Below are 102,247 nucleotides of genomic sequence, written 5' to 3'. Positions count from 1 at the left end.
TTGAGCACCGTGTGGTCGGGCACCGTCTCGTCGAGTGCGAGCCCCACGAAGCGGCGGAACGACAGCCGGTCGGCGAGTGCTTCCTCCAGCTCGCGGTCCGACAGCCCGTAAAGCGACTGCAAGAGCAGGGCCTTGTAGAGAACCAGCGCCGGCCAGCCGGGATGGCCCGGACCACCATGATTGAGCCCGCCAAGCAGCTTCTCGAAACGGTACCACTTCACCAGCGACCCGATCCGATCCAGAATCCCCGACGAGCCAACCGCCCTCTTCCCCAGAAAAGCCTCGACAAAGCTCATCTGTCCCGTCCGCTTCACCGCCATCGCAAATCCCTCCGAGCAATAATCGAAGTGAATCACAATGCCAGAATTGCGCAACAGGCCCACAAGGGGAGAAGGCAAAAGCGCCGCATCCGCTCTCTACCGCCACCCGCCCGACGCCGCGATCCGTTCGCCGGTCAGCCACGAGGCCTCGTCGGAGGCCAGGAACACCGCCACGCGCGCGACATCCTCGGGCTGGCCGAAGCGGCCGAGCGGCGTCAGCCCGATGATTCGAGCCTCCGCCTCGCCGCCGACGACGCCGGTGCGCCGCAGCCCTTCGGTGTAGACGCCGCCCGGCGCGATGGAATTGACGCGGATGCGGCGGGCGCCGAGCTCTCGCGACATCGACAGCGTGATCGAATCCACCGCCGCCTTGGTGGCGGCATAGACCAGCGAACTGGGCTGCGGATTGAAGCTGGCGATCGAGGAGATGTTGATGATGCTGCCGCCTTGCGGCCCGAACTGCTTCGCCGCCTCCTGGATGGCCAGCAGGATGCCCAGCACATTGGTGTCGAATTGGCGGTGGAACTCGGCCTCGGTCACCGCCTCCAGCGGCTCGAACCGGAACACGCCGGCATTGTTGACCAGTATGTCGAGCCCGCCAAAGGACGACTTCGCCGTCTCGAACAGGCCGCGCACATCGGCGGCGACAGCGACGTCGCCCTTCACCGCCACCGCCCGGCCGCCGGCATCCGTGATCGCCGCGACCACACGCTCGGCCCCTTCCCGCGACGAGGCAAAATTGACCACCACCGCGGCACCGGCCGCGGCCAGCCCCTTGGCGATGGCGGCGCCGATGCCTTTGGACGCGCCGGTGACGATGGCGACCTTGCCGTTCAGACTGCTCATCAATTCTCTCCTTCTGTGATGACCAGCGGTATTTAGGCGCGACGAAAAAGCGTATTAGGGTCCGCTTGATCGCTTCTTTCATGCCTGAAATTCCGGAATGACCCATGACCACCATCCTCGAAAAGACCGCCGGCCTCGTCGCCTTCGTGCGCACGGTCGATGCGGGCTCCTTCCAGGCCGCCAGCCGGCTGATCGGCTCCAGCCCCTCGGCCGTGTCGAAGAGCGTCGCCAGGCTCGAGCGGCGGTTGGGCGCAAAGCTCATCCAGCGCTCGACCCGGCGGCTCGGGTTGACCAGCGAAGGCATCGCCTATTACGAGCGGGTGGCGCCGTTGCTGAGGGCGCTCGACGATGCGCAGGACATCGTGCAGAGCGCCGGCAGCGCGCGCGGCCTGCTGCGCGTCACCGCCCCCGTCGAGCTCGGCCGCGCCCTGATTGCCTCATGGGCCGAAAGCTTCCTCGCCGAGCAGCCCGAGGTGAAGCTGGAGCTCAGCGTCACCGACCGCCACGCCGACCTGATCCGCGAGAACTACGATGTGGCGGTGCGCATGGGCGCGTTGGTCGACACCGGGCTGACCGCCCGCAGGGTAGCCTCCCTGCCGATTGTGCTGGTTGCCGCGCCAGCCTATGTCCGGCGTCGAGGCTTTCCGGCCTCGACCGCTGATTTGCGCAGCCACGACTTCATCCGCTATCTCTCAGGCGGCCGGCCCCTGCCCGTCGCCTTTGCCGACGGCACGCGGATCATCCCGGACGGCCGCCTCGACACCGACGACGGCGGCGCCATCCGCCACGCCGCGCTGGCCGGCGCCGGCATCGCCCATCTCATGCAGGTCGCCGTGCAGGACGACCTCGAGACCGGCCGCCTGGTCCGCATCCTGCCCGACGTGCCGATGCCGACCATGCCGGTGCACATCGTGCACGCCTTCGGCCGGCAGTTGCCGGTACGGGCGCGGCTCTTCGTGGAGTTTCTGGCGGTGCGAATGGGGAGGTTAGGAAAGCAGGGCGGAACCGGCAACACTACAGCCTAGCTGACCTTGAAGTCTTTATTGCGGTCGCAATAAAGACGGCGGCGCATCCCTTCTCATTGAAGGCAAGGCGCTGTTCAACCTACATCCCTGATGAAGGGACATCCGCCATGGGGCTTCGACTTCCAGTTTGGCCTTATATGCCGCGCCGGGACGTCGGCGGCATTGTGATAGCGGTGGTTTTTGTGTTGTTGGCGTTGGCATTCGTGGCGTGGCAAGGCAATTTCATCGGCACGCATGTCACCGACCCAAATTGGCCTTGCTTTTATGGACCGAAAGGCACGGTCTGCTCTTCGACCAATGTTCCGCCCGTCCACCGGCAGACCAGCGCCAATTAGCCCTCCACCAACTCCCTGACATAGCGCTCCAGCGTCACCGCCCCCCGCTCGGGCTTCGTTGGCGGATCATACGTGGTGTCCACCGTAACCTGCGTCATGCGCGCATAGGATTGCGCCGCTTGCGGCGAAAATCCCATCTTTTGGAAGGTCTCCACCCAGCGCTCGCGCGGCACCGGGGCCACGCGCACCTCCTTGCCCAACGCCTCGCCGAAGGCCGCCGCGACATCTTGGGCCGAATAGCGCGAAGGCCCTTCGACATTGTGCATGCCGGTCTGGCCGGCCGGCTCAACGAGCAGCCGGGCGGCCGCCTCGCCAAGGTCCCGCGGCGCCACCATCGGCAGCTTGAAACCGGGCGGCAACAACGTGTTGACCACGCCCTCGCGCTTGGCCGTCTCCAGCGAGGGATTCCAGTTGCTCATATAGTAGGCCGCCCGGATGATGCTGGCGGGAATGGGCTGCCGGTCGAGCCTCTCTTCCAGCTCGTGCAGGACGGTGAGGTCGCCGACCCGCTCGCCGGTTTGAGCGCCATAGGTGGATTGCGCCACGATCTTCTCCAGCCCCGATCCTTTGAGCGCTCCGACGATCGCCGCCACCGTCCGGCGCTCCTCGGCATCGGTGTCGGTGGCGGGATCGGCCGGCGGGTTGAGCACGAACGCCCGCTTGCCCCGCCGCAGCACGTCGCGCAGGCTATCGCTGTCACCCACATCCGCCTCCGCCGCTTCGGCGCCCTGCTCGACCAGCCAGGCGGCCTTGGCCGCGTCGCGCGTCACCACGGTCACGGATTGGCCCCGCCGCAACAAGGCGATCGCGGCAGCGGAACCGACATGGCCGGTGCCTCCAAGGATGATGTACATGATCGGATCTCCCCTTGCTGGTTGCATGCCGGGGTAATGAACGGCTGCGCCAAGGGTTCAAAGATTGCGAGACCATACTGACACGCCTGGCCAGACGCCCTGCCGCCGATGCTCTCCGTCACGGCGCCCCCGGGCGCGAAACATTGCTTTACCCGCCTTATTGGAACACGGCCGAGCCCGCAGCGTTTATTAGTGGGACCTTAGAGGAGGTTGTCATGAAGAAACTCTTGCTCGCATCCGTGATTGCCGTCGCTTCGGCGGCGGCCGTGATGGCTCCGGCAAATGCCGCCAGCATCACGCTTGGCATCGGCAACGGCTATGACGACGATTACTATGTTCCCAGATATCGTCACCATTATCGCGATTATTCCGACGATGATGGCTATTATCGCCGCTACAGCATGTATGACGAGAGCTACCGTCCGCGTTACTACGGTCATCGTCGCTGCCACACCGAGGTGATCAAACACTGGCGTCATCACCATCGGGTCATCGAGAGAGTCCGCGTCTGCCGACGTTGACCCTACAACCAATCCGGCCGGCATCGCGTCGGTCGGATCGTCGTGCACAGCCCATGCCAGAAGCGGCGCCACTGCCTACGCGCTGCACCGGCTACTATTTTCGCATCATCATCCCGTAGTGCATCGCCAGCAGATCGAGCCCGATTCTCAACAGCTTTGCCGCCACGTCCCTGCCCTCGCTCATCTCTCCCGCCACGCCTCTGACCGACTGCTCCAGGCACACGATCTTCCGCACCACGTCGACCACCTCCCAATGGCCGAGCGCGCGGGTCGCGGCGGCGTGCGACCGTCCGGCATTGAGCACGCTGTCGGCGATGCCGCCGGTTGTCCTGTCGCCGTCGACGCGTTCGCTCCAGCGCATCGGCTTGATACCAGCCTGCTGGCTGGCGCGGAAATCCTCGCGGTAGCGCAGACCAGCCTCGCGCTGCTGGTGCGACAGCGAGGTGATGCCCAGCAGCGGATCGATGCTGCGCACCCGCACGATACCACCGGTGGAGGTATGGCCGTCATTGGACACCTCATAGACGCGCCGCGCCTCCGACGTGCCGGTTGCGAGCCGCTTGCGGCCGAACTCGTCGTCCCGCAACGCGAAATCATGGCCAACCTCGCGGCGGATGCGCACCTGCTCGGCCTCGCCCTTCGGCACCTTCGCCGTCTGCGGTTTAGCTGATCTGGCGGCTTTCTTGCTCATGGCTGCGTCCTTGTGGGGGAGAGGATTGAGGTGCTGGCTGGCGGGGGCCGCAATCCCTGGCGAAATTGGCTGCGTGCGCCGGAACCAGCGGCGAGGCTGGGCGTTGTGCCGCACCAAACCAACAGGAGGTATGCCCATGACCGCCTTCATGCCGGTGACCTTGCGCTTCTGCGACAACAAGACCATGCTGGTGGGCTCCATCGCCCAGGCGGCGACCGCGCTTCGCCGGCAATGGCCTGACAAGACGGCCACCGCCTATCTGGATGCGACAAGGCTGGTCAGGCTCGCCATCGATGGCAGCTGCCGCCAGCGCGTCGCCTTCGAGGCTTTCACCAAGGCGGCAGGACAGCAGGGGCTGCTGGTGGCGAAGCCGCGTAGCCGCGCCCATGAATGGCTCGACGCCGCCGCGGGCCCGTGAGGCGGCTGAAAACGTGATGCAACCGCGCCGCTGCCTTGCACGTTGATAGTGGCTGGCCTTCGAGCCGCGCGCAACGCCAAGGTAACCGCCGTGGGTACCATGAAAACAGGATCTCCGCTCAAAGTATGCCTGGACGGGCATGTCGAGGTGATCGATAGCGTCGCAGAGGCAGCCGACTTCCTGCAGCGCTGGCCGGTTGAACGGCGTGGTCACGTCTACCGCAGTGCGCTCAACGCGTGCAGCGCGGCCATCGCGGCGCAGATTTCGCACGCCGACGCGATGAAAGCGTTCACCGGCTTCGCCCGGGTTACCCGCATATTGGCCGGCGACGACGGCCGGCCAGTGATGCCTGATGCAATGAGCGTGCGGATGCCAAAGCAGGGCCACGATCTGCCAAAATAAAGGCGTTGCGTGGCCGCCGTTCCCGCCAGATCGCCACCATTGCAGAAGAAAAGCCAGCGTTGCAGCCAGCTTCTTTCTCCCACTCTTATGGAGAGAAATGCTTAGCAGGCCAATGAGAGGCGCCAACGCTCCGATACCTTGCATCTGAACCACTCTCCCAAACTCTCGGCTGTGTTCCAATCCTGACCGGCGTTGCCTCTTGCCGGCATCGTCTCTCCAGAACGGGAGGAAGCTCACCCCGCCTCGCAGACACGCCGGCGGAAGCGCGCCTGGTGATAGGTGCAGTAGCTTTTCATCGCCCTTGTGCGCATGCCGCAGCACAGCATGTGGACGCCCGGCCGGCCGCCGGGCGCATCGTTTTCCGGATTTGGCTCCAGCGTCAGGTCGAGCGGAGCGCGGCAGCGGCCGAACAGGCAGTCGACGAAGCGCATTGCCACCCCATGCGGCTGGCGGCCGACCGGGCTTCGCTGCGGCATCGGCACCTCCAGGCAGTAAGCTTGCCCGTCCGCGATCAGCACGCCGGCCTCGCGCGCTGCGAGGCGTTCCGCACCTTCACCCTTCGGCACGCGCTTGCGTCCGGCCTTGGCGGCGCGGTCCGCGGCCTTGTCATTCGCCCTCTCGGCTGCCGCGATGCGCTTGCTGTTGGCAAAGCCGATCGAACTCAGCATGGCGTTGCGGTGAACGATGCCGATAATGGCGTCGCGCGACACCCGGCTGCCTCGCGACGCGCTGAACCGAGCCGCGATGCGCGAGGCGGAAAGTCCGTCCGTCAGCCAGCCGGCGATCGCCTGCAAGTCCTTGTCGCCATAAAGTGCCATGTCTGGTCTCCGTTCATTGCGCGGCCGCGGCAGCGCGCGACGCCGCCGGCGAGTGTCGGTGTCGGCCCGCCGCAGGCGGTGGGCATTGTCGGGTTCGATCCGGCCTGTCGGCCGTCGGGCTGGCGGCCTCAGTCCGGCCGGCCGTCCAGCGCAGCGAGGCGGGCCTCTGCGGTCACCCGGTCGGGTGTGGAAACCGCCCTGCCCGTCTGCCGGTCGAGCAGGATCACGGTGCAGTTCTCGGTGCGTATCAGGGAGCGGATCCGCACCGCGCTGAATTGGGGGCCGGAGCCGCGGGGAGCGGCGGCTCCGGCCGTTCCGGCCGCCAGTGACGGGCGGACCGGACGTGCGGCTGATGCATCGGGGCAGTCAGCCTCACGCTTCGCCCTGGCCGGGGAGGAGGACAGCCGGGGCGAAAGGGAATGAGCGCTGGCCGGCTCGCGCGAAGCTGGCCTGAGGGCGCTTTCGACTCGAAAGGGGTTGAGCTTTTGCATGAGCGGATATAAGCATAACTCAAAAATTTATGCAAGCCATTCTTTCATGGACGAAAGCAGCGCTTGTTGGTCACATGGGTGCCATGGTGAAAACGCAACTGTCGGTCAAGGTCGGAGCGGCAATCCGCCAGGCGCGCAAGCAGCGCGGCTTGGTCATGCGCCACATCGCCGAGCACAACGACACCGACGTCGCCGCCGTCGGCAATTGGGAAACCGGTCGCAACCTGCCCAAGACGGAAAACCTCCTGAAGACCGCTGCCTTTCTGCGTGTCGACCCGGTGGCGCTCGGCAAGGGCGAGGTGGTTTTCCTCGACGATGCCGGACCGGTCAACGACGCCGAGATCGTCACCGATGCCGGGCCGCCCCCCGCCGGGCCGATGGACATCCAGGTGCTGGGCGCCGCGGTTGGCGGAGACGACGGCGATTTCACCTTCAACGGCGAGCCCGCCGGCTACGTCCAGCGCCCACCCGGCATCCGCAACCTGGCCAAGGTGTTCGCGCTGCACGTGCTCTCGGATTCCATGGTGCCCCGTTACGAGCCCGGAGACCTGATCTATTGCGGCGGCCGCGATGCCGTCCCGGGCGATCATGTGGTGATCGAAACCTTCCCGGAAGAGAACGAACGCAACGGCAAGGCCTTCATCAAGAAGCTGGTCAAGCGCACCGCCGCCGAACTGGTGGTCGAACAGTACAATCCGCCGAAGACGTTGACCTTCAACCGCTATGCCATCAAGCAGGTCTGGCGGGTCATTCCGTTGAAGGAATTGCTGGGCTATTGAGGGCGACTGGGCAATTCTTCCTCCCACAAGGAGAGCAGGCAAAACCCAGCGTCGACCCCCTCGCCTTCACGCCCGCCCCGATCCCTCCAGCGGCATCTCACGCTCGCTCAGCATCAGCGCCTCGCTGCGCACGCGCTGGCGCTCGTCGATAAACGCCGCCCGGATCTGGATCGCCGTGCCCGGCAGCCCGTCGGCGCGGCAGGCCGAGCAGACCAGCCGGCCCGAAAGCGCTGCCAGCGGCGTATTGCCAGTCACGCCGAAGCGCTTCAGCTGATCGGGCTTCCACCACCTGTTGCGGCCGCAATCGGCGCATTCGACCGATATCGAAACGACATCCGCAATCACTGATCCCTTGCCCGTCAATGCCATCGCGGCTCGCCTCTTTGTTCCTTGTTTGTTCGCATATTCCTGTGTTTTGAAACGAGAGTCGAGTCGCATCTTTCAGGGCTCCGCAAAAGTTTCTCTTTCGCCAATTCTTGAGTTATGCTTCTATGTAGCTTGCAAAGCCGAGTCGGCGCGCGTGCAGCACCCCGGGAGAGACGATGGACGCCCTTTCCGCCGATTTCGCTCACGCCTGCGGCTATGGCGGCGACAGTCATGCTCTCATCGAGGCCTTCGCGAGAATCCGCGAACACGGCATCCGCCAGGCGCGCCTCGGCCATTTCAGGCGCAAGGCGGTCGTCGACGCGCTGAAACAATCGGAATCGCTTTTCCTGGCGGCGATCGGCCCGGCGCTATCGGCACAAGAAGCCATCGAGGACGCCGCCCGCTTCATCGCCTTCTGGCGCAACATGCCGCGCTGGCGCCAGGAACGGCGCCTGGCGGACCTCGCCAGGGCGAGGCAACAACGCCTGCTGGCGCGCTTCTTCCGCCGCTACGGCCACCGCGTCTGGGCCTTGGAGGCGGCATAGGCGGGCCCGCCAAGCCATCGGCGACCACATCGCGTCACGAGGGAAAGGCAGTCACGAGAAGAGCTGGGCAATGCCGCTATTTGCGGGTTCCCATCCGCGCGTTTTCTTCCTAGATTGCCTGCGGGTGGCTGATCGTTCGACGTGCATAGCAGGGAATGTTCAAGACTGCCCGTTCAAGAGTCCAGGCCTGGATGACGGCAGGCGCGGGAACCATCGCCGCGCTGTTCGTGGCCGGCCTCATGGGCGCCTTTGGCGCCCTGCCCGCTCACCCTCCGCCGCAATTGCCGTCCGATGCCGCCGTCGATGCCGGCCGCTGGCGCATCAAGCCGGTGCGTGCCTATGTCAGCCATGCCGACATCCATGGCGTGCCGCTGAAACCAGGCCAGAAGGCACTGGTGCTGGAGGCCGACATGACCAACCGCACGGCCGAATCCAACAGGGCCTATTTCGCTGTCTTCAGGCCGGAGGGGATCACCCTGCCGGACCCGATGCCGATGATCACCCTGATACGCGATTCCACCCTGGCGCCGGAACTGCACCCCGGCATGACCGAGCGCCTGGCCTATGTCTGGCCGCTGGCCGGCGACGCCGCCCTGCCGCCGACGCTCGCCTTCGGCGTCACCGCGGAAATCTTCAAGCCGCGCGACAATCTCTACGGCACGCCCGGCTGGTACAATCCCTACCGTCTCGGCACCGTCACCTTGCCCCTCGCCGATATGCCGACAACGGACACGCCGGGAGCCGGCTCATGAGCATGCGGGTCCTCGGCAATCTCGTGATTCTCGCCGCCACCGTGGCGCTGAGCTACGGCATGCAGCTTTCCAAGCCGCATTATGCCGACCTCACCGCGCCCATCCCGGTCGACGGCGCCATGCACGACACGGTGCGGGCGCGCAGCTTCGACGTGCGGCTGGACGAGGTCGTCTTCGCCCGCGCGCTGAAGACCAACCAGTTCGGACAGCAAAAGCTTTTGACGACGAGCGGCGTGTGGGCGGTGGTGACGACCAGCCTCACCGCGACCTACGCCTCCATCACGGTCGCGGACGGCACCTGGCAAGGTCCGACCGGTCTGCGCTACCGCCAGACGGAGCGGCTGGGCTATCGCCAGGACATGCCGCCGCACGGCGTCGATCCCGGCTTGGAAAAACGCGGCCTGTTCGTCTTCGAAGTGCCGCCCGACCAGATCCGCGGCGCCAGGCTGCTGGTCTCGGAACGCCAATTCGGCGCGCTCGATGCGCAGGCCCGCATCAGCTTCGACGGGTTGCCGGCCGGTGCCGATGGACAACCGGCCGGCATTCTGCCGCAATACGATCTGGATGCACCACCGGGCCAGACTTCTGCCGGCCCGACATTGCAGGGCAAGCCATGAGCGCCGTCTCGACCGGCATGGAGCCGGCGGCCGGGCGGCAGGCCGAGAAAAAATGGCGCCGGCGCAGCCTGGCCGCGCTCGCCGTCCTGCTGCCGCTGACGCTGGCCGAGACCAGCCATGACAGCCTGCGCGAATGGCTGGGCGGCGAAGACCTCATCGCCAGGCATGTCGAGTTTGGCCAGTCCGCGCACTTCGGCGGCAGCGACTGGAAACTGGCGGACCTGCGCGGCGGCAAGGTCGGCCGCTTGCCCGATCAGGCCTTCGCCGTCATCGCCACCTTCTCCGTCACCGTCGGCGATCCCGACTTGCAGAAGCAATGGCTGGGCTGCAAGCTGATGCTGACCGATGCCGTCGGCCGCCGCTGGCTCCCCGACGTGATTTCGGGCGTCAGACTGCCGGACGGCGTGATGAACTGCACCTCGGCGATCTTCTCCGGCGCCAAGACAGGCGACGTCATCACCATCGGCGACACCTTCATCGTGCCCGAGGATGCCATCAAGACCATCCGTCCCGCCATTGGGCTGGGAAGCGAGCGGCCGTGGTACCTGCGGTTTCAGCGGCCGCCGAAGTAGCGACAGCGCCGGCAGTCCGGAGTCACGGCACGGCGATCAACAGGACGTAGGCAACAAAGACGACGAGGTGAGCAAGTCCGGTGAGAACCGTCGTGCGTCCGGTACTGAAACTTACGACACTCACCGCAAGGGCCAGAGCCAGCAAAATCACGTCGCTCGGACCGAGACCGAGGTTGAGCGACTTTCCGGTGATGAGGCTGGCCGCCGCCACTGCCGGGATCGTCAGTCCGATGGTCGCGCACGCCGAGCCCAAAGCGACGTTCAATGCGCGCTGGAGCTCATTCCCCCACGATGCCTTGATGGCGGAGATCGCCTCCGGGAGCAGCACGACGAACGCGATCATCGCGCCGACGATCGCATCCGATTGCGGGATTTGCAGGTAGGAAAGGCCATCTTCGACGCCAGCCGCGACCCGTTCCGTCAGCAGAACGATCCCGACCAGTCCCAGAAGCAGAAAGACGAAATGGGTCGGCACGCCGTGAACCTGCGGAGAATGGCTTTCCGGAGCGCTTTCACGCACCTGCACCTCCAGGAAGTCCTCTTTCTGGCTGTAGCTCTGGGCGAAAACGAAACTGCCGTAGAGCAAGAGCGACAGCAGCGCGACGAAGGCCAGTTGCGTGGGAGAAAATGTCCCGGGGCTGGTGGCAAGCGTGTAGTTCGGAAGCACCATCGTCAGCACCGTGATCGCGATCAGCACCGAAAGAAAGGAACTTGTGCCTTGCCTTCGGATGTCCTGGTGGCGGTGCCGCCACCCGCCAAGTGTCAGGCACAGCCCTACGATGCCGGTGCAAACGATCATGACCGTGGAGAACACGGATTCTCGCGCCAGGGTCGGATTGTTGGCGCCATGTCGCATCATCGAGACGATGATCGACACTTCGATCGTCGTTACGGCCAAGGTAAGGACCAGGGTGCCGTATGGCTGTCCGACGCGTCGGGCTATCGCCTCCGCATGTCGCACCACGGCAAAGACGGTTGCCAGGGTAAGAACGATCGATATGCCGGCAACGACCACCACAATCGCCGTCCGGTAATCTTCGATCGGCTCTATGTTCGATTGCAGTATCAACGCCAGCGCGCAGCAGACCACAGGCAGGCCGAAGGTCATTGCCTCACTTCGACGGCGGAAGAAGTAAGTCATGGCATTCTCTTCGATCTTGCGAATGCAAACAGGCGGTCTGTTTACGAGACCAGGAAAGACCGCATTTTCGCCCCATCACACGCACATGGCAAGGCGCGACAAGGATACGCGACCCGCTGTTCCCGTCGCTACCGGGAACGACCGTCCGCCTCAACCGTCCCCTTGGAAAGCGAGAACGCCGTCTCCAGCACGGCGGCGAGGAAGCAGATGCGCAGCGGCTCGATCAGGATGCCGGTGGAGGAATCCTGGAACGGGCTGCCGAACAACAGCGTCACGCCATGCGACAGGATCTGCCAGACGTCGAGCTCGTGCGGGCCGATCAGCCGCGTCGCGCCGAGCCACAGCCAGGCCGCGCCCCAGTCGAGCAGTCGATAGCCGACGATCAGCGTACACAGCAATACGAGGCTGGAGCTTACCGTCAGCCGCACGCCATTGGCGATCGGCAGATAGCGCGAGCGGTAGCCGGCGACGAAATGCTCGACGAAATCGCGCAGGAATTTCGGCAGGCCGGCATAGCGCTTGCCGACACGTTCCAGCCTGCCATGCACGCGCATCAGTGCCGCGTCGTCGCGCACGTCATAGCCATAGATAAGCGCCGCCATGACCAGCCAGATCAGCGGCAAGAGCATGTAGAAGAACAGGTTGACGGCGACTGTCGAGGGCGCGACCGAGGTGATCTCGACCGGCACCATGGGCGCGGCCGCCGCCGCCGGCACCGGGCTCGCCAGCCCGTCGGCCGACGCCTGCAGAACCGACCAGAAATTGCGGCTCATCAGCCATTGCAACGCGCTGTCCTTCCAGCGGCTGATGACGTAGAGACCGACGAAGATCCAGTTGGTCTCGCAGATCACCACCACGATCTGCCAGAACGAGCCGGCGCCCGTTTTCGCCTGCATGAACTTGGCCATCCGGCGGACGAGCCAGGACACCGCCACCGAGACCAGCAGCCAGCGCGAATCCAGCACGTCCAGAACATTGGCGCTCTGGCCGAAGCCGGCCTGGTCGAGCGTTTCGCGCGAATATTGGCGCACGATGTCGCCGAGGAATCCCCAGGCGGCATAATAGGCGAAGAAGGGCAACAGCGCGATGGTGATCATCCGCACCAGCCGCGAACCGCGCCGGTCCGCGGTTCCCTCCCCCTCGGCGACCGCGGCGTTTTCCGCGCCACGCTGCGCGGCCAGCACATGGGGCAAGCCGGGACGCAGCACATGGAACATCGCCACCGTCACCACCAGTTGGGCCAGCGCCACCAGCGTCAGCATGGCGAGCCCGGCGAAATGGTTGGCGAGCGCCACCTTGGCCGCCAGTTGCAGCAAGAGATCGCCGGCCAGAACACCGGCCAGCACCAGCACGACGAGCTGCGGCCAGAACCGCCGCAGCAGCGAAAAACTCAAGCTGATCGGTCTGATGATATCGGCAAACATGAGGTTCTCTCAGAATGCCACCCGCCGGAAATCCTTCTAGCAAAGGGGGGTTGTTTTGCAAGAAAGGTGGCGAGCTCTCCTGCCTATGGCAGAGCGGCGATTTCCCCTTCTCCCACAACAAGGGGGAGAAGGAATTAGCGCCTCACCCGCGACTTCAGCCAGCGATCGAACGCCACCGCCAGGATCAGGATCAGGCCGATGACGATGCTTTGCGTGTAGGACGAGACGTTGTTGAACTGGAGCCCATTCTGCAGCACGCCGATCAGGGCGGCGCCCACCACCGTGCCGCCGACCGAGCCGATGCCGCCGAACAGCGAGGTGCCGCCGATGACGACGGCCGAGATGACCGTCAGCTCGTAGCCGATGCCGGCCACCGCTTCGGACGAATTCAGCCTGGCCGACAGCACGAAGGCGGCGAGCCCGGCGAAGAAGCCGACGATGACATAGACAGAGACCAGGATGCGGTCGACGCGCAGGCCCGACAGCCGTGCGGCCTCGGCATTGCCGCCGACGGCGTAGACGGCGCGTCCATAGCGCGTGTAGCGCAGCACGATGTGGCACAGGATGGCGGCCGCCGCGAAGATGATCGCCGGCACCGGCACGGGGCCGATCAGCCCGGTGCCGAACCAGCGCATGGAAGCGTCGAAGCCCGAGATCGGGCCGCCATTGGAGATGGTCAGCGTCAGGCCGCGAAACACGGTGAGCCCGCCCAGCGTGACGACGAAGGGCGGCACTTTCAGCCTGGTGATGGCAAAGCCCTGAACACCGCCGGCCACCGCCCCCACTACCACGGCAGCGAGCAGCGCCGCGAACCAGCCATAGCCCTGCGTTCCCGACGTCGACAGCGACAGCGTGTTGGCAGTGCCGCCCTTGGCGACCACGGCCGCCACCATGCCGCAGAAGGCCAGCAGCGAGCCGACCGAGAGATCGATGCCGGCGGTAAGGATGACGAAGGTCATGCCGAGCGCGATCAGCCCGGTGATCGATATCTGGCGGGTGATGTTGAACAGATTGATCGGATCGATGAAGCTCGGCTTCAGCACGGTGAAGACGACCACGAGCGCCGCCAGGAACAGCAGCGGCCCGAAATTCATCAAGAGCCGCGCAATGCTGATGCCGCCACGCCGGCTATGCTCCTCGGCCACGCTCATCGTGCCTCCTCCTCAACCGCTCCCGGCTGGTCGAGCGCCATCAGTTCCATCAGTTTTTCCTCGCTTGCCTCGATGCCCGGCATCTGCCCGGTGATGCGTCCCTTGCGCATGGTCACGATCCGGTCCGACACAGCCAGCACTTCGGGCAGCTCGGACGAAATAATCATCACCGCTATGCCGCGCGCTGCCAATTGCACCAGGATCTGGTGCACCTCGGCCTTGGCGCCGACGTCGACGCCGCGCGTCGGCTCGTCGACGATCAGCACCTTGGGATCCCGCGCCAGCCAGCGCGCCAGGATCACCTTCTGCTGGTTGCCGCCCGACAGGCCCTCGATCGCCTGCTCGGCCGACGCCATGCGGATCGACAGCATTTTCCGGAACCCCGCCAGCGCATCGCGCTCGCGCCGCTCGGCCATGAACCCAAAACCGTTGCTGAAGCGGCCGAGCGAGGCCACCGAAAAATTCACCAATATGCCCAATGCGGCAAAGATCGCCTGGTGCTTGCGGTCCTCCGGCACCAGGCCGATGCCGAGCTTGATGGCGTCCGCCGGCGAGGCCGGAGCGATCGGCCTGCCGTCGAGCGTGATCGTGCCCGCCGCGATGCGGTCGGCGCCGAAAATGGCGCGCGCCAGCTCGGTGCGGCCCGAGCCGACCAGCCCGGCGACACCCAGGATCTCGCCGGCCTTCAGGTCGATATCGACGCCGTCGAGCACGATGGCGTGCGGCGCTTCGGGGTCGCGCACGGTGCGCAATCCGCGCACCGACAACACGACGTCGCCGGCCACCGTGCGCTGCGCCGGCCGCGCATAGAGTTCGGACGCCGCGCGGCCAACCATTTTCTCGATGATGCGCGGCAATCGGATCGGCCCGCCTTCGCGGTCGAGATTGCCGGCCAACCTGCCGTCCCGGAGCACCGTCATGCGGTCGCAGATGGCGGCGGCCTCCTCCAGCCGATGGGTGACGAACATGATGGCGACATGGTCCTTGCGCAGCCTGTCCATGATCGACAGCAGCCGCTGCACCTCTGTCTCGGTTAGCGCTGATGTCGGCTCGTCCATGATGATCAGCCGGCTCTTCAGCGACAGCGCCCGTGCAATCTCGACGAGCTGCTGCTCGGCCACCGAAAGCGCCGAGACCGGCGTCATCGGATCGATCGTGAGGCCGACGCGGGCGATGATCGTGCGGGAGTCCTGCTCCATCTTGCGCCAGGAGACAAGGCCGAGCGGACCGGTCGGGGCGCGGCCTATGAAGATATTCTCCGCCACCGTCAGCGTCGGGATCAGGCTGAGTTCCTGGTAGATGGTGACGATGCCGAGCCGCTTGGCATCTTGCGGGCTCGACGGCCGGTAGTCGGCGCCGTCGAAGACAATGTGGCCGCTGGAGGGCGGTATCACGCCCGACAGGATTTTCAGCAGCGTCGACTTGCCGGCGCCGTTTTCGCCCAGCAGGCCGAGGATTTCGCCGGGCCTGATATCGAGCGAGACATCGTTCAGCGCGGTGACGCCGGCGAAATGCTTGGTGACGCCCTCGACGGCGAGCAGGACGGGTGCGGCTTCAGCCAATGATTGCTTCCTCGATCCGATTCATGCTGGCCTCTTCAGCGCGTGAACGCCCCCCTCTGGCCTGCCGGCCATCTCCCCCTCGAGGGGGGAGATCGGCAGTATTGATGGCGCACTCTTCCTGCAACGTCGGAGATTGGCGAAAGCAGAGAACCAGCCAATCTCCCCCCTCGAGGGAGGAGATGTCCGGCAGGACAGAGGGGGGCGCGACAGAACGCGACCTCCGTCCGTCATGCACCAAGCCCTCACTTCGTCTCGTTCAACCTCTCGGCCTTGTCGAGATTGTCCTTGCCGATGACGATCGGCGTCAACAGCACCAGCTTCTCCTTCGGCTCCGTCTTGTCTCTGGCGTAGGCGACGGCGATCTGCACGGCCGTGCGCGACTGCTGGCCGGGAAATTGTTCGACCGTGCCGGCGAGCTTGCCGTCGCGGACCGCGACCAGCGCTTCCGGCAGCGCGTCGAAGCCGTAGATCTTGACGTCGGTGAAGTTGCGCGCGGCACAAGCCTCCATGGCGCCCAGCGCCATGTCGTCATTGGCGCAGACGATCGCGTCCGGCTTGCCGTTGGCGGCAAGGCCGGCTTCCGTCACCGACAGCGCCTCGGCTCGGGCGAAATTGGCGGTCTGCTCGAAGACGATCTGGTATTTGTCCTTCAAGGGATCGAGCACATTGTGCACGCCCTTGTTGCGGTCGATCGCCGGCCCGGCGCCGGGCTGGCCCTGCAGATGGAACAATTTGGCGCCGTTGGGGAATGCCGCCACCACGGCCTGAGCTTCCGCCTCGCCACCCTTGACGTTGTCGGCGCCGACATGGGCGAGAATGCCCTCGACACCGTCGACGCGGCGATCGATCGTGACCACGGGAACGCCCGCCTTGACCGCTTCCTCGATGGCCGGCGCCAGCGCGTTGACGTCGAGCGGCGAGATCACGATGGCGTTGACCTTCTGCACCAGGGCCGCCTCGATGTCGGCGGTCTGCTTGGTGGCCGAGTTCTGGCCATCGCTCTCGGTCAGGTTGACGCCCTGCGCCTGCGCTTCGGCCTTGATCGCGTTCAGCATGTGCACGAAGAACGGAAAGCCGAGACTGGGCACCGAGCCGAGAATGGTGAGCTTGTCCTGCGCAAATGCCGAGGGCGCGGCAAGCACCATGGCGCCCGCGGCCACGGACGTCATCAGGAATTCACGTCTGTTCATGGGATCCTCCTCCACAAGAACGCACGGCCCCGGAAACCGGGACGGTTTCAGGAAGGATCATGCGTCGGTTCAAAGTGTTGGAGCATCCTCCTTGCGTTGCTAACGCATGCCGCTCCAGCTGATCGCCGTTGCAAAAACTACCTCCCGTCGGCACCAGCAAACGGATGCTAGCCCAGGCTCAACCATTTGTGCAACATCGATATAACAGGGCCAGACGGCAATGGCCGGAATTTGGATGAGCCGAGTGCCCAGCTTCCAATCTCCGGCGCTGGCCCTAGTTTGAACCGCGCCTGAGCTCGTTTGCTGGAGACACCCGCATGAAACCATATATCATCTGCCATATGATCGCGTCGCTGGACGGCAGTCTCCACCCGAGCCGCTACACGGCCAGTCCCGATGGCACCCGGGCCGAATGGTCGAGCCTCTACGAGCATATCCATAATGAGTTTGCGGGCGACGGCTGGATCGTCGGCCGCGTCACCATGGCCGAGATGAGCAAGGCCGGCGCGCACCCGCCGGCCGATGCGGGCAAGGTCGACCGACCCTATCATGTCGCGCAAACCGGTACGGGCAGCTATGCGGTGGCGCTCGATCCCTCGGGCAAGCTCCACTTTTCCAAACCCGACATTGGCGGCGACCATGTCGTGGTGCTGCTTGGGCACGATGTCGCCGACAGCCACCTGGCCGAGCTCGCTGCCGACGGCGTGTCCTATATCGTGGCGGAAACGGCCGACATGGATCTCGGCCGGATGCTCGAAGTTCTCAACCGCGAATTCGCCATTCGCCGGCTGCTGCTCGAGGGCGGCGCCGGCATCAACGGTTCCTTCTTCGCGGCCGGCCTTGTCGACGAGCTCAGCCTTCTCGTGGCTCCCGCCCTGGACGGGCGGGCGGCTAACCAGGGTTTCGTCGAATTCGGCGAAACCGGCCTCGCGGGCAAGATGCAACTGTCGCTCAAAAGCTGCGAAGCCCTCGCCCACGGGCTCGTCCATTTGCGCTACGCCGTCGGCTGACGACGCTTTATCGGCGCATCATGCGTCGTACTGCATGGCCTCGAGATCGGCGATCAGAGTCGGGCCGGTCGGCTGCCAGCCGAGCCGCGCCTGGGTCAGCGCGCTGGAGGCCGGCAGATCCATCGGGGCGAACATCGCCATCCAGCCGAAATGCTCCGCCGCCTGTTCCGGCGCGATCGAAACCACCGGCACGTTGAGGCCCCGCCCGATCACCTCCGCGATAGCGCGTACTTCGACGCCTTCCTCGCCGACCGCGTGATAGCGCGCGCCGGGCTGCTGCTTTTCCACTGCCAGCCGGTAGAGGCGCGCCGCGTCCAGGAGATGGCCCGCCGCATAGCGGTTGCGGCCCTCGCCGACATAGGCCGAAACGCCTTTCTGGCGCACGATTTCGATGAGCGGCGTGATGAGCCCTTGCTTGACCGGGTTGTGAACCTGCGGCAGCCGCACCACCGAGACGTTGACGCCGGCTTCCAGCAAGGCATTGCCGGCGAGCTCCGAGGCGATGCGCGGATTGGGATGGCTGGCGTTGAAGACGTCCTCGCTGGCAAGCTCGCCATGTCCGGGGCTGCCCACGCCGACGCCGGAAGTGATCACCAGCGGCCGGTCGGATCCGGCCAATGCTTGGCCGAGTGCCGCGATGACACGGCTATCCTTCTCGCAATTCTCGGCAAAGCGCGAGAAATCATGGTCGAACGCCGTGTGGATCACCGCTTCCGCCTTCGCCGCGCCCTCGCGCAGGCCCTCGGGATCCTCGAGCGTTCCCCGATGCACTTCGGCGCCCGCCGCCGTCAGCGCTTCGGCCCCCGCTTCGGAGCGAGTGACGCCGACCACCTGATGGCCCGCCTTGATGAGCTCCGCAACGAGCGCCGAGCCGATGAAACCGGTCGCGCCGGTCAAAAAGATACGCATGCGAATTCTCCTGCACGATTGCCTGCGCAGTATCGCCGGTCTATTATTCCATTAAAGTAGTGATCTTATCGTGGTATAATGGCTAACAGGATGCCCACCAATTCCGCCGGTTCGCTCGCGGCGTTTCTGAGAGACCGGCGCACCCGGCTCGATCCGGCCTCGTTCGGATTTTCAGGGCGTCGGCGCACGCCGGGGCTGCGCCGGGAAGAGGTGGCCCAGCGCGCCAACATCAGCCCTACCTGGTACACATGGCTGGAACAGGGTCGTGGCGGCGCGCCTTCGGCCGATGTGCTGAACCGCATTGCCAAGGGGCTGATGCTGACCGAGGCCGAGCGCGAGCATCTTTTCATGCTCGGGCTCGGACGCCCGCCCGAGGTCCGCTATATCGGCGCGGAAGGCATCAGCCCCCGGCTGCAGCGCCTCCTCGACACGCTTGAAGCGAGCCCCGCCTTGGTCAGGACCGCCACCTGGGATGTCGTTGCCTGGAACCGCGCCGCCCAGGTCGTGCTGACCGATTACAGCGCCCTGCCCGCCGACCAGCGCAACATCCTGCGCTTCATGTTCCGCAGCCCGGCCATGCGCGAAAAGCAGCACGACTGGGAAAGCCTCGCCCGTTTCGTGGTGGGCGCCTTCCGCGCCGACGCGGCGCGTGCCGGCGCGGTGTCCGAGGTACGCGAACTCGTCGACGAACTGTGCAGCGCCAGCCCCGAATTCGCCGCCCTGTGGCGCGAGAACGACGTGCTCAGCCATGGCGACGGAACCAAGCGGCTGAAGCACCCGGTGCTCGGCGATATCGAACTGGAATATTCGGGGTTCGCGGTCGACGGCCGCCCGGATCTGAGCCTGACCGTCTACAATCCGGTCGACAGCGCGGTCGCCGACCGCATTCGCGCCCTGGCGAAGCGCCCCAAAGCGTAAGTGTCATCGGACCCGCTGCGATGATCGTTGCTCTTTCCGAAACAATTTCAGAAAAATGCGCAGCGGGTTGCATCCGACCATGCGTCCCATGAAACCGTCATCGCGGCGCCTCACCACCGCATCCCGCCGACAAAGTCGATGAATGCCCGCAGCGGCGCCGGTATGAGGCGGCGGCCGGGGTAATAGAGGAATGGGCCGGAAAACTCCTGCCACCAGGGCTCCAGTACCGGCTCGAGCCGGCCATCGTCGAAATAGGGACGCAGCCAGTCCTCGAACAGCGAGACGATGCCGCCGCCGGCGACCGCCACATCGAGCGCAAGCGCCATAGCCGTGCCGGTGCTGACCAGCAGCGGCCCGGTCGGCTCGACGCTCACTATCTCGCCGTCGCGCTCGAACTCCCAGGGCGGCGTCAGGCCGCTGGCGAAGCGGCCGCGCAGGCATGCGTGATCGAGCAGGTCGCGCGGATGGTCGGGCCGACCACGCCGGTCGAGATAGGCCGTTGCGGCAGCGGTGGCGAAGCGCTGCCGGCGCGGGCCGATCGGTACGGCGATCATGTCCTGCTCCAGCCGCTCGTCATAGCGGATGCCGGCATCGCAGCCGCTCGCCAGTATGTCGACGAAACTGTCCTCGGCGGTCACCTCCAGTCTTATGTCGGGATAGGCGGCAAGGAAGGGCGGCAGAAGGCGCGGCAGCACCAGTTTCGCCGCCACGACAGGCACGTTGAGCCGCAGCGTGCCGGCCGGGCGGCCGCGAAAGCCGTTGACGACATCGAGCGCTGCCTCGACCTCGCCGAGCGCGGGGCCCAGCCGCTCCAGCAGGCGCGCGCCGGCCTCGGTCGGTGCGACGCTGCGCGTGGTGCGGTTGAGGAGCCGCACGCCGAGCCCCGCCTCCAGCCGCCGCACCGTTTCGCTGAGGCTGGAGGCGCTGACGCCGCTGACCCTGGCCGCCTCGCGAAAGCCGCCGGCGCGCGCCACCGCCATGAATGCCTGGAGGTCGCCCAGATCCGCCATTGTTCGCCTTTCTGCACAGCCTGTGCCGATTGCGCCATATTATCGCGCAAGCGTGCATTGTCTATATCTGGGCCGATCCACAGGAGATTGAGACCATGACTGACATCAGCAAGGCCGGAACCTTCAAGCTCGGCGACCGTACGGTGAAGCGCATGGGCTACGGCGCCATGCAACTGGCCGGACCCGGCGTGTTCGGCCCGCCAAAAGACCATGACGGTGCACTCGCCGTGCTGCGCGAGGCGGTGGCGAGCGGTATCGATCATATCGACACCAGCGATTTCTACGGCCCGCACATCACCAACCGGATCATCCGCGAGGCCCTGCATCCCTACCCCGCCAACCTCACCATCGTCACCAAGATCAGTGCCCGGCGTGGCGCGGACGCATCATGGATCCCCGCAATGTCACCGCAGGAGCTGACACAGGCCGTGCACGACAATTTGCGCAATCTCGGCCTGGACACGATCGAGATCGTCAACCTGCGCTCCATGCACGGCATACACGGCCCGGCCGAAGGCTCGCTCGAACCCCAACTGAATACGCTCGCCGAACTGCAGCGTCAGGGTCTGGTGCGCCATATCGGCTTGAGCAATGTCACATCAACCCAGATCGCGCAGGGGCGCGGCATCGTCGACATTGTCTGCGTGCAGAACCAGTACAACATCGCGCATCGCGAGGACGACGCGCTGATCGACGAGCTTGCCGCCGACGGCATCGCCTATGTGCCGTTCTTCCCGCTCGGCGGCTTCACGCCGCTGCAATCGAGCACGCTGGCCGATGTCGCGCAAAAACTCGGCGCGACGCCCATGCAGGTGGCGCTCGCCTGGCTGCTGCGCCGCGCGCCCAACATTCTGCTCATCCCCGGCACCTCGTCCGTCGCGCATCTGCGGCAGAATCTGGCGGCGGCGGAGTTGGAGCTGCCGGCCAACGCGCTTGCCGTGCTGAACGGGATCGCGGGCGAGACCGAGCAAGCGGCCTGAGCCGGCGCGACTAGCGCTTGCCGGGCGGCACCGCTGTCCGGCAAGGTCCCGACCTTGGCGGCGGCTTGCGCAGCCGTCGCCGGCCATGGCATCTGGGCCGGTACAACGGATCGATCCGAAGCAGCATGGCTCCACGACCACCACGACCCGGCGTCAGCCTCAACCGCGCGCTGTCGAAGCTCGGCCTGTGCTCGCGCACGCAGGCCGAGCGGCTGATCGCCGAGGGCCGTGTGCGCGTCGGTGGCAAGGTCGCGCGCGATGCTTCCCTGCGCGTCGATATGGATCGCGACCGCATCGCCGTCGACGGCGAAAAAATCGTTGCCGAGCGCAAGGTCTATCTCATGCTCAACAAGCCGCGCGGGCTGGTCACCACCCGCGAGGACCCGCTGGAGCGCGACACCGTCTATGCCTGCCTGGAAGGGCTCGACCTGCCTTTCGTCTCCCCCGTCGGCCGGCTCGACAAGGCGAGCGAGGGCCTGCTGCTGATGACCAACGACACGCGCTTTGCCAACCGGCTGATGGACCCGGCCTCGCATCTGCCCAAGACCTATCATGTCCAGATCGGCACGGTACCCGACGCGGCGGTGCTGGAAGCGCTGCGCGCCGGCGTTACCGTCGAGGGTGAAATGCTGACTGCGAACTCGATCGAGCTGCTGCGCAGCGGCGGCCGCACCGCCTGGCTGGAGATCGTGCTCGACGAGGGCCGCAATCGCCACATCCGGCGCCTGCTCGCCGCCCACGGCATTGAGGTCAAGCGCCTGATCCGGATCGCCATTGGCAGCTTGCCGCTCGGCGACCTCGCCAAGGGTACTGCGAGGCATTTGACGCCCGACGAATTGGCGCTGCTGGCGGGATGAATAGGCGCAAGGTCGGCACTGCCGTTCGGCAAATCGGCCGGCACTTCCGGCTCCTGACGGAAAGCTGTCAGGACCCCCGGCCTATAGAAGGCCGGGAGCCCAGCCGCGGCTTCGACGATCAAGGAGCCAATGCGATGAATTTCGTCTCTGTCCGCATCATCACGTCCGATGTCCAGCGCCTCGTGCGCTTCTATGGCGAGATCACCGGAATGCCGGTGACGATGTACACGGAGGATTTCGCCGAACTGGCGACGTCGGCCTGCACGCTGGCGATCGGCAGCACGCGCACCCTGATGCTGTTCGGCAGCGACATCGCCCGCCCAGCCGACAACCGCACGGCCATCATCGAATTCCGAGTCGGCGACGTCGATGCCGAATTCGCCAGGCTGGCGGAAACCATCAAGGGTGCAATTGTCCAGGAGCCTACCACCATGCCCTGGGGCAACCGCTCGCTGCTGTTCCGCGACCCCGACCGCAATCTGGTGAATTTCTTCACGCCTGTAACCGCCGAGGCGATCCGGAAGTTCGACAGCTAGGCCGCCCTACTTCCCGTTCCACTTGCGCACCACCGGCTCGCCGAGGTCATGCTCGTAGCCGAGCACGCTGATGCTGGCTGTATCGAGCACGAACAGCGCGCCGTCCTGCGGCGGCAAGCCGAGCCAGCGGGCGGTGAGCACGCGCAGGAAGTGCGCGCTGGAAAAGATCAGCATGTCGGCATTGGCCTCGCGCAGGCGATCGATGATCCTGTCGGCGCGGGCGCCCACATCGGCCGCCGTTTCGCCTTGCGGGCAGCCGTCGCGAAAGACGTTCCAGCCCGGCCGTTCGGCCAGGATCTCCCTGGTGGTTCGCCCTTCATAGGCGCCGTAGTCCCATTCCTGCAGGTCGTCCATCTTGATGCTTTGCGCCCCGAAGCCGGCAAGCAGACTGGTGTTGTAGGCGCGCTGCGAGGGGCTCGACCACACGGCCGAAAACGGCAGGCCTTTCAGCCGATCCGCCACACCCCGCGCGGCCGCCTCGCCGGCCGTTGTCAGCGGCATGTCGGTGCGGCCGGTGTGCTGGCCCGAAAGGCTCCACGCCGTCTCGCCATGCCTGACCAGATGGATTTGAGGAAACGCACTGCTCACGACGGCCTTTCGAAGTTGCCGCACCTTAGAGGACGATGCGGCGAAGGGGAATCCAGTTGGCGCGAAAGTCCGGGGTGGAGCGCCCGTTTGGGTGCGGTCCATGTCAATGCCCACCACATTCCCTGGCCCTGATCCCCGCCGCATTGGCACAATGACTGGGCGCCGGGAATAATTATGTGTGGTTCATAGTTCACCAAGCACGATAGGTCACGATCATCATGTACAAACATCTGCTCATCGCCACCGACGGGTCGGAACTGGCCGACAAGGGCGTTGCCCACGGCCTCGGGCTGGCAAAGGGCATCGGCGCCACCGTGACCTTCGTCACCGTCTCGGAACAATTCCCGATCTTCGCCTGGGGCGGCGCCATGGCCGGCTACGCCGCGGGCGATGAGCTGGCCGCCTATCAGGAAGAAGCCCGCAAATACGGCAAGGAAGTGCTCGACAAATGCAAGGCTTCCGCCGAGGGGCTGGGCGTGTCGGCCAAGGTCGTGCACATCGAGGACAGAAGGCCCGCCGAGGCGATCCTGGAACTGTCGCAGACCGAACGCTGCGACCTGATCGTCATGGCCTCGCACGGCCGCCGCGGACTGGGCAGGCTGCTTCTGGGAAGCCAGACAGCGGAAGTCGTGTCCTACAGCGAAATCCCGGTCCTGGTGGTGCGGTAGGCCGGGTCCAGCCAGTCCGGCTCCCTGCAAGCGCCACTCAGAACGCCGCTTCGGCCACCAGATAAAATCCCAGCGCCAAGAGCCCCGCGAAGAACACTTTGCGAAAAGTCTCGACGCTCATGCGCTGGCGCAGCGCCTGGCCGACAGCCATGCCGGCGAGCGCAGGCGCCAGCGCCGCGACCGAGCCCGCCAGCCCGGCCGTCGGCGAGGCTAGGGCGCCTGCCCTGAACAGCCCGATGGCCAGCGCCGCCGTCGACACGGTGAAGGACAGGCCGAGCGCCTGGATCAGCTCTTCCCTGCCCAGCCGCAGCGATTGCAGGTAGGGCACCGCCGGAATGACGAAGACGCCGGTGGCGCCGGTGACCAGGCCGGTCGCCACCCCGACCAGCGGCAATAGCAAGGCCTCGTGGCGTGGCGGCGTCGAAAAGCCGGCCTTGGCGAGGCCGAGAAAGGCGTAGAGCATCAGTGCCACGCCGAGCGCGCCGGATGCGGCCGCCGTATGCGCGCCGGTGAGCAGGCCGGCGCCGGCAACGGTGCCGATCACCACGCCGGCCATCATCGTCCATAGCCGCCTGACGAGCCCGCCGAACGAAGGACCGGTGGACAATTGCCACAGATTGGTGACCAGCGACGGGATCAGCAGAAGCGTGGCCGCCTCGGCCGGCGCCATGGTCACCGCCAGCAGGCCCATCGCCACTGTCGGCAGGCCCATCCCGACCACGCCCTTGACGAAGCCGGCGGCAAGGAAGACGGCGCAGACCCAGGCGACGGCGGCGGCGCTCAGCGGCTCAATCATGGAGCAGCATGTCGGCGGCGGCGGTCCCGGCTGCCGCCGGTCCGGCGGCGGCCCTGCTGACAAGGGCGGATGTCATGGCGCATCCTGGCATGCCGGAATTCGAGCGCGCCATGGCCAGAAGAGCAACGGCAACCGCCAGCAGCATCGCCGCGCTTTCAGCGATGCCGAGCCCTTGCCGGTTCGATGCCGGTTTTCTCATTCTCATCATGGACCTCCACCGAAACTGTTTGACGAAATTCGCCGTCACCCACAATGTGGAAATCGCGGCGCCAGCCTTCGGCTTAGACGAAGGCTGGCGCCGCAAGCCGGTCGGCCCGCTGCCATCGATCGCGTGATGGCGGCCATCGCCCGGGCTGTCTTGCGGGAGGAAAAAGATGCGCTTCGACCTGGTCGATCTCCGGCTGTTCCTGCTGGTCGCCGAGCGCGGCAGCATCACCCATGGCGCCGAGCTCGCGGGCCTGGCGCTGGCTTCGGCCAGCGCTCGCATCAAGGGCATGGAGGACAGGCTCGGCGCGCCGCTGCTGGAGCGCCGCCGGCGCGGCGTGGTGCCGACCGCCGCCGGCCAGGCACTGCTGCACCACGCGCGCGCGGTGCAGAACCAGATCGAGGCGATGGCCGGCGAGCTCGGCGCCTATGCCACCGGCCTGCGCGCGCGGGTCCGCCTGCTCGCGAACACGGCCGCCACCAGCGAGCTTCTGCGCGACAGACTGCCGGCCTTTCTGGTCGCGCATCCCGGCATCGACGTAGAGCTCGATGAGCGCCCCAGCCACGAGATCGCCGAGGCGGTGGCGAGCGGCGCAGCCGATCTCGGCATTGCCGCGACCTGGGCCGGCCTTTCACATCTCGAGCAGAAACCGTTCTTCGTCGATAGGCTGGTGGTGATCGCCGCGCGCAACCGCCCCGGCCTCGAAGGGCGCGCGACCGGCCTCGCCGACATTCTCGGTGAAACCTTTGTCGGCCTGAGCGCCGGGCATCCCTTGCAGGAGCACATCTCCCGCCAGGCCGCGCGCCTTGGCGGTCATCTGCATTTTCGCATCCGCGTGCCCGGCCTCGACAATGTCTGTAGGCTGGTGGCCCAGGGCGCGGGCGTCGCCATCGTGCCGGAAAGCATCGTGCGCCGCTCGGTGCCCAGCCTGCGCAGCCTGCGGCTGACGGACGACTGGGGAACCCGCCAGCTCAATCTCTGCGCCCGCCGCTTCGACAAGTTGACGCCGCAGGCCAAGCTGCTGGTCGCCGCACTGGTGTGAAGCCGCCGCCCACATGCTGAATTCGCGTGGAATCATGCCTTGCCTTTAAGGAATCCATGAAATAGCTTGTTTGCACATAGGCAAAAAAATCGCCTAGCTTTTTTCGTTTTATGAAAGACGGGGGACTTGCGGGAACATCTCGATCTGACCGATCGGCGTCTGGTCAAACAGCTGTCGCAGGACGCGCAGCCGGGCATCAACCGCCTCGCCGAGATTCTGGCGATCTCGGTGCCGACCGTGCGCACGCGGCTGCGCAACCTGCTCGACCGCAACCTGCTCAAGATCGTCGGTCTCTTGAACCTGACGGAGCGGCCCGAACTGATCTCGGCCATCGTCGGCATCAACGCGCAAGGGCGCGGCCGCGCTCGCGAACTGGCGCAGCGCATTTCCGAACTGCCCTTCGTCAACTCGGCCTCGGTCGTCACCGGGCGCTTCGACATCATCGTCGACGTGACGGTAGCCGGAGACGTCGCCGATCTCTACCGCGTCACCAGCGAGTTGATCCCGGGCGCCGGCGAGCCGGGCGAGGTCGTGCGGAGCGAGACCTTCGTCGTCATGGCGTCCTGCAACAAATGGGTCAGCCTGCCGGAAGGCTGCTGGTCGGACGACAGCATTCGCAAGGAGTCGGCATGAGGATAGCGGTTCTCGGGGGCTCGGCCTGCTCAACTCGCTGCTGCATGTGCCGGACGCGCCTTTCGTCGACGCGTTGGCCACGCGCGGCATCATGGTCGCCGAAACGGTGGCTCGGCACCAAGAGACGGATTTTCGAACGGTGGCCGCCGCCGGCAACGGCGCCGCCGCTCAAAAAGCATCCTGTAAGGTAGACAACAAGACGACAAAAGGAGGAATGCCCAATGAAACCAATGAAGATTGCCAAGCTTTTCATCGCCGGCCTCGCACTGGCCGGCCTCACCGCCGCCGCCAGCGCCGGAGCGCTCGACGACATCACCAAGCGCGGCGAACTGCGTGTCGCGGTACAGACGCAGGGACCGCCCTTCTCGCTGGTCGGGGCCAATGGCGAACGCACCGGCAGCTCGGTGGAACTGGCCGAACTGATGGCCAAGGAAATGGGCGTCAAGATCACCTTCCTCGACTTCGACTGGGACGGCCTGATCCCGGCGCTGCTTTCGGGCAAGGCCGACCTTCTGGTCGCCGACATGACGCCGACGCTGGCACGCGGCATGAAGGTCGCCTTCACCACGCCTTACATGTATACGGGCAGCACCGTCTTCACCAAGGCCGACGGCAAGTTCAAGACCACCGAGGACTGCAAGGCCAAGGGTACCAAGATCGCCGTGCTGCTCGGCGCCACCGGCGAGAAGGAAGCCAAGGCCGCCTTCCCCGATGCCGACATCAAGAGCTACAAGGGCGGCGGTCCGCTGCTGCTCGACGCCGTGAACAACGGCCAGGCCGATTGCGGCGTCAACGACGTCTCGGCGGTCAAGGGCCAGTCGACGGCCTATCCGGCCGGCACCTTCACAATCATGCCGGACCTGCTGTCGAAGGAGCCGCTTGCCTTCGCCACCCGCTATGACGAGCCGGATCTCCTGATCTGGATGAACCTGTTCCTCAACCAGGTCACCATCGACGGCCGCCTGCAGAAGAACCTCGACTACTGGGTCAATTCGGAAGACTGGAAGAAAGATCACTGATTAGGCATTAGTGAGTAGTGAATTAGTGAGTAGTGAATAGGGTCCGCCTGCCTACTCACTACTCACTACTCACTACTCCCTATCCCTACCCGCCATTCACGCCCATGCTCGAGAATTTCAGCTTCCGCACCATCGTCGAATACCTGCCCCTGTTCGGGCAGGGCCTGGTCACGACCGTGTGGCTGTCGGCGCTGTCCTTTTTCGGCGCGCTCGCGGTCGGCATCCTGCTGTGCGCGATGAACCTGCAGCGCAGCTGGCTGTTTCGGGTGCCGGCCAAGGCCTATATCGACGCCGTACGCGCCACGCCCTTGCTGGCACAGCTCTATTTTCTCTATTTCGGCCTGCCGCGCCTCGGTTTCGTGCTGCCCGAACTCGTCGTCGGTATCCTCGCGTTGTCACTGAACAGCGGCGCCTATGTCGCTGAAATCATTCGTGCCGGCATCCTGTCGATCCCGCGCGGCCAGGTTGAGGCCAGTGTTGCTTCGGGCATGACCTATGTTCAGCGCATGCGCCTGGTGGTCTTGCCACAGGCGTTCAAGGTGACGATCCCTCCGCTGCTGGGACAAGCGATCGTGCTGGTCAAGGATTCGGCGCTCCTGTCGCTGATCTCGGTTGCCGAGCTGACGCGCGCCGGCCAGTTGCTCGCCTCCGACCGTTTCATGCCGGCGGAAGGATTTCTCACCATCGCCGCCTTCTACCTCCTGCTTTATTACGGCCTCAAGGGGCTGGCGGTTCTCTCCGGCCGCTGGCTTGGCTCGGCGGGAGCGCGCGCATGATCTGGCAACAGTTGCAAAGCCTTGCGGGCAGCTATCCGCTGGCGCTGCGCGGCCTCGGCATGACGGTGGTGCTGTCGCTGATCAGCCTGGTGCTGGGCACCCTGCTCGGCTTCGGCCTCGGCATCTTGCGGACCAGCGGCAACCGGTTGATCGCCGGCTTGATCGGCGCCTGGGTCGACCTCATCCGCGGCACGCCGTTCCTGGTGCAGATATTCCTGATCTTCTTCATCTTGCCGGAGCTGGGCATCGAGCTCGACGCCTTCACCGCCGGCATCATCGCGCTGACCAACCTCGCCGCCTGCTTCATCTGCGAGATCGTCGCCGCCGGCATCCGTTCGGTTCCGACGGGCCAGGTCGAGGCGGCACTGGCGTCCGGCCTGTCGCGCTGGCAGCGCATGCGCCAGGTGGTGCTACCGCAGGCGATGCGCATCGTGCTGCCGCCGCTGGTCGGGCAATATGTGCTGCTGATCAAGGATTCTTCCGTCGTCTCGGCGATCGGCCTGACCGACCTCACCCGAGTCGGCTGGCTGGTGGTGCAGCGCGTGCCGAACGGCCTGCTGGTGTTCTTCCTCGTCGGCGTCGGCTATTTCATCGTCTGCTATCCGCTGATCATGCTCGCCCGCCGGCTCGAACGGCGCATCGGTGCCGCCCATGGCGAGGTGCAGATATGACATCGAACCCAAAGGTTCCGACCACATGACCAAAACGGGCATGATCGATTTTCGCGGCGTCAACAAATGGTTCGGCACGCTCAACGTGCTGAGGGACATCACGCTCAGCGTCGAGCCGCGCGAAGTGGTCGTCGTTTGCGGCCCGAGCGGGTCGGGCAAGAGCACGCTTATCCGCTGCATCAACGGGCTGGAGACGATCAAGGATGGCGACCTCGTCGTCGACGGCCAGCGGCTCGGCGACCCCACCACCAACATGACGAAGCTGCGCACCGAGATCGGCTTCGTCTTCCAGTCCTTCAACCTCTACCCGCACAAGACCGCGCTCGAAAACGTCACGCTGGCGCCGATCCATGTCCGCAAGATCCCGCGCGCCGAGGCCGAGCAGGCCGGCCGCGAACTGCTGGCCAAGGTCGGGCTTGCCGACAAGATCAACGCCTATCCTGCGCAGCTTTCAGGCGGCCAGCAACAGCGTGTGGCGATCGCCCGCTGTCTCGGCATGCGCCCCAAGATCATGCTGTTCGACGAGCCGACCTCCGCCCTCGACCCCGAAATGATTTCGGAAGTGCTCGACGTCATGGTCGCGGTTGCCGAGGAAGCCATGACCATGATGGTGGTGACGCATGAGATGGGCTTTGCCCGCAAGGTCGCCCAGCGCGTGGTGTTCATGGACGCCGGCGCCATCGTCGAAAGCGGCACGCCCGACGAGTTCTTCTCGCACCCCAGGACCGATCGCAGCCGCGCCTTCCTGAGCAAGATCCTGCGGCACTGACCGGCGCCGCCGCCTTCAAGTGACCGCCAGCACCTTGCCCGTATCGTGCTGGCGCACGAAATCCACGCGGCCGCCGTTCCAGTGATAGCTGTAGTGGCGGCCTTGCACCGGTACTGGGATCACATCCGGCCAGAAGATGCCGATGCACTGCCCGCTTGGCATGCGCACGCTGTTCCACACCAGCCCGTCGCTGCCGGCCGCACGCAAGGCGCGGCCTTCAGCCTGCGAGGCGGTGTAGTCGTCCGGGTCAAGCGCGCCGGGCACCGCGTTGACGTCATCGAGGTCGCGATCGACGCTGCCAATCAGCACGCGGAAATCCGCCGTCCAGCCCGGCTCCTCCTTGGTGGCGCGCATAAAATTCTGGTGGTGGTGGATGGTTTCGGCCAGCGCCACCTCCTCCCGGTCGCCGGCATAGTAGATGCCGTAGCTGCCATCCGAGAAACGGCCGGGCCGCAGCGTCGAGCAATGCACGAAGGGCGCCATCACGAAACTTGCGCCGGGTCCGGACACCCGCCTTTCGGCCGGCACCTTGCCGAGATCGCCGAGTTCCAGCCGGATGCGCGGATTGGTCTTCTCCTCGACGGCGGCCAGCGCCTCCCAGTCGCGCGGGTCGGCAATATCCTCGAAAAGATCGATCGGCGGATGGATGGAGCGGATGATGCGGAAGGTCTGGGGCCAGTGGACGCGGCGCCGGACCGCGAGCCCACTCACCATGCACCACGCTCCGCGTCGAGCCATTCGCGCATCGCGGCAAGGTCGGAGATTTCGCCGCGCAGCATCAGGTCGAGCGCCGACTGGCCGCCGAATGTGGCATTGGGCTTGCGGATCCAGGCATAGCCGCGCGCCGGCTCGGTGAAGAGGTAGCGCAGGCCCTTGTGGATGCCCATCAGATGCGCCATGCGAGTGCGCAGGTCGCGGTCGATGCGGCCGATGCCCCCTTCCTTCCAGCGCGCCCAGGTGCGCGCCGACATGCCGCCGAGCAGGATGCAGGCCTCGAGGTCGGTCAGGCCCCACGCCTTGAACAGGTTGACCGTGGTGCGCGCCAGGGCGCCGGCCTCTTCATCCGAGATGGCGCTGCCGACCGCGGCCGGCGTGGTGACGATGGACTGAAGCTGCATTGTCTTGCTCCCGCTATTGGCAGACATATAGCATACATTCGCCAATTGGCAAGACGAGCACGACAACCCGCTGCTGGTGAAAACCGTGACACACAGCGGTTTGGTCGTCCGAAACAACATTGCATCCGGTACAGTTGAGTTCCGGACATTAGATTTTCCAACCAGGATCGGGCGTGCCGGTAAACGGTCCTTGGCGGGGTTCTGCGACCCGTGACAAAACCGCAAGATCGGTCGAGCGCGTTATGCCCGCTGCGCTTAGTTAGTGCTGCCACGGAGAACAGAACAATGAAGGCGGCGCTTCGAAACTACCATGCCCGGATGCAGCGGGTGCTGGATCACATAGACCAGCATTTGGACGACGATCTGGACCTGGACGCGCTGAGCAGAGTCGCAGCCTACTCGAAATATCATTTACACCGGCAGTTCACGGCGACCTTCGGGCTGTCCGTGCATCGCTATGTCCAGCTCGCCCGCATGAAGCGCGCTTCATACCGGCTGGCCTACAGGGATGCCGAAAGCGTCACCGACATAGCGATGGATGCCGGTTACGATGCCGGACGCCTTCGCCCGCGCCTTTCGGCAACGGTTTGGGCAATCGCCTTCATCATTCCGGAAATCGCCCGACTGGGCACCGTGGCTTGCGGCCTTCGGGCCTATGGACAATGCGAGGAGCAAGCTCATGCACATTACCTATGACCACGATGACGTGACGATCCGCGATGTGCCCCCGACGCCGGTGGCGATCATGGGGCATCGAGGCGACCGGGCGACACTTGGCGACACCATCCAGCGGTTCATCGCCTGGCGCAAGGCCGCCGGTCTGTCACCCGAGACGAGCCCGACCTTCAACGTCTTCCGTTCCGAGCGGATTCCCGCCAACCCAGCCGATTATAGCATGGACCTGTGTGTCGGGACTGACCTGCCAATCGATGCTGATGACGGGCAGATGAAGGCAGGTGTGATCCCTGGCGGACGCTGCGCGGTGTTGCGCGTCGTCCACAACACCAACAATCTGGAGCCAGCCGCGCTCTACCTTTATCGCGACTGGCTTCCTGCCAGCGGCGAGGAAGCACGAGACTTCCCGATCTATTGCCAACGGTACTTTTCGGTGTTCCCGAACGTGCCGGTGCCTGATGTGGTCTGCGAATTGTTTCTGCCGCTGAGATAGAGCAATTCCAGGAAAAATGCGTAGCGGTTTTCCGGGAAAAAGCGCGTAGCGCTCTCCCTTGGGAATTGCGCAAAAACAAAGAGTTAGAGCCCTCTGACGGGGATCTGTCCCTTTCGACCGGGCCGGCTTTTGTGCCGGCCCGAAAAGTCTTGCCCTACTCCGCCGCCTCGTATCCGGCGATGCCCTTGATCTCGAGGAAATCCTCGAGCCCGTATTCGGCGTATTCGCGGCCATTGCCCGATTGCTTGTAGCCGCCGAAGGGCAGGCCCGCGTCCCAGGCGGGATAGTTGATGTAGACATTGCCGGAGCGCATGCGCGCCGCGACGTCGCGCGCCTTCTGGATATCCTTGGCCTGGATATAGGAGGCAAGGCCGTAGACGGTGTCGTTGGCCTGCTCGACCACCTGTTCGACTGTATCATAGGGCATGATCGCCAGCACCGGCCCGAAAATCTCCTCGCGCGCGATGCGCATGTCGTGGGTGACGTCGGCGAACACGGTCGGCCTGACATAGTAGCCACGGTTGAGTTCGGCCGGACGGCCGGGGCCGCCCGCGACCAGCGTGGCGCCCTCGTCGATGCCGCTCTGGATCATGTCCTGGATCTTGTCGAACTGGGCCTGGCTCACGACAGGGCCAAGCTTGGTGCCGGGAGCGTCGGCCGGACCGACCACGAACTTTTCCGCCGCCGCCTTGGCGTAGGAAGCCGCCTCGTCATGACGGCCGCGCGGCACGAACATGCGCGTCGGCGCGTTGCAGGACTGGCCGCTGTTGCTGAAGCAGCCGGCCACGCCCTTGGCCACGGCGGTGGCGAGGTCGACATCCGGGAACAGGATGTTGGCCGACTTGCCACCAAGCTCCTGGTGCACGCGCTTGACCGTATCGGCGGCGGCCTTGGCCACCAATATGCCGGCCCGGGTGGAGCCCGTGAACGACATCATGTCGATATCGGGATGGCTGGACAGCGCCTGGCCGACGCCGGGGCCGTCGCCATTGACGAGGTTGAACACGCCCTTCGGCACGCCGGCCTCGTCGAGGATTTCGGCGAAGATGATGGCGTCGAGCGGCGCGATCTCGGACGGCTTCAGCACCATGGTGCAACCGGCGGCAAGTGCCGGACCCACCTTGCAGGTGATCTGGTTCAGCGGCCAGTTCCATGGCGTGATCAGGCCGACGACGCCGATCGGCTCCTTGACGATCAGCGAGGAGCCCTTGACCTGCCGGAACTGGAAGCTCTTCAGCACTTCCGCCATCTTGGCCAGATGCGCGAGCCCGATGCCGACCTGGCTCTCGAGCGCCATCCGGCGCGGCGCGCCCATCTCGCGCGACACGGCGACCGCAAGGTCCGGGCTGCGCTTCTTGTAGACCTCGATGACACGGTTGAGGATGTCGAGCCGTTCCTCGACCGAGGTGAAGCCGAACGTGCCGAAGGCGCGCTTCGCGGCGGCCACGGCCTTGTCGACGTCGGCCTTGGAGCCCAGCGAAATCTGCGCGAAGGTATCTTCGTTCGACGGATCGATGACATCGAGCGTGTTGGATACGACAGGATCGACCCACGCGCCATCGATGTAGAACTGCAGATTATGTGACATGATTTCTCCTGAGGGGCGCCGCACAGCCGTCCGGCGTGATATCTGGCTAGAAATAACGATGCGCGACCGGCACTGTCAAACGCAACCCCCGAACTGGTGAGCGAGTCGCGAGCGGTTGAACCAGCCGGGCGGACGATAGCTGGAGCAGAACGAATTACAGCAGAGTATGCCCGGCTTCGCCCAGAAACCGTGTCGCCGCGACCCGATCGGCGGCTTTCACCAGCAGGTGATCGCCGTCGAAAGTCGACACCACGAAAACGCCCAGCTCGTTTTCCGACAGTGGCCTGATGACCGACAACACGATGCCGGTTTCATCGAAAGCGAAAGGCCCTTGGAGCTTGAAGGCGACCCACTCGTCATCCCGCTTGACGGCATCTGGAACGCGATCCTGCAGACAGACGATCGAAAGTTCATCCTCGGTTCTGGTAATGCTGACGAAGCCTGGCCCGTCCGCCCAACCGGGAATACCCGCTCCAGGCTCGAGCCGCGAAATCGCATACAGCCCGGGCAGTTGCTTCAGCCTGATTTCAGCAGCCATAATCGAACTCCGATTGCGGTCTATCCAGCGAGCCTCTTGCTCATATAAACAGTCGTACCGTTCATGAACGGCTCCTCCCGGTCGATCCTATAGCCGTGCCTCTTGTAAAGCGACACATTGGCCGCGAAGGCGCCATTGGTCAGCAGGCGAAGCTCCGGGCGGCCTGCCTCGCGCGCCTTGCGTTCGGCGCGCTCCAGCAACAGCCGGCCGATGCCCCTTCCCTGCGCATGCGGCGCCACGCAGACATTCTCGATCCAGACATGATCGTCGGCCGGCATGGTTTCGATCACGCCGACGATTTCGCCCTCCTCGATCGCAAGGTCGAACTCATGCCCGGCAACGGCTATGTCGTAGTCGGCGCGCATGGGCAGCGGTTCGCGGCCGATCAGCGGCACCCATTTGGCATAGGCCGAGCGCACGATCTCCCGGATGGCGGCGGCGTCGGCGGGCCCGGCCGGCCGGAACTGGATGGAAGGATTGATGCTCATCGAGAGGCTCCGGACATGAAAAGCCCGCCGGCGGTTTCGCGGGCGGGGCCGGGAAGAACGAACCGGAATTATCGGGCCAGCTCTCGTCGTCGCGCAATCAGCATGCCGCCTCGCACTATGCAGGTTCGGCGTCGCATAACGTTGGCGCGGGGAAAACGAACATGGCGCCAAGCTGACGCAGCATGAGTGGCCCGTCAAGCCAATGCCAAGCCACCTTCTGGCGGCGCCCCAGCCTCTTTTGCCGCCCTGCCTCATCAGCCCTGGCATCGCAAACTTGGAGACCGTCCTGGAAAATCGATCATTCTAACGAAAATAATTCATTGGAAAGATCGGTTAGGGAATGGCATTCCCCGGGCGAAGTCGCCTGGAGCATGATGTTGTCTTCCTTATCCCACATTGCGAACGATATTCCAAAAAGCCTGATTTCCGCCGAACCTGCGCAGGGCCGCAAGGCGCTCGACTCGACCAAGGCCGGACCCGTGCCCGGTGTGATATTGGTCGCGATGATCACTGCGGTGGCCTTCTCAGCCCGCAACGTCTCCGGCTTCGCCCTGTTCAGCCCGATGATCCTGGCCGTCGTCGCCGGCATGATCTACTCCAACGTGCTCGGCACGCCGGCGCACGCCAAGGCCGGCATCGCATTCTCGCAAAAGCGCCTGCTGCGCTTCGCCATCGTGCTGCTCGGCTTCCAGCTGACGCTCGGCCAAGTCGTCTCGATCGGCGCGGGCGGCATCGGCATTGTCGCGGCCACACTTGGCGCCACCTTCCTGTTCACCCTCGCGCTCGGCCGGCTGATCGGCGTCGACGCCAAGCTGGCGCAGCTGATCGCCGCCGGCACCTCGATCTGCGGCGCCTCGGCAATCGTGGCCACCAACATCGTCACCGACGCGCGCGACGAGGACGTCACCTACGCGGTCGCCTCGATCACCTTGTTCGGCACCGTCGCCATGCTCGGCTTCCCGCTGCTGGAGCCGCTGCTCGGCCTCGACCAGCATGCTTTCGGCCTGTGGGCGGGCGCCTCGATCCATGAGGTGGCGCAAGTCATCGGCGCCGGCTTCCAGAACGGCACCCAGTCGGGCGAGATCGCCACCGTCGCCAAGCTCACCCGCGTCGCCATGCTGGCGCCGATGGTCATCGCGCTGGGTCTGATGGTGCGGCGCGGCAGCCGCGATCCGTCAAGCGATCAGCCCGGGGCGCGGCCGCCCATGCCCTGGTTCGTCGCCGCCTTCGTCGTGATCGTGGCGCTGAACAGCGTGGTCGCGATACCGCCGGAACTGAAGTCGGCCATGGCGCTCACCACCACCATCATGCTCACCATGGGCCTCGCCGCCATGGGCCTGCAGGCCGACATCTCGCAGTTGCGCTCGCGCGGCCTGCGCCCGCTGGCGCTTGCCTTCTCCGCCTTCCTGTTCATCGGCTGCTTCAGCCTGATGCTGGTGAAGTTCGCCTGAGCCCCAAAGGTAGCGCTCTGCGGCGCCCCTGTCCTGCCGGACAGAGGCGCGCGAAGGAACTCGATGGCCGACCGTCGGGCTGTTTGCTGAGCTCAGTCCTGGAACGAACTCGCCGCCACATAGATCGCGGCCAGTGTCTCGATGCCGGCCTGGTCCGCCTTGTCGAAGCGGCCGGGCAGCGGGCTGTCGAGATCGAGCACGCCGAAGACGCCTTCATCGTCTTCGAGAAGCACGACCAGTTCCGAACGCGAATCGGCGTCGCAGGCGATGTGGCCGGGGAAATCGTGCACGTCCTTGATCAGCATCGAGGTGCCGAGCTCGACGGCGGTTCCGCACACGCCCTTGCCGACGGCGATGCGCACGCAGGCCGGCTTGCCCTGGAACGGGCCCAGCACCAATTCCTCGTCCGAGGCCAGGAAGTAGAAGCCGGCCCAGTTGAGGTCAGGCACCATCTGGAAGATCAGCGCCGCCGTGTTGGCGGCGTTGGCGATCGAGTCGCGCTCGCCGTCAAGCAGTGCTTTGAGCTGGGCGGCGAGGTCGCGGTAGAACGCGACCTTATCAGACGTGTCGATGGCCTTGGCCGCAAACATGACTTGTCTCCGAACTGAAAATCGCGGTTCCGCTTTCCGCAGGCGCTCTGCACCAAACGACCACCGGAACAGTCTACCGTGAATCCTACCCGCCACGAAAGCCGCAAGATCAGGGTCGCCGCGGCATCATCGCGGATGCGTCGGGCCGGCTGCTTCTGGTGCGCAAGCGCGGCACCAGCGCCTTCACGCAGCCCGGCGGCAAGATCGAGCCGCGCGAGGCTCCGCTCAATGCTCTGGTGCGTGAATTGCGCGAGGAACTCGGATTGGCGATCGACCCGCCACCACCTCCCGGCTCGGCCTGTTCTCGGCCAAGGCCGCCAACGAGCCGGACAGCGCGGTCGAGGCTGAATTGTTCGCGCTCTCCATCGAGACGGCCAGCCGATAGCCGCTGCCGAGATCGAGGAGATCATCTGGCTGAAGCCCGGCTCGGCCAATTCCGTCGAACCAGCGCCGCTGACGCGCGATGTGGTGCTGAGGTTGAGCAGCCGATAGAGCTTTCTGATCCGCCCGAATATAGGCGACCGCGCGATGGGCTCGCGACATTCCCAATGGCTTCGAAAAATGTTCGCGGCGACGATTGAATAATTGAAAAGTATTGTTTTCGGCGCCTGGCTTCGAGCTTCCGGCTGTGGTCAAATATTTCAGAAAATTGATTTTTGTCGCCTGAGTACCTATTTATCGGACAAGTTCATTTTCACGATTTCAGACGCAAGGGAGATTTCCTCGATGGCCGACGGCAACCAGACGATCATGGAAAAAGCTGAAGCCCGCTTTATCGACAAGCAGAAGAAGACGGCGGAGCGCAACAAGGCAACCGCCGAATACATGTCGGAGGCGAGGGCGAGGGAGATCAAGACGGCAAGGCTGAGACAATTGCGCCTGGCCAAGGAAGAGGCCGACCGCGAGGCCGAGGCCCTGAACCCGGCACCGAAAAAGAAGCGAGCTGCGAAGAAGGCCTGAAGCAATTCCCTTGGGAATTACGTCGAGCAAAGCGTCTAGGAGGCAAAGCCATGGGTCTGACCTTTCCCAATCACAGCCGCAGCTATGACGAAGCTGGCAGGCGCATCCGGTTCGTTGGCCATGACGGCATGTTCCAGATTTCCTTTTCTGTCGCCGCCGATGCAATGTCGAAGATACAGCCGGGAACCGTGGCCAACGAAGCAGGCTACCTTGCCACGTTCGACACCGAGAGCAACGCCATCCACGACGTTGCCGCCAAAGCCTACGGCCGCACCCACAAGAGCATGTATGTGCTGACGGCAGCCGACTTCGGCTGAGAGAGCGGCGGGACCGCGATCGGGACCAAGCGATGATTTCGCTTCGTTGAGTGATCTTTCCGACGTTCCATCAGAGAGAGCCGCTCAACGCGATGCCAGCTGGGTTTTTGGAGGCCTCGCCTCGGGATCGAACCGAGGCTTCAGAGATTTGCCGTCTCCAGCGTAGCCGCTCCGCCACGAGGCCATGACTAGCGAACTAACCCGATAATATTTGCGGAAGCGTTAAGACCGAAGCGTCGTTTGTAGACATGTCGCCGATTGCCGCTTTGGCGGCCCGCGCGATGCACCGGCCGGCGGCGGCACCGCTGGAGGACCACGCCATTTTCCCCTTGAATAGTCCCTCTATCTGGCTTAGTTTGGGTTGAGAAAAGGTTTTTCCAAATATTTCAGATCGGGCTCGGCCATTGGTCGGGTCTCATTCCGGCCTGTAAGAGAAAACCTTTTCCCAACCCCGGGGTTTTTCGCCGCGATGGCATTGGAGGATCAACCAGCCTTTCCCAAGCCCGTCACCTTGCGTGATGTGGCGGCTGAGGCTGGCGTCAGCGTCGCCACAGCCTCGAAGGCGCTCAACGACCAAGGCCGCATGACCGCCGAGACCCGCGAGCGCATCCGCGAGACCGCGCAGCGCCTCGGCTTCCGGCCCAACAGCCTGGCGCAGAGCCTGCTGCGGCGGCGCTCCTTCACCGTCGGCCTGCTCACCAACGATACCTATGGCCGCTTCTCGCTGCCGCTGATGTCGGGCATATCAGACGCGCTGGTCGACGCCGGCGTTTCGGTGTTCCTATGCAATGTCGAGGAGGATCCGCGTCTCGGCCAGCTCCATGTCGAGGCCATGCTCGACAAGCGCGTCGACGGCATCATCGCCACCGGCAAGCGCATCGACCGCCATCTGCCGGTCGACCTGTCCAATCTGCGCATTCCGGTGATCTATGCCTTCACCCAGCCCGATCCCGACGCCATCGCTTTCGTCTCGGACGATGCCGGCGGCGCGCGGCTGGCGGTGGAGCATTTCTGCCGGCTTGGCCGCCGCCGTATCGCCCATGTCAGCGGGCCGGCGAGCTTTGCCGTGGTGCACGCCCGCGCCCAGGCCTATCGCGACGTGCTTGCCGAAAACGGCTTGCCGGCGTCCGATCCGCTGCTCGGCCCCTGGTCTGAAGCCTGGGGTCATGAAGCGGTGTCGGTCCTTTTCGATGGCGAGCGCGAAAGACCGGACGCCGTTTTTTGCGGCAACGACCAGATCGCGCGCGGCGTCATCGATGCCTTGCGCGAACGCGGTCTCGACGTGCCCGGCGATGTCGGCGTCATCGGTTTCGACAATTGGGAGATCGTGGCCGAAGCGACGCGCCCGCCGCTGACGTCGGTCGACATGAACCTGGCTGCGCTCGGCCGCGAAGCGGGGCTGACCTTGCTTTCCCTGGTCGGCGGCAAGCCCGCCGCGCCGGGCATCCGGAAACTGCCGTGCCGGCTGGTGGTGCGTCAGTCCTGCGGCCGCCTGCCAGATGGCTGAGAAAGACGGCTGAAGAACCAAACGCCGCAATCGGCGGCAAGCCGCGCGTCGCGGCCAAAACGTGGAGGAGGAGAATATGAGGACTTTGATTGCCAGGCTGGCCCTGACCAAACTGGCCTTGACGGCCGCCGTACTCGGCTGCGGGCTGCAATTTGCCGCCGCCGAGACCGCCAATATCTGGGTGCGCGCCGACGGCTCGAACTTCATGCCGCGCATCGTCGATGCCTACAACAAGGGCCACACCAACCAGATCAAGCTCGACATCATCCCCAATGCCGAGATCATTCCGAAATACGGTGCTGCCGCCGCCGGCGGCACGGCGCCCGACGCGCTGTCGCTCGACCTGATCTACACGCCCTCCTTCGCCGCCGCCGGCCAGCTGGAGGACATCACCGACTGGGCGAAATCCCTGCCTTATTTCGCCAGCCTGTCGCCGGCTCATGTGAAGACCGGCACGTACAAGGACCGCATCTACGGCCTGCCCTTCTCCGCCGACGCCTCGGTGCTGATCTGGAACAAGAAGCTGTTCAAGCAGGCCGGCCTCGACCCTGAAAAGGGCCCGGCCAATTGGGCCGAGATCGAGGCCGACGCCGAAAAGGTCAACGCCCTCGGCGGCAACATCAAGGGCTTCTACTTCTCCGGCAATTGCGGTGGCTGCAACATCTTCACCTTCACGCCGCTGGTCTGGGCCTCGGGCGGCGACATCCTCTCGCAGGACGGCTCCAAGGCGACGCTGGACAGCCCGCAATTGCGCGGCGCCATCGACCTCTACCGTTCGATGGTCAAGAAGGGCCTGGTGCCGGAAGGCGCCCAGACCGACACCGGCGCCAATTTCTTCGCCGCCTTCGCCGGCGGAAACATCGGCATCTCGCCTTCGGGCGCCTTCGCCATCGGCGCGCTCAACACCCAGTATCCCGACATCGACTATGGCATCACCTTCCTGCCGGGCAAGGATGGCGGCTGGTCGTCCTTTGCCGGCGGCGACAATTTCGTCGTCACCAAGGGCACCAAGAAGATCGATGTGGTGAAGGAGTTCCTCGACTTCGCCTATTCGCTGGAAGGCCAGACGATCCTGGCCAAATATGGCAGCCTGCCGGTGCGCGGCGACATCGCCAAGGACGCGCTGAAGGATCTCGATCCGCGCTACCAGGTCGCTGCCGAGGCCATGGCCAAGGGCAGGACGCCCTATTCGGTGGTCTTCAACGACCTGATCAACTCCGCCAACGGCCCGTGGACGCAGATGGTCAACGAGGTGTTCTTCGGCGACGACGTCGACGGCGCCATCGCCAACGCGCAGGAGACGATGCAGTCGATCATCGACCAGGCGCCGCAGAAATAGGCGCCTGCCTCACCTCCCCCTTTGAGGGGAGGTCGGACCGCAGGTCCGGGTGGGGTCGGCTCGGCAGTGCTCGACGTCGTTCTTGCGTCGGCGCACTTCGCAGAGGACCCACCCCCGGCCTTCGGCCGGCCCCTCCCCTCAAGGGGGAGGGAGACGCCGCACCCGGAGACCACGCATGACCACCATCACAGCAACCACCGCCCCGCCCCGCGCCCGAAAACTCATCGGTGCCGGTCGCCGGCAATGGATCGGACTCATCTACGTCGCGCCGGCTGTCGCGCTGGTCATGGTGTTCTTCGTCATCCCGCTCGGCATGACGGCGTGGATGTCGCTGCACAACTGGCCGCTGATGGGCGGGCACTCCTTCATCGGCCTCGACAATTACGTGGCGATCCTGCGCGACACCAGGTTCTGGAATGCACTGAAATTCACCGGCTACTACACGGTGATCGTCACCATCGCGATCTTCGCCGTCGCCTTTCCGCTTGCCATCTTCATCGAACGGCCACGTCCGCTGACCAATCTCTACCGCACCGCCTTCTTCATGCCGGCCGTGGTCGGTTTCGCCTCGGCGAGCCTGCTCTGGTCATGGCTGCTCAACGTCGATGCCGGCCTGTTCAGCCCGGCCGCCTACAACCTCGGCCTGATCGACAGGAAATTCAATCTTCTGGCTACCTTCCAGCCCGCCTTCTGGTCGATCATCGCCATGGTGGTGTGGAAGGTCGCCGGCTTCACCATGATCATCCTGATGACCGGCCTGCAATCGATCCCGCAGGATTTGCAGGAAGCGGCCGTCATCGACGGCGCCGGCCCGTTCGCAAGATTCCGGGCCATCACCTTGCCGCTGATGCGCCGCACGCTGGCGCTGGCCCTGATCCTGTCGGTGGCCGGCTCGGTCCTCGCCTTCGACCAGTTCTACATCATCCTGCGCGGCGGCCCGCGCAACCAGACGCTGACCGCGGTGTACTGGATCTTCAACCAGTCCTTCGTGTCGTTCAAGCTCGGCTATGGCGCGGCGCTCTCCATGGTGTTGCTTGTAATCCTTGTGGCGCTCAGCCTCGTGCAGCTCTGGCTGCTGAGGAAGCCCGAGGGCGTCGACTGATGGCGCAGGCAATGTCCGCTCAAGGCAAGCTCGCCGCCAGCGTCGTCAGGCACTCCACCGGCATCATCGCCTCGGTGCTGTTCGTGGCGCCGATCGTGTGGGCCGCGCTGTCGGCTTTCAAGCCGGCGCAGGAAGCGCGCCAGCCGCCGCTGCCGCCCTGGCCGACGACAGGCTTCTCGCTGGAAAACTACGCCACGCTCGACACGTTCGGCGACGGGCTCTGGGTCTCGGCGCAGAACAGCATCTACGTCTCCGTCATGACGGTGCTGGTCTCGGTCGTCGTCTCCGTGCTCGCCGGCTATGGTTTCTCGCGCTTCCGATTTCCGCTCAAGGACCTGTTCTTCGTCCTCATCCTGTCGACGATCATGATCCCGTTCCAGTCGATCCTGACACCGATTTTCCTGGTGCTGACCAAGCTCGGCCTGCACAACACGCTGACCGGGCTGGTCGGCGTCTATGTGACGCTGCAACTGCCGTTCTCGATCTTCATGATGCGCAACGCCTTCGACGCGGTGCCGCGCGAGATCGAGGAGGCCGCGCGCATGGACGGCGCCGGAAACGCCACCATGCTGTTGAAGGTGATGCTGCCGCTGGTCTGGCCGGGCGTCGTCACCATCGCGCTGTTCGCTTTCCTCGGCGCCTGGAACGAGTTCCTCGCCGCTCTGGTGCTGATGACCGACCAGTCCAAATTCACGCTGCCGGTGATGATGACCGCACTCCAGTCCGGCCGCTTCGGCGCCATCGACTGGGGCGCGGTGCAGGCGGGCGTCACCGTGATGATGGTGCCATGCCTGATCCTGTTCCTGGCTTTGCAGCGCTTCTACATCCGCGGCCTCATGGCCGGGGCCGTCAAGTAATCGATCGAATGGAGTAAGTTCATGACCGCATCGTCATCCGCCAGCCCTGCCAGCGCCTCCAGGCCCAAATTCGCCTTCCGGCCGCTGCCGGTGCCGCAGGTCGACGTGCACGGCTTCTGGGGCGACCGTGCCGACGCCGTCGCCGCGCGCACCGCCGACATCCTCTACGACCGCTGCGTCGAGGCGGGCATGCTGGAGCAGATCGATCCGGACCGGCCCTCGCCCGGCGTCGTCATCCCGTTCCATTCCCCATCGCCCGACGAGGCGGCCTCCCCCGGCTTCACCGGCTCGACGGTGACGACGCAGATGTTCTGGGACTCCGACTGGGGCAAGACGATCGAGACGGCCGCCTATTCGCTCTACCGCGCCAAGAACCCGGAGCTGGAGAAGAAGATCGACGCCGTCATCGACCTTTACGAAAAGCTGCAGCAGCCGGACGGCTATCTCTCGAGCTGGTACCAGCGCATCCAGCCCGGCCTGCGCTGGACCAATCTGCGCGATTGCCACGAGCTCTATTGCGCCGGCCACCTGATCGAGGGCGCCGTCGCCTATTACCAGGCGACGGGAAAGCGCAAGCTGCTCGATGTGATGTGCCGCTATGCCGACCATATCGCCTCGGTGCTCGGGCCCGAGCCGGGCAAGAAGAAGGGCTATTGCGGCCATGAGGAGATCGAGCTGGCTCTGGTGAAGCTCGCGCGCGTGACGGGCGAGAGCAAATACATGGAGCTGGCGAAATACTTCATCGACCAGCGCGGGCAGCAACCGCATTATTTCGACGAGGAGGCGCGCGCGCGCGGCGCCGATCCCAGGGCCTATCATTTCAAGACCTATGAATACAGCCAGTCGCACATTCCGGTGCGCGAGCAGGACAAGGTCGTCGGTCATGCGGTCAGGGCGATGTATCTCTATTCCGGCATGGCCGACATTGCCACCGAATATGGCGACGACAGCTTGCGGGTGGCGCTCGACCGGCTGTGGGACGATCTCACCAGCAAGAACCTCTACATTACCGGCGGGCTCGGTCCGTCGGCGCACAATGAGGGGTTCACCAGCGACTTCGACCTGCCCAATGAGAGCGCCTACGCCGAGACCTGTGCCGCGGTCGGCCTGGTGTTCTGGGCCAGCCGCATGCTCGGCATGGGGCCGAACGCCCGCTACGCCGATATCATGGAACGGGCGCTCTACAACGGCTCGATCTCGGGCCTGTCGCTCGACGGCTCGCTGTTCTTCTACGAAAACCCGCTGGAAAGCCGGGGCCGGCACAACAGATGGAAATGGCACCGCTGCCCGTGCTGCCCACCCAATATCGGGCGCATGGTGGCCTCCATCGGCAGCTATTTCTACAGCCTGGCGGACGACGCGCTCGCCGTCCATCTCTATGGCGATTCCACCGCTCGTTTCGACATAGCGGGCGTGCCGGTCACGCTGACGCAGGCGAGCCGCTACCCTTGGGACGGCGCGGTCGCCATCACCATCGAGCCGCAGGCGCCGGTCGCGTTCACCCTGCATCTACGCGTGCCGGCCTGGAGCACGGGGGCTGCGCTGAAGGTCAATGGCGAGACCGTGAAGCTCGAGGACGTCACCAGCGACGGCTACGCCGCGATCCGGCGCACATGGAAGAAGGGCGACAGCGTCCGCCTCGATCTCGAAATGCCGATCGAACGGCTCTACGCCAATCCGCAGGTGCGCCAGGACGCCGGCCGCGTCGCGCTGTCGCGCGGCCCGCTGATCTACTGCGTCGAGGCGACCGACAATGATGGCAGCCTGCACCGCATCGCATTGCCGCGCACCGCAAACATCGAGGCGCATGACGAGCCGAACCTGCTGGGCGGCGTGGTGACGCTTTCGGCCACGGCACAGGCCGATGCCGATGACGGCTGGCAGGACCAGCTCTACCGCTCCGACCCGCCCGCCACCAGGCAGACGCGGCTGACCGCCATCCCCTATTTCGCCTGGGACAACCGCGAACCCGGCGAGATGCTGGTCTGGCTCAGGGACGGGTGAGGAGCGAGGGGCGGGTTTCTCTTGCACCGCGCCCGTCCCCACGCGACGGCGATTGTGGATCGGCATTCATGCTTATCTCGGTCACCAGCTTCCGGCGAAGAGCGGTGGTGTAGTCGTTTGGCCCCGTCGGCGTCATGACGAAGGCCTCGGGACCGCCGATGACGGCGTCGGCAAAATAGGATGCCAACTGTCGGTTGGGGAGTTTGTCTTGCACCGGAAGGGCGATCGCATTGATCGTATATCCCTTGCCGATGGCGTTCAGCCTGCTCGGCTGAACGGGAAGCCCGTCATTGTTCTCGCCATTGCCAGAGATGTCGATCACCTTCTTTGCCGCCTTCCCCGGAAACTGGTCGAGCAACAGACTTCCAACGTCGATGGCAGCGGACAGGGATGTTCCGCTTCGCCCCCTGCGGATAACCCCGGTATCGCCCCTCTTGCTGATCACCAACGCAGCCGCTTCGGCATCTTCAAGCCCGCAGATGCTTGTCCATGGCAGCACGACACGTGTGTGTCCCGGACTCGACCATTCGAAATAGGCCACGCCGATGCAGCCGACATAGTTGCGGGTAATGGTCGCGATGATCTCGGGCGAAGTGAGTGCCGCGGCATGTCCCTGCCGTTGCAGGTCGGCAATGGCCGGATCGATCGAGCCTGAGAAATCGACCGCGAACACGACGGCGACATCGACGTTGGCGGCATGCGCCGGCAGCACCCACAACCCTGAAGCAGCAACTGCCGCCGCCAATCTCAGGAATGCGCTGGCCCCCTTTGCCGGCTCTGCGGCTGATCGTCCGGCCCGCCCTGGAAGACGGCCCCCAACTGCACTTCCGAACATCTCGTTCTCCATCTCATTATGGCCGGCAAGGATCATCACATTCCCCCACTTGATATGAACTGACGGCCGGATGCGCCCGCCGCGGGCGCCCGGCGCGACATCGCTACGGACAGGATCGCTCCGAGAACCATTGCCGCCCCCAATGCGCCTGCGGCGGAATTTCTCCTTCTCAATCAATGACCACGGCCTGAGTGCGGGGGCACGGGAAGGAGCGCTTCGTCCGCCTTCTTAAGCGATGTCTAATTGACCTGCCGTCACGACAGCGTTTGAATGCGCGGCCGCGCGGTTTGCGCAGCGTTAGTTTTGAGTTAGAATTCCGTCAGGTTGGGGGGCCGCTAAGCGGCGCAAAAATACGAATGGGGTAGTCACAAATAAAATCTCACTCTTCGGCGGCTTCCGGATTGAAAGCGAAGCTCTCGGGCCGCTATGGCTGACCGGAAAGAGAGGTCCGGCGGTCATTGCCTACCTTACCCGGTGTCCGGGTATGACGGCGACGAGGGAGAGGCTGGCTGACCTGCTGTGGGGCGACAGCGACAGCGAACACTCGCGCAACAGTCTGCGGCAATCCCTCAGCGTCCTGCGCCGGGATCTGTCACGAGCGGGTGTGGATCTCATCACTTCCCGGAAGGAATTGATCGGCCTCAGGCCGGACGCTGTCCGGGTCGACGTCGAGGAGTTTGAATCGGGACTCTCTGTCCGTTCCGCGCACGAGCTTGAAACGGCCCTTGCCCTTTACAGCGGCCCTTTTCTCGATGGTTTTTACCTGGGGAGCAGTGCTTTCGATGACTGGGCCGCATCGGAACGCGACAGGCTGCTGAGCCGCGCGCTTGAGTCCTTCGAAAAGCTCGCCCGTTTCGTGGACGCAGAAACCGGGCTCGCCCTGGCTGACCGGATTCTGGCCATGGAACCAACACGGGAGGAGTCCTATCGGCTGAAGATAGAACTGCTGGTTGCGTGCGGCCAACGCGAACGGGCGATGCGGACATACGAAGCCTGCAGGAGCATGGTGAAGAAGGAGTTCGGTGTCGACGTCGGCCAGGAGACGCGAGCGCTTCTGCAATCCCTGCAATCGGTCTCCAATCCGGCGCCGAATATGCAGCCGGCAGATGGTGCCCCGGCCGGCCAGCGCCCCGGACGCCCATCCATCAGCGTTGCCGGCTTCGTCAATCTGACGGGCAAGCGAGGCGACGACTTTTTCGCCAGGGGGCTTGTCCAGGACATCACCACCGCGCTCTCCGAGGTCGCAGACTACGTCGTGCTCTCCGGAATTGCGCCCCTGGAAAAGAGCGGCCAGGGCAAGGAAGCCAAAATGCAAGGAACACTTCGGCCGCGTTATACGCTGAGCGGCAGCATCCAGCGATCCGGCGAGGAATTGAGGGTAAACGTCCAGCTTGTCGACGCCGCGGACGGTCACAATGTGTGGGCCCAGAAATTCGACGGCCAGTCCCAGAATGCCCTCGAATTCCAGGACAGGATCGCACAATCGGTTGTTCTGGCCGTGATTCTCGAACTTCAGCTGACCAACTGGAAAGTTCGCGACAAAAGCCCGCCCGGTCCCCCTGAAGTACGCAGGTTGGTCAATGAAGCTCTGATGAAATATTTCGAGATGACCCGGGACTCGCTGTTGGTCGGCATAGATCTTGCCGAGAAGGCCCTTGCGCTCGGTCCTGACAATGCCCGCGCACAGCGGACGCTCTCCATCGTAATCTCCATGGGGGTGGCTTTTGGCGCGCTGCCTCGCGAGCCGGGGCAAATCGAATATGCCCTCGCGCTTGCGGAAGCCGCGGTAAGGGCGGTGCCCGACGATGAAATCGCCAGGTGCATCCTGTCATTCGCGCTCGAAAGTTTGGGCCGTATTGACGATGCGATGGCCGAATGTCGGCATGCGATCAGCGTCAACCCAAGCTATCCCTCGGGGCACGGCGACATGGCGATGCTCTTTGCCTTGCGTGGGCAGGTCAGCGAAGCCCTGCACGAGGCCAATGAGGCGATCCGGCTCGGGGCGCATGACGTCATCGATTTCTGGCGTCACCTCAGTCTGGCTGTGGCACTGTTTGCCGACGGAAACGACCGACGGGCGCTCGAAGTCGCGCGAAAAGTGGTCAGGATCAAGCCGGGTTTCGTTCGCGGCGCCCTTTACTGGGCCGCAGCGGCGGCGGCGACCGGAAACAGCGAGGAAGCCTCCCGGGCCATCCACCATTGCCTGTCGCAGCTTCCGCATCTCAATCTGAACAATGTCTCGCCCGGCTTCGTGCCGCGCTATGTGAACGACCGCCACCACTCGCGATTCCTCGAAATGCTATCGAGAGCCGGCCTTCCGAGTTCCTAGAGCTATTCCAGGAAAAGTGGGCCGTGACGGACAAGAGAGCTGTCCTCCCGGATCAACGTCGGGCCTCGGACTTGTTCAAGGCCACTGCGGCGCGGATAAGCGCCTTGAACGTCTCCTCGTCGACCTCCTCGCCTTCTTGGAAATCGATGGCGCGCCTGGTGTTTCCTTCCAGGCTGGAGTTGAACAGCCGCGACGGATCGGGCAGCGCCGCACCCTTGGCGAAAGTCAGTTTGACGACACTCTTGTAGGTCTCGCCGGTGCAAATCATTCCGGCGTGCTCCCACACCGGAACCCCTCGCCACTTCCACTCCTCGACCACTTCGGGGTCGGCCTGCCGGATCAGGCCGCGCAGCCGGCCGAGCATCTCGCCCCGCCAGTCGCCGAGTTCCTCGATCCTGCCGTCTATGAGCTGCGAAGGAGACCTGCCTTCTGGCGACCCGCTCTTCGTCATGTCCGTTCTCCTTCAGGCTTGAGGGCGATCACCGCCCCGTCCGCCCGATCATAGGCGCTCTGTCGCGCGCGGCAAATGCCGGGGCCCGGCACGCAAATCTCACATCCGTTCGCCGGGCAATCGGCTCGCCTGCTTCACCCAGTCGGTGAACTGGGCCTCGTCGAACTCGTCGTCCTCATGAATATCAAGGTAACGCGTGTCCTTGCTCTTGGACTGGCCAGGCGGCACCGGGCACAGCGACATGCCGCGAAAGAAGGCCACCTTTATGTATTTCGTGAAGCAATGAAAGCTGAGGAACCAGCCCTCGCCTTCCACGCCATAGAAGGGCGAGTTCCATTTGACGGCCTTGCGCACATCAGGCACGGCACGCTCGATGAGCGCGTCGAGGCGGCCCCCGACCTCCCTCTTCCAGCCCGGCATGGCCGCGATGTAGGCCTGGACGGGGGCGTTGCCTTCGCCCTTGGCGATCTGCGGGTTACCGCCAGAAAGCAGGACCGGACCGGCGGTTGCAGGTCTGGCGGCGCCTTTGGCTGATTGTCCCTGCGTCTTCGCCATCCATCCCGTCCTTACTGCCGCCCGTTAAGCCGCTTGGCAGCGTATGGCAGCACGAACATGTAGAGGCCGCTGAACAGCAGCAGGAACAGCGGCAGCAGCGGCGAATAGACCACCCAGGCGGGCGGCTGTCCCAAGCCCATGGCGACGAAGTTGGCGAGGACGGTCCCCGTGAAAATGATCGACAGCCAGCGATGCGTTTGCCGGACCCATTTGTTCCAATCCATGATACCTCCTCTGGAAATAAACGAACGCCTGCCTTACCAGCGCGCCAGCTGCGTGATCTGGATGAGGTTGCCGCAGCTGTCGTTGAGCTGCGCAATGGTGGAACCGGTCACTTCGGTCGGTGCCATGGCGAAGGCCCCGCCCCGCGCCTTGATGCGCTCGTGATCGGCTTTGATGTCGTCGGTGAAGAGCATCAGCGCCGGCTGGCCCTGCTTGAACAAGGCCTGCTGGTAGGCCCTGGCCGCGGGGTTGTCGTTCAGCGCAAGCTGCAGCTCGGTTCCCTCAGGCTCGTCCGGCGAGGCCACGGTCAGCCAGCGAAACGGACCGTTGCTGAAATCGGCCTTCTTGGTGAAGCCCAATACGTCGGTGTAGAAGGCAAGTGCCTTCTCCTGATCGTCCACATAGACGCGGGTCAATTTGATCTTCATCGCATATCCTCCATAGGTTTCGTTTGCTCCGGGCCGCCCTCGAACGGCCTCGCCATGAACTCCGGCCGGCGGGTTTCAGTCCGTCCGTGCCAGGAGCTCTTCCAGCTTCTCCAGGAATTTCGGCCATCCCATCTTGGCGCCGCCATAGGCCCGCCTCTGCTCGGGCCGGAAACCGGACTGCTCCATGCGCAGATGGGTTCCGGCAGGCGTCGGGGTGAGCGTGAAGGTCACCACGCTCCTGAGATCGAAGGCCGGGTCCTGGTGCGCGAGGTTCCAGGTGTAGGACAGCGTCTTGTGCGGCTCGACGGCAAGCACCTCGCAATCCAGCACGCCGCCCCAGTCGGTGCTGATGTTGAAGCGATGGCCCACGACCGGATTTAAATCGTTCTTCATCAGCCACTCCTCGATCAGATGCGGTTGCGTCAGCGCGCGCCAGAGCTTTTCCGGCGGATGCGAAATCTGCCGCTCGACGACGACAGTGCGGGTCTCGGCGGCACTGTCGTTCACTGGTCCATCCTTTTGAGCAGATCCTCGAGATCGTCGAACCTGCTTTCCCAGAACCCGGCCATCTCACGCGTCCAGTCCATCAGCGGCGCCAGTGCGCCGAGTTGCGCGCTGTAATGCGTCTGACGGCCTTCATGGCGGTCGCGCACCAGCCCGGCCTGCTTCAGCACGCCAAGATGCTTCGACACGGCCGGCTGCGAGACCCCGGACTGGATCGTCAGCGCTCCCACCGTCTGCTCTCCCTGGCGGCACAGCCGTTCGAAGATGGCGCGCCGTGTCGGGTCGGCAAGCGTCCTGAAGAGCGCATCATGAGCATCCGGCATTTAATCGATAACCCGTTGGCTATTGATTTGACGTATAACCGTCGGGATATATGTTCGTCAAGCGGAAGATTTGGAGGGCCGGGAAAGCGTCCGGAACTTCCGGGTCGCGCTGCGCTGGGAACGCCGATCGCTAAACCGTGGCGTGGACGCGGTTGATCTCCTCGGCCACCAGCGCCTGCAACTGCCACAGATTGCGATCGCGAATGCCGCAGGCGTCGAGGTGGCGAATGGTCTCGAACAGATATTGCGCGCCCGAGCCCCAATGGCCAGCGGCCCGGGCCAGCGTCGCCGCAATCGCCCGTTTGTCCAGCCTGCCGACATAGCGCGCATTGGCGGGATCGACGACGAAGCCGAGCGCGCGGCACATGCCGCCCTCGGTCCTGACCCGCAGCCAGCGCGGCACGTTGACGGCGGGCAGGATGGTCATCTCGCGGCGCAGCAGCGCTTCGAGATTGTCGGCGACCGGCTCCGCGATCTCGAACACCATGCCCTGGCATTGGCCACCACGGTCGAGCGCCATCATCAGGCCGGGCTGCTCGATCGTGCCGCGAAACCGCTGCACGGTGAAGCAGAAGGAGCGGTGCCAGCCAGTCGCCACCGCGCGCTCGCCGCCCCTCACCTCGCCCGCCGGCTTCCATAGCAGCGAGCCATAGGCGAACAGTCTCAGCGGCCCGGCCGGCGCATCGCCCAGGATTTCGTCGCTGAAACGTGCATAGTCGGCATCGGTCATGTAGACCATGCCCGGCGTCGGCCCGGCATCCTCGATAGAGCGCAAGGTGCGGGCGACCAGCGCCTCCGTCAGCGCCATCGCCGCGCTTCGAGCCGTGGACTGTGAACGTGCGGCGGATGTCGGCCTGTTCATCTTCGTACTCCAGCCTCGCCGCCATGTTGCCCAAGGCAAAGGGATTCTCAAGAGCCAGAGCCACTCGGACGCGGACTCAGAAGCTGAGCGAACCTGCCTAAGCGTTTGAAAAGCCTCGGCGCACCGCCGTCGCGATAAAATTGGCCGAAAGTCCGCCTGGGTCGGCGCCATCCGCCGTCGGCGGAACGAGATCGCCTTCGAGGCGTTCCATTAGGTTGGGAGGGAACTATGAACGATGCGCCGGCAACGCCCGTCGGCAGGACGCTTTCGCCAAGCGAAATGGTCACCGTGATGTCGCATTTCCATCGCGCCGAGATTGCGCGCATGGCGGGATGGCGCGACCGTATCGATAGGACCAGCAATTGGGCGATCACAGTCGTGGCCGCGATGCTGTCGGTGTCGCTGTCGACGGCCAGCGCCCATCACGGCGTGCTGTTGTTCGCCATGCTGCTGGTGCTGCTGTTGCTGTGGATCGAGGCGCGGCGCTACCGCTTCTTCGATGTCTACCGCGCTCGCGTGCGCCAGTTCGAGCGCCACTATTTCGCGCAGATCTTCTCGCCGCAGCCGGACTTCGCCTCGGACTGGCTGCTGATCGTCGGCGAAAGCCTGCGCACGCCGAAATTCCTGGTCTCGCAGCGGGTGGCGCTGGCGCGCCGTCTGCGCCGCAACTACATCCACATGATGCTGATCCTGCTGCTCGCCTGGATCCTCAAACTGTCGACGCCCAGCCTGCTCGACCAAACCGCGCCGGTCGGTTTCGTCGGCACATTGCGCGAGGCCGTCAACGCCGCCGCCCTGGGTCCCGTGCCCGGCCTGGTCATCGTCACGCTGGTCGCCATCCTCTTTGCCGGCCTGCTGGCCGTTGCCTTACTGACGCCCGACGACAACGGCGAACTCTCCTTCGGCGACGTGCATGTCTAGTCCGCGATGGACAAAAACGCTTTGCGAACAACCAGGTGACACGCCATCCTGAATCAAACCGCGAATGAGCGTCTGTGTGCCGGCTTGGAAAATAGCCGCATGGATGCCATCTAGAGGGAGAGAGAGCCGGTCCTCGGCCGGCCGGCCACGGAGCATCGAAACAAGTGACGCAGCGAAGCGGCAGCGCCGACCTGCCGCTGCATGGCGGACGGGTCCCGAAATGGCTGGGCGACCGCATGACGCGGCTCGGCGCCGTGCTGTGCGAGGCGATCATCCACCATTATGGCCGCGACGAGCTGCTGCGCCGGCTGGCGCATCCCTTCTGGTTCCAGTCCTTCGGTGCGGTGATGGGCATGGACTGGCATTCGTCCGGCATCACCACCAGCGTCATCGGCGCGCTGAAGCGCGGGCTGACGCCGCTGTCGGGCGAGCTCGGCATCCATGTCTGCGGCGGCCGCGGTTCCCATTCGCGCAAGACGCCGCATGAGCTGGAAATGATCGGCGAGCGCGTCGGCATCGACGGCGCGGCCCTTGCCACAGCCAGCCGCCTGGTCGCCAAGGTCGACAGCGCCGCCGTGCAGGACGGTTTCGACCTCTATCTGCATGGTTTCATCGTCACCGACGACAGCCGCTGGGTGGTCGTCCAGCAAGGCATGAACGGCGACAGAAGACAGGCGCGCCGCTATCATTGGCTGTCGGAGGGCTTGAGGAGTTTCGTCGACCAGCCGCACGCGGCGATCGAGGGCGAGCGGCAGGGCGAGATCGTCAACCTCACCGACCATCGTGCCGAGGCATCGCGCAGCGGCCAGCTCGACCTCCTGCGCCGGCTCGGTCCCGACCGGATCGTGCGTGAATTCACGGCCATCGAGCCCGCGACGGCTTCGGCAAAGCGCGACAGTGCACAGCCAATGCTGCCCAACCTGGTCATGCCTGCGCACCATGACGTGCGCGAAAGCGACATCGTCATGCGCCGGCTGCACGGCAACATCTCCGCCGCCATCGAGAGCGGTCCGACGGATTTTCCCGAATTGCTGCTGGTGCCGGGCGTCGGCGCCCGCACCGTGCGGGCGCTGGCGATGGTGGCGGAGGTGGTGCATGGCGCGCCGTGCCGCTTTTCCGACCCGGCGCGCTTCTCGCTGGCGCATGGCGGCAAGGACCGGCATCCCTTCCCGGTGCCGCTGAAGGTCTATGACGAGACCATCGCCGTCATGAAGTCGGCGGTCGCCAAGGCCAAGCTCGGCCGAGAGGAGGAGCTTGGCGCCTTGCAGCGGCTCGACGGCCAGGCGCGGCGACTGGAGCGCTACGTCACCGGCCCGAGCCTGAAGGAGATCGTCGCCGGCGAGTTCGACCAGTCGCACCTGCTCGGCGGCCGCAGCGTCTTCGGCCCGGAGCCGCCGCCCGCCCCGCCGGCGCAGCCCTTGCCGGCAGCCGGTCCGAAACGGTCGGGCTAAGATGTGTCGCGCAACCTTGCGCAGCCTTGCACGTTTATAGCAGCGATGCGTGCGGACCTGATCCGATCCTGCCGGAACAGGCCAGCCCTGCCGAACGGGAACAGTGTTCCGGAAATCATCTATTGAGGGCTGGATGGACCGGCAGCGCCTGCAAACGACATCTCTCCTGGCCGTCTTGACCATCGCCGCCTTTGCCTCGCCCTGCCCGGCCTGGGCCGCCCAGACAAGCAGCCACGCAGCGGGCATGGGCGGTTCGGCGGAGGGCGTTTTCGTCGCCGAGATCGTGCTTCTGCTTCTGGTCGGGCGTGGCCTGGGCGAAATCTTCCAGCGCTACGGCCAGCCGGCGATCATGGGCCAGCTGATCGGCGGCATCCTGCTCGGGCCTTCGCTGTTCGGCTGGCTCTGGCCGGGCGCGCAGCAGCTGATCTTCTCGACCGACCCCGCGCAGAAGAGCATGATCGAGGCGGTCTCCCAGCTCGGCGTCCTGCTGCTTCTGCTGCTCACCGGCATGGAGACGGACCTGCGCCTAGTGCGCCGGGTGGGCGCGGCGTGTTTTTCGATCTCGGTCACCGGCGTCGTCGTGCCCTTTGCCTGCGGTTTCGCGCTGGCGCAGTTCCTGCCCGACACGCTGCTGCCCGACCCCGGCGAGCGCGTCGTCGCCGGGCTCTTCCTTGGCACGGCCCTGTCGATCTCCTCGGTCAAGATCGTCGCCATGGTGGTGCGCGAGATGAACTTCATGCGCCGCAATCTCGGCCAGGTCATCATCTCCTCGGCCATCATCGAGGACACGATCGGCTGGCTGATCATCGCCGTCACCTTCGGCATCGCCACCAATGGCAGCCTCCAAATCGTGCCGCTGGTGGTAACGGTGGCCGAAGTGGCGCTGTTCATGGTGTTCTCCTTCACCATCGGCCGCCGGCTGGTGTTCACGCTGATCCGCTGGAGCAACGACAGTTTCCGCAGCGAATACGCCGTCATATCGGTCATCCTGATCATCATGGGCGTTATGGCGCTGATCACCAATCTGATCGGCGTCCATACCGTACTCGGCGCCTTCGTCGCCGGCATACTGGTCGGCGAATCCCCGATCCTGTCCAGCCACATCGAGAGCCAGTTGCGCGGCGTCATCACGGCACTCTTCATGCCGATCTTCTTCGGCATGGCCGGGCTTTCGGCCGACCTCACCGTGCTGGCCGACCCGACGCTGGCGCTGCTGACGCTGGCGCTGGTGCTCATCGCCAGCATCGGCAAGTTCGGCGGCGCCTTCATCGGCGGCCGCTTCGCCGGCATGACGCTGAAGGAGGCGACCGCCGTTGGCAGCGCCATGAACGCGCGCGGCTCGACCGAGGTGATCGTCGCCTCGATTGGCCTGTCGATGAACATCCTGTCCCACAATCTGTTCACCATGATCGTCACGATGGCAGTCATCACCACGCTCGCCATGCCGCCCATGCTGCGCTGGGCGCTCGGCCGGCTGCCCGTCGAAGACGCCGAGAAGCAGCGCGTCGACCGCGAGCTGCTCGACGAGCGCGGCTTCGTCTCCAAGCTGGAGCGGCTGCTGCTGCTGGTCGACGACAGCCCGGTCGGCAAGTTCACCGCCTATCTCGCCGGCCTGGTCGGCGGCGGCAGCGGCATGCCGACCACGCTTCTCCACCTCAAGGACGGCAGGCTTGCCGGCCCGGCCCGCGACAAGGGCCCGGAGCGCGCCTTGAAGGAGGTCAAGAAGGGCGCCGCCAGAAGCGCCAAAGCGGTGAGCAAGGCCGAGGACACGCCGGTCGAGAAGGTGCATCTCACCGCCCGCAGCGAACGCGAGGCGACCGCGCAGACAATCGCCGAGGAGGCGCGCAAGGGCTACGGCCTGCTGCTGGTCGGGCTCGAGGCCATGCTGACCGAGAAGGGATCGTTCACCGAGGCGCTCAACGACATGACCAGCGGCTTCGACGGTCCGCTCTGCCTTGTGCTGAACGGTGCCGGCGCCGGGGGCAAGATGCCGGTGCTGCGCGCGGGCACCACCATCCTCGTTCCGGTCAACGGCACGGAAGTGTCGCGACGCGCCGCCGATTTCGCCCTGGCGCTGGCAAGGCCGCACCGGGCGCGGGTCAAGGTGCTCTATGTCTCGCAGGCGCGCAAAGGCGCCCGGCAAGGCACCGTTTCGCACCGCCGCGAGGAGGCGGTGCTCAAGGACGTGGTCGATCTCGCCGACCGCTACGGCGTCGCCGTCGATACCGCGATCCGTGCCCGCGCCACGCCCGACAAGGCGATCGCCAGGGAAGTGGCCAAGGGGGCGGCGATGGTGGTGATGGGCGTCACGCAGCGGCCGGGCGAGGAACTGTTCTTCGGCGACACCGCCATGGCGGTGCTGGCCGCCGTCGCCTGCCCGGTCGTGCTCGTGGCAAGCGACCGCATCCGCGCCGAAGCAAGGCCCGAGGCGGCGGCCGAAACCGGCGCTTAATGGCTGTGTCTAAAGGCCGAAGAACTGCCTGCCGATCACATAGCCCAGCGCCACCACGGCCAGCGGGAACAGCGCCGGCGCGACCTTGCCGAGGACCGAGCCTTGCTGTTCTTTTGGTGGCACATAGCGTGCATTGCCGAGATTCTTGGTCATTGCGTACCCCCGCGCGAACCAATTCATTAGCGGATGCTTATTAACAACACGGCCGAATTAACGGTTCGCGAAGAAATTCGCTCGAAAGCCGGCGATTTGAGTGGAGAGCTGGCGAAGGCGGCTTGGCTCAGTCTCGATCTCGGAACCGAGTTTGCCCGGGCCTCGCAGTGCCGCGGCATCGGCCGTGGCAGCCGACCGCTAAATCCGGCAGACCGTCATGACGAAGAACTCGCGGTAGCAGAAATCGGGATCGTCGAGCAGGCGATCCGGCCGCTGCTTCAGCTCCCGCCAATAGGCCTGGTCCGCGTCAGGCAGGGCATAGCCCGGCGCGACGCTGGCAAAATAGGCCAGCAGGTCGCGAACATAGTCGCGCGTGAAGCGAGGCGCGGGCGCCCAGCGCTCGACCAGCCAGCCCTTGCGGCTGACGACCTCCAGGCCCGCCTGCCGCAGGCGCGCCGGAAGCGTCGAACCGCAATCGGTGCCGAGCACGCCCCGGTCGCGAAACCCCTGCAGCCTGGCGGCCATGAAGCGCGCCAGCAGGGCCCGGTCCATCGGCAGGATCTGCAGGATGGTCGAATCGAAATCCTTGACCGCGAGGATGCCGCCCGGCTTCAGCACGCGCCTGGCCTCGCCGACGGCAAGCTCGAACTCGGCCGGCGTCAGATACTGCATGACATTGCCGGACCAGACGCAATCGAACGATGCGTCTGCGAATGGCAGCGACAGGATGCTGCCGACATGCGTCGCAATTTTCGGCGGTTCGGACAGCGTGCCCGCGAGCGCCTCGACCCGGGCGATGTTTTCGGGCGCAAGGTCGAGCGTGGCGATGAAGCCGGAGGGGCCGACGGCCCGGGCGATGAGCGGCAGGAAGCCGCCGCTGCCGCAACCGGCATCGAGCACGCGCCAGCCCGGGCGGATGCCGGCATCGAGCAGGGCCGCCTCATATTCGGGACGCGACGATTCGAAATGAAGATCGAGCCAACCGGCCTCGCTCGCTTCGTGGCCGGTGGACGTTTGGTTCCTGGCAGACAAATGACGACCCCCCATGGCGCGGCAGGGATAGAAGCGCACCCGACGGCATCGCGCAATGGCCTGCGAAGCTAAGTGAACTAGCGCCGGTGATTGCCCTCGTCAGTTGAAGGTTGGATGGCCGGAATGCGCCCTCACGTCGGACATTGAAGTCAGCGCTGCCACTGCCTTAAAGCGGACATAACAGGCGACTGTGCGGGAGGTCGTGGTTGCGCCATGAGCTGCCACTTGCTTTGGAAAGATCGAACGTCGCGATCGGATCAGTACCGCGACGTTCGACGAATTCGGGCGACAAGGCACGACTGGTGCGACAACGCTGGGCAGGCGGAAGTACTAAAGTTTCGCGCAAGTAGGGTGCGCATCGGCCGCAGCCGAGCGGAAGAGCAGACAGCAAGTCCCATATATCGTTAGATAGATGGCCAATGGAGACGCCTTCACCTATCGTTCCCGATGCAGTGGGAGGCGATCAACATGGCTGATTATTTTCTTGGTGTTTTTGAGGGCGGATACGATCCTTCCGCAGGTCTTGTTCGTTCAGGAAAACTGCTGGCGTTCGCGGAGGAGGAGCGGTTTCTGCGGAACAAGCATGCAAAGGGCTGCTATCCGACACAGGCAATCAAATTCTGCCTCGAACATGCCGGCATTGGAGCGGACGACTTAGGGAGTTTGGCCATAAACTGGGATATTCCCTCCTACACCAATGGCGCGATGCGAGAATTCTTCGAAGCGATGGGACGTGAATGGCCGCTCGACCGGAACACGATCGGTTGGCAAAATCGATTGCTGAGCCATTTCTCCGAGCAGAACGTAATCGATCGTCACATGATGGAATGGCGGCGCGCCTTCGGCACCGACAGGCTACCATCGATCTCCCCACTGCCGCACCACTATGTCCACGCGATGCAGGCTTATATGCAATCGCCATTTGATCATGGGTTGTGCCTAACGGTTGATGGATCGGGTGATCGGCATTGCACCGTCCTCTGGCATTGCGAAGGCGACCGAATTGTTCCGATATATGAAATTGCGATGCCGCATTCGCTCGGCTGGTTTTATGCCGCCGCCACCGAATATCTCGGTTTTGAAGCCTATGATGGTGAATACAAGGTCATGGGCCTAGCCGCCTATGGTCGTCCCGACGCAGAAATCCAAGCTGCCGTCCGGCGCATGATCTTCGAGGCCAAGGACGGTATCGGCTATTGCATCGACCCGGCGATGATTCACTATGGTCCGCACGGTTGGTCAAACCGCTTCACCGACAATTTTGCTACTCTGATGAACCACCGACCTAGAGGAGAAAGCGAACCGCTGACGGAATGGCATTTCAATTTTGCCTTTGCCGTTCAGGAAGCGCTGGAGGAAGCGACGCAGCGGCTCGTCCGTTGGGGGTGTCGGCAGACGGGCGCGACAAATTTGTGCATCAGCGGAGGCGTCGGCCACAACGTCAAGATGAACACGAAGCTATTCGAGCTCGACACCATCGGGCGTATATTTCCACATCCCCTGTGCAGCGACAGCGGGGCGGCGGCAGGCTCTGCCCTGGTGGCTTGCTGGCAGCGGACCGGCAGCCGACCTGAAAAGCTCCGGACACTGGCACTTGGCAATGAGGAAAGCGACGAGCAGATTGAAGATATGCTCAAACGCTGCGGCATCCCTTATTTCCCGTCCAATGACATTGCTAAGACAGTTGCGTCCGAATTGAGTCAGGGCCAGATCGTCGGTTGGTTCCAGGGTCGCATGGAGGCCGGTCCGAGGGCGCTCGGACAACGCAGCATATTGGCCGATCCGAGAAGGGTAGAGATGCGTGACAAGGTGAACGCCGTGATCAAGTATCGCGAGCCTTGGCGTCCGTTCTGCCCTTCGATGAAGGCGGAGGCCGCCGACCGTTATCTGCAGGCATGGGACGATGCGCCATTTATGGTGATCGCATTCCGCGCGAAGCCCGAGCTCAAGGAAGCGGCGCCAGCTATTGTGCATGTCGACGGCACGGCGCGGGTCCAACTTGTCCATCGAGATTCGAATCCGCTCTATCACCGGCTTCTCGATGCTTTCGAGGAACTCACCGGCGTGCCTATCCTTCTAAACACATCGTTTAACGTGAAGGGCGAGCCCATTGTCTGCACCGCAGTTGATGCCGTGCGTACATTCCACGGGACCGGGATGGACGCTCTCGCCATCGGCAACTTCATCATCCGGAAACCCGCACAGCCCCTGCCAATTTGATGCGCGCGATGAAGGGCCATCTGTATCGGACTGCAGACGTTGTCATCTCTCTACTTGCGCTCGTCGCTTGCGCGCCGATGCTTGTGCTGTTAGCCGCCGCCATCTGGGCAAGCATGGGACGACCGATATTATTTACGCAGTTGCGCAGCGGCAGGAACGGCAGTCTCTTCACATTAGTGAAGTTCCGCTCAATGACGAACGCCCGTGATTTCGAGGGGGCTCTGCTCCCGGACGCCGATCGCATGACGCCATTCGGTGGCTTCCTGCGCCGAAGCCGGCTCGATGAACTGCCCGAGTTGTGGAATGTGCTGACCGGCCGAATGAGCCTGATCGGGCCGCGGCCAATCTTGCCAGACACGATCGCGGCCTTTGGCGCAGACGGCGCGCATCGTGGATCGGTTCGTCCGGGGCTTACAGGGTGGGCCCAGATCTGCGGAAATTCGTCACTCAGCAATACGGACAAGCTGGCGCTGGACCTTTGGTACATTGAGCATCGTTCGCTGAGGCTGGACTTCACCATTCTGCTGGGAACGATCAAGCTCATGATTTTCGGGGAAGCCATCGACCACAGCCGGATTCGTGCTGCGTCGGGTCGGAAAAGAGGCGGCGTCTCGACCTGAAACAAGATGGAGCCGTCGACCCATTGTATCAATTTCAACGTTTGGAAACCGCGGTTTCGGGCGGCAATGATGTCGTCAGGCTTGACTTTCCAGATGAATGGTTGCGGGCTCTCGGCATTGTATTCGCGGATGAAGCGGCTGATAGCCTTGTCGTGTCTTAAATCGGCAACAACGGCTGAACAACTTTCCCACGGAGTTGATCGTTGTCAGCATGGAAGCGTCGAGTTGAAACCATCTTGCCGAACTTCGCAACATCGTCGTCGAGCAGTGCCGGAGCTGAACTCGCGGGCCAGATACGGCGACGATCTATGCCAAGCGACAGCAAGGAAGCTCGGAACGGCTTCGTTGCGGCGAAAACGACCTCCGCCGCGAATAAGGCCTCTTGCATCCGAGCTCCGTTGTCCATGCGAAGATAGATCACGCCGGGTATCGTTAGCGGCAAAAAAGGGACGACAGGATCCAGTATTTTGTTAACGACACGCGGATCGACCTGATTCAGAATGAGTGCTACGATGCCTGCTTGGCTGGCTCTGTAGGCAGAGCAGATTAACGTGGCAGGCGGGTTGCCGTTTGGAGTTGGCGCGATCTCTACTGCCGCCCACGGCCGCTTCTCTTCGGCAAAAAGCGGAGAAGACCAGGCAGCCGATAGATAGGGCTGATATGTTCTTCGGATTGACAATGATCCCCCAAATGCACCTGAGAATTGCCAAGTGGTCAGGTTACATTCTGGAAATCCCGCCGTACATATATCCAACGATGTATAGGAGGTTCTCAATGTTGCCGTGTATATTCTCTATGGGTACGCTGTCGTACAAACCCGGATGGCAAGAACAAACACGGCCTAAGGAGTGTATCATCGCTTGGCATCATTCCGCGATGTGACGGCGTAAAGCCGTTCGGCCGAGCGCCTGGCGATGAGAGGCAGCGGCGTTACGAGCCAACTATCGAAGGGAAGCGGCCGAACAGCTCTGTGGGGACATCGGACATGTTGTGGCGCGAACGGCCGAGTTATTCTGTAGGACACACCGTTCAGAGCGCCTTGGCATATGTTGGCAAGTTGCTCCCGCAAAACTTCTCAAGCAGAGAGAATGTTGTTGTCGGCCAAAGGACGTGGATCAACACCTTTCGCGCTCGCTCCGATAGGGTTATCGCAGCCGGCCGCGTCATGCTGGCAATCGGCAGTCTTTATATCGCGTGGCTGGACGCGACCCACCCACCACGTTCGACGGAGCTCATATTCGCGCTTCTCCTTGCCTATCTCTGCTACGCCGTCCTCGCTGCTATTGTTATCTGGAGAAGCGAGATCGCGCGCGTAAGTGGGACGATGATACGGCACGCAATCGACGTCGTCGCGATCATCGTTTTCATGTCCCTGACAGACGGTGCCTCGAGCCCATTCTTCATGTTCATGCCTTTCACGCTTCTGGCGGCCACATTGCATTGGCGGTGGCAAGGTGCGCTGTGGACTTCTCTGATCTTGGTTGGAGTTTTGCTCGCTCTGGTTGCGACCGACACCACCATAATCATTGATCTCGACCACGACAGCACTACGGATGTGTCTCGACTCTTATTCATGCTGGTCACGGCCATCCTGTTGATCTGGTTGGGCGCCCACCAAGAGGCAGTCCGTACCGAATTGCTGCGGCTGGTCGAGAAGGCGCCCGTCATACCAGCTGGCGGCGACTGGCCAGCAAGCGCAGCGCTGGATTACGTCGCTCATGTGATGAGGGTGCCGCGCGCGTTGCTGTTGTGGAGTGATGCCGAAGAGCCGTGGACCTATGCCGCGTTTTGGAGAAACGGCGAGTCATCCGTGAAACGATTGCCGCCGAGCGCATATTTCCCATGGACTGCGGAGCGCCTCGTCCGCGCAAGCTTTTTGATCAGCGATGCCGGGCGCGGCCGTGGGGTGCTCGTTCATCAAGGGGAGGGTCGCTTCGAGCGTTGGCAGGAGGAAGGCGCGCCTCTTTGCGCCGCCCTTGTCCTCGACCACGCCATTACCAGTGCGATTTCGGTGCCATTCCAGGTGGACGATCTCGAGGCACGCCTCTTCGTGCTGGACCCTCCAGCCCTGACGCTCGATGATGTGGCCGTTGCGGAAATCGTCGCCGATCGCATAAGGGCGCTCTTCGTGCAGGCGATGCTGGTCCGCCAGTTGAGCGACGCGGCCGCCGTTGAGGAACGGATAAAAATCGGGCGCGATCTTCACGACGGTGTCTTGCAGTCACTCGCAGGCACAGTTCTGCAGCTACAGGCCCTGCGGTTTCAAGATACTGCAAAAATGGACCAGCGCCTGGCTGCGATTCAATCGATGCTGATGGAGGAGCAACGCGAGCTACGCGCCTTCATCCGTGCGCTCGAGCCGGGGCACGAGCACAATATGTCGGGCAATTCCCAACTCGCGGTCCAGTTTGCGGCCCTCGCAGAACGACTTCAAAAACAATGGTCGATCGATTTTCGTTTCACGCTGACCCCTGGCGATCTGCAGCTTCCCGCGACGATGATCTACGAGCTCACACGAATGGCTTCGGAGGCAACTGCCAATGCCGTGCGACACGGTGCAGCGCGCACAATTAAGGCAAGCCTGCGGCTGGATGAATCGACGATCACACTAATGATCGATGACGACGGAGCCGGGTTTGGTTTTGACCGCCGGCTCGAGCATGCCGATCTGGAGACGGACCAGCTGGGACCGCGCAGTCTGCGCCAACGGGCCGGGGCCTGCGGTGGATGCTTGTCCATCGACAAATTCGCCGATTGGACGCGGGTCGTCATCAGCTTGCCAGTAGCAGGAGCCATTTCATGATCACCCGTATTGTCATGGTCGACGACCACTTGATTGTCTTGGACGGGCTGCGTCGGTTGATCGAAACGCAGCCCGATTTGCATGTCGTTGCCACCTGCACCAGTGCGCGAGGTGCGCTTGAGGTTATAGCGGCCGAGCCGGTCGACATCGTGCTTCTCGATCTCAAGATGCCCGAAATGAGCGGGCTCGAATTCGTTCGTCATGTCCGCACTAATCACCCGGAGCTAACTGTCGTCGTTTTGACGGCCGATCTTAGCGACGAGGACTTCGCGGAAGCATCGCGCCACGGCATCAAAGGCATCGTGATGAAGGAGCAGGCGCCGGTCGTCCTGTTCGACTGTATTCGGGCGGTCGTTGCCGGCAACAGCTATTTCATGGACAGCAGCTTAAATGCCGCTTTCTTTCGGATCCGTGAGCGCGAGAACGAGCGCGATAGGGTTCTGCGCTTGTTGACGCCGCGCGAGGCGGAAGTTTCACGCCTTGCGGCTCTCGGTTTGCGCTCCAGGGAAATCGGCCAGACGCTTGGCATATCGCCTGGCACCGTCAAGCTTCATCTGCACAGCATCTACAACAAGCTCGACATAGCGACACGGGTCGAGCTCGCCAATCTGTCCCGGAAGCTCGAACTTGGTGTTGATCGCCACCCTTGATCCGATCGGCGAATGTATTTTTTTGAGCCGAATGTGATATCGCCCCAGAACCTTCCGATCCGGCTTTCCCCGGTCGGAAGCGCACCGGTTGCAAAGTGGGTTGCTCCGCGTCGGGGGTGAAGAGGCCGGAGCTTCCCATGTCCTCTAACGGCCCGCGGGCTGCCATTCAGACCTCCGCCTACAAAGTCGCCTTTGGGTCACGGCACGACCATACACGCACCGGTCTTAAGGTCCGCAATTGAAGATCCGAGACCCGAAACTGCCAATCCGCAATCGGCCCTTAACAAGACGTTCGCACCTTCGGCCAAGCGATACCAATCCCCCTCACCCCCCAGCCAACCGCGGCAGCAGAAAAATCTCCGCTCCCTCCGGCAGCTTCTTCCCCCACGTATCCCGATAAATCACCCCGTCGATCGCCACCGCGATCCCCCGGTCGATCAGCGGTTCAAGCCCGGGATACTGTTCAGCCAGTTTCCTGAACAGCTCCCTTATGTCCTTGGCCTCGACCTCGACCTTGCTCTGGCCTCCGGCGGTCGCGGCAAGCGCCCCCCAGAGCGTCACTTGGACCATCAGCCTTCCCGTTCCGCCTCGATCGCCGCCAGAATACGCGGCGGCGACATCGGGATGTGCGTCATGCGCACGCCGGCGGCGTTGGACACCGCGTTGGCGATCGCCGCCAGCGGCGGCACGATCGAGGTTTCGCCGACGCCGCGCACGCCATAGGGGTGGTTGGGGTTGGGGATTTCCAGGATCTGCGTGTCGATCATCGGCAGGTCGGAGCAGACCGGGATGCGGTAGTCGAGGAAGCCGGCGTTCTGCAGCCGCCCGTCCTTGCCGTAAATATACTCCTCGTTGAGCGCCCAGCCGATGCCTTGCGCGGCACCGCCCTGGTACTGGCCCTCGACATAGGTCGGGTGCACCGCCTTGCCGGCATCTTGCACCACCGTGTAGCGGATCACCCTGGTCGAGCCGGTGTCGGGGTCGACCTCGACGTCGCAGATATGGGTGGCGAAGGAGACGCCGGCGCCGTCGGCGACGAGCTCGCTATGGCCGGCGATCGGCCCGCCGGTCTTGCCGGATTGCGCCGCGATCTCCTTCAGCGACAGCTTGCCGAGATTGCCGTGCTTCTCGCCCTTGGCCACCGCATGGCCCTGTTCCCAGACCACGTCGTCGACGGAAATATCCCACATCTGCGCGGCGCGCTCGCGCAGCACCTTGATAGCGTTGCGGGCGGCCGAGATGGTCGCCATGGACGAAGAGAAGGTGCCACGGCTGCCGTCGGTCATATCATTATAGCCGAGGCTCGACGTGTCGGCGACCACCGCCTTGAGCTGGGCATAGTCGATGCCGAGCTCCTCCGCCGCCACCAGCGACAGCGAGGCGCGGGACCCGCCGACATCGACGGTGCCCACGGCCAGCGACACCGAGCCGTCCATGCCGATGTTCAAGTCGACGCAGGTCTGGCCGCCGAAATTGAACCAGAAGCCGCAGGCCATGCCGCGCCCCTGGTTCGCCTTGAGCGGCGCCTTCATGTGCGGATGGCTCTTCACCGCTTCCAGCGTCGGGCCGATGCCGATCGGGCCGTAGACCGGGCCGTAGGACGAACGCGTGCCTTCCTGCGCGGCGTTCCTGATGCGGAAATCGACCGGGTCCATGCCGAGCTCCTTGGCGAGTTCGTCGACCGCGCTTTCCACCGCGAAGGCCGCCATCGGCGCCGACGGCGCGCGGTAAGCGGCGGTCTTCGGCCGGTTGACCAGCACCTCGTAGCCGACGGTCTTGACGTTCTCCAGCCTGTAGCAGGCGAAGGCCGTCATGGCGCCGATCTCGGCCCAGGTGCCGGCATAGGGACCGCTGGTGTAGCGCAGCGTCGCTTCCGCGGCGGTGATCGTGCCGTCCTTGCGGGCGCCGATCTTGACGTCGATCGAGGTGGCGCTGGTCGGGCCCGAGGCGCGGAACACCTCGTCGCGGGTCATCACCAGCTTCACCGGGCGGCCGGCCTTGCGCGACAGAGCGAGCGCCACCGGCTCGGCCCAGACATGGGTCTTGCCGCCGAAGCCGCCACCGATCTCGGAGGAGGTGACGCGCAGCTTCGAGGCTTCCATGCCCAGCAACTGGGCGCAATGCTGGCGGTAGACGAAATGGCCTTGCGTGCACACCCACAGGTCCGCCGTGCCGTCGGAGCTGACATTGGCCACGCAGGCATGCGGCTCGATATAGCCCTGGTGCGTCTGCTCGGTCTTGAAGGAGCGCTCGACGATGAAGTCGGCCTGCCCAAAGCCCTGATGGACGTCGCCATGGCCGAACTGGCTGCGCTTGGTGACGTTGGAGGGCTTGACCGGCTTTTCCTCCAGCCCCTCGGTGAAGACGGTCTCGTTGATCAGCGGGGCGTGGTGCTGCATCGCCTCGTCGACATCGGTGACATGCGGCAGCACCTCGTAGTCGACCTCGATCAGCTTCAGCGCCTGCCTGGCGGTGCGGGCGTCGATCGCGGCGACAGCGGCCACCGCATGGCCGTCATAGAGCGCCTTGGTGCGCGCCATGCAATTGTCGAGGATGTCGTACATGGCGGCATCGCCGTCGGTAAGGTCGGGCAGGTCGGCCGCGGTGATCACCGCCTTCACGCCGGCGAGCTTTTCCGCCTTCGAAGTGTCGATCTTCCTGATTTTGGCGTGCGCGTGCGGGCTGCGCAGCACGCGCCCGACGAGCTGGCCGGCCATGTTGAAGTCGGCGCCGTAGCGGGCGCGGCCGGTCACCTTGTCGACGCCGTCGGGACGAATGGGACGCGTGCCGACCGAAGCGAAATTGCGATTGGAAAAACGCGGATCGAAATTCATCGTCAGGCTCCCTTCATCACGCTTGCCGCGTCCTGGACGGCGCGCACGATCTTGTCATAGCCGGTGCAGCGGCAGAGATTCCCGGCCAGGCCGAAGCGGATCTCCTCCTCGGTCGGGTCGGGGTTCTTGGCCAGAAGATCCTTCGCCGCGATCAGGAAGCCCGGCGTGCAGACGCCGCATTGCAGCGCGGCGTGCTCGAGGAACTTCTGCTGCAGAGGATGCAATCGCTCGCCATGCGCCATGCCCTCGACGGTCTCGACGCGGCGCCCTTGCGCCTCCGCGCCCAGCACCAGGCACGAGCACACCAGCCGGTCGTCGAGGATGATGCTGCAGGCGCCGCAGTCGCCCGTGCCGCAGCCTTCCTTGGCGCCGGTCAGCCCGAGCCGGTCGCGCAGCACGTCGAGCAGCGTCTCGTCGGGCTGGCAGAGATATTCGACGCTGTCGCCGTTGATCGTGGTTGAAACTGCTACACCGGCCATCACTTGCCTCCTGCACGCTTATAGGCTGACGTGGCGGCCCGCCTGGCCAGCACGCCTGCGACTTTCCGTCTGAATTCGATCGTGCCCCGCTTGTCGTCTATCGGCCGGCAGGCCCCGGAGCAGACCTTGGCGAGCCGCTCGAGGGCTGCTTCGTCCAGTTTCCTGCCGATGAGGGCCTCGGCCGCCTCCTGCACCAGAAGCACCGTGGGCGCGGCGGCGCCCAGCGCCACGCGGGCTGCCTGGACGACGCCCTGCTCGTCGAGCGTCAGGTTCACGCCGGCGCTGACCACCGCGATATCCATCTCGGTGCGGGGAATGAACCTGAGATACGCGTCGCCCGAGCGCGGCGCTTGCCTGTCGAGCAGGATCGCCTCGATGATCTCGCCCTTGGCGAGCGACGTCTTGCCCGGTCCGGTCGGCACCGCCTCCACGGCGATGGTGCGCCGGCCCGCGGGCCCGACGATCACCGCTTTGGCGCCGGCCGCCACCAGCGCCGGCACGCTGTCGGCCGCCGGCGAGGCGTTGCACAGATTGCCAACGATGGTGCAACGCCCCTGCACCTGCTTGGAGCCGATCAGCTTGGCCGCCTCGACGACGCCGGGCCAAGCCTTTTTCAGGGCTGCGTTCTCTCCCAGCACCGCGCAGGGAACCGCCGCACCGATGCTGAAGCCGTCGGCCGTCTCCCTGATTTCGCTCAAGGCAGCGATCGCCTTGATGTCGACGATCAGGTCGGGTTCGATGAAGCCGCCCTTCATCCTCACCAGCAGGTCGCTGCCTCCGGCGAGAATGGCCGCCGTTCCGGCCGATCCGGCCAACTGGCCAACGGCATCTTCGATTGAAAGTGGACGTATGTAGCGCATCGTCTCCCCTTGGTCACAGCGATCTCAGCGACCGTTATAAACAGTCTCCTCATAATGGCTATCCGGTTCGTCATTTTCGACGATTGGGCCAGCCGCCGCAAAATCGAGTCCCAACCCGGGCTGAACTGGCCTAAGCCAGTCGCGCAGGCCGCGGCCGAGGCTCTGAAAAAATTCCAGGAGCCGGTGTCGGACTGGCCGGGCCCCGCTCGTCCTTGGGGCATCGAACAGGCATTATGAAAGGATATGATATGCCCGGCACCGTACGTTTGCACCGTGTTCTCACGACCAGCCCGGAAAAAATCTATCGCGCCTTCGTCGAGGCCGACGCGCTGGCGAAGTGGCTGCCGCCGAACGGCTTCACCTGCACGGTTCTTCACTTCGAGGGCAAGGTGGGCGGCACGTTCAAGATGTCGTTCCGCAACTTCACCACCGGCGACAGCCATGCCTTCGGCGGCGAGTATCTCGAACTCGTTCCCGGTGAGCGCCTGCGCTACACCGACAGGTTCGACGATCCCAATCTGCCGGGCGAGATCCAGGTGACCGTCACCCTGAAAAAAGTGTCTGTCGGCACCGAGATCGACATCACCCAGGCCGGCATTCCCGACGTCATCCCGGTCGAGGCCTGCTATCTCGGTTGGCAGGAATCGCTCCGCAACCTGGCAAAGCTCGTCGAGCCCGAGATCAATCAATAGATCAAGACGGTGGCGGTCCCAGCCATTTGCCGCTAGCTATCGTTCCGACGCGCCCAGGCAACCGGGCGCGTCGTGAGCGATACAGCGGAGGCCAAAAGCATGACTCTCACCAACCGGGACATCGTCGAGCTGACCGAGTGGCGGCGCAAGTTGCACCAGCAGCCGGAAATATCGAACGAGGAGGAAAAGACAGCGAAAGCCGTCGTCGACTTCCTCGCCGATACGGGTCCCGACAAGGTGCTGACCGGATTGGGCGGACATGGTGTCGCAGCTGTCTACGACAGCGGCAAAAACGGACCAACCGTCCTGTTTCGTTCGGAACTCGACGCCTTGCCCATCGAAGAACTGTCCGGCGTGCCGCATGCCTCGCGCGTGCCGGGCAAGTCGCATATGTGCGGCCATGACGGACACACCGCGATCCTGGCGGCGCTCGGCCGCCAGTTGGGGCGCGAGCGGCCCGCCAGCGGTCGCGTCGTGCTGATGTTCCAGCCGGCGGAAGAAACCGGCAATGGCGCCGCCGGTGTCGTCGCCGATCCCCGCTTCGGTGAGATCGCGCCCGATTTCGCCTTTTCGCTGCACAATCTGCCCGGCGTGCCGTTCGGCGAGGTGCGGCTCAAGCCCGGCGTGGTCAACTGTGCCTCGCGCGGCATGCGCATCGTGCTGGAGGGCAAGACCGCGCATTCCTCCATGCCCGAGACCGGAATTTCGCCGATGCCGGCGATCAGCCAATTGATGCCTGCCCTGCCCGCGCTCGGGCACGGAACTTTCGCCGACGACGATTTCGGCATGGTCACCGTCACCCATGCCGAGATGGGCGAGGCCGTGTTCGGCATCGCGCCGGCCCATGCCGAGGTCTGGGCGACGCTGCGCACCCGGCGCGACGAGCGCATGGCGGATCTGTGCGCCGCCGCGGAAGCGCTGGTCACGAAGATCGGAGGCCAGCATCGCCTGTCCGCAAGCTGGGACTATCACGAGATCTTCGTCGCCAGCATCAACGCGCCGGACGCGGTGGAGCATCTGCAACGCGCCCTCGACGAAGAGGGCGTCGCGCACACGCAAGAAGCCCTGCCGATGCGCGCCTCGGAGGATTTCGGCCTGTTCGGCCACAGCGCGACGTCGGCGATGTTCTTCCTGGGCGCCGGCGAGCGCCACCCTGCCCTGCACAATCCCGACTATGATTTCCCCGACGATCTGATCCCGATCGGGTCGAAGATCTTCATGCGCACGGCGCGCAATTTGCTGGGCTGAGATAGGCCGCGATCAGGCTTGTCCCGCGCCGCGATGCGTGATGGGGGTCCTTCAGTCCCGCGCTAACGCATCGCGGTCAGGTTGGTGACAAGGCCGGCCTTGACGATCAGTTCGGGCCGAGACACAAGTTCGAGCTTTGCCGGGCCACCTTGAAAAAGCATTCGAGTGTGGAGCTAGAGGCGGAGACCAACTCCCTGGTTACGACCCTGCGATTGCGCGAAAGCGCCGAACATGGTTTCGCCGGCAACCCCGGTCTTTTCGGCGAGCAGCCGCCCTATGGCAGCGCGGATCAGGGCAGTCTGGTCAGGGATGATTCCCTCTTCATGCTGGGACGGCGGCATGAGTTTTCTTCAATGCATGCTTCTGCCGCAACTTCTGCGAGCTTCAGCTTACGCGTGCAAGGCGTTTTGAGGGACTGATATTCACTACTTGGCGAATAGTTGCCCAGGAACGACACCAGAGATGCAACTCCTCGTTGCCGGATCCGGACTTCACCATTCCCGGCACCGAACGGCCCATCAGGCGTCCGACTCGCGCCAGAAGACGACTGCAACAACAAACTTCCCGACAAGGACCACCGACAATCGCGATTGGCCCTTGCCGAAGTCGGCGGCCTCGCTCATCCATGCCTGGAAGCGACCGCCAGGGGCCAGAAGATGACCGATGCCAGCCTTCACATCGTCGAAGCGACAATCGAACAGTTGCGGAGCGCGCTTGAGGAGGGCCTCGTCACCAGCGTCGAACTGGTCGCGGCCTATCTCAGGCGCATCGCGCATTTCGACCGGCACGGCATCACACTCAACGCCGTCCCCATCCTCAACCCAGCCATGTTCGAGGAGGCCGCGGCTTCGGACCGGCGCCGCAGCCAGGGCAAGACGCTCGGCCCGCTCGATGGCATCCCCTACACCGCCAAGGATAGCTACAAGGTATCTGGCTTGACTGTCGCCGCCGGCTCGCCGGCCTTCGAGCATCTCATCGCCAACGAGGACGCCTTCACCGTCGCCCGGCTGCGCGCCAGCGGCGCGGTGCTGATCGGCCTCACCAACATGCCGCCGATGGCCAATGGCGGCATGCAGCGCGGCGTCTATGGCCGCGCCGAAAGCCCTTACAATGCCGATTACCTGACTGCCGCCTTCGCGTCCGGCTCCTCGAACGGCTCGGGCACCGCGACGGCGGCGAGCTTCTGCGCCTTCGGGCTTGGCGAGGAGACCTGGTCGTCCGGCCGTGCGCCCGCCACCAACAATGCGCTGGTCGCCTACACACCGTCGCGCGGCGTCATTTCGGTGCGCGGCAACTGGCCGCTGGTGCCGACCATGGATGTGGTCGTGCCGCACACGCGCAGCGTGCCCGACATGCTGGAACTGCTGGACGTCATCGTCGCCGACGATGCCGAGACACGGGGCGATTTCTGGCGCGCCCAGCCTTGGGTCGCCCTGCCGAAAAGCTCCGAGGTGCGACCGCCGCGCTATACTGACCTGACGCTTGCGGGGTCGCTCGGAGGCATGCGGCTCGGCGTGCCCCGCATGTATATCGGCCGCGACGACGGCGCCGACCGGCCGATCGAAACCCGCGCCTCGGTGCTTGATCTCTGGGAGCAGGCGGCGGCGGACCTCAGACGGCTTGGAGCAGAAGTGGTCGAGGTCGATTTTCCCCTCGTCTCCAACTATGAGCGCGATCGCCCCGGCGCGCACACCATGGTCGAGCGGGCTCTGGTGCCGCGGGACTTCGCCGACCGCGAAATCTGGGATCTCTGCATCTGGGGCTGGGATGACTTTTTACGCGCGAACGCCGACCCGAACATCCCCGATCTCGCTTCGGTCGACGGTCCGAAGATTTTTCCGCAGCCACCGGGCACGCTGCCCGACCGTTATGAAGGCGGTTTCGACCTGGCGGAGTATGTCGAGCGCGCGAAATCCGGCGTCACGCCGTTCCGGGACATTCCGACGATGGAGGACGGGCTGAAAGGGCTGGAAACGACGCGGCGGCTCGATTTCGAGGACTGGCTGGACGCGAACAGGCTTGATGCCGTCGTGCTGCCCGCAGTCGCCGATGTCGGGCCGGCGGATGCCGACATCAATGAGGCCTCCGCCGCGCTCGCCTGGCGCAACGGCACCTGGGTCGCCAACGGCAACCTGGTGTGGCGGCATTTCGGCATCCCGACCGTCACCGTGCCGATGGGCACCATGGCCGATATCGGCATGCCGGTCGGCCTCACCTTCGCCGGCAAGGCCTATGACGACGAAAGGCTGCTGCGCATGGCCGGCGATTTCGAGCGATCCACGCAGCGCCGCACCCGCCCGCCGCGCACGCCGGAACTCGCCGACGATGTGTTTTCGCGCCGGTCCACCCAAGCCGGCAACGGCAAAACGCCTGCGCTCGCAATCAAGCTAGCGGCCGAGGCGCGCGGCACCGGCGATCAGGACGAGATCGTCATCACGCTCGACCTCCCCGTCGACGCAACCGAGACGGAGCGCGCCAGCATCAAGGTGCACGTCAACGGCGAGGCGGTCGGGATGCGGCGAGCCGGCGCGCGTCTGACCGGCCGGGCGTTTGTCCCGGCCGCGGAGCATCAACGGATCCACAGCGTTTGGCGCGGCCCCTACGGCTCGATCGTCACGGCGGTGATGCGGCTGCGGGATGGACGCAGCGCCGGCGCCTATGTGGTCACCGGCGGGATTGGATGACGATGAGCCCGCGCGGGCCAATTTCGCGCCGGGCTCGCTATGTGAACCGGCGAATTATGGGGAGCCAGCCATGATCAAAGTCAAACAACTCGCCCATGTCTGCATCTTCGCCAACGATCTGGACGAGACACGGCGCTTCTATGAGGATGTCCTTGGCATGGACATCCAGTTCAACTTCCTGCGCGACGGAAAGATTTTCGGTTTCTACCTTAATTGCGGCGGCCGCAGCCATATCGAGGTTTTTCACAAAGAGGGCGCGCGGTTCGGTGAGACGAACCAGATCAACCATTTCTGCCTGGAGGTGGAGGATATCGACGCCGCGACCGCGCATATTGCGTCCAGGGGTGTGGAGGTCACCGCGAAAAAACTCGCCTGCGACGACACATATCAGGCCTGGCTGCGCGACCCCAACGGCGTGAAGATCGAACTGTTCGAATACACCGGCAAGAGCGCGCAATTCACCGGCGGCGACCGCGTCGCCGATTGGTAGGCTGTCGCGGTTTCAGTGGGCATTAGCCACGCGCGGCCCACAGCAAACCACGCTCGACGATGACAGCCATTTCCGGCACCGCGAACTCATCCGCCGTGTGTCCGAGCGAACTGTAGAAGACCTTGCCTGCGCCATGTCTTCGCTTCCAGACAACCGGCATGTCGACGCCGCCGATGCCCGGGAAATGCTCGTCGGTGAAGGTGGTCGTCGCCAGCACCTCGTTGCTCGGGTCGACATGCATGTAATACTGCTCCGACCGATAGGCGAAGTCGCTGATGCCTCTCGTGATCGGATCGTCCGGTTTGGTGATGACCACGCGATAGTCGATGATATCGCCGGGATGCGCGACCCATTGGCCGCCGGTCATGAATTGATAATCGGGCTCGTTGCGGAAACTGTCGCCCATCGTGCCGTGGAAACCGCCGAGTCCCGTTCCCTGTCGAACCGCGCGCGTCAGATTCTGCAGCTCGGACTTTTCGATCTTCGACATGGTGATGACGGGCACGATGAGGTCGAATGAGTTCAGCTCCGGATCGGCAAACATCCCCGTGCCCTCGCCGAGCGTGACCGTGTATCCATTGCGCTCCAGCATGTCGCGCACCACAGTGGCGCTGCGCTGGGGCGTATGACCTTCCCACCCACCCCAGGCAATCAAGGCCTTCTTCGCCATGCAGTGAACCTCCTGAACTGTCCGCGCAGCGATGGTTACACGGCTAGGCTGTCAGCGCCAACCCAGCGCCGGCGCGACATGGGTCAGGATCGCCTCGATGACATGGGCGTTGTAGTCGACGCCGAGCTGGTTGGGCACGGTGAGCAGCAGCGTGTCGGCCTCGGCGATCGCCTCGTCCTCGGCCAACTCCTTGATCAGCACGTCAGGCTCGGCCGCATAGCTACGCCCGAAGATCGTCCGCGTGTTCTCCTCGATGAAGCCGATCTGGTCGCGGCTTTCATTGCCGCGGCCGAAATAGGCGCGGTCGCGGTCGTCGACCAGCGCGAAAATGCTGCGGCTGACCGAGACGCGCGGTTCGCGTTCATGGCCGGCCGCCTTCCAGGCCTCGCGATAGATCCGGATCTGCTCGGCCTGCTGGATGTGGAAGGGCTTGCCGCTTTCGTCGAATTTGAGCGTCGAGCTCTGCAAATTCATACCCAGCTTCGCCGCCCACTCCGAAGTGGCGTTGGTGGCGGCACCCCACCAGATGCGCTCGCGCAGGCCTTCAGAATGCGGCTCCAGGCGCAGCAAGCCGGGCGGGTTGGGAAACATCGGCCGCGGATTGGGCTGGGCGAAGCCCTCGCCGCGCAGCGTGTCGAGGAAGACCTCGGCGTGATGCCGCGCCATGTCGGCGTCGCTTTTGCCTTCCTGCGGCGCGTAGCCGAAATAGCGCCAGCCATCGATGACCTGTTCGGGCGAGCCCCGGCTGATGCCGAGCTGCAAGCGTCCGCCGGCGATGATGTCGGCCGCGCCCGCATCCTCCGCCATGTAGAGCGGATTCTCGTAGCGCATGTCGATGACCGCCGTGCCGATCTCGATGCGGCTGGTCTTGGCGCCGACCGCCGCCAGAAGCGGAAATGGCGAGGCGAGCTGTCGGGCAAAATGGTGGACGCGGAAATACGCGCCGTCGGCGCCGAGTTGCTCGGCCGCGACGGCGAGATCAACGGATTGCAACAGCGCGTCCGATGCCGAGCGCACCTGCGATTGTGACGAGGGCGTCCAGTGCCCGAATGACAGGAAACCGATTTTTTTCATGGGCACTGACGTATATGCGACCAGCACGTGCTTCAATGCCAAAAGAGCAGGGCTACACACCGTCGCCCCTGCGTGACACCAAAAGTGCGCCTTACCGAAAGTTTGAATGCCGTGGAGAGTGGGATGCTCAGGGGAATCCGCATCGTCGAGATCGAGGCGCTGGGGCCGGCGCCCTTTGCCGGCATGCTGCTCGCCGATCTCGGCGCCGATGTGATCGTCGTCCACCGCAAGCATGCATCCGTGCCGGGCCTTCCCGAGCGCTCGCTGCTCGATCGCGGCAAGCGCTCTATCGCGCTCGACCTCAGGGATGCCGAGGACGTTGCCGTGGTGATGCGCCTGATCGCCTCCGCCGACGGCCTGATCGAGGGCTTCCGGCCGGGCGTGATGGAGCGTCTCGGGCTTGGTCCAGATGTGTGTCTGGCTGCCTGCCCTCGCCTGGCCTATGGCCGCATGACCGGCTGGGGGCAGGAAGGCCCGCTCGCCCGCACCGCCGGCCACGACATGAACTATACCGGCGTGTCGGGCGCACTCTGGTATGCCTGCCTGCCGGGCGAGCCGCCAATGGCGCCGCCGACGCTGGTCGGCGACATAGGCGGCGGCGCGCTCTATCTGGTGGTCGGCATGCTGGCCGCCATCATGAACGCCCGCGCCGGTGGTGAAGGCACGGTCGTCGACGCGGCGATCGTCGACGGTTCGGCCCATATGATGAACCTGTTGATGTCGCTCGCACCATCCGGCGCGCTTGCCGCCGAGCGTGGCCGGAGCCTTCTGGACGGACCGCATTGGTGCCGCGTGTACCGTACGTCAGATGGCGGCTTCATCAGCGTCCAGTGCGTCGAGCCGAAATTCTATGCGCTGTTCCTCGACAGGCTTGGCCTGGGCGGCGATCCGCAGTTCGCCGCTCAGTTCGACCGCGGCCTCTGGCCTGAGCTCGGCAGCCGGCTGGAAGCGATCTTTGCCGAAAAATCCCGAGACGAGTGGATGAAATTGTTCGAAGGAACGGATGCCTGCGTCGGGCCTGTGCTCAGCCCGCATGAGGCGGCGCTGTATCCGCACATGGCCGCACGCGGCTCATGGTTGACGGTGGACGGCGCCCTTCAGGCGGCCGCCGCCCCGCGTTTCTCCGGAAGAACGGAGCGGACACCGGCGAAAAGCCCTGCACGCGGCGAACACGATGCGGAGATTCGCGCCGAACTGGCGAATCCAGCCGCAACCTGTTGAAATCGAGTAGTTTTCACTGCTGAGTTCGCCATGATCCGGTTGCCGCGAACAGGCGGCGCTCGTTTGCGCCCGCATGGCTGGCGTGTTTGGAAGACCTGACGAGACGATCGCCAAGGTCCGCCGCCTACTTTCCGCAATGGTGGTCGTTGATCTTGTTCAACGCATTCGCATCCGGCCCCACCCGGTGGTAGGAGCAGGCGCCGGCGGCTGTCGTGACAAGCTGCCGGTCATAGTAGCGTGGGCCGCCGAACAATATGTCGATAATATCGCCGTCAGCGGGAACATAGCGTTCGGGTTCGCCCTGGTGGTGGCGGTGCCTGGCCCCGGCGGACGCCGAAGAGACGATGCCGCAGCCCATTACAAGGGCAAGAGCACAGATTGCAAAGCGTTTCGTCGTCATCGACAACACCTTCCTGGCCAACCGGATTTCATCTTATATCCAAAAATCGCCGGATAAAGAAAAGTTCCTGAGAACGGGCGCCGGTTGATTTGCAGCCGGCGTGCATGAGCGGCAGCCTGAGAACCGGCGGCGCAGGCCGGCTCGCCTGAAAACCGCCAAAAGCCTTAGTCGGTTTGGATCCACACCGACTTGGTCTCCAGATATTCGTGCAGATGCTCAACGCCGCCCTCCCGACCGTAGCCCGACATTTTCATGCCGCCGAACGGCACGGCGGGGTCGATGGCGTGGTACATGTTGACCCAGACGGAACCCGCCTTGACCCGGCGGGCGAGCTTGTGCGCCGTGCCGAGATGGGTGGTGAAAATGCCGGCGGCCAGCCCATAGGGCGTCGCATTGGCGCGGACGACGGCTTCGTCGAGCGTGTCGAACGGCATCGCGGAAATGACCGGTCCAAAAATCTCCTCACGCGCTATGGTCATCGTGTCGGATACCGCGCCGAAGACGGTAGGAGCGATGAAATTGCCGCCGTCATAGAGGTCGCCGGTCAGCCGCGATCCGCCGGCGACCAGTTCCGCGCCCTCCTCGCTGCCGGCCTTGATGTAACCCTCGACCTTGCCGGCCTGCCTCGCATTGATGAGCGGCCCTATTTCGGTTTCGGCTTCGATGCCGTGGCCGATGCGCAACCTGCCGGCGAAATCGGCGAGCCGGCGCACGAACTCGTCATGGATTTCGCGTGCCACGAACAGCCGCGAACCGGCGATGCAGACCTGGCCCGAATGCACGAAGACGGCCATCGCCGCGATCGGAACGGCCTTATCGATATCGGCGTCGCGGCACACGATGAGCGGCGACTTGCCGCCGAGTTCCAATGAAACGCGCTTGAGATTGGCCACACCGGCCCGAGCGATGGCCTGGCCGGTGAGCGTCGAGCCGGTGAAGACGATCTTGTTGACGTCGGGATGTTCGGCAAGCCGCGCGCCGGCTTCGGCCCCGGTTCCAGTGACGACGTTGACGACGCCGTCGGGAACGCCCGCTCCCTGCATCAGCCGCGCGATCAAAAGCGGCGTCAGCGATGCATCCTCGGAAGGTTTCAGCACGATGGTGCAGCCCGCAGCGAGCGCCGGCGCGATCTTCCAGATCGAGGCGGCGGTCGGCGCGTTCCAGGGAATGATGGCGCCGACCACGCCCACCGGTTCGCGCCGGGTGAAGGTGACGATCTCGCCCGGGATCGAATTGTCGATTAATTCGCCATGCAGCGCGGTCGCCATCCCGGCATAGAAGCGCAGCATGCCGATGACGCGGCGCCGGTTGGCGAGCGTGCGCGTGATCGGCAGCCCCATGTCGAGCGTGTCGGAGACACAGAGCTCTTCCCAGTTCTTCTCGAACAGATCGGCGATCCTGAGCAGCACGCATTGGCGCTCATAGGGTGAGAATTTGGACCACGGGCCTTCGAAAGCGATGCGCGCGGCGGCCACCGCCGCATCGATGTCGGCGATGCCTCCGCGCGGCACCGTCGCCAGCACTTCGCCCGTCGCCGGGTTGAGCGCCTGCATCTCCCGCCCGGACTGCGCCGCGACCCACTTGCCGCCGATGAACATCGGCCGGAATTCGCCCTTGTAGAGCGTCCTGGCCTTCGCCCTTGGGTCGAAGTTCAGCGTCATCTCTTCCTCCTCGGCACTGCCTCGCGACTATTATCCCGGCGCGGGCACGGCTCAAGCAAGCAAAGTCGACATGTCGTCGAAAGGATCGGACTGCCAAGCCCGTTGCCCGCTCCCGGATGTCGGCCGTCTCAACCGCCGCAGGCGAAACGGTAGCCTTCGAGCGCGCTCTGAACCGCTGCAACCAGGACCGCCTCCGGATCGAGCGGCTTTCCGGCAAAGCGGTCGAGTGCGGGCAGATGCTGATGGAACAGCGTCGCCGGCACGGCCTTGCCCGACAAAGCGGTCATCAATTGCTGGACAGCGTCCATCGCGTCCGGATGGTTCCAGTAGTAACGTATGCGGTCCGACAGTGAATAGTGCCGTTGCACGCGCTGTTGCGCTGCCGAGCCGTGGTAGTGGCTGTGCCAGTCCTTGGCATCGGCGGTCATCAGCGCCTCCATGGTCTGATAAAGCGGGCGCGCGCCATGGTCGGGCAACAGGTCGGAGGCCATCAGATCCAGCCCGTAGAGCGCTTCGCGCAGGACGAAGGTCAGCTGCGGCCCCACCTTGAGGATGGCAAAGCCGTCCTCGACCAGTTCGCGCAGGGCCGCTTGCGTCTGATAGTCGGTGGAATGGGCCTCGTAGACCAGGCCCGCTTCCTGTTCGAGCAAGTCGCGCAGATGCTGCGCCTTGGCGCGATCGTAGAAGACCACGTTCTCGTTGCCGAACTCCACGCCCGGCTGCACGACCACGGCGATGACCCGCGAAAAGGCGTCGGCGAGGCCGTTCTCGTGGAAGACCTGCCGATGCACCGCCAATGTGTGCCGGACCGCGGACAGGCTTGTGGGGCTGATTTCGCCGATGAGATGATCCGCTCCGCCCGGCGGCGGAACCTCGGTGCCGATCACGTAGAGCGGCCGGTCGGTCCCGCTGGCGGCGTCCTCGGCCTTGCGGGCCAGGCGCGCGGCGCGCCTGGCAATCGTAGCATCATCCAGCGCCGCCGGCTCGCCCGCACATCCCATGGAGGCATCGAGATGGATTTTGCGGAAACCGGCCCGGACATAGGCGGACACCATGTCCTCGGCCTTCGCCATCGCCGCGCCGGCATCTTCCTTTCGCCATGGATTGGGACCGAGATGATCCCCGCCGAAGATGACCCGCTCGGGCGCAAGGCCTTCGGAGCCGGCAATAGCAGTCACCGCCGCGACGAAGTCGGCGGGCTGCATGCCGGTATAGCCGCCGAACTGGTTGACCTGGTTGCAGGTTGCCTCGATCAGCAGCGGCCGGGAGAACAGCGCGGCGTCGCGCACTGCGGCCCGTATCACGACTGGATGGGACGAGCAGACGGAGGTGATGCCTTCCGCCGCCCCCTGACGCCGGGAATTTGCAAGTTTCAGCAATGGATCAGTCACGGGCGTCGCCTCGGCGTGTTGGCAATGAACAGATCGAGTTCGGCGCGCGTGCCGGCTCCCTCCATCGGGCCTTGCCGCGTGACGTTGCGCGCCCCTGCCGCATTCGCGTAATCGAGCGCTGTCACGGCAGGCATGCCGAGCCTGCGGCAGGCGATGTAGGCGCCGCCAAAACAGTCGCCCGCGCCGGTCGGATCGATCTCCTCGACCAGGAAGCCGGGCGACTCGACGCGGCTGCCGTCAGCGCCGAACAGGGACGCGCCCAGAGCGCCGCGCTTGACGACGACCTCGCCGGCGCCGCCGGCAAACAGCGAGACGAGCGCGTCGGCTTCATTGTCGTTGCCCGAGGCGGTGTGGAGTTCCTCGCCCGACGGCAGGATCAGATCGGCAATGTCGAGAAGCCGTGCGAAGCGCTCGCGCGTCTGGCCATGGCCGAGCAGTTCCTTGCGGAGGTTGGGATCGAGCGAGATGCTTCCGCCACGCCCCTTGACGGCATCGATGGCATAGTCGAGCACCTCCCAAATGGCGGGAATGCTGAGCGCGGTCCCCATGACGTGCAGATGGCCCGATCGCGCCAGCAGCGCCCTGGCCTCAGGGGTCAAGCCGACCAGCGCTGCGGCCGATTTGCCGATATTGTAGACGAAGTCGCGCGAACCGTCCTCGCGGTAGCGCACGAAGGCGCTGCCCGTCGGATAGTCTGGGCTGACGGCGATGGCCGAGACATCCGCACCGTCCCGGCGCAGGCGCTCGACATTGATCCTGCCGAAATCATCGTCGCCGACGCAGGCGATGATGCCGGCCCGCCCGCCGAGCCTGGCGCATTGGTCGATGAAGATCGCCGGCGCCCCGCTCGGATAGGGTCCGGTCAGCGCGATGGGCTGGAGGAAGCCGTCGCCACGGCTTTTGGCCATGATCTCCACCAAAATCTCGCCGACGGTGACTGTCGGCCCGAGTTCGTCCGGCGCAAGTGTCTTCAACGGAGGTTTGCCTGGCATCGAGAGGGTCTGGTTTGAGGGACAGGAAGGGGAATTCCGGAAATAGAGCGGTTCAGCGATTCTATCAAACGTCGGACGGCTCTGGCCTTCCGAATGCCCCCGGCGTCGGCGTCGTCACGATGACGGCGTCGCCGGCCTGAAGCACCGTCTGGTCGCAGGCTTTCAGCACCTCGACCGTGCCGTCCTTGCGGCGCACCTTGGTCGAGCCGGGTTCGCCGTCGCCGCCGCCGTCCAGGCCTTGCGGCGGACGGTTGCGATGCGAGGACAGGATGGCGCATTCCATCTTCTCCAGGAAGCGAATGGTGCGCTTCGTGCCGTCGCCGGCATTCCACCTGCCCTTGCCGCCGGAGCCTTCGCGGATGTGGAAATCCTCCAGCATCACGGGAAAGCGCAGCTCCAGTATTTCCGGGTCGGTGAGGCGCGAATTGGTCATGTGGGTGTGAACGCCCGAAGTGCCGGCAAAGCCGCGGCCGGAATTCATCCGGCCGGCGGGCGAACCGGAACAGATCGTCTCGTAATACTGGTACTTCCTGTTGCCGAAGGTCAGATTGTTCATGGTGCCTTGCGCATTGGCCATGGCGCCCATGGCGCCGAACAGCGCGTTGGTGACGTGCTGCGAGGTCTCGACATTGCCTGCGACGACGGCGGCGGGATAAGCGGGTTTCAGCATCGAGCCGTCGGGGATGATGATGTTGATCGGCCTCAGGCACCCGGCATTCATCGGGATCATGTCCTCGACCATGACGCGGAAGGCATAGAGCACGGCGGCGCGGGCGACGGGCTCTGGCGCGTTGAAATTGTTCTTCATCACCGGCGACGTGCCGGTGAAGTCGACCGTCGCCTCGCGCTTTTGCCGGTCGACCGATATCTTCACCTTGATCACCTGGCCGGTGTCGGTGGGATATTCATAGGCCGATGTATCCGGCAGCCGCTCGATCACGCGCCGCACGCTTTCGGCCGCATTGTCCTGCACATGGCCCATATAGGCCTCGACGACATCGAGCCCGAAATGCGCCACCATCTTGCGCAACTCCGCCACGCCCTTTTCGTTGGCGGCGAGCTGCGCCTTGAGATCGGCGATATTCTGGTGCGGATTGCGGGCCGGATAGCGGTGGTCGGTGAGCAGCGCCCGCAGTTCGTCCTCGCGAAACTTTCCGCGATCGACGATGCGGAAATTGTCGAACAGCACGCCTTCCTCGTCGACCGTGGTGGCAAGCGGCGTCATCGAGCCGGGCGCCGTGCCGCCGATATCGGCATGGTGGCCGCGCGAGGCCACCCAGAAGAGGATTTCAGGCGATTGGCCAATCTCCTCCCTCGAGGGGGAGGTTGGGCGCACCTCTTCGAACACCGGTGTCACCACCGTGATATCGGGCAAATGCGTACCGCCATTATAGGGGGCGTTGAGCGCAAAGACATCGCCGGGATGGATGTCGCCGGAATTCAGCCGGATGATGGTTTCGACCGAGCGGTCCATGGAGCCCAGATGCACCGGCATGTGCGGTGCATTGGCGACCAGCGCGCCGTTCCGGTCGAAGACGGCGCAGGAGAAATCCAGCCTTTCCTTGATGTTGACGGAATAAGCGGTGTTCTGCAGCGTCACGCCCATCTGCTCGGCGATCGACATGAACAAATTGTTGAACACTTCCAGCATCACCGGATCGGCCTCGGTGCCAAGTGCCGCCTGCCGGCGTTTCTTGGCCGTGCGCCGCATCAGCACATGGTTTCTGGCCGTGATCTCGGCCTGCCAGCCCGGCTCCACGACGATCGTCTGGTTGGGTTCGATGATCAGTGCGGGGCCGGCGACCCGATCGGACGGCCGCAACGCCTCGCGCCGGCAGACGTCGGCTTGGTGCCATTTTCCTTCCGTATAGATCCGCCGGACCTCCTCGGCCCTGGCTTTTGATGGCTGCCCCGCCTGCGCATAGGCTTCGGCATTCTGCTCGCCGCCTGCCTCCATCCCTTCGACGCTCACCGCTTCGACGATCATCGGCTTGTCGTCATAGACGAAACCGAATTGCGCCTTGTGGGCAGCCTCGAAATCGGCCCTCGCCCGCAACATCGAGCCATGGTCGAAATGCACCGGAAGTGCGGTGTCGGTGCCGTCATAACGGATCTGCAGCGCCGGTCTGGCGGTCACCGCGTCCTCGGCGATGCCTTGTGCGGCGAGTTCCGCGACAACGGCGGTTTGCAAGGCCGCGATCAGGCCTTCGATTGCCGGCCTGGATTCTTCCGCCAGCGGTGCAAGCAAGGCCTGCTGGCGTGAGGCAAAGACCGAAGACAGGCCGATGCCGTAGGCCGACAGCAGGCCGGAAAACGGATGGATCAGTACCGCCTCCATGCCGAGTGCGTCGGCGACCAGGCAGGCGTGCTGGCCGCCTGCGCCGCCAAAACAGTTCAGGAGATATTCGGTGACATCATAGCCGCGCTGCACCGAGATCTTTTTGATGGCGTTGGCCATGTTTTCGACCGCGATGGTGACGAAACCTTCGGCGACCGCTTCGGCCGAGCGGCCGTCGCCGATTTCGGCGGCGAGCGCGGTGAATTTCTGGCGAACGGTGTCCACATCGAGCGGCTCGTTCTGGCCGGGGCCGAAGATGGTCGGGAAAAAATCCGGCTGCAGCTTGCCGAGCATGACGTTGGCGTCGGTGACGGCGAGCGGGCCGCCGCGCCTGTAGGCGGCGGGGCCTGGATTGGCGCCGGCGGAGTCCGGGCCGGTGCGAAAGCGGCCTGCTTCGTAGTGCAGGACCGAGCCGCCGCCGGCCGCCACGGTGTGGATGCGCATCATCGGCGCGCGCACGCGTACGCCTGCGACCTCGGTATCGAAGGCGCGCTCATATTCGCCGTCATAATGGGCGACATCGGTGGACGTGCCGCCCATGTCGAAGCCGATCACCTTTTCGAAGCCGGCAAGCCTGGCCGTCTCGACCATGCCCACGACCCCGCCGGCGGGGCCCGACAGCAGCGCATCCTTGCCCTGGAACAGGTCCGCGGCGGTCAGCCCACCAGAGGACATCATGAACATAAGGCGCGGAGATTGGTCGATCTCCCCCCTTGTGGGGGAGATGCCCGGCAGGGCAGAGGGGGGCGCGACAGAACGAGACGTTTGCGGGACAGCGCTCCCCTCTGTCGGCTTCGCCTGCCCTTCGCCATGGCTCCGGGCGTTCGTTGCTGAAAAAGCCAATTCATTGGCTGTTTCTCCGCCCTTGGCGGATCGCGCCTCACCCCCCTCGAGGGGGGAGAGTACGCCGAGTTCCTGGCCTACCCTTTGCACATATCTCGACAGGATCGGAGACAGATAGGCATCGACCACGGTGGTGTCGCCGCGGCCGACCAGCTTGATCAGCGGCGACACCTCGTGGCTGACCGAAACCTGGCCGAAACCGAGCTTGCGGCAGACCTTAGCGACGGCCTTTTCGTGATCGGGATATTTCCAGGCGTGCATGAAGACAATGGCGACCGCATCGATGCCGTCCGCCTTTGCCTGTTCGATCGCCGGGCGACAGGCAGCGATGTCGAGCAGCCGTTCGACGCAGCCGTCGGCAAGCACGCGCTCGTTGACCTCGATGACGCGCTCGTAGAGCTGTTCGGGGAGGCTGATCTCCTTGGCGAAGATGTCGGGGCGGGCCTGATAGGCGATCCTCAGCGCATCGCGAAATCCCTTGGTGATGAGCAAAAGCACGCGGTCGCCCTTGCGCTCCAGCAGCGCATTGGTGGCGACCGTTGTGCCCATCTTTACGTCGCCTATCAACCCGGCGGGGATAGGCTCGCCGGGGCGCAGGCCGAGAAGGTCGCGAATGCCCTGGATGGCTGCGTCGGCATAGGCCTCGGGATTTTCGGACAGAAGCTTGCGCGGATGCAGGCCGCCCTCGGGATCACGGCCGATGACATCGGTGAACGTGCCGCCGCGGTCGATCCAGAAATCCCATTTTTGTTGCATTCCGACACCTCTTTATCGCGAGTATGGCAGCAAAGTCATACTCTTTGATATCCGAGTTCGCGCCGGAACAAGTCGTCGCGCCATTGCCTCTTCGATGACGGTGGCTTTGGATGTCTGAGGCCATGGCAAGGCACGCGCCTCCGCAGCGCGCGGGCCGGAGCCGTGAGCGCGGCCGGCTGGCTCGCCGGCCGCTATCTGGATCCAGGGTGAAAGTATGCGGGATAGGCTCGAACTTGCCTGAAGGCGGGCGGGCCCTTCCGTCAATCGACCAATGCGGCAACCACCGAGACGCAGTCGCCGGCCTTGACCAGGCCGGGGAAATGCCGCGCCGCCAGCATGCCCGACATTTTTGCCCGGATCTCCTGGGGGGCGATGCCGGTTCGGCCGGTGGAATGGATGCGCGCGAGCACCGCGCCCTTCTCGATGGGCTCGCCGAGATCGACCATCGTCTCGACCATACCGTCTTCCTCCGCGAAGGCAAAGCAATCGCCGGACGGCATGTCGAGCCATTGGGTTGGCGTCTTCTCGACCGCACCGGCGACGATGCCGGCATGCCGCAGCACGTTGAGCATGCCGCGCCGAGCGATCCGCACCGTCTCGGCTCTCGATGTGCCCCCACCGCCGAGCTCGGTCGTGACGAACACCTTGCCCATGTCCTCGGCTGCGGTATCGTACATGCCGACGGCATCGATCTCGATCATGCGCATCGAGAACGGCGCCGCGAAGGCTTCGACCGCCGCGAAGGCCCTTTGTTCCAGGGCCTTGTCCGGCAGCGCATGGGCGGCGCAGAACGGCACGAAGTCCAGCGTCTTGCCGCCGGAATGGAAGTCGAACACGATATTCGCGCGGGGAAGCAGCTCCCGCTGGAAATAATCGGCGATCTTTTCCGTCACCGTACCGTCTGGCCGGCCTGGAAAGCTGCGGTTCATGTTGCCCTTGTCGATCGGCGAGGTGCGCGTGCCGGCGCGGAAGGCGGGATAGTTCATCGCCGGCACGATGATGACCGTGCCGCTGACCTGGGCGGGATCAAGCGTGCGCGCCAGATCATAGAGCGCCAGCGGCCCTTCATATTCGTCGCCATGATTGCCGCCGGTCAGCAGGGCCGTCGGCCCCTTGCCGTTGCGCAGGACGCAAATCGGGATCATCACCGAGCCCCACGCCGAATCGTCGCGGCTGTAGGGCAGGCGCAGGAAACCGTGCTGTGCGCCGTCGCGATCGAAATCGACCGAGGGCGAGACCGGCGACGGACGAAGGTCGGACATCGGTTTCAATTCTTCACCACCAGCTTGCGCGGCACATTGGCCAGGCACTCGACGCCCGTCTCGGTGATCAGGATGGATTCGGTGATTTCCAGCCCCATCGTCTCCAGCCATAGGCCGGTCATGAAATGGAAGGTCATGCCGGGCTTCAGCTCGGTGCGGTCTCCAGGGCGCAGGCTCATCGTGCGTTCGCCCCAGTCCGGCGGATAGGAAAGGCCGATCGGGTAGCCGGTGCGGTTGTCCTTGACGATGCCATATTTCTTCAAGACCGCGAAGAAGGCGTTGGCGATGTCTTCGCACGTGTTGCCGGGCTTGGCTGCCGCGAGCCCCGCGTCCATGCCTTCGAGCGTCGCCTTCTCCGCATCGAGGAATTCCTGTGTCGGCTTGCCGAGGAACACTGTTCGCGACAGCGGGCAATGGTACCTGTTGTAGCACCCGGCGATTTCGAAGAACGTGCCCTCGCCCGACTTCATCGGCTTGTCGTCCCAGGTCAGGTGCGGCGCCGAGGCGTCGGTGCCCGACGGCAGCAGCGGCACGATCGCTGGATAGTCGCCGCCAATGCCGTCGACGCCGCGCGTGCCGGCATCATAGATCTCGGCGACGAGATCGCATTTGCGCATGCCGACTTCTATCTTGTCGACGATGCGCTGGTGCATCGCCTCGACGATACGGGCGGCCTTACGCATATAGTCGATCTCGGTCGGGCTCTTCACAGCGCGCTGCCAGTTGACCAGCGCGGTGGCGTCGACGAAACGGGCATTGGGCAGGTGCTTCTGCAAAGAGGCGAAGGCGGCGGCCGAGAACCAGTAATTGTCCATCTCGACGCCGACGGTCAGCTTGCCCCAGCCGCGATCGGCAAGTACGCTCGACAGGAAATCCATCGGATGGCGCTCGGTCGACTGCACATAGTGATCGGCATAGCCGACGATGTTGTCATGTGCGAGATAGGCGGTGCGCTTGGCGCCGTTGGCGTCCTGGCCGCGGCCATACCAGACCGGCTCACCCGACGGCGGCACGATGACCGCCTGATGCACATAAAAGGACCAGCCGTCATAGCCGGTCAGCCAGGCCATGTTGGAGGGGTCGCTGACAATAAGCAGATCGACGCCTTTCACGGCCATGGCTTTCCGCGTCTTGGCGAGGCGATCGGCATATTCGCTTCGCGAGAATTTCAAGTTCGGTTGCATTTTGTTGGTCCTCGTTTGTTGGGCCCTGGAACCCGCTTCAACTTCCGCTGAATCTGGCTCCAGGTAATTTTTTGTTTGAGCATGATCTCCTCGGAAAACCGGTTTCCACTTTGCGGATCATGCTCTTGCGGCCAGCATCAACTTTCAAAAATGGTTCCGGCTTTCGCGACCCGGGCCCGGTCACGGGCGAGCGTGGCGATCGCCGTGTCCTGCACGCCGGTGCCGGTCAGGTCGGCGATGGTAATGTCGTCCGCCGCGCGCCGGCCATGCCGTTCGCCGGCGATGATCTGGCCGAGTTCGGCCACCTCCGCGTCCGCCGCCATCACGCCGGCGGAGATGGCATGGTGCAATTCACCGAGCCGCCGCGTCTGCCTTGCGCTGTCGGCGACATAGAGATCGGCCATGCGCAGGATTGCCGGCGCGATCTCGTTCTTGTGCTCGGCGTCCGAGCCCATGGCGGTGATGTGCTGGCCGGCCGAGACGAAGCCGGCCTTGATCAATGGTTCGGTCGAGGGCGTGGTGGTGACGATGATGTCGGCGCCGGCGACCGCCCTGGCCGCATCCGGTTCTGCGCGCACCACGATGCCCAGTTTTTCGCTCAGGGCGTCGGCCGCGGCTTGCGCCTTGGCCGCGTCGCGCGCCCAGATGCGAGCTTCTTCGATTGGCCGCACCAGGCGCAGCGCCTCGAGCTGCAATCCGGCCTGCACGCCGGCGCCGAAGATCGCGGCAACGGACGAATCCGGCCGCGACAGATGTTTTGCCGCGACCGCCCCGGCTGCTGCGGTGCGGACGTCGGTGAGATAGCCATTGTCGAGCAGCAACGCCTCGACCAGACCGGTTTTTGCCGATAGCAGCACCATCATGCCGTTGACACTGGGCAGGCCGAGCTTGGGATTGTCGAAGAAGCCGGGGCTGATCTTGATGGCGAAGCCGTCAATACCAGGCACATAGGCGGTCTTCACGTCGACCTCGCCGCGATGCTCGGGGATGTCGAGCCGCAGGATCGGCGGCATCGCCACCGGCAGGGTAGCGAGCGCCCGGAAGGCGTTCTCGACGCAGGCGACCGCGTCGAGATCGAGAGCTACGATCTCGCGTAGTTGTTTCTCGGTAAGGATGGTCATCCGGCTCATCAGGCGCGCTCCGCAACGGCTTCGCCGCAAACGATCTTTCTGTGCAGGCTCATATCGATATTGCGACCGGAAAGCAGAACGACCACCGGTCCGTTTGGCTTCACCTTGCCGGCAAGCAGCGCACCGATACCGACCGCACCGGCGCCCTCGACGATCTCGCGCTCCTGTTCGTAGGCATGGCGGATGCCGGCGGCGATCTCGTCCTCGGAAAGCAGCACGACGTCGTCGAGCAGGTCTCGGCACATGGAAAAGGTCAGCCGGTTGTCGAGGCCAATGCCGCCGCCGAGCGAATCCGCCAGCGTCGGCAGTTCCTCCACCTGCACCGGGCGCCCCGCATCGAGGCTGGCTTTCATCGCCGCGCCGCGCGCCATCGAGATGCCGACGACCTCTGTGCTCGGCCTGACGCCCTTGACGGCGGCGGCAATGCCGGAGGCCAACCCGCCGCCGGAGAGCTGCACCAGCACCAGAGCGGCGTCGGGAACCTGCTCCATGATCTCCAGCCCGAGCGTGCCTTGCCCGGCGATGATGTCGGGATGGTCGAAGGGTGGCAGCATCACCAGGCCCTCTTGCGCCACCAGCCGCTCGACCTCCTGCTGTGCGTCGTCTTGGCTGTCGCCGACAATGCGGATTTCCGCGCCGAGGCGGCGGATGGCATCGAGCTTGTTCTGAGGCACCAGCCGCGACATGCAGATCACCGCGCGCATGCCTTCGAGCCTGGCGGCATGGGCGAGTGCGCGGCCGTGATTGCCGGTCGAGGCCGCGACAACACCGCGTGCCCGCTGCTCGGCATTGAGCGAAGCAATGGCGTTCGAGGCGCCACGCAATTTGAAGCTGCCCGTGGTCTGGCGATGTTCCAGCTTGAGGTGAACGGGAAAGCCGAGCCGCTCCGACAGGCTCCCGGACGGCACGATCGGCGTCGGCTCGACCTTGCCGGTGATGCGTTGGCGCGCGGCGCGAATGTCTGAAAGGGCGACGGCGTGCGTCATGGGTCGCTCGTGCATGCAGGACATGATCTTACAGTCCAAGCGGCAAGGTCGTCAGCCGCCCGAACTCCGGACGCGGCACATCATCGCCACACAGTCGCAGGCAATTCCACGCGCTCGCCTGGTTGCTGGTGACGACCGGGCGGCCGATAGCCTGTTCCATTGCGGCAACCGCCAGCGCCGAGCGCAGCGCCGTGCATGACACGAACAACGCCTCGGCCTGCGGGTCAGTCGCCTCGCGGGCCAGATCGACGAGAGCTGCCGGCGCAATGCGCGCCATCTCGCGGTCGTCCTCGAAGCCGAGACAGGTGAAGCTGGCGATCTCGAAGCCGCGTTCGGCGAAATAGGCCGCCATCGGCCGGCTGGTCTCGACGGTGTAGGGGGTGAGAATACTGATCCTCTTCGCGCCCAGAGCCCTCAGTCCGCGCACGCCCGCCATCGGCGGCGTGACCACGGGCACGCCAGGCTTGGCCGCCTGGATCGCCGCCTCGATCTCGGCGTCGCCGATCACCACGGAGGCCGACGTGCAGGAGTAGCAGATGGCATCGAGCGGTTCGTCCGGCAGGATCAGCGCCGCGCCCGCCGTTAGTTCGGGCTGCATCTTGCGCAGATTCTGAGGCGTGGTCGGATTCTTATAGGGGATGCGGGCGACATAGATGCCGATCCTCTCACTCGCCACCATGCGGCGGAAGTCCGGCTCGCTGGTGTGGTCGGTGGCCAGGATGATCAGGCCGACGCGCTTTTCCAACGGGCGCGCCTCGAGTGCGGGCCTTGTCGGCATCAGCCTGATTTCGGGAAGCGGCTTCATGGGAACTACCTTTCGATCTTGCCGTAGCGATGTTCCAGCCAGCGCAGCAGCATAACCGAGAAAAGGCTGATGATCAGGAAGAAGGCGCCGACCAGCGTCATCGGCTCGACATAGCGGTAATAGGTGTTGGCGACGCTCTTGGCCTGGTTCATCAGTTCCAGAACGGTGATCGCCGACAGCAGCGGCGTCTCCTTGAACATGGCGATGAAATAATTGGCCAGCGCCGGGATCATCGGCGGGATCGCCTGCGGTATGACGATGTGGGTCCAGGTCTGGCGAGCGCTGAGATTGCAGGCTTTGGCGGCCTCCCACTGGCCGCGCGGCACGTTCTCGATGCCGGCGCGATAGACCTCCGCCGTATAGGTGCCGTAGTGCAACCCAAGCCCGATGACGCCGGCCACCAGCGGCGGCAGCAGGATGCCGAAATCGGGCAGCACGTAGAAGATGAAGTAGAGCTGCACCAGCAGCGGCGTGCCGCGGATGAATTCGGCCGCCCAGCCGACCGTGCGCGACATCATCTTGTTCGGCGAGCGGCGGGCCAGTGCGATGCCGAGCCCGACGATTGCCGCCAGCACCGAGCCGAGCACCGTCGCAAGGATGGTGATCTTCACCCCCTCGATCAGCGTCGGCAGGATCTGCCGGACGAAATCCCAGTCCCAATCCATTACAGGGCCCAATCCATCAGACGCGCACTCCGTCGAGGCCGCGCGCCATGCGGCGCTCCAGCGACCGCACGCCCCATGAAATGACGAGCGCGAGCACGAAATAGATCACCAGGATGGTGGTGAACGGCATCAGCGTGCTGCCGGTCTGCGAACGCACCACCTGCGCCTGGAAGGTGAGATCGGCGAGCGAGATCAGCGAGACGACGGATGTCGCCTTGAGCAGTTCGATGGCGTTGTTGCCGAAGGTCGGCAGCATCACCAGAAGCGCCTGGGGCAGGATGACATGGCGCATGCCTTGCCAGCGGCCGAGATTGAGCGCCGTGCAGGCTTCGTATTGCTCGGCGCCGACCGACTGGATGGCGCCGCGCACCACTTCCGCCGCATAGGCGCCGACATTGAGGCCCAGCGCCAGCACGCCGGCTTGCAGCGGAGTGAGTTCGACGCCCGCCAGGGGCAACACGAAATAGGCCCAGAACAGCTGCACGAAAATCGATGTGCCGCGGAAGAATTCGATATAGGCGGTGGCGAGCGCCCGCAGCGCGAAGAAGCGCGACAGCCGCCCCATGCCGGCCAGGAAGGCCATGACGAGGGCCAGCACCGACCCCATCAGCGTCAGCTCGATGGTGACAAGCGCTCCCTGCAATATCAGGCCGAGATAGCCGGACCACTGGGTCATTTATCAGAGGCTTCCAACGTTTGGTTCTAGCATCTTCTCCCCTCTCACGAGGAGAAGATGCAGGTTTTCCCTCCTTAGCTGCAGCACAGCTGCCGCGAAGGACAGGCAGGCGGATGAGGCGCGGCTCCAAGCTCGCAAAACGCGCGCTGCCCCTCCTCCGGCCCTTCGGGCTCCCTTCTCCCCGTGGACGGGGAGAAGGGAAAAGGCCTTATTTCGCCGCGCAGAGCTTATCGCGCGTCGTCGACATCGCCGCCGCAGCCGAGAAGCCGTAGGGCTCGATGATCTTGGCGAACTCGCCCGACTTCTTCATCTTGGCGAGCTCGACGTCGAAGGCGTCGCGCAGTGCTTCGTCGCCCTTCTTGAAGGCGGCGCCGTCGCAATAGACGGGCGCGCCCTGCACGGGTGCTATGACTTCGAGGCTCGGGTCATTGGCCTTCTTCATCAGATCATTGATCGACAGGACGGGGAGCGAATAGGCGTCGATGCGGCCATCCTGCACCATCTTCAGTCCGCTCTGGCCGTCGGGCACGACGATGACACGGTCACGCGGCACGCCGGCGTTGAGCGCGAGCTTCTCCTCGGTGCCGCCGCCGGGCGCGCCGATGGTGGCGGAGGTGTCCTTGGCGACATCCTCATAGCTCTTGAAGCCCTTCGGATTGCCCTTCTTCACCAGCATCGCCTCGGCGTCGCACAGCACCGGCTCGGAATAGGCAACCGCCGCACAACGCTCCGGCTTCATGAACAGGCCGGCGGTGACGACGTCGAAGCGGCCGGCCTGCAGGCCGGGGATCATGGCGCCATATTCCGAGATCGAGGCGGCGACATCGGCGACGCCCAGCCGCTTGAAGATCTCCCGCGCCACGTCGGGCGCGGCGCCCGAAACCTTGCCGTCGGCGGCGACCGCCGTGTAGGGCGGCTCGTTGGCGATGGCGAGGCGGGCGAAGCCTTGCGCCTTCAACTGCTCGAGCTTGCTGTCGTCGGCCGATCCGATGCTCGAGGCGGCGAGCACCGCGGTCAGCGCAAGACCGGCGACGCCGGCCAGAATGCCAAGTTTTTTCATTGTTCCCAACTCCATGTTTGTGTTCTTGGTTGCAGTCATTTCAGGACGGAATGCCGGCCTTGCGGACGGTGTCGCCGCCTCGGGCATGGCGGTCAGACACGATGTCCGGCCGCGATGATCTTCTTCAGGAAACCTTGCGTGCGCTCCTGTTTGGGATGGCGGAAAATCTCGTCGGGTTTGCCCTCCTCGACGATGCGGCCGCGGTCGAAGAACAGCACCCGGTCGGCGAAGTCGTGGGCAAAGCCCATTTCATGGGTGACGAGCAGCATCGTCATGTCGGTTTCGGCCGCGAGCTTGCGCATGACGTTGAGCACCTCCTCGACCAGTTCGGGATCGAGCGCCGAGGTGACCTCGTCGAACAGCATGATCCGGGGCGACAGTGCCAGCGCGCGGGCAATCGCGACGCGCTGCTTCTGGCCGCCCGAAAGCTGGGCCGGCATGGCCTTGGCCTTGTCGGCCATGCCGACCATGTCGAGCAATTCCATCGCCCGCTTCTCGGCGGCGGCGCGCGGCGTGCCCTTGGTCAACATCGGCGCCAGGGTAACGTTGTCGATGACGCATTTGTGCGGGAACAGATTGAACAGCTGGAAGACCATGCCGATCTTCTGGCGCATCCTGGCCAGATGCCGCTCGTCGGCGGCCAGCAGCTGGCCGTTTCGCTCCATGTGATAGAGATGCTCGCCATCGATCTGGATGTGGCCGCCATCGATCCGCTCCAGCGTCATCAGGATGCGCAGGATCGTCGTCTTGCCCGAGCCGGACGGGCCGATCAGCGCCAGCTTCTCGCCGGGCATGACCTGCATGGACAGGCCATCCAGCACCTTGAAGGTGCCGAAGCTTTTCGAAATGCCATCGACCTTGATGATAGGCGCGGATGCGGACAAACGAATTTCCCGTGCTGGAGAAGCCTATGCCCTTAACGATGCGGAACCCGCCAAATCATGTCAATCGGGAAAATAATATCATGACAATTATTCTGATCCCGCACAATTCTTGGGCATTCAGTGCCTAGCAATGTGCCGGGATCGAGATCAAGTCGAGCCGAAAATGACAGCACCGGGGACACCTTAGGCGGGTCGGCATCGTCTGGATAGCGGCACATCTCGCTAGATTGCGAGCAGCAGATGCTCGGGGTCGCCAAGCAGCAGCTTGGTGACAACGCCGAGGCCGGCGCGCAGTTCCCCTTCGGTGGTCGAACCCAGCGAGATACGCACCGCCGGTTGCCAGGGCGCTTGCGAGATACGGAAGGAGGCGCCGGGCGCGATCGCCACGCCTTGCAGGCGCGCCTGGGCGACGAAGCTCTCCTCGGCACGGTCGGCCGGCAGCTGCAACCAGACATGCAGTCCGTCGCGCCGGGTGCGATAGTCGACGCCGGCCAGCACCTCGGCGACGATGTCCTGGCGTCGCCGCAATGCTGTGCGCTGCCAGCGCACGAGTTCCATCGCGGTGCCGTCGGTCACCCATTTGGTGGCGATCTCCGCCACCAGCGGCGTCGCCATCCAGTTGGAAACCAGATGGCGGTTGGCGACCGCGGCGACATAGCGGTCGGGCGCGGCGAGATAACCGATGCGCAGGCCCGGTACCACGATCTTGGTGAAAGACGTGACGTAGAGCGTGCGCTCAGGCGCGAAGGCGGCGACCGGCGGCGGCCGGTCCTCGACCAGCGGCCCCAGCACATCGTTCTCGATGATGGCTATGTCGTGCCTGCGGGCAACCGCCGCAATCTGCTCGCGCCGCCCCGCATCCATCAGCGTCGCCGTCGGGTTGATCACCGAAGGCTGCACGAATACGGCGCGGATGTCGGAGATCCGGCAGGCCTCGTCCAGCGCTTCCGGGATCAGGCCATTGCCGTCTATCGGGAGGCCTTCGAGGTTGAAGCCGAGATAGCGGGCGAGCGGCACCAGCGTGTGGTGGCCGATCGCCTCGGTAGCGACGGTCGAGCCGGGCGGCGCCACACTCATCAGCGCCACCGTCATGCCGGCGGTAGCGCCATTGGTCAGGCTGATATTCTGCGGCGAGGCATCAAGACCGCACAGTTTCAGCCACTCGACCGCCACGGCGCGATGGCGGGGAAACACCACGTTGGGCCGGAACGACAGCGCCGAGCTCGACGGCAGGTTGTCGGCCAGCCAGCCCAGAGCCTGCTTCAGCCGCTCCAGATGCATCGGCTCGCAGACCGGCTTCAGGATCGAAAGATCGATCACTTCGCCCAGCCGCTCCGGCAGATAAGGCGGTTCCGGCTCGCGCCGCTGCGTCTGGACGAAGCTGCCGCGGCCGATCTCGCCCGAGATCAGGCCGCGGCGAATCAGTTCCTCATAGGCGCGACTGACCGTCTGCACCGATAGTTTCAACTCGTCGGCCAGCCGGCGATGCGTCGGCAGCCGCGCGCCGTTGGCGAGCCGCCCGTCATGAATGGCGCGCGCGAACTGGTCGGCCAGCGACTGGTAGGCGGGCCGCCGGATGAGCGCGGGATCGGGTTGCCACAATGTCATGACTTATTAGAGATCGAAATCAGTGCAATTGACAATCGAAATAATGCGCCGTCATGGTACGGCGGACCAAAAAGTGGATACAGATGGCCGCCGCGAAACTCGACCCGATCGACCTCAGAATCCTCGACGCCATCCAGCGTGACGGGCGCATCACCAAGCTGGCGCTGGCCGACAAGGTCGGCCTGTCGCCGACGCCGTGCTGGATGCGGCTGCGCAAGCTGGAAAAGGCCGGCATCGTCTCCGGCTATCATGCCTCGATTGCCATGCGCGTCGTCGCACCCGTCGCCACTGTGCTGATGGAGGTGACGCTGGCCAGCCACCGCCAGGCCGATTTCGACCGCTTTGAGCGCGTCATCCGCGACATACCTGAGATTGTGGCCTGCTGGTCGGTGGGCGGCGGCGTCGACTATGTTCTGAAGGTGATGGCGCGCGATATCGATACCTATCAGCGGCTGGTCGATGCCTTGCTCGAACGCGAAATCGGCATCGACCGCTACTTCACCTATATCGTCATCAAGACGGTGAAGGACGAGACGGTGCTGCCGCTTGCCGATCTTTTGCCGGTGCAGGCCTGAGAACGAAACGCTCGAAGAATGCGCGAAAGCACCCGCCCCACCCCTGCGGCTAGACAGATCGTCCTGCTCTCCAGCCGAATAGAGAGAATCTCTCTATATAGCTGCACCTAAACAGCCTCATCCTTCGCGCCGACGCCCCTAGTCTTGCGGCATCACCCCAATCGGGAGCAACCGATGATGTCAGCGCATTTTGCCCGTACGCACCGCCATGAAGCGCTCGACCGCCTCGCCGACCGCCGGCTGCTGCGCGAGCTTGCCTATGTCGACGGGCACTGGACGGCAAGCGAGGCGGCGGAGAGCTTCGAGGTCACCGATCCCGCGACCGGCGCCACGGTGGCCTTCGTCGCCGCGCTCGATGGCCGCCAGACGGCAAGTGCGATCGACGCGGCGGCGCGCGCTTTCCCTGCCTGGCGGGCGCTATTGCCGCAGGAGCGCTCGAAAATCCTGCGCAAATGGTTCGACCTCATCATCGCCGCGAAAGACGATCTCGCTCTGCTGATGACGCTGGAACAGGGCAAGCCCTTGAAGGAATCGCTCGGCGAGATCGATTATGCCGCCTCTTTCGTCGAATGGTATGCCGAGGAAGCAAAGCGCCTCAACGCCGAAAGCGTAACCAGCCATCTGCCGAACGCGGAAATGACAGTGCGGCGCGAGCCGCTCGGCGTCGTCGGCGTCGTGACGCCGTGGAACTTCCCGTCCGCCATGCTGACCCGCAAGGCGGCTGCGGCCCTTGCCGCCGGTTGCACCATCGTCGCGCACCCCTCTTCGGAAACACCGCTCTCGGCGCTGGCGCTGGCCGAACTCGGCGAGCGCGCCGGCCTGCCCGCCGGCGTCTTCAACGTCGTCACGGGCAAGGCGTCGATCATTGTCGGGCGAATGTGCGAGGACTCGCGCGTGCGCGCCATGAGCTTCACCGGTTCGACCGAGATCGGCAGGCTGATCGCGGCCCAGAGCGCGCCGACGATGAAGCGGCTGGTTATGGAGCTTGGCGGCCACGCGCCGCTGATCGTCTTTGCCGACGCCGATCTCGACAAGGCCGTGAGCATCGCCGTCGACGCCAAATTCGCCACATCCGGCCAGGACTGCCTCGCGGCCAACCGCATCTATGTCCAGCGGCCCATCTACGACCGTTTCTGTGCCGCCTTCGCCAAGCGCATCGAGGCGATGCGGACCGGCACTGGCCTCGCCGACGAAAGCGACATCGGCCCGCTGATGCATGAGCGCGCCGTCAAGAAGGTCGAGGAGCAGGTCGCCGACGCGCTCGCCCAGGGCGCGCGCTGCCTCGCCGGCGGCAGAAGGCACCAGGCCGGCCCGTTGTTCTACCAGCCGACGCTGCTGGCCGACGTATCTGACGAGGCGCTGATCATGCGCGAAGAAACTTTTGGTCCGGTCGCCGCCGTGACGCCGTTCGACAGCGAGGACGAGGTGACCGCGCGCGCCAATGCCACCGAATATGGCCTGGTCGCCTATGTCGTGACCGAGAACGGCGCCCGCCAGCAACGCCTGGGCCGGGCGCTGGACTACGGCATGGTCGCGATCAACCGCGTCAAGATCACCGGCGCGCCGATCCCGTTCGGCGGCGTCAAGCAGTCCGGCATCGGCCGCGAAGGTTCGCGTCACGGGCTCGAAGCCTTCACCGATCTCAAGTATCTGTGCATGGACATCGCCTAGGCTCGTCCGGCCATCCTCAAGGAGTCAAAAAATGCTCGATCAGTCCAACGAACTCGCCGCCTGGGACCGCGACCACTTCTTCCATCCCTCCACCCATATGGGCACGCACGCGCGCGGTGAATCGCCCACGCGCATCATGGCCGGCGGCGAAGGCGTCACCGTCTGGGACAACAATGGCAAGAAGAGCATCGATGCCTTCGCCGGCCTCTATTGCGTCAATGTCGGCTACGGCCGCCAGAAGATATCAGATGCCATCGCCGCGCAGGCCAAGAACCTCGCCTATTACCACGCCTATGTCGGCCACGGCACCGAAGCCTCGATCACGCTGTCGAAGATGATCATCGACCGTGCGCCAAAGGGCATGTCGAGGGTCTATTTCGGCCTCTCGGGTTCGGATGCCAACGAAACCAACATCAAGCTGATCTGGTACTACAACAACGTCCTTGGCCGCCCGGAGAAGAAGAAGATCATCTCGCGCTGGCGCGGCTATCACGGCTCCGGCGTCATGACGGGGTCGCTGACCGGGCTCGATCTCTTCCACAATGCCTTCGACCTGCCGCGCGCGCCGATCCTGCACACCGAGGCGCCCTACTATTTCCGCCGCGCCGACCGTTCGATGAGCGAGGAGCAGTTTTCGCAGCATTGCGCCGACAAGCTGGAAGAGATGATCCTGGCCGAGGGCCCCGAGACCGTCGCCGCCTTTATCGGCGAGCCGATCCTCGGCACCGGCGGCATCGTGCCGCCGCCCGCCGGCTACTGGGAGAAAATCCAGGCGGTGCTGAAGAAGTACGACGTGCTCCTGGTCGCCGACGAAGTGGTGACGGGCTTCGGCCGGCTGGGCACCATGTTCGGCTCCGACCATTACGGCATCAAGCCGGACCTGATCACCATCGCCAAGGGCCTGACCTCCGCCTATGCGCCGCTGTCGGGCGTCATCGTCGCCGACAAGATGTGGCAGGTGCTGGTGCAGGGCTCCGATAAGCTCGGCTCGCTCGGGCACGGCTGGACCTATTCGGCGCATCCGATCTGCGTCGCAGCGGGCGTGGCCAACCTCGAACTGATCGACGAGATGGATCTGGTGAGGAATGCCGGCGAGACCGGCGCCTATTTCCGCGCCGAATTGGCCAAGGCCGTCGGCGGCCACAAAAACGTCGGCGAGGTGCGCGGCGACGGCATGCTGGCAGCGGTCGAGTTCGTCGCCGACAAGGACGACCGTGTGTTCTTCGATCCGGCGCAGAAGATCGGACCGCAGATCGCCACGGCCCTCGCCGCAAGCGGGGTCATCGGCCGCGCCATGCCGCAGGGCGATATTCTGGGCTTCGCCCCACCGCTTTGCCTGACACGCGAGGAGGCTGACACCGTCGTGGTCAAGACCGCCGACGCCGTAAGGAGCGTGTTCGCCAGTCTCTAATTGTCGATGATCGGCGCTGCCCTCATCCGCTTGCCGGCACCTCCTCGTCGTTCACGAAGAGAGGGTAAAGGTGAGAGGCAGCGCCAACCTGCAAAGTATTCGGAAGTGAACGCGATGACCTCTCATCCCACCCTCCCCGCCACCATGGCGGCCGTGCAGCTTACCGGCCACGGCGGCCCGGAAAAGCTTGTCTACCGCACTGACGTGAAAGTGCCAGCGCCCGCCGCCGGCGAAGTGCTGGTCAAGGTCAGCGCCTGCGGCATGAACAACACCGACGTCTGGGTGCGCCAGGGCGCCTATGGCACGGAGGAGGACGCTGGGGCCGTGTCGACATGGCGGCGCCAGGGCAACACGCTGACCTTTCCGCGTATCCAGGGCACCGACACGGTCGGCACCGTCGCTGCCGTTGGCGCAGGGGTCTCGCCGGATCGCATCGGCGAACGAGTGATGGTCGATTTCTCGATCTACAATCGCGACGACGATTCGCTCGCCGACATCGACTATATGGGTCACGGCCGCGACGGCGGTTACGCCGAATACCAGGCTGTGCCGGCCGAGAACGCCCATGTCGTCGACACCGACTTGAGCGATGTCGAACTCGCCACCTTCTGCTGCGCCTATCTCACCGGCGAGCAGATGCTGGAACGTGCAGGGCTCAAGGCCGGCGAACGCGTGCTGGTCACCGGCGCCTCGGGCGGCGTCGGCTCCGGCATCGTGCAATTGGCGCGGGCGCGTGGCGCCATTCCCTATGCGGTCGTGGGCAAGGGCAAGGAGCAGGCGGTGCTCGACATCGGCGCCGAAGCCGTGATCACCCGTGGCGTGGCCGACCTGCCGCAAGCCGTGGCCGAGGCGACCGGCGGCCAGTCCATCGACGTCGTGGCCGACCTCGTCGGCGGCGCGATCTTCAACGATCTGTTGCGCATCCTGAGGCCCGAGGGCCGCTACACCACCGCCGGCGCGATCGCCGGTCCGGTCGTCCAGCTCGATCTCAGGACCATGTATCTCAAGCAGTTGCAGCTTCACGGCTCGAGCCAGGGCACGCGCGCGGATTTCCGCCGCATCGTGCGTTATATCGAGGAAGGCAAGATCCGGCCGCTGGTCGGCGGCGTCTACAGGCTTTCCGATTTCCACCACGCCCAAGCCGATTTCATCGCCAAGGACTTTGTCGGCAAGCTGGTGGTGGTGCCCGACGCCGTGGCTGAACAGCGGCACTCAAAATGAAGTGGCGGGAGCCACGTCGCTCGTCGTAGCGGCGTGGCAAACCACGTCACCGCCACAATGCCGGCAGTCAGTTCTTGCCGTCAAATTCGTCTGATCGGCCGGCATGGCGCATCATGCGCCGAAAGCTCATCGAGATATGGGCTCGCCTGATGTGCCCGATCGATTCCCAATCCCCGATTTCCGCGGCGGCCAGCACTTCCTCCATTTCGCGCCGGAAGGCCGTGAACTCCTCCACAAGGCCGAGCTGCGGCATCATCTTGAGGACTACGCGCGCGACCTGAAAATACAGTCTTTCGCTTATTTCGCGCAGGGGCTGGTTGCCGGTCATGCCGGATAGTTCAGTGAAGAAGTCCATGTTCAGCTGCAGGAAGGCACGCTGATCCGGGTTGAGCATATCGGAATCGCAGCGCGCGATGAGCGCTCGAATGCGATCGAGGTCGACCGCCGTTCGGGGAATTGGCGAAAGCTTGCCGACCAGCAGCGCGAGTTCCAGTCGCAGATGATAGACCTGTTGCAACTCCTCGATGTCGACGTCGGTAACGATCGTACCGACCCCGTGAACCGATTGCACAAGGCCTTCGGCCTCGAGCCGCGCCAGCACGCGTCGGACCGGTGTGCGGCTGATCTCGAATTCCTGGGCGAGTTCTTCCTCGGAGAGCCGGCTCCCCGGCACATAGTCGAGCAGGCAGATGCGGTCGCGCAGGATCAGGTAGATGCGTTCGAACCGTTCGCGCGCCGAAAGCGGACGCGGAGGCGGCGCGGTCTTGGCCGAGGCATCCGTATCAAGCGTCATCCAGCCTCCAGGACAGCGTGCAGGAACTGCCGCGTCCGCTCATTCTTGGGTGCCCCGAAAAGCTCTGCCGGCGGCCCCTGCTCGCAAATTTTGCCTTGGTAGAAAAAGCAGACGCGATCGGAAAATTCCTTGGCGAAGCCCATCTGGTGGGTGACCATGAGCATCGTCAAATCATGCTCGCGGCCGATTTGCCTTATCACTTGCAGCACTTCGCCGACAAGTTCCGGATCGAGCGCGGACGTCACCTCGTCGAACAGCATTATCTTGGGCCGCATCGCCAGCGCCCTGGCAATGGCGACGCGCTGTTGCTGGCCGCCGGAAAGCTGGGAAGGATAATGATCCTTCTTCTGCGACAGCCCGACCATGTCGAGAAGCTCGGCCGCCCGTGCCTCGGCATCGGCCCGCTTCATGCCAAGCACGGTCATCGGCGCCTCGATGCAATTGGCCATCGCCGTCATGTGTGGAAACAGGTTGAAAGACTGGAACACCATGCCGATCTTCGCCCGGATGCGGCGGATGTGGGCGAGATTGGCGGGCACCAGCTTTCCGCCTTGCTTCATATGGGTCAGCGGCTCGCCTTCGACCCAGATGACGCCGTCATTGATCGTCTCCAGCGTCATCAGCATGCGCAGGACCGTGGTCTTGCCGGAGCCGGACGGTCCGATGACGGAAACCTTCTCGCCGCGCGCGATTTCGAGGTTCAGCCCGTCGAGCACGGTGAGCGCGCCGTAACGCTTCGAGACATTGTCGAAACGGACCATCGGTTGTTCGGTCATCGCGCGGTCCTCCGGTTGAGCAGGCGTTCGAGGGCACGGATGAGCGCGGCCGAAACCAGGCTCATGGCCAGGAAGAACAGGCCGACCAGCGTGATCGGTTCGGTGTAGCGGAAAGTTTCGGAGCCGATGATCTTGGCCGTCTGCATGAGTTCCAGCACGGCGATGGCCGAAAGCAGCGGCGTCTCCTTGAACAGCGCGACGAGATAGTTGCCGAGCGCCGGCACGATCGGCGGTATCGCCTGCGGGATGATGATGTCGCGAAAGGTCGTCCAGGAGGAGAGGTTGAGCGCGATCGAGGCTTCCCACTGGCCGCGATGGATGTTGTCGAAGCCCGCGCGGTAGACTTCCGAGCAATAGGCGGCGTAGTGAATGCCGATGGCCAGAACGCCGGCCGTGAATGCGTCGAGCACGACGCCGAATTTCGGAAAGACGAAATAGAGGAAGAAGATCTGGATGAGCAGCGGCGTCGAGCGGATCAGTTCGACCAGCACCGAGATCGTCCACCCGGTCCAGGGCACTGCTATACGGATTACCGCGAGGACCAGGCCGAGCAAAGCCGCGATGACGAAGCCGAGCAGCGTCGCCTCGATCGAGACGACGGCGGCGCGTGCCAGCACCGGCAGGATCTCCGCGGCAAAACTCCAATCCCAGATCACGCCGCCCTCCCCCGCGCCAGGCCGAGCGAGGCCCGCCTTTCGAGAAGCCGCATGCCGATGGAAACGGTGAGCGACATGGCGAGGTACATCAGCAGCACCAGCGTGAAGATGGGAATGGTCTTGAAGGTGTTCTGGTTCATCTGCTGCGCCTTGAAGGCGAGGTCCGTGAGCGTGATCAGCGAAACCAGCGCCGTCGATTTCAAAAG

General features: G+C 64.4%; 107 protein-coding genes and 3 pseudogenes (1 of these 110 only partly in view). 51 read left to right on the top strand and 59 right to left on the bottom strand.

The annotated features are described in order from the left end of the window. Together LB532_RS28225 and LB532_RS28220 are read right to left on the bottom strand one after the other, a co-directional pair. Positions 1–320: transposase (locus LB532_RS28225; protein WP_224557510.1), on the bottom strand; the 320-nt coding region annotated here is incomplete at its 3' end. Between the two features lie 96 nt (positions 321–416). Further along, entirely contained in the window at positions 417–1,166 is a 750-nt protein-coding gene (locus LB532_RS28220; RefSeq protein ID WP_140642088.1) for a glucose 1-dehydrogenase, read from the bottom strand. A gap of 104 nt (positions 1,167–1,270) precedes the next feature. On the opposite strand from LB532_RS28220, the gene LB532_RS28215 reads away from it, so the two are divergent. Both LB532_RS28215 and LB532_RS28210 read left to right on the top strand, forming a co-directional pair. Then, complete coding sequence (locus LB532_RS28215; protein WP_140642086.1) at positions 1,271–2,191, top strand: LysR family transcriptional regulator; 921 nt, start codon at positions 1,271–1,273, stop codon at positions 2,189–2,191. A gap of 107 nt (positions 2,192–2,298) precedes the next feature. Then, on the top strand, positions 2,299–2,526 hold the full coding sequence (locus LB532_RS28210) for a hypothetical protein (RefSeq protein ID WP_140642084.1): 228 nt from the start codon (positions 2,299–2,301) through the stop codon (positions 2,524–2,526). Here LB532_RS28210 and LB532_RS28205 read toward each other — a convergent pair. After that, entirely contained in the window at positions 2,523–3,380 is an 858-nt protein-coding gene (locus LB532_RS28205) for an NmrA family NAD(P)-binding protein (protein WP_140642082.1), read from the bottom strand. The two genes, LB532_RS28210 and LB532_RS28205, sit on opposite strands and share 4 nt — an antisense overlap. A gap of 215 nt (positions 3,381–3,595) precedes the next feature. Here LB532_RS28205 and LB532_RS28200 point away from each other — a divergent pair, with 215 nt between their 5' ends. Next, on the top strand, positions 3,596–3,901 hold the full coding sequence (locus LB532_RS28200; protein ID WP_140642080.1) for a hypothetical protein: 306 nt from the start codon (positions 3,596–3,598) through the stop codon (positions 3,899–3,901). Positions 3,902–3,995: 94 nt separating this feature from the next. Here LB532_RS28200 and LB532_RS28195 read toward each other — a convergent pair whose 3' ends face one another. Further along, positions 3,996–4,592, bottom strand: a complete 597-nt coding sequence (locus tag LB532_RS28195; RefSeq protein ID WP_140642078.1) for a DUF6456 domain-containing protein — start codon at positions 4,590–4,592, stop codon at positions 3,996–3,998. Positions 4,593–4,728: 136 nt separating this feature from the next. Here LB532_RS28195 and LB532_RS28190 point away from each other — a divergent pair, with 136 nt between their 5' ends. Then, entirely contained in the window at positions 4,729–5,010 is a 282-nt protein-coding gene (locus tag LB532_RS28190; protein ID WP_140552338.1) for a DUF982 domain-containing protein, read from the top strand. 99 nt (positions 5,011–5,109) lie between these two features. After that, positions 5,110–5,412, top strand: coding sequence for a DUF982 domain-containing protein (locus LB532_RS28185; protein ID WP_140642126.1), 303 nt, complete (start codon positions 5,110–5,112; stop codon positions 5,410–5,412). A gap of 233 nt (positions 5,413–5,645) precedes the next feature. Here LB532_RS28185 and LB532_RS28180 read toward each other — a convergent pair whose 3' ends face one another. Then, a complete protein-coding gene (locus LB532_RS28180; protein ID WP_140642076.1) occupies positions 5,646–6,230 on the bottom strand; it encodes a GcrA family cell cycle regulator in 585 nt (194 codons plus the stop codon). Between the two features lie 565 nt (positions 6,231–6,795). On the opposite strand from LB532_RS28180, the gene LB532_RS28175 reads away from it, so the two are divergent. Next, a complete protein-coding gene (locus tag LB532_RS28175) occupies positions 6,796–7,500 on the top strand; it encodes an XRE family transcriptional regulator (protein WP_140582698.1) in 705 nt (234 codons plus the stop codon). A gap of 66 nt (positions 7,501–7,566) precedes the next feature. Here the strand turns inward: LB532_RS28175 and LB532_RS28170 are convergent, their stop codons facing one another. Further along, the gene (locus tag LB532_RS28170; protein ID WP_140642072.1) at positions 7,567–7,869 is read right to left on the bottom strand and encodes a hypothetical protein; all 303 of its coding nucleotides are present in this window, start codon (positions 7,867–7,869) and stop codon (positions 7,567–7,569) included. Positions 7,870–8,042: 173 nt separating this feature from the next. Between LB532_RS28170 and LB532_RS28165 the strand changes: the two genes are divergently transcribed. From LB532_RS28165 to LB532_RS28150, 4 genes are all read left to right on the top strand, one after another. Further along, positions 8,043–8,411 (top strand): hypothetical protein, encoded by a 369-nt coding sequence (locus LB532_RS28165; RefSeq protein WP_140642070.1) that lies wholly within the window; start codon positions 8,043–8,045, stop codon positions 8,409–8,411. Between the two features lie 191 nt (positions 8,412–8,602). Next, positions 8,603–9,163: a hypothetical protein gene (locus tag LB532_RS28160; RefSeq protein ID WP_224557508.1), complete on the top strand. Its 561-nt coding sequence runs from the start codon at positions 8,603–8,605 to the stop codon at positions 9,161–9,163. After that, positions 9,160–9,780, top strand: a complete 621-nt coding sequence (locus LB532_RS28155; protein ID WP_140642066.1) for a hypothetical protein — start codon at positions 9,160–9,162, stop codon at positions 9,778–9,780. The genes LB532_RS28160 and LB532_RS28155 overlap by 4 nt, the downstream gene beginning before the upstream one ends. Next, positions 9,777–10,352 carry a hypothetical protein gene (locus LB532_RS28150; protein WP_140642064.1) on the top strand — a complete coding sequence of 192 codons (576 nt, stop codon included), beginning with the start codon at positions 9,777–9,779 and terminating at the stop codon, positions 10,350–10,352. The genes LB532_RS28155 and LB532_RS28150 overlap by 4 nt, the downstream gene beginning before the upstream one ends. Before the next feature lie 22 nt (positions 10,353–10,374). Here LB532_RS28150 and LB532_RS28145 read toward each other — a convergent pair whose 3' ends face one another. From LB532_RS28145 to LB532_RS28125, 6 genes and pseudogenes are all read right to left on the bottom strand, one after another. Further along, positions 10,375–11,493 carry a calcium:proton antiporter gene (locus LB532_RS28145; RefSeq protein WP_140642062.1) on the bottom strand — a complete coding sequence of 373 codons (1,119 nt, stop codon included), beginning with the start codon at positions 11,491–11,493 and terminating at the stop codon, positions 10,375–10,377. Positions 11,494–11,621: 128 nt separating this feature from the next. After that, a complete protein-coding gene (locus LB532_RS28140) occupies positions 11,622–12,917 on the bottom strand; it encodes a hypothetical protein (RefSeq protein WP_140642060.1) in 1,296 nt (431 codons plus the stop codon). Positions 12,918–13,051: 134 nt separating this feature from the next. Continuing rightward, complete coding sequence (locus LB532_RS28135) at positions 13,052–14,068, bottom strand: ABC transporter permease (RefSeq protein ID WP_140642058.1); 1,017 nt, start codon at positions 14,066–14,068, stop codon at positions 13,052–13,054. Next, positions 14,065–15,147 (bottom strand): sugar ABC transporter ATP-binding protein, encoded by a 1,083-nt coding sequence (locus LB532_RS28130; RefSeq protein ID WP_411908905.1) that lies wholly within the window; start codon positions 15,145–15,147, stop codon positions 14,065–14,067. The genes LB532_RS28135 and LB532_RS28130 overlap by 4 nt, the downstream gene beginning before the upstream one ends. After that, positions 15,121–15,549: pseudogene (locus LB532_RS30445) on the bottom strand (ATP-binding cassette domain-containing protein); the annotation flags it as partial. The pseudogene LB532_RS30445 and the gene LB532_RS28130, both read right to left, overlap by 27 nt. 323 nt (positions 15,550–15,872) lie before the next feature. Continuing rightward, positions 15,873–16,820 carry a substrate-binding domain-containing protein gene (locus LB532_RS28125; protein ID WP_140642054.1) on the bottom strand — a complete coding sequence of 316 codons (948 nt, stop codon included), beginning with the start codon at positions 16,818–16,820 and terminating at the stop codon, positions 15,873–15,875. 317 nt (positions 16,821–17,137) lie between these two features. On the opposite strand from LB532_RS28125, the gene LB532_RS28120 reads away from it, so the two are divergent. Further along, positions 17,138–17,830: a RibD family protein gene (locus LB532_RS28120; RefSeq protein WP_140642052.1), complete on the top strand. Its 693-nt coding sequence runs from the start codon at positions 17,138–17,140 to the stop codon at positions 17,828–17,830. A gap of 18 nt (positions 17,831–17,848) precedes the next feature. Here LB532_RS28120 and LB532_RS28115 read toward each other — a convergent pair whose 3' ends face one another. After that, a complete protein-coding gene (locus LB532_RS28115; RefSeq protein WP_140642050.1) occupies positions 17,849–18,739 on the bottom strand; it encodes an SDR family oxidoreductase in 891 nt (296 codons plus the stop codon). Positions 18,740–18,829: 90 nt separating this feature from the next. Between LB532_RS28115 and LB532_RS28110 the strand changes: the two genes are divergently transcribed. Then, the gene (locus LB532_RS28110) at positions 18,830–19,657 is read left to right on the top strand and encodes a helix-turn-helix transcriptional regulator (protein ID WP_181169448.1); all 828 of its coding nucleotides are present in this window, start codon (positions 18,830–18,832) and stop codon (positions 19,655–19,657) included. 110 nt (positions 19,658–19,767) lie between these two features. On the opposite strand, the gene LB532_RS28105 is transcribed toward LB532_RS28110, so the two are convergent. Continuing rightward, complete coding sequence (locus tag LB532_RS28105) at positions 19,768–20,667, bottom strand: LysR family transcriptional regulator (RefSeq protein ID WP_140642047.1); 900 nt, start codon at positions 20,665–20,667, stop codon at positions 19,768–19,770. A gap of 95 nt (positions 20,668–20,762) precedes the next feature. On the opposite strand from LB532_RS28105, the gene LB532_RS28100 reads away from it, so the two are divergent. The 3 genes from LB532_RS28100 to LB532_RS28090 all read left to right on the top strand — a co-directional run bounded on the left by LB532_RS28100 (position 20,763) and on the right by LB532_RS28090 (position 23,040). Then, positions 20,763–21,647, top strand: coding sequence for an aldo/keto reductase family oxidoreductase (locus LB532_RS28100; protein ID WP_140642045.1), 885 nt, complete (start codon positions 20,763–20,765; stop codon positions 21,645–21,647). 125 nt (positions 21,648–21,772) lie between these two features. Beyond that, positions 21,773–22,504: a pseudouridine synthase gene (locus LB532_RS28095; RefSeq protein ID WP_224557506.1), complete on the top strand. Its 732-nt coding sequence runs from the start codon at positions 21,773–21,775 to the stop codon at positions 22,502–22,504. Positions 22,505–22,638: 134 nt separating this feature from the next. Then, a complete protein-coding gene (locus LB532_RS28090; RefSeq protein ID WP_140642041.1) occupies positions 22,639–23,040 on the top strand; it encodes a VOC family protein in 402 nt (133 codons plus the stop codon). A gap of 6 nt (positions 23,041–23,046) precedes the next feature. Here LB532_RS28090 and LB532_RS28085 read toward each other — a convergent pair whose 3' ends face one another. Next, positions 23,047–23,628: a histidine phosphatase family protein gene (locus LB532_RS28085; protein ID WP_140642039.1), complete on the bottom strand. Its 582-nt coding sequence runs from the start codon at positions 23,626–23,628 to the stop codon at positions 23,047–23,049. A gap of 218 nt (positions 23,629–23,846) precedes the next feature. Here LB532_RS28085 and LB532_RS28080 point away from each other — a divergent pair, with 218 nt between their 5' ends. Then, a complete protein-coding gene (locus LB532_RS28080) occupies positions 23,847–24,296 on the top strand; it encodes a universal stress protein (RefSeq protein WP_140642037.1) in 450 nt (149 codons plus the stop codon). Between the two features lie 37 nt (positions 24,297–24,333). Here the strand turns inward: LB532_RS28080 and LB532_RS28075 are convergent, their stop codons facing one another. After that, the gene (locus LB532_RS28075; protein ID WP_140642035.1) at positions 24,334–25,092 is read right to left on the bottom strand and encodes a sulfite exporter TauE/SafE family protein; all 759 of its coding nucleotides are present in this window, start codon (positions 25,090–25,092) and stop codon (positions 24,334–24,336) included. An 8-nt stretch (positions 25,093–25,100) separates the two neighbouring features. On the opposite strand from LB532_RS28075, the gene LB532_RS28070 reads away from it, so the two are divergent. The 7 genes from LB532_RS28070 (at position 25,101) to LB532_RS28040 (ending at position 30,207) form a co-directional block, all read left to right on the top strand. Then, a complete protein-coding gene (locus LB532_RS28070; protein WP_140642033.1) occupies positions 25,101–25,427 on the top strand; it encodes a hypothetical protein in 327 nt (108 codons plus the stop codon). A gap of 39 nt (positions 25,428–25,466) precedes the next feature. Beyond that, on the top strand, positions 25,467–26,339 hold the full coding sequence (locus LB532_RS28065) for a LysR substrate-binding domain-containing protein (protein WP_140642031.1): 873 nt from the start codon (positions 25,467–25,469) through the stop codon (positions 26,337–26,339). A 126-nt stretch (positions 26,340–26,465) separates the two neighbouring features. Next, the gene (locus LB532_RS28060) at positions 26,466–26,972 is read left to right on the top strand and encodes an Lrp/AsnC family transcriptional regulator (RefSeq protein WP_140642029.1); all 507 of its coding nucleotides are present in this window, start codon (positions 26,466–26,468) and stop codon (positions 26,970–26,972) included. A 230-nt stretch (positions 26,973–27,202) separates the two neighbouring features. Then, a complete protein-coding gene (locus LB532_RS28055) occupies positions 27,203–27,991 on the top strand; it encodes an ABC transporter substrate-binding protein (RefSeq protein WP_140642124.1) in 789 nt (262 codons plus the stop codon). A gap of 104 nt (positions 27,992–28,095) precedes the next feature. Then, the gene (locus LB532_RS28050; protein ID WP_140642122.1) at positions 28,096–28,767 is read left to right on the top strand and encodes an amino acid ABC transporter permease; all 672 of its coding nucleotides are present in this window, start codon (positions 28,096–28,098) and stop codon (positions 28,765–28,767) included. After that, positions 28,764–29,438: an amino acid ABC transporter permease gene (locus LB532_RS28045; RefSeq protein WP_140642027.1), complete on the top strand. Its 675-nt coding sequence runs from the start codon at positions 28,764–28,766 to the stop codon at positions 29,436–29,438. Before LB532_RS28050 ends, LB532_RS28045 begins: the two co-directional genes overlap by 4 nt. A gap of 25 nt (positions 29,439–29,463) precedes the next feature. Beyond that, positions 29,464–30,207 (top strand): amino acid ABC transporter ATP-binding protein, encoded by a 744-nt coding sequence (locus LB532_RS28040; RefSeq protein WP_140642025.1) that lies wholly within the window; start codon positions 29,464–29,466, stop codon positions 30,205–30,207. 15 nt (positions 30,208–30,222) lie between these two features. Here the strand turns inward: LB532_RS28040 and LB532_RS28035 are convergent, their stop codons facing one another. Together LB532_RS28035 and LB532_RS28030 are read right to left on the bottom strand one after the other, a co-directional pair. Next, positions 30,223–30,921 carry an RES family NAD+ phosphorylase gene (locus tag LB532_RS28035; protein WP_140642023.1) on the bottom strand — a complete coding sequence of 233 codons (699 nt, stop codon included), beginning with the start codon at positions 30,919–30,921 and terminating at the stop codon, positions 30,223–30,225. Continuing rightward, the gene (locus LB532_RS28030; RefSeq protein WP_140499170.1) at positions 30,915–31,325 is read right to left on the bottom strand and encodes an MbcA/ParS/Xre antitoxin family protein; all 411 of its coding nucleotides are present in this window, start codon (positions 31,323–31,325) and stop codon (positions 30,915–30,917) included. Before LB532_RS28030 ends, LB532_RS28035 begins: the two co-directional genes overlap by 7 nt. A 285-nt stretch (positions 31,326–31,610) precedes the next feature. On the opposite strand from LB532_RS28030, the pseudogene LB532_RS28025 reads away from it, so the two are divergent. Continuing rightward, positions 31,611–32,493 (top strand): annotated as a pseudogene (locus LB532_RS28025) (GyrI-like domain-containing protein). A gap of 154 nt (positions 32,494–32,647) precedes the next feature. On the opposite strand, the gene LB532_RS28020 reads toward LB532_RS28025, so the two are convergent. The 3 genes from LB532_RS28020 to LB532_RS28010 form a co-directional block, all read right to left on the bottom strand. Next, positions 32,648–34,081: an aldehyde dehydrogenase family protein gene (locus LB532_RS28020; protein ID WP_140642021.1), complete on the bottom strand. Its 1,434-nt coding sequence runs from the start codon at positions 34,079–34,081 to the stop codon at positions 32,648–32,650. A 154-nt stretch (positions 34,082–34,235) separates the two neighbouring features. Then, positions 34,236–34,619: an ACT domain-containing protein gene (locus tag LB532_RS28015; protein WP_140642019.1), complete on the bottom strand. Its 384-nt coding sequence runs from the start codon at positions 34,617–34,619 to the stop codon at positions 34,236–34,238. A gap of 20 nt (positions 34,620–34,639) precedes the next feature. Beyond that, positions 34,640–35,107 (bottom strand): GNAT family N-acetyltransferase, encoded by a 468-nt coding sequence (locus tag LB532_RS28010; RefSeq protein ID WP_140642017.1) that lies wholly within the window; start codon positions 35,105–35,107, stop codon positions 34,640–34,642. 377 nt (positions 35,108–35,484) lie between these two features. Between LB532_RS28010 and LB532_RS28005 the strand changes: the two genes are divergently transcribed. Next, the gene (locus LB532_RS28005) at positions 35,485–36,558 is read left to right on the top strand and encodes a YeiH family protein (RefSeq protein ID WP_140642015.1); all 1,074 of its coding nucleotides are present in this window, start codon (positions 35,485–35,487) and stop codon (positions 36,556–36,558) included. A gap of 92 nt (positions 36,559–36,650) precedes the next feature. Here the strand turns inward: LB532_RS28005 and LB532_RS28000 are convergent, their stop codons facing one another. Further along, positions 36,651–37,148: a GAF domain-containing protein gene (locus tag LB532_RS28000; protein ID WP_140642013.1), complete on the bottom strand. Its 498-nt coding sequence runs from the start codon at positions 37,146–37,148 to the stop codon at positions 36,651–36,653. A gap of 158 nt (positions 37,149–37,306) precedes the next feature. On the opposite strand from LB532_RS28000, the gene LB532_RS27995 reads away from it, so the two are divergent. From LB532_RS27995 to LB532_RS27960, 8 genes are all read left to right on the top strand, one after another. Then, entirely contained in the window at positions 37,307–37,729 is a 423-nt protein-coding gene (locus tag LB532_RS27995; protein WP_246674460.1) for an NUDIX domain-containing protein, read from the top strand. Positions 37,730–37,874: 145 nt separating this feature from the next. Continuing rightward, complete coding sequence (locus LB532_RS27990; protein ID WP_140642121.1) at positions 37,875–38,108, top strand: hypothetical protein; 234 nt, start codon at positions 37,875–37,877, stop codon at positions 38,106–38,108. A gap of 50 nt (positions 38,109–38,158) precedes the next feature. Continuing rightward, a complete protein-coding gene (locus tag LB532_RS27985) occupies positions 38,159–38,425 on the top strand; it encodes a DUF1488 domain-containing protein (RefSeq protein WP_140642011.1) in 267 nt (88 codons plus the stop codon). A gap of 469 nt (positions 38,426–38,894) precedes the next feature. After that, on the top strand, positions 38,895–39,932 hold the full coding sequence (locus LB532_RS27980; protein ID WP_140642009.1) for a LacI family DNA-binding transcriptional regulator: 1,038 nt from the start codon (positions 38,895–38,897) through the stop codon (positions 39,930–39,932). Positions 39,933–40,008: 76 nt separating this feature from the next. Then, positions 40,009–41,271, top strand: a complete 1,263-nt coding sequence (locus LB532_RS27975; RefSeq protein ID WP_140642008.1) for an ABC transporter substrate-binding protein — start codon at positions 40,009–40,011, stop codon at positions 41,269–41,271. A gap of 175 nt (positions 41,272–41,446) precedes the next feature. Continuing rightward, entirely contained in the window at positions 41,447–42,373 is a 927-nt protein-coding gene (locus tag LB532_RS27970) for a carbohydrate ABC transporter permease (RefSeq protein ID WP_140642006.1), read from the top strand. Next, entirely contained in the window at positions 42,373–43,230 is an 858-nt protein-coding gene (locus LB532_RS27965) for a carbohydrate ABC transporter permease (RefSeq protein ID WP_140642004.1), read from the top strand. The genes LB532_RS27970 and LB532_RS27965 overlap by 1 nt, the downstream gene beginning before the upstream one ends. A 21-nt stretch (positions 43,231–43,251) precedes the next feature. Further along, on the top strand, positions 43,252–45,234 hold the full coding sequence (locus LB532_RS27960; RefSeq protein ID WP_140642002.1) for a glycoside hydrolase family 127 protein: 1,983 nt from the start codon (positions 43,252–43,254) through the stop codon (positions 45,232–45,234). Here LB532_RS27960 and LB532_RS27955 read toward each other — a convergent pair. Continuing rightward, the gene (locus LB532_RS27955; RefSeq protein ID WP_140642119.1) at positions 45,221–46,081 is read right to left on the bottom strand and encodes a DUF1194 domain-containing protein; all 861 of its coding nucleotides are present in this window, start codon (positions 46,079–46,081) and stop codon (positions 45,221–45,223) included. The genes LB532_RS27960 and LB532_RS27955 overlap by 14 nt on opposite strands. 472 nt (positions 46,082–46,553) lie before the next feature. Between LB532_RS27955 and LB532_RS27950 the strand changes: the two genes are divergently transcribed. Beyond that, complete coding sequence (locus LB532_RS27950) at positions 46,554–48,398, top strand: BTAD domain-containing putative transcriptional regulator (protein WP_224557498.1); 1,845 nt, start codon at positions 46,554–46,556, stop codon at positions 48,396–48,398. A gap of 52 nt (positions 48,399–48,450) precedes the next feature. On the opposite strand, the gene LB532_RS27945 is transcribed toward LB532_RS27950, so the two are convergent. From LB532_RS27945 to LB532_RS27915, 7 genes are all read right to left on the bottom strand, one after another. After that, positions 48,451–48,849 (bottom strand): DUF1801 domain-containing protein, encoded by a 399-nt coding sequence (locus LB532_RS27945; RefSeq protein ID WP_140641998.1) that lies wholly within the window; start codon positions 48,847–48,849, stop codon positions 48,451–48,453. Between the two features lie 99 nt (positions 48,850–48,948). After that, a complete protein-coding gene (locus LB532_RS27940) occupies positions 48,949–49,404 on the bottom strand; it encodes a DUF1801 domain-containing protein (RefSeq protein ID WP_140641996.1) in 456 nt (151 codons plus the stop codon). Positions 49,405–49,415: 11 nt separating this feature from the next. Beyond that, a complete protein-coding gene (locus LB532_RS27935; protein ID WP_140641994.1) occupies positions 49,416–49,628 on the bottom strand; it encodes a hypothetical protein in 213 nt (70 codons plus the stop codon). Positions 49,629–49,661: 33 nt separating this feature from the next. Beyond that, on the bottom strand, positions 49,662–50,054 hold the full coding sequence (locus LB532_RS27930; protein WP_140641992.1) for a VOC family protein: 393 nt from the start codon (positions 50,052–50,054) through the stop codon (positions 49,662–49,664). 75 nt (positions 50,055–50,129) lie between these two features. Beyond that, positions 50,130–50,561 carry an SRPBCC domain-containing protein gene (locus tag LB532_RS27925; RefSeq protein ID WP_140641990.1) on the bottom strand — a complete coding sequence of 144 codons (432 nt, stop codon included), beginning with the start codon at positions 50,559–50,561 and terminating at the stop codon, positions 50,130–50,132. Next, a complete protein-coding gene (locus tag LB532_RS27920) occupies positions 50,558–50,881 on the bottom strand; it encodes an ArsR/SmtB family transcription factor (RefSeq protein WP_140499215.1) in 324 nt (107 codons plus the stop codon). Before LB532_RS27920 ends, LB532_RS27925 begins: the two co-directional genes overlap by 4 nt. Positions 50,882–51,011: 130 nt before the next feature. Beyond that, a complete protein-coding gene (locus LB532_RS27915; protein WP_140641986.1) occupies positions 51,012–51,743 on the bottom strand; it encodes a gamma-glutamylcyclotransferase in 732 nt (243 codons plus the stop codon). Between the two features lie 228 nt (positions 51,744–51,971). Between LB532_RS27915 and LB532_RS27910 the strand changes: the two genes are divergently transcribed. The 3 genes from LB532_RS27910 (at position 51,972) to LB532_RS27900 (ending at position 56,567) form a co-directional block, all read left to right on the top strand. After that, complete coding sequence (locus LB532_RS27910) at positions 51,972–52,664, top strand: DUF2270 domain-containing protein (protein WP_140641984.1); 693 nt, start codon at positions 51,972–51,974, stop codon at positions 52,662–52,664. Positions 52,665–52,828: 164 nt separating this feature from the next. Then, complete coding sequence (locus LB532_RS27905; RefSeq protein WP_140641982.1) at positions 52,829–54,115, top strand: DUF763 domain-containing protein; 1,287 nt, start codon at positions 52,829–52,831, stop codon at positions 54,113–54,115. A gap of 244 nt (positions 54,116–54,359) precedes the next feature. After that, complete coding sequence (locus LB532_RS27900) at positions 54,360–56,567, top strand: cation:proton antiporter (protein WP_140642118.1); 2,208 nt, start codon at positions 54,360–54,362, stop codon at positions 56,565–56,567. 9 nt (positions 56,568–56,576) lie between these two features. Here LB532_RS27900 and LB532_RS27895 read toward each other — a convergent pair whose 3' ends face one another. Both LB532_RS27895 and LB532_RS27890 read right to left on the bottom strand, forming a co-directional pair. Next, positions 56,577–56,720, bottom strand: coding sequence for a hypothetical protein (locus tag LB532_RS27895; protein ID WP_181167671.1), 144 nt, complete (start codon positions 56,718–56,720; stop codon positions 56,577–56,579). 198 nt (positions 56,721–56,918) lie between these two features. Then, positions 56,919–57,752 carry a methyltransferase domain-containing protein gene (locus LB532_RS27890; protein ID WP_224557494.1) on the bottom strand — a complete coding sequence of 278 codons (834 nt, stop codon included), beginning with the start codon at positions 57,750–57,752 and terminating at the stop codon, positions 56,919–56,921. Positions 57,753–58,220: 468 nt separating this feature from the next. Here LB532_RS27890 and LB532_RS27885 point away from each other — a divergent pair, with 468 nt between their 5' ends. Then, a complete protein-coding gene (locus LB532_RS27885) occupies positions 58,221–59,972 on the top strand; it encodes a carbamoyltransferase (RefSeq protein ID WP_140641980.1) in 1,752 nt (583 codons plus the stop codon). A gap of 8 nt (positions 59,973–59,980) precedes the next feature. Further along, on the top strand, positions 59,981–60,592 hold the full coding sequence (locus LB532_RS27880) for a sugar transferase (RefSeq protein WP_140641978.1): 612 nt from the start codon (positions 59,981–59,983) through the stop codon (positions 60,590–60,592). A gap of 32 nt (positions 60,593–60,624) precedes the next feature. Here the strand turns inward: LB532_RS27880 and LB532_RS27875 are convergent. Together LB532_RS27875 and LB532_RS27870 are read right to left on the bottom strand one after the other, a co-directional pair. Further along, positions 60,625–60,762: pseudogene (locus LB532_RS27875) on the bottom strand (IS630 family transposase); the annotation flags it as partial. Beyond that, positions 60,750–61,271, bottom strand: coding sequence for a hypothetical protein (locus LB532_RS27870; protein WP_140641976.1), 522 nt, complete (start codon positions 61,269–61,271; stop codon positions 60,750–60,752). The gene LB532_RS27870 and the pseudogene LB532_RS27875, both read right to left, overlap by 13 nt. Before the next feature lie 306 nt (positions 61,272–61,577). Between LB532_RS27870 and LB532_RS27865 the strand changes: the two genes are divergently transcribed. Both LB532_RS27865 and LB532_RS27860 read left to right on the top strand, forming a co-directional pair. Next, positions 61,578–63,395, top strand: coding sequence for a sensor histidine kinase (locus tag LB532_RS27865; RefSeq protein ID WP_140641975.1), 1,818 nt, complete (start codon positions 61,578–61,580; stop codon positions 63,393–63,395). Beyond that, the gene (locus tag LB532_RS27860) at positions 63,392–64,045 is read left to right on the top strand and encodes a response regulator (RefSeq protein ID WP_140642116.1); all 654 of its coding nucleotides are present in this window, start codon (positions 63,392–63,394) and stop codon (positions 64,043–64,045) included. Before LB532_RS27865 ends, LB532_RS27860 begins: the two co-directional genes overlap by 4 nt. 324 nt (positions 64,046–64,369) lie before the next feature. On the opposite strand, the gene LB532_RS27855 is transcribed toward LB532_RS27860, so the two are convergent. The 4 genes from LB532_RS27855 to LB532_RS27840 are packed head-to-tail and all read right to left on the bottom strand — an operon-like array spanning position 64,370 to position 68,218. Beyond that, positions 64,370–64,615 carry a MoaD/ThiS family protein gene (locus LB532_RS27855; RefSeq protein WP_140521374.1) on the bottom strand — a complete coding sequence of 82 codons (246 nt, stop codon included), beginning with the start codon at positions 64,613–64,615 and terminating at the stop codon, positions 64,370–64,372. Continuing rightward, a complete protein-coding gene (locus LB532_RS27850) occupies positions 64,615–66,879 on the bottom strand; it encodes a xanthine dehydrogenase family protein molybdopterin-binding subunit (RefSeq protein WP_140641973.1) in 2,265 nt (754 codons plus the stop codon). Before LB532_RS27850 ends, LB532_RS27855 begins: the two co-directional genes overlap by 1 nt. Positions 66,880–66,881: 2 nt before the next feature. Then, the gene (locus LB532_RS27845) at positions 66,882–67,358 is read right to left on the bottom strand and encodes a (2Fe-2S)-binding protein (protein ID WP_140521372.1); all 477 of its coding nucleotides are present in this window, start codon (positions 67,356–67,358) and stop codon (positions 66,882–66,884) included. After that, positions 67,358–68,218, bottom strand: a complete 861-nt coding sequence (locus LB532_RS27840) for an FAD binding domain-containing protein (RefSeq protein ID WP_140641972.1) — start codon at positions 68,216–68,218, stop codon at positions 67,358–67,360. The genes LB532_RS27845 and LB532_RS27840 overlap by 1 nt, the downstream gene beginning before the upstream one ends. Positions 68,219–68,466: 248 nt before the next feature. Between LB532_RS27840 and LB532_RS27835 the strand changes: the two genes are divergently transcribed. From LB532_RS27835 to LB532_RS27815, 5 genes are all read left to right on the top strand, one after another. After that, positions 68,467–68,910, top strand: coding sequence for an SRPBCC family protein (locus LB532_RS27835; protein WP_224557492.1), 444 nt, complete (start codon positions 68,467–68,469; stop codon positions 68,908–68,910). Positions 68,911–69,009: 99 nt separating this feature from the next. Continuing rightward, complete coding sequence (locus tag LB532_RS27830) at positions 69,010–70,158, top strand: amidohydrolase (RefSeq protein WP_140641968.1); 1,149 nt, start codon at positions 69,010–69,012, stop codon at positions 70,156–70,158. Positions 70,159–70,307: 149 nt separating this feature from the next. Continuing rightward, positions 70,308–70,577 (top strand): hypothetical protein, encoded by a 270-nt coding sequence (locus LB532_RS27825; protein ID WP_181169446.1) that lies wholly within the window; start codon positions 70,308–70,310, stop codon positions 70,575–70,577. Between the two features lie 237 nt (positions 70,578–70,814). Then, complete coding sequence (locus LB532_RS27820; protein ID WP_140641966.1) at positions 70,815–72,842, top strand: amidase; 2,028 nt, start codon at positions 70,815–70,817, stop codon at positions 72,840–72,842. A 70-nt stretch (positions 72,843–72,912) separates the two neighbouring features. After that, complete coding sequence (locus tag LB532_RS27815; protein ID WP_140641964.1) at positions 72,913–73,332, top strand: VOC family protein; 420 nt, start codon at positions 72,913–72,915, stop codon at positions 73,330–73,332. 22 nt (positions 73,333–73,354) lie between these two features. On the opposite strand, the gene LB532_RS27810 is transcribed toward LB532_RS27815, so the two are convergent. Together LB532_RS27810 and LB532_RS27805 are read right to left on the bottom strand one after the other, a co-directional pair. Further along, positions 73,355–74,002, bottom strand: coding sequence for a ThuA domain-containing protein (locus tag LB532_RS27810; RefSeq protein WP_224557490.1), 648 nt, complete (start codon positions 74,000–74,002; stop codon positions 73,355–73,357). Between the two features lie 51 nt (positions 74,003–74,053). Beyond that, complete coding sequence (locus LB532_RS27805; protein ID WP_140641960.1) at positions 74,054–75,076, bottom strand: LLM class flavin-dependent oxidoreductase; 1,023 nt, start codon at positions 75,074–75,076, stop codon at positions 74,054–74,056. A 123-nt stretch (positions 75,077–75,199) separates the two neighbouring features. On the opposite strand from LB532_RS27805, the gene LB532_RS27800 reads away from it, so the two are divergent. After that, complete coding sequence (locus LB532_RS27800; protein WP_224557488.1) at positions 75,200–76,297, top strand: CaiB/BaiF CoA transferase family protein; 1,098 nt, start codon at positions 75,200–75,202, stop codon at positions 76,295–76,297. A gap of 124 nt (positions 76,298–76,421) precedes the next feature. Here the strand turns inward: LB532_RS27800 and LB532_RS27795 are convergent, their stop codons facing one another. From LB532_RS27795 to LB532_RS27725, 15 genes are all read right to left on the bottom strand, one after another. Then, positions 76,422–76,697, bottom strand: a complete 276-nt coding sequence (locus tag LB532_RS27795) for a hypothetical protein (protein ID WP_140517323.1) — start codon at positions 76,695–76,697, stop codon at positions 76,422–76,424. A gap of 164 nt (positions 76,698–76,861) precedes the next feature. After that, a complete protein-coding gene (locus LB532_RS27790) occupies positions 76,862–78,358 on the bottom strand; it encodes an aldehyde dehydrogenase family protein (RefSeq protein ID WP_140641956.1) in 1,497 nt (498 codons plus the stop codon). 128 nt (positions 78,359–78,486) lie between these two features. Further along, positions 78,487–79,749 (bottom strand): D-tagatose-bisphosphate aldolase, class II, non-catalytic subunit, encoded by a 1,263-nt coding sequence (locus LB532_RS27785; protein ID WP_140641954.1) that lies wholly within the window; start codon positions 79,747–79,749, stop codon positions 78,487–78,489. Continuing rightward, complete coding sequence (locus LB532_RS27780) at positions 79,746–80,741, bottom strand: sugar kinase (RefSeq protein WP_140641952.1); 996 nt, start codon at positions 80,739–80,741, stop codon at positions 79,746–79,748. The genes LB532_RS27785 and LB532_RS27780 overlap by 4 nt, the downstream gene beginning before the upstream one ends. A 64-nt stretch (positions 80,742–80,805) precedes the next feature. Continuing rightward, on the bottom strand, positions 80,806–84,678 hold the full coding sequence (locus LB532_RS27775) for a hydantoinase B/oxoprolinase family protein (protein ID WP_140641951.1): 3,873 nt from the start codon (positions 84,676–84,678) through the stop codon (positions 80,806–80,808). Positions 84,679–84,938: 260 nt separating this feature from the next. Continuing rightward, the gene (gene doeB, locus LB532_RS27770; RefSeq protein WP_140641949.1) at positions 84,939–85,940 is read right to left on the bottom strand and encodes a N(2)-acetyl-L-2,4-diaminobutanoate deacetylase DoeB; all 1,002 of its coding nucleotides are present in this window, start codon (positions 85,938–85,940) and stop codon (positions 84,939–84,941) included. A gap of 5 nt (positions 85,941–85,945) precedes the next feature. Continuing rightward, positions 85,946–87,124 (bottom strand): ectoine hydrolase DoeA, encoded by a 1,179-nt coding sequence (gene doeA / locus LB532_RS27765; protein WP_140641947.1) that lies wholly within the window; start codon positions 87,122–87,124, stop codon positions 85,946–85,948. Between the two features lie 137 nt (positions 87,125–87,261). Then, a complete protein-coding gene (eutC, locus tag LB532_RS27760) occupies positions 87,262–88,254 on the bottom strand; it encodes an ectoine utilization protein EutC (protein ID WP_140641945.1) in 993 nt (330 codons plus the stop codon). Next, entirely contained in the window at positions 88,254–89,240 is a 987-nt protein-coding gene (gene eutB / locus LB532_RS27755) for a hydroxyectoine utilization dehydratase EutB (protein ID WP_140641943.1), read from the bottom strand. The genes eutC and eutB overlap by 1 nt, the downstream gene beginning before the upstream one ends. A 28-nt stretch (positions 89,241–89,268) precedes the next feature. Beyond that, positions 89,269–90,045 carry an ectoine utilization protein EutA gene (gene eutA, locus LB532_RS27750; RefSeq protein ID WP_140641941.1) on the bottom strand — a complete coding sequence of 259 codons (777 nt, stop codon included), beginning with the start codon at positions 90,043–90,045 and terminating at the stop codon, positions 89,269–89,271. 5 nt (positions 90,046–90,050) lie between these two features. Then, on the bottom strand, positions 90,051–90,710 hold the full coding sequence (gene ehuD, locus LB532_RS27745) for an ectoine/hydroxyectoine ABC transporter permease subunit EhuD (RefSeq protein ID WP_140521357.1): 660 nt from the start codon (positions 90,708–90,710) through the stop codon (positions 90,051–90,053). Between the two features lie 16 nt (positions 90,711–90,726). Then, on the bottom strand, positions 90,727–91,386 hold the full coding sequence (ehuC, locus tag LB532_RS27740) for an ectoine/hydroxyectoine ABC transporter permease subunit EhuC (RefSeq protein ID WP_140552065.1): 660 nt from the start codon (positions 91,384–91,386) through the stop codon (positions 90,727–90,729). Positions 91,387–91,594: 208 nt separating this feature from the next. Continuing rightward, positions 91,595–92,446, bottom strand: coding sequence for an ectoine/hydroxyectoine ABC transporter substrate-binding protein EhuB (ehuB, locus tag LB532_RS27735; RefSeq protein ID WP_140641939.1), 852 nt, complete (start codon positions 92,444–92,446; stop codon positions 91,595–91,597). A 92-nt stretch (positions 92,447–92,538) separates the two neighbouring features. Beyond that, the gene (gene ehuA / locus LB532_RS27730; RefSeq protein WP_140499274.1) at positions 92,539–93,330 is read right to left on the bottom strand and encodes an ectoine/hydroxyectoine ABC transporter ATP-binding protein EhuA; all 792 of its coding nucleotides are present in this window, start codon (positions 93,328–93,330) and stop codon (positions 92,539–92,541) included. Positions 93,331–93,552: 222 nt separating this feature from the next. Next, entirely contained in the window at positions 93,553–94,938 is a 1,386-nt protein-coding gene (locus LB532_RS27725; protein WP_140641937.1) for a PLP-dependent aminotransferase family protein, read from the bottom strand. A gap of 83 nt (positions 94,939–95,021) precedes the next feature. Here LB532_RS27725 and LB532_RS27720 point away from each other — a divergent pair, with 83 nt between their 5' ends. The 4 genes from LB532_RS27720 to LB532_RS27705 all read left to right on the top strand — a co-directional run bounded on the left by LB532_RS27720 (position 95,022) and on the right by LB532_RS27705 (position 99,816). Continuing rightward, the gene (locus LB532_RS27720) at positions 95,022–95,513 is read left to right on the top strand and encodes an Lrp/AsnC family transcriptional regulator (protein WP_140641936.1); all 492 of its coding nucleotides are present in this window, start codon (positions 95,022–95,024) and stop codon (positions 95,511–95,513) included. A 177-nt stretch (positions 95,514–95,690) separates the two neighbouring features. Next, positions 95,691–97,184 carry an NAD-dependent succinate-semialdehyde dehydrogenase gene (locus tag LB532_RS27715; RefSeq protein WP_140642114.1) on the top strand — a complete coding sequence of 498 codons (1,494 nt, stop codon included), beginning with the start codon at positions 95,691–95,693 and terminating at the stop codon, positions 97,182–97,184. A gap of 31 nt (positions 97,185–97,215) precedes the next feature. Further along, positions 97,216–98,595, top strand: coding sequence for an aspartate aminotransferase family protein (locus tag LB532_RS27710; protein ID WP_140641934.1), 1,380 nt, complete (start codon positions 97,216–97,218; stop codon positions 98,593–98,595). A 105-nt stretch (positions 98,596–98,700) separates the two neighbouring features. Continuing rightward, the gene (locus LB532_RS27705) at positions 98,701–99,816 is read left to right on the top strand and encodes an alcohol dehydrogenase family protein (RefSeq protein WP_140641932.1); all 1,116 of its coding nucleotides are present in this window, start codon (positions 98,701–98,703) and stop codon (positions 99,814–99,816) included. Positions 99,817–99,883: 67 nt separating this feature from the next. Here LB532_RS27705 and LB532_RS27700 read toward each other — a convergent pair whose 3' ends face one another. The 4 genes in view from LB532_RS27700 to ehuC (LB532_RS27685) are tightly spaced (each overlapping or abutting the next) and all read right to left on the bottom strand, a layout consistent with a single transcriptional unit that may run on beyond the window. Continuing rightward, positions 99,884–100,609 carry a GntR family transcriptional regulator gene (locus LB532_RS27700; protein ID WP_140641930.1) on the bottom strand — a complete coding sequence of 242 codons (726 nt, stop codon included), beginning with the start codon at positions 100,607–100,609 and terminating at the stop codon, positions 99,884–99,886. Continuing rightward, positions 100,606–101,385 (bottom strand): ectoine/hydroxyectoine ABC transporter ATP-binding protein EhuA, encoded by a 780-nt coding sequence (gene ehuA, locus LB532_RS27695; protein WP_140499280.1) that lies wholly within the window; start codon positions 101,383–101,385, stop codon positions 100,606–100,608. The genes LB532_RS27700 and ehuA (LB532_RS27695) overlap by 4 nt, the downstream gene beginning before the upstream one ends. After that, positions 101,382–102,041, bottom strand: coding sequence for an ectoine/hydroxyectoine ABC transporter permease subunit EhuD (gene ehuD / locus LB532_RS27690; protein ID WP_140499281.1), 660 nt, complete (start codon positions 102,039–102,041; stop codon positions 101,382–101,384). The genes ehuA (LB532_RS27695) and ehuD (LB532_RS27690) overlap by 4 nt, the downstream gene beginning before the upstream one ends. After that, a protein-coding gene (ehuC, locus tag LB532_RS27685) for an ectoine/hydroxyectoine ABC transporter permease subunit EhuC (RefSeq protein ID WP_140641928.1) crosses the window boundary here: on the bottom strand, positions 102,038–102,247 show its 3' portion. Its footprint extends 519 nt past the window's final position; 210 of the gene's 729 nt are visible here — the last part of the coding sequence; its start codon lies beyond the right edge, outside the window; it ends in the stop codon at positions 102,038–102,040. Before ehuC (LB532_RS27685) ends, ehuD (LB532_RS27690) begins: the two co-directional genes overlap by 4 nt.

This window comes from Mesorhizobium sp. ESP-6-2 (assembly GCF_020164675.1).
In the GTDB taxonomy this organism is placed as follows: Bacteria; Pseudomonadota; Alphaproteobacteria; order Rhizobiales; family Rhizobiaceae; genus Mesorhizobium.
This window is presented reverse-complemented; position numbering and strand designations above follow the sequence as displayed.

Coding starts and splice junctions, on each gene's coding strand:
- LB532_RS28220 (WP_140642088.1), bottom strand. CDS start 1,166: ATGAGCAGTCTGAACGGCAAGGTCGCCATCGTCACCGGCGCGTCCAAA.
- LB532_RS28215 (WP_140642086.1), top strand. CDS start 1,271: ATGACCACCATCCTCGAAAAGACCGCCGGCCTCGTCGCCTTCGTGCGC.
- LB532_RS28210 (WP_140642084.1), top strand. CDS start 2,299: ATGGGGCTTCGACTTCCAGTTTGGCCTTATATGCCGCGCCGGGACGTC.
- LB532_RS28205 (WP_140642082.1), bottom strand. CDS start 3,380: ATGTACATCATCCTTGGAGGCACCGGCCATGTCGGTTCCGCTGCCGCG.
- LB532_RS28200 (WP_140642080.1), top strand. CDS start 3,596: ATGAAGAAACTCTTGCTCGCATCCGTGATTGCCGTCGCTTCGGCGGCG.
- LB532_RS28195 (WP_140642078.1), bottom strand. CDS start 4,592: ATGAGCAAGAAAGCCGCCAGATCAGCTAAACCGCAGACGGCGAAGGTG.
- LB532_RS28190 (WP_140552338.1), top strand. CDS start 4,729: ATGACCGCCTTCATGCCGGTGACCTTGCGCTTCTGCGACAACAAGACC.
- LB532_RS28185 (WP_140642126.1), top strand. CDS start 5,110: ATGAAAACAGGATCTCCGCTCAAAGTATGCCTGGACGGGCATGTCGAG.
- LB532_RS28180 (WP_140642076.1), bottom strand. CDS start 6,230: ATGGCACTTTATGGCGACAAGGACTTGCAGGCGATCGCCGGCTGGCTG.
- LB532_RS28175 (WP_140582698.1), top strand. CDS start 6,796: ATGGGTGCCATGGTGAAAACGCAACTGTCGGTCAAGGTCGGAGCGGCA.
- LB532_RS28170 (WP_140642072.1), bottom strand. CDS start 7,869: ATGGCATTGACGGGCAAGGGATCAGTGATTGCGGATGTCGTTTCGATA.
- LB532_RS28165 (WP_140642070.1), top strand. CDS start 8,043: ATGGACGCCCTTTCCGCCGATTTCGCTCACGCCTGCGGCTATGGCGGC.
- LB532_RS28160 (WP_224557508.1), top strand. CDS start 8,603: ATGACGGCAGGCGCGGGAACCATCGCCGCGCTGTTCGTGGCCGGCCTC.
- LB532_RS28155 (WP_140642066.1), top strand. CDS start 9,160: ATGAGCATGCGGGTCCTCGGCAATCTCGTGATTCTCGCCGCCACCGTG.
- LB532_RS28150 (WP_140642064.1), top strand. CDS start 9,777: ATGAGCGCCGTCTCGACCGGCATGGAGCCGGCGGCCGGGCGGCAGGCC.
- LB532_RS28145 (WP_140642062.1), bottom strand. CDS start 11,493: ATGACTTACTTCTTCCGCCGTCGAAGTGAGGCAATGACCTTCGGCCTG.
- LB532_RS28140 (WP_140642060.1), bottom strand. CDS start 12,917: ATGTTTGCCGATATCATCAGACCGATCAGCTTGAGTTTTTCGCTGCTG.
- LB532_RS28135 (WP_140642058.1), bottom strand. CDS start 14,068: ATGAGCGTGGCCGAGGAGCATAGCCGGCGTGGCGGCATCAGCATTGCG.
- LB532_RS28125 (WP_140642054.1), bottom strand. CDS start 16,820: ATGAACAGACGTGAATTCCTGATGACGTCCGTGGCCGCGGGCGCCATG.
- LB532_RS28120 (WP_140642052.1), top strand. CDS start 17,138: ATGAAACCATATATCATCTGCCATATGATCGCGTCGCTGGACGGCAGT.
- LB532_RS28115 (WP_140642050.1), bottom strand. CDS start 18,739: ATGCGTATCTTTTTGACCGGCGCGACCGGTTTCATCGGCTCGGCGCTC.
- LB532_RS28110 (WP_181169448.1), top strand. CDS start 18,830: ATGCCCACCAATTCCGCCGGTTCGCTCGCGGCGTTTCTGAGAGACCGG.
- LB532_RS28105 (WP_140642047.1), bottom strand. CDS start 20,667: ATGGCGGATCTGGGCGACCTCCAGGCATTCATGGCGGTGGCGCGCGCC.
- LB532_RS28100 (WP_140642045.1), top strand. CDS start 20,763: ATGACTGACATCAGCAAGGCCGGAACCTTCAAGCTCGGCGACCGTACG.
- LB532_RS28095 (WP_224557506.1), top strand. CDS start 21,773: ATGGCTCCACGACCACCACGACCCGGCGTCAGCCTCAACCGCGCGCTG.
- LB532_RS28090 (WP_140642041.1), top strand. CDS start 22,639: ATGAATTTCGTCTCTGTCCGCATCATCACGTCCGATGTCCAGCGCCTC.
- LB532_RS28080 (WP_140642037.1), top strand. CDS start 23,847: ATGTACAAACATCTGCTCATCGCCACCGACGGGTCGGAACTGGCCGAC.
- LB532_RS28075 (WP_140642035.1), bottom strand. CDS start 25,092: ATGATTGAGCCGCTGAGCGCCGCCGCCGTCGCCTGGGTCTGCGCCGTC.
- LB532_RS28070 (WP_140642033.1), top strand. CDS start 25,101: ATGTCGGCGGCGGCGGTCCCGGCTGCCGCCGGTCCGGCGGCGGCCCTG.
- LB532_RS28065 (WP_140642031.1), top strand. CDS start 25,467: ATGCGCTTCGACCTGGTCGATCTCCGGCTGTTCCTGCTGGTCGCCGAG.
- LB532_RS28055 (WP_140642124.1), top strand. CDS start 27,203: ATGAAGATTGCCAAGCTTTTCATCGCCGGCCTCGCACTGGCCGGCCTC.
- LB532_RS28050 (WP_140642122.1), top strand. CDS start 28,096: ATGCTCGAGAATTTCAGCTTCCGCACCATCGTCGAATACCTGCCCCTG.
- LB532_RS28045 (WP_140642027.1), top strand. CDS start 28,764: ATGATCTGGCAACAGTTGCAAAGCCTTGCGGGCAGCTATCCGCTGGCG.
- LB532_RS28040 (WP_140642025.1), top strand. CDS start 29,464: ATGACCAAAACGGGCATGATCGATTTTCGCGGCGTCAACAAATGGTTC.
- LB532_RS28035 (WP_140642023.1), bottom strand. CDS start 30,921: ATGGTGAGTGGGCTCGCGGTCCGGCGCCGCGTCCACTGGCCCCAGACC.
- LB532_RS28030 (WP_140499170.1), bottom strand. CDS start 31,325: ATGCAGCTTCAGTCCATCGTCACCACGCCGGCCGCGGTCGGCAGCGCC.
- LB532_RS28020 (WP_140642021.1), bottom strand. CDS start 34,081: ATGTCACATAATCTGCAGTTCTACATCGATGGCGCGTGGGTCGATCCT.
- LB532_RS28015 (WP_140642019.1), bottom strand. CDS start 34,619: ATGGCTGCTGAAATCAGGCTGAAGCAACTGCCCGGGCTGTATGCGATT.
- LB532_RS28010 (WP_140642017.1), bottom strand. CDS start 35,107: ATGAGCATCAATCCTTCCATCCAGTTCCGGCCGGCCGGGCCCGCCGAC.
- LB532_RS28000 (WP_140642013.1), bottom strand. CDS start 37,148: ATGTTTGCGGCCAAGGCCATCGACACGTCTGATAAGGTCGCGTTCTAC.
- LB532_RS27990 (WP_140642121.1), top strand. CDS start 37,875: ATGGCCGACGGCAACCAGACGATCATGGAAAAAGCTGAAGCCCGCTTT.
- LB532_RS27985 (WP_140642011.1), top strand. CDS start 38,159: ATGGGTCTGACCTTTCCCAATCACAGCCGCAGCTATGACGAAGCTGGC.
- LB532_RS27980 (WP_140642009.1), top strand. CDS start 38,895: ATGGCATTGGAGGATCAACCAGCCTTTCCCAAGCCCGTCACCTTGCGT.
- LB532_RS27975 (WP_140642008.1), top strand. CDS start 40,009: ATGAGGACTTTGATTGCCAGGCTGGCCCTGACCAAACTGGCCTTGACG.
- LB532_RS27970 (WP_140642006.1), top strand. CDS start 41,447: ATGACCACCATCACAGCAACCACCGCCCCGCCCCGCGCCCGAAAACTC.
- LB532_RS27965 (WP_140642004.1), top strand. CDS start 42,373: ATGGCGCAGGCAATGTCCGCTCAAGGCAAGCTCGCCGCCAGCGTCGTC.
- LB532_RS27960 (WP_140642002.1), top strand. CDS start 43,252: ATGACCGCATCGTCATCCGCCAGCCCTGCCAGCGCCTCCAGGCCCAAA.
- LB532_RS27955 (WP_140642119.1), bottom strand. CDS start 46,081: ATGGAGAACGAGATGTTCGGAAGTGCAGTTGGGGGCCGTCTTCCAGGG.
- LB532_RS27950 (WP_224557498.1), top strand. CDS start 46,554: ATGACGGCGACGAGGGAGAGGCTGGCTGACCTGCTGTGGGGCGACAGC.
- LB532_RS27945 (WP_140641998.1), bottom strand. CDS start 48,849: ATGACGAAGAGCGGGTCGCCAGAAGGCAGGTCTCCTTCGCAGCTCATA.
- LB532_RS27940 (WP_140641996.1), bottom strand. CDS start 49,404: ATGGCGAAGACGCAGGGACAATCAGCCAAAGGCGCCGCCAGACCTGCA.
- LB532_RS27935 (WP_140641994.1), bottom strand. CDS start 49,628: ATGGATTGGAACAAATGGGTCCGGCAAACGCATCGCTGGCTGTCGATC.
- LB532_RS27930 (WP_140641992.1), bottom strand. CDS start 50,054: ATGAAGATCAAATTGACCCGCGTCTATGTGGACGATCAGGAGAAGGCA.
- LB532_RS27920 (WP_140499215.1), bottom strand. CDS start 50,881: ATGCCGGATGCTCATGATGCGCTCTTCAGGACGCTTGCCGACCCGACA.
- LB532_RS27915 (WP_140641986.1), bottom strand. CDS start 51,743: ATGAACAGGCCGACATCCGCCGCACGTTCACAGTCCACGGCTCGAAGC.
- LB532_RS27910 (WP_140641984.1), top strand. CDS start 51,972: ATGAACGATGCGCCGGCAACGCCCGTCGGCAGGACGCTTTCGCCAAGC.
- LB532_RS27900 (WP_140642118.1), top strand. CDS start 54,360: ATGGGCGGTTCGGCGGAGGGCGTTTTCGTCGCCGAGATCGTGCTTCTG.
- LB532_RS27895 (WP_181167671.1), bottom strand. CDS start 56,720: ATGACCAAGAATCTCGGCAATGCACGCTATGTGCCACCAAAAGAACAG.
- LB532_RS27885 (WP_140641980.1), top strand. CDS start 58,221: ATGGCTGATTATTTTCTTGGTGTTTTTGAGGGCGGATACGATCCTTCC.
- LB532_RS27880 (WP_140641978.1), top strand. CDS start 59,981: ATGAAGGGCCATCTGTATCGGACTGCAGACGTTGTCATCTCTCTACTT.
- LB532_RS27865 (WP_140641975.1), top strand. CDS start 61,578: ATGTTGTGGCGCGAACGGCCGAGTTATTCTGTAGGACACACCGTTCAG.
- LB532_RS27860 (WP_140642116.1), top strand. CDS start 63,392: ATGATCACCCGTATTGTCATGGTCGACGACCACTTGATTGTCTTGGAC.
- LB532_RS27855 (WP_140521374.1), bottom strand. CDS start 64,615: ATGGTCCAAGTGACGCTCTGGGGGGCGCTTGCCGCGACCGCCGGAGGC.
- LB532_RS27850 (WP_140641973.1), bottom strand. CDS start 66,879: ATGAATTTCGATCCGCGTTTTTCCAATCGCAATTTCGCTTCGGTCGGC.
- LB532_RS27845 (WP_140521372.1), bottom strand. CDS start 67,358: ATGGCCGGTGTAGCAGTTTCAACCACGATCAACGGCGACAGCGTCGAA.
- LB532_RS27840 (WP_140641972.1), bottom strand. CDS start 68,218: ATGCGCTACATACGTCCACTTTCAATCGAAGATGCCGTTGGCCAGTTG.
- LB532_RS27835 (WP_224557492.1), top strand. CDS start 68,467: ATGCCCGGCACCGTACGTTTGCACCGTGTTCTCACGACCAGCCCGGAA.
- LB532_RS27830 (WP_140641968.1), top strand. CDS start 69,010: ATGACTCTCACCAACCGGGACATCGTCGAGCTGACCGAGTGGCGGCGC.
- LB532_RS27820 (WP_140641966.1), top strand. CDS start 70,815: ATGACCGATGCCAGCCTTCACATCGTCGAAGCGACAATCGAACAGTTG.
- LB532_RS27815 (WP_140641964.1), top strand. CDS start 72,913: ATGATCAAAGTCAAACAACTCGCCCATGTCTGCATCTTCGCCAACGAT.
- LB532_RS27810 (WP_224557490.1), bottom strand. CDS start 74,002: ATGGCGAAGAAGGCCTTGATTGCCTGGGGTGGGTGGGAAGGTCATACG.
- LB532_RS27805 (WP_140641960.1), bottom strand. CDS start 75,076: ATGAAAAAAATCGGTTTCCTGTCATTCGGGCACTGGACGCCCTCGTCA.
- LB532_RS27800 (WP_224557488.1), top strand. CDS start 75,200: ATGCTCAGGGGAATCCGCATCGTCGAGATCGAGGCGCTGGGGCCGGCG.
- LB532_RS27795 (WP_140517323.1), bottom strand. CDS start 76,697: ATGACGACGAAACGCTTTGCAATCTGTGCTCTTGCCCTTGTAATGGGC.
- LB532_RS27790 (WP_140641956.1), bottom strand. CDS start 78,358: ATGACGCTGAACTTCGACCCAAGGGCGAAGGCCAGGACGCTCTACAAG.
- LB532_RS27780 (WP_140641952.1), bottom strand. CDS start 80,741: ATGCCAGGCAAACCTCCGTTGAAGACACTTGCGCCGGACGAACTCGGG.
- LB532_RS27775 (WP_140641951.1), bottom strand. CDS start 84,678: ATGCAACAAAAATGGGATTTCTGGATCGACCGCGGCGGCACGTTCACC.
- doeB (WP_140641949.1), bottom strand. CDS start 85,940: ATGTCCGACCTTCGTCCGTCGCCGGTCTCGCCCTCGGTCGATTTCGAT.
- doeA (WP_140641947.1), bottom strand. CDS start 87,124: ATGCAACCGAACTTGAAATTCTCGCGAAGCGAATATGCCGATCGCCTC.
- eutC (WP_140641945.1), bottom strand. CDS start 88,254: ATGAGCCGGATGACCATCCTTACCGAGAAACAACTACGCGAGATCGTA.
- eutB (WP_140641943.1), bottom strand. CDS start 89,240: ATGACGCACGCCGTCGCCCTTTCAGACATTCGCGCCGCGCGCCAACGC.
- eutA (WP_140641941.1), bottom strand. CDS start 90,045: ATGAAGCCGCTTCCCGAAATCAGGCTGATGCCGACAAGGCCCGCACTC.
- ehuD (WP_140521357.1), bottom strand. CDS start 90,710: ATGGATTGGGACTGGGATTTCGTCCGGCAGATCCTGCCGACGCTGATC.
- ehuC (WP_140552065.1), bottom strand. CDS start 91,386: ATGACCCAGTGGTCCGGCTATCTCGGCCTGATATTGCAGGGAGCGCTT.
- ehuB (WP_140641939.1), bottom strand. CDS start 92,446: ATGAAAAAACTTGGCATTCTGGCCGGCGTCGCCGGTCTTGCGCTGACC.
- LB532_RS27725 (WP_140641937.1), bottom strand. CDS start 94,938: ATGACATTGTGGCAACCCGATCCCGCGCTCATCCGGCGGCCCGCCTAC.
- LB532_RS27720 (WP_140641936.1), top strand. CDS start 95,022: ATGGCCGCCGCGAAACTCGACCCGATCGACCTCAGAATCCTCGACGCC.
- LB532_RS27715 (WP_140642114.1), top strand. CDS start 95,691: ATGTCAGCGCATTTTGCCCGTACGCACCGCCATGAAGCGCTCGACCGC.
- LB532_RS27710 (WP_140641934.1), top strand. CDS start 97,216: ATGCTCGATCAGTCCAACGAACTCGCCGCCTGGGACCGCGACCACTTC.
- LB532_RS27700 (WP_140641930.1), bottom strand. CDS start 100,609: ATGACGCTTGATACGGATGCCTCGGCCAAGACCGCGCCGCCTCCGCGT.
- ehuA (WP_140499280.1), bottom strand. CDS start 101,385: ATGACCGAACAACCGATGGTCCGTTTCGACAATGTCTCGAAGCGTTAC.